Origin of the sequence: Streptomyces sp. NPDC056835, assembly GCF_042789485.1 — a bacterium.
Classification (GTDB): domain Bacteria; phylum Actinomycetota; class Actinomycetes; order Streptomycetales; family Streptomycetaceae; genus Streptomyces.
Genome location: NZ_JBHUBB010000021.1, coordinates 56,442 through 153,432, shown reverse-complemented (window position 1 = coordinate 153,432; position 96,991 = coordinate 56,442). Strand labels below are relative to the sequence as shown.

The 96,991-nt window shown below is 70.4% G+C and carries 94 protein-coding genes and 2 pseudogenes (1 of these 96 running past the window's edge); 59 read left to right on the top strand and 37 right to left on the bottom strand.

From position 1 onward, the window contains the following. Nucleotides 1-90 precede the first annotated feature (90 nt). The 7 genes and pseudogenes from ACFRMN_RS24250 to ACFRMN_RS24220 form a co-directional block, all read right to left on the bottom strand. On the bottom strand, nt 91-654 hold the full coding sequence (locus ACFRMN_RS24250) for an enoyl-CoA hydratase/isomerase family protein (protein WP_383022769.1): 564 nt from the start codon (nt 652-654) through the stop codon (nt 91-93). Nucleotides 655-942: 288 nt separating this feature from the next. Beyond that, a complete protein-coding gene (locus ACFRMN_RS24245) occupies nt 943-1,524 on the bottom strand; it encodes a hypothetical protein (RefSeq protein ID WP_383022770.1) in 582 nt (193 codons plus the stop codon). Between the two features lie 59 nt (nt 1,525-1,583). Further along, nucleotides 1,584-1,738, bottom strand: a pseudogene (locus ACFRMN_RS24240) (lipocalin-like domain-containing protein); the annotation flags it as partial. A gap of 86 nt (nt 1,739-1,824) precedes the next feature. Continuing rightward, a complete protein-coding gene (locus tag ACFRMN_RS24235) occupies nt 1,825-2,478 on the bottom strand; it encodes a cysteine hydrolase family protein (protein WP_383022752.1) in 654 nt (217 codons plus the stop codon). A gap of 121 nt (nt 2,479-2,599) precedes the next feature. Next, nucleotides 2,600-3,139, bottom strand: coding sequence for a hypothetical protein (locus ACFRMN_RS24230; protein WP_383022751.1), 540 nt, complete (start codon nt 3,137-3,139; stop codon nt 2,600-2,602). Nucleotides 3,140-3,336: 197 nt separating this feature from the next. Continuing rightward, on the bottom strand, nt 3,337-3,558 hold the full coding sequence (locus ACFRMN_RS24225; RefSeq protein ID WP_383022749.1) for a hypothetical protein: 222 nt from the start codon (nt 3,556-3,558) through the stop codon (nt 3,337-3,339). Next, a complete protein-coding gene (locus ACFRMN_RS24220) occupies nt 3,555-4,139 on the bottom strand; it encodes a TetR/AcrR family transcriptional regulator (protein WP_383022747.1) in 585 nt (194 codons plus the stop codon). The genes ACFRMN_RS24225 and ACFRMN_RS24220 overlap by 4 nt, the downstream gene beginning before the upstream one ends. Nucleotides 4,140-4,220: 81 nt before the next feature. Here ACFRMN_RS24220 and ACFRMN_RS24215 point away from each other — a divergent pair, with 81 nt between their 5' ends. Then, complete coding sequence (locus tag ACFRMN_RS24215) at nt 4,221-5,081, top strand: enoyl-CoA hydratase/isomerase family protein (protein WP_383022746.1); 861 nt, start codon at nt 4,221-4,223, stop codon at nt 5,079-5,081. Between the two features lie 443 nt (nt 5,082-5,524). Here the strand turns inward: ACFRMN_RS24215 and ACFRMN_RS24210 are convergent, their stop codons facing one another. Further along, complete coding sequence (locus ACFRMN_RS24210; RefSeq protein ID WP_383022767.1) at nt 5,525-6,115, bottom strand: TetR/AcrR family transcriptional regulator; 591 nt, start codon at nt 6,113-6,115, stop codon at nt 5,525-5,527. A 92-nt stretch (nt 6,116-6,207) separates the two neighbouring features. Between ACFRMN_RS24210 and ACFRMN_RS24205 the strand changes: the two genes are divergently transcribed. The 4 genes from ACFRMN_RS24205 to ACFRMN_RS24190 all read left to right on the top strand — a co-directional run bounded on the left by ACFRMN_RS24205 (nt 6,208) and on the right by ACFRMN_RS24190 (nt 9,566). Further along, entirely contained in the window at nt 6,208-6,621 is a 414-nt protein-coding gene (locus tag ACFRMN_RS24205; RefSeq protein ID WP_383022744.1) for a VOC family protein, read from the top strand. Nucleotides 6,622-6,732: 111 nt separating this feature from the next. Continuing rightward, on the top strand, nt 6,733-8,247 hold the full coding sequence (locus ACFRMN_RS24200) for a hypothetical protein (RefSeq protein ID WP_383022742.1): 1,515 nt from the start codon (nt 6,733-6,735) through the stop codon (nt 8,245-8,247). 120 nt (nt 8,248-8,367) lie between these two features. Further along, a complete protein-coding gene (locus ACFRMN_RS24195; RefSeq protein WP_383022740.1) occupies nt 8,368-8,874 on the top strand; it encodes a DUF5949 family protein in 507 nt (168 codons plus the stop codon). A gap of 56 nt (nt 8,875-8,930) precedes the next feature. Then, nucleotides 8,931-9,566, top strand: coding sequence for a vitamin K epoxide reductase family protein (locus tag ACFRMN_RS24190; RefSeq protein WP_383022739.1), 636 nt, complete (start codon nt 8,931-8,933; stop codon nt 9,564-9,566). Between the two features lie 102 nt (nt 9,567-9,668). On the opposite strand, the gene ACFRMN_RS24185 is transcribed toward ACFRMN_RS24190, so the two are convergent. The 3 genes from ACFRMN_RS24185 to ACFRMN_RS24175 form a co-directional block, all read right to left on the bottom strand. Further along, nucleotides 9,669-10,019 carry a hypothetical protein gene (locus ACFRMN_RS24185; RefSeq protein WP_383022737.1) on the bottom strand — a complete coding sequence of 117 codons (351 nt, stop codon included), beginning with the start codon at nt 10,017-10,019 and terminating at the stop codon, nt 9,669-9,671. A gap of 208 nt (nt 10,020-10,227) precedes the next feature. Then, nucleotides 10,228-10,719, bottom strand: a complete 492-nt coding sequence (locus tag ACFRMN_RS24180; RefSeq protein WP_383022736.1) for a hypothetical protein — start codon at nt 10,717-10,719, stop codon at nt 10,228-10,230. A 328-nt stretch (nt 10,720-11,047) separates the two neighbouring features. Further along, the gene (locus ACFRMN_RS24175; RefSeq protein ID WP_383022734.1) at nt 11,048-11,287 is read right to left on the bottom strand and encodes a chaplin; all 240 of its coding nucleotides are present in this window, start codon (nt 11,285-11,287) and stop codon (nt 11,048-11,050) included. A 473-nt stretch (nt 11,288-11,760) separates the two neighbouring features. On the opposite strand from ACFRMN_RS24175, the gene ACFRMN_RS24170 reads away from it, so the two are divergent. The 8 genes from ACFRMN_RS24170 (at nt 11,761) to ACFRMN_RS24135 (ending at nt 21,975) form a co-directional block, all read left to right on the top strand. Then, a complete protein-coding gene (locus ACFRMN_RS24170) occupies nt 11,761-12,969 on the top strand; it encodes a glycosyltransferase (protein WP_383022733.1) in 1,209 nt (402 codons plus the stop codon). After that, the gene (locus ACFRMN_RS24165; protein WP_383022731.1) at nt 12,966-14,798 is read left to right on the top strand and encodes a sugar transferase; all 1,833 of its coding nucleotides are present in this window, start codon (nt 12,966-12,968) and stop codon (nt 14,796-14,798) included. Before ACFRMN_RS24170 ends, ACFRMN_RS24165 begins: the two co-directional genes overlap by 4 nt. Beyond that, nucleotides 14,798-16,294: an O-antigen ligase family protein gene (locus ACFRMN_RS24160; RefSeq protein WP_383022729.1), complete on the top strand. Its 1,497-nt coding sequence runs from the start codon at nt 14,798-14,800 to the stop codon at nt 16,292-16,294. The genes ACFRMN_RS24165 and ACFRMN_RS24160 overlap by 1 nt, the downstream gene beginning before the upstream one ends. Next, the gene (locus tag ACFRMN_RS24155) at nt 16,291-18,009 is read left to right on the top strand and encodes a lipid II flippase MurJ (RefSeq protein WP_383022727.1); all 1,719 of its coding nucleotides are present in this window, start codon (nt 16,291-16,293) and stop codon (nt 18,007-18,009) included. The genes ACFRMN_RS24160 and ACFRMN_RS24155 overlap by 4 nt, the downstream gene beginning before the upstream one ends. After that, nucleotides 17,999-18,859 (top strand): polysaccharide deacetylase family protein, encoded by an 861-nt coding sequence (locus ACFRMN_RS24150; RefSeq protein ID WP_383022726.1) that lies wholly within the window; start codon nt 17,999-18,001, stop codon nt 18,857-18,859. Before ACFRMN_RS24155 ends, ACFRMN_RS24150 begins: the two co-directional genes overlap by 11 nt. Then, nucleotides 18,856-20,016 carry a glycosyltransferase gene (locus ACFRMN_RS24145; RefSeq protein WP_383022724.1) on the top strand — a complete coding sequence of 387 codons (1,161 nt, stop codon included), beginning with the start codon at nt 18,856-18,858 and terminating at the stop codon, nt 20,014-20,016. The genes ACFRMN_RS24150 and ACFRMN_RS24145 overlap by 4 nt, the downstream gene beginning before the upstream one ends. Continuing rightward, nucleotides 20,013-20,765 carry a lipopolysaccharide biosynthesis protein gene (locus ACFRMN_RS24140; RefSeq protein ID WP_383022723.1) on the top strand — a complete coding sequence of 251 codons (753 nt, stop codon included), beginning with the start codon at nt 20,013-20,015 and terminating at the stop codon, nt 20,763-20,765. The genes ACFRMN_RS24145 and ACFRMN_RS24140 overlap by 4 nt, the downstream gene beginning before the upstream one ends. 106 nt (nt 20,766-20,871) lie before the next feature. Then, on the top strand, nt 20,872-21,975 hold the full coding sequence (locus ACFRMN_RS24135) for a GNAT family N-acetyltransferase (RefSeq protein ID WP_383022765.1): 1,104 nt from the start codon (nt 20,872-20,874) through the stop codon (nt 21,973-21,975). A 34-nt stretch (nt 21,976-22,009) separates the two neighbouring features. On the opposite strand, the gene ACFRMN_RS24130 is transcribed toward ACFRMN_RS24135, so the two are convergent. Continuing rightward, complete coding sequence (locus tag ACFRMN_RS24130) at nt 22,010-23,194, bottom strand: glycoside hydrolase family 26 protein (protein ID WP_383022721.1); 1,185 nt, start codon at nt 23,192-23,194, stop codon at nt 22,010-22,012. Between the two features lie 165 nt (nt 23,195-23,359). Here ACFRMN_RS24130 and ACFRMN_RS24125 point away from each other — a divergent pair, with 165 nt between their 5' ends. Next, nucleotides 23,360-24,733: an ATP-grasp domain-containing protein gene (locus ACFRMN_RS24125; RefSeq protein WP_383022719.1), complete on the top strand. Its 1,374-nt coding sequence runs from the start codon at nt 23,360-23,362 to the stop codon at nt 24,731-24,733. A gap of 65 nt (nt 24,734-24,798) precedes the next feature. Further along, nucleotides 24,799-26,066, top strand: a pseudogene (locus ACFRMN_RS24120) (FAD-dependent oxidoreductase). Nucleotides 26,067-26,153: 87 nt separating this feature from the next. Here ACFRMN_RS24120 and ACFRMN_RS24115 read toward each other — a convergent pair. From ACFRMN_RS24115 to ACFRMN_RS24105, 3 genes are all read right to left on the bottom strand, one after another. Continuing rightward, the gene (locus tag ACFRMN_RS24115; RefSeq protein WP_383022717.1) at nt 26,154-27,083 is read right to left on the bottom strand and encodes a chaplin; all 930 of its coding nucleotides are present in this window, start codon (nt 27,081-27,083) and stop codon (nt 26,154-26,156) included. A gap of 150 nt (nt 27,084-27,233) precedes the next feature. Beyond that, nucleotides 27,234-27,467: a chaplin gene (locus ACFRMN_RS24110; protein ID WP_365748900.1), complete on the bottom strand. Its 234-nt coding sequence runs from the start codon at nt 27,465-27,467 to the stop codon at nt 27,234-27,236. Between the two features lie 318 nt (nt 27,468-27,785). Then, on the bottom strand, nt 27,786-28,196 hold the full coding sequence (locus ACFRMN_RS24105; RefSeq protein ID WP_383022763.1) for a rodlin: 411 nt from the start codon (nt 28,194-28,196) through the stop codon (nt 27,786-27,788). A gap of 269 nt (nt 28,197-28,465) precedes the next feature. Here ACFRMN_RS24105 and ACFRMN_RS24100 point away from each other — a divergent pair, with 269 nt between their 5' ends. The 8 genes from ACFRMN_RS24100 (at nt 28,466) to ACFRMN_RS24065 (ending at nt 34,267) form a co-directional block, all read left to right on the top strand. Continuing rightward, nucleotides 28,466-28,876 carry a rodlin gene (locus tag ACFRMN_RS24100; protein WP_383022715.1) on the top strand — a complete coding sequence of 137 codons (411 nt, stop codon included), beginning with the start codon at nt 28,466-28,468 and terminating at the stop codon, nt 28,874-28,876. 174 nt (nt 28,877-29,050) lie between these two features. Then, on the top strand, nt 29,051-29,458 hold the full coding sequence (locus tag ACFRMN_RS24095) for a rodlin (RefSeq protein ID WP_383022713.1): 408 nt from the start codon (nt 29,051-29,053) through the stop codon (nt 29,456-29,458). A 162-nt stretch (nt 29,459-29,620) separates the two neighbouring features. Beyond that, entirely contained in the window at nt 29,621-30,136 is a 516-nt protein-coding gene (locus ACFRMN_RS24090) for a SigE family RNA polymerase sigma factor (RefSeq protein WP_383022712.1), read from the top strand. Then, the gene (locus ACFRMN_RS24085; RefSeq protein ID WP_383022710.1) at nt 30,129-30,641 is read left to right on the top strand and encodes a hypothetical protein; all 513 of its coding nucleotides are present in this window, start codon (nt 30,129-30,131) and stop codon (nt 30,639-30,641) included. Before ACFRMN_RS24090 ends, ACFRMN_RS24085 begins: the two co-directional genes overlap by 8 nt. Nucleotides 30,642-30,656: 15 nt before the next feature. Next, nucleotides 30,657-32,120 (top strand): DUF2079 domain-containing protein, encoded by a 1,464-nt coding sequence (locus ACFRMN_RS24080; RefSeq protein WP_383022708.1) that lies wholly within the window; start codon nt 30,657-30,659, stop codon nt 32,118-32,120. Between the two features lie 167 nt (nt 32,121-32,287). Further along, nucleotides 32,288-32,455 carry a hypothetical protein gene (locus ACFRMN_RS24075; protein ID WP_383022706.1) on the top strand — a complete coding sequence of 56 codons (168 nt, stop codon included), beginning with the start codon at nt 32,288-32,290 and terminating at the stop codon, nt 32,453-32,455. Between the two features lie 304 nt (nt 32,456-32,759). Then, nucleotides 32,760-33,566 (top strand): exodeoxyribonuclease III, encoded by an 807-nt coding sequence (locus ACFRMN_RS24070; protein WP_383022704.1) that lies wholly within the window; start codon nt 32,760-32,762, stop codon nt 33,564-33,566. Nucleotides 33,567-33,652: 86 nt separating this feature from the next. Further along, the gene (locus ACFRMN_RS24065; protein WP_383022703.1) at nt 33,653-34,267 is read left to right on the top strand and encodes a hypothetical protein; all 615 of its coding nucleotides are present in this window, start codon (nt 33,653-33,655) and stop codon (nt 34,265-34,267) included. Here ACFRMN_RS24065 and ACFRMN_RS24060 read toward each other — a convergent pair. Then, complete coding sequence (locus ACFRMN_RS24060) at nt 34,264-34,896, bottom strand: MerR family transcriptional regulator (RefSeq protein WP_383022762.1); 633 nt, start codon at nt 34,894-34,896, stop codon at nt 34,264-34,266. The genes ACFRMN_RS24065 and ACFRMN_RS24060 overlap by 4 nt on opposite strands. A 243-nt stretch (nt 34,897-35,139) precedes the next feature. Here ACFRMN_RS24060 and ACFRMN_RS24055 point away from each other — a divergent pair, with 243 nt between their 5' ends. The 4 genes from ACFRMN_RS24055 to ACFRMN_RS24040 all read left to right on the top strand — a co-directional run bounded on the left by ACFRMN_RS24055 (nt 35,140) and on the right by ACFRMN_RS24040 (nt 39,003). After that, entirely contained in the window at nt 35,140-36,783 is a 1,644-nt protein-coding gene (locus ACFRMN_RS24055) for a flavin-containing monooxygenase (RefSeq protein ID WP_383022701.1), read from the top strand. Further along, complete coding sequence (locus ACFRMN_RS24050) at nt 36,780-37,703, top strand: alpha/beta fold hydrolase (protein WP_383022699.1); 924 nt, start codon at nt 36,780-36,782, stop codon at nt 37,701-37,703. Before ACFRMN_RS24055 ends, ACFRMN_RS24050 begins: the two co-directional genes overlap by 4 nt. Then, nucleotides 37,700-38,599 (top strand): SDR family oxidoreductase, encoded by a 900-nt coding sequence (locus ACFRMN_RS24045; RefSeq protein ID WP_383022697.1) that lies wholly within the window; start codon nt 37,700-37,702, stop codon nt 38,597-38,599. Before ACFRMN_RS24050 ends, ACFRMN_RS24045 begins: the two co-directional genes overlap by 4 nt. An 86-nt stretch (nt 38,600-38,685) precedes the next feature. Next, nucleotides 38,686-39,003, top strand: a complete 318-nt coding sequence (locus tag ACFRMN_RS24040) for a hypothetical protein (RefSeq protein ID WP_383022695.1) — start codon at nt 38,686-38,688, stop codon at nt 39,001-39,003. A gap of 56 nt (nt 39,004-39,059) precedes the next feature. Here ACFRMN_RS24040 and ACFRMN_RS24035 read toward each other — a convergent pair whose 3' ends face one another. Next, entirely contained in the window at nt 39,060-42,515 is a 3,456-nt protein-coding gene (locus ACFRMN_RS24035) for a S41 family peptidase (RefSeq protein WP_383022694.1), read from the bottom strand. A 203-nt stretch (nt 42,516-42,718) separates the two neighbouring features. Here ACFRMN_RS24035 and ACFRMN_RS24030 point away from each other — a divergent pair, with 203 nt between their 5' ends. Both ACFRMN_RS24030 and ACFRMN_RS24025 read left to right on the top strand, forming a co-directional pair. Next, nucleotides 42,719-43,291: a TetR/AcrR family transcriptional regulator gene (locus ACFRMN_RS24030; RefSeq protein ID WP_383022692.1), complete on the top strand. Its 573-nt coding sequence runs from the start codon at nt 42,719-42,721 to the stop codon at nt 43,289-43,291. A gap of 104 nt (nt 43,292-43,395) precedes the next feature. Continuing rightward, nucleotides 43,396-45,633 (top strand): MMPL family transporter, encoded by a 2,238-nt coding sequence (locus tag ACFRMN_RS24025; protein WP_383022690.1) that lies wholly within the window; start codon nt 43,396-43,398, stop codon nt 45,631-45,633. Between the two features lie 136 nt (nt 45,634-45,769). On the opposite strand, the gene ACFRMN_RS24020 is transcribed toward ACFRMN_RS24025, so the two are convergent. Then, entirely contained in the window at nt 45,770-46,183 is a 414-nt protein-coding gene (locus tag ACFRMN_RS24020) for an SsgA family sporulation/cell division regulator (protein WP_383022689.1), read from the bottom strand. Nucleotides 46,184-46,479: 296 nt separating this feature from the next. Between ACFRMN_RS24020 and ACFRMN_RS24015 the strand changes: the two genes are divergently transcribed. From ACFRMN_RS24015 to ACFRMN_RS23995, 5 genes are all read left to right on the top strand, one after another. Next, the gene (locus ACFRMN_RS24015; protein WP_383022688.1) at nt 46,480-47,529 is read left to right on the top strand and encodes an energy-coupling factor ABC transporter permease; all 1,050 of its coding nucleotides are present in this window, start codon (nt 46,480-46,482) and stop codon (nt 47,527-47,529) included. Nucleotide 47,530: 1 nt separating this feature from the next. Further along, nucleotides 47,531-48,292 (top strand): cobalt ECF transporter T component CbiQ, encoded by a 762-nt coding sequence (gene cbiQ, locus ACFRMN_RS24010; protein ID WP_383022686.1) that lies wholly within the window; start codon nt 47,531-47,533, stop codon nt 48,290-48,292. Then, nucleotides 48,289-49,071, top strand: a complete 783-nt coding sequence (locus tag ACFRMN_RS24005) for an energy-coupling factor ABC transporter ATP-binding protein (protein ID WP_383022685.1) — start codon at nt 48,289-48,291, stop codon at nt 49,069-49,071. The genes cbiQ and ACFRMN_RS24005 overlap by 4 nt, the downstream gene beginning before the upstream one ends. A gap of 76 nt (nt 49,072-49,147) precedes the next feature. Beyond that, nucleotides 49,148-50,359 (top strand): serine hydrolase domain-containing protein, encoded by a 1,212-nt coding sequence (locus ACFRMN_RS24000; RefSeq protein ID WP_383022683.1) that lies wholly within the window; start codon nt 49,148-49,150, stop codon nt 50,357-50,359. Further along, on the top strand, nt 50,346-51,119 hold the full coding sequence (locus ACFRMN_RS23995) for an SDR family NAD(P)-dependent oxidoreductase (protein ID WP_383022681.1): 774 nt from the start codon (nt 50,346-50,348) through the stop codon (nt 51,117-51,119). Before ACFRMN_RS24000 ends, ACFRMN_RS23995 begins: the two co-directional genes overlap by 14 nt. A 137-nt stretch (nt 51,120-51,256) precedes the next feature. Here ACFRMN_RS23995 and ACFRMN_RS23990 read toward each other — a convergent pair whose 3' ends face one another. The 4 genes from ACFRMN_RS23990 to ACFRMN_RS23975 all read right to left on the bottom strand — a co-directional run bounded on the left by ACFRMN_RS23990 (nt 51,257) and on the right by ACFRMN_RS23975 (nt 57,053). Beyond that, nucleotides 51,257-52,414 (bottom strand): DUF1259 domain-containing protein, encoded by a 1,158-nt coding sequence (locus tag ACFRMN_RS23990; RefSeq protein WP_383022679.1) that lies wholly within the window; start codon nt 52,412-52,414, stop codon nt 51,257-51,259. Between the two features lie 185 nt (nt 52,415-52,599). Then, nucleotides 52,600-53,451 (bottom strand): EamA family transporter, encoded by an 852-nt coding sequence (locus ACFRMN_RS23985; protein WP_383022678.1) that lies wholly within the window; start codon nt 53,449-53,451, stop codon nt 52,600-52,602. Then, nucleotides 53,448-55,088 carry a penicillin-binding transpeptidase domain-containing protein gene (locus ACFRMN_RS23980; protein WP_383022676.1) on the bottom strand — a complete coding sequence of 547 codons (1,641 nt, stop codon included), beginning with the start codon at nt 55,086-55,088 and terminating at the stop codon, nt 53,448-53,450. The genes ACFRMN_RS23985 and ACFRMN_RS23980 overlap by 4 nt, the downstream gene beginning before the upstream one ends. Before the next feature lie 246 nt (nt 55,089-55,334). Further along, nucleotides 55,335-57,053 carry a dolichyl-phosphate-mannose--protein mannosyltransferase gene (locus ACFRMN_RS23975; protein ID WP_383022675.1) on the bottom strand — a complete coding sequence of 573 codons (1,719 nt, stop codon included), beginning with the start codon at nt 57,051-57,053 and terminating at the stop codon, nt 55,335-55,337. A gap of 53 nt (nt 57,054-57,106) precedes the next feature. Between ACFRMN_RS23975 and rsmI the strand changes: the two genes are divergently transcribed. The 11 genes from rsmI (at nt 57,107) to ACFRMN_RS23920 (ending at nt 67,624) form a co-directional block, all read left to right on the top strand. After that, the gene (gene rsmI / locus ACFRMN_RS23970; protein WP_383022674.1) at nt 57,107-58,033 is read left to right on the top strand and encodes a 16S rRNA (cytidine(1402)-2'-O)-methyltransferase; all 927 of its coding nucleotides are present in this window, start codon (nt 57,107-57,109) and stop codon (nt 58,031-58,033) included. A gap of 127 nt (nt 58,034-58,160) precedes the next feature. After that, the gene (locus tag ACFRMN_RS23965; RefSeq protein ID WP_383022672.1) at nt 58,161-58,619 is read left to right on the top strand and encodes a hypothetical protein; all 459 of its coding nucleotides are present in this window, start codon (nt 58,161-58,163) and stop codon (nt 58,617-58,619) included. A gap of 127 nt (nt 58,620-58,746) precedes the next feature. Beyond that, a complete protein-coding gene (locus ACFRMN_RS23960; protein WP_383022670.1) occupies nt 58,747-59,616 on the top strand; it encodes a TatD family hydrolase in 870 nt (289 codons plus the stop codon). A gap of 168 nt (nt 59,617-59,784) precedes the next feature. Continuing rightward, nucleotides 59,785-61,074, top strand: coding sequence for a ubiquitin-like domain-containing protein (locus ACFRMN_RS23955; protein ID WP_383022668.1), 1,290 nt, complete (start codon nt 59,785-59,787; stop codon nt 61,072-61,074). 92 nt (nt 61,075-61,166) lie between these two features. After that, nucleotides 61,167-62,012 carry a 16S rRNA (adenine(1518)-N(6)/adenine(1519)-N(6))-dimethyltransferase RsmA gene (rsmA, locus tag ACFRMN_RS23950; RefSeq protein ID WP_383022760.1) on the top strand — a complete coding sequence of 282 codons (846 nt, stop codon included), beginning with the start codon at nt 61,167-61,169 and terminating at the stop codon, nt 62,010-62,012. Beyond that, nucleotides 62,009-62,917 carry a 4-(cytidine 5'-diphospho)-2-C-methyl-D-erythritol kinase gene (locus ACFRMN_RS23945; RefSeq protein ID WP_383022667.1) on the top strand — a complete coding sequence of 303 codons (909 nt, stop codon included), beginning with the start codon at nt 62,009-62,011 and terminating at the stop codon, nt 62,915-62,917. Before rsmA ends, ACFRMN_RS23945 begins: the two co-directional genes overlap by 4 nt. Before the next feature lie 348 nt (nt 62,918-63,265). Beyond that, entirely contained in the window at nt 63,266-63,595 is a 330-nt protein-coding gene (locus ACFRMN_RS23940) for a hypothetical protein (RefSeq protein ID WP_383022666.1), read from the top strand. Further along, complete coding sequence (locus ACFRMN_RS23935; protein ID WP_383022664.1) at nt 63,592-65,733, top strand: tetratricopeptide repeat protein; 2,142 nt, start codon at nt 63,592-63,594, stop codon at nt 65,731-65,733. Before ACFRMN_RS23940 ends, ACFRMN_RS23935 begins: the two co-directional genes overlap by 4 nt. A 129-nt stretch (nt 65,734-65,862) precedes the next feature. Beyond that, a complete protein-coding gene (locus tag ACFRMN_RS23930; RefSeq protein ID WP_383022663.1) occupies nt 65,863-66,132 on the top strand; it encodes a hypothetical protein in 270 nt (89 codons plus the stop codon). Beyond that, the gene (locus ACFRMN_RS23925; RefSeq protein WP_383022661.1) at nt 66,125-66,748 is read left to right on the top strand and encodes a DUF6879 family protein; all 624 of its coding nucleotides are present in this window, start codon (nt 66,125-66,127) and stop codon (nt 66,746-66,748) included. Before ACFRMN_RS23930 ends, ACFRMN_RS23925 begins: the two co-directional genes overlap by 8 nt. 183 nt (nt 66,749-66,931) lie before the next feature. Next, complete coding sequence (locus tag ACFRMN_RS23920; RefSeq protein ID WP_383022659.1) at nt 66,932-67,624, top strand: methionyl-tRNA formyltransferase; 693 nt, start codon at nt 66,932-66,934, stop codon at nt 67,622-67,624. Nucleotides 67,625-67,758: 134 nt separating this feature from the next. Here ACFRMN_RS23920 and ACFRMN_RS23915 read toward each other — a convergent pair whose 3' ends face one another. The 3 genes from ACFRMN_RS23915 to ACFRMN_RS23905 are packed head-to-tail and all read right to left on the bottom strand — an operon-like array spanning nt 67,759 to nt 69,016. Next, nucleotides 67,759-67,959, bottom strand: a complete 201-nt coding sequence (locus ACFRMN_RS23915; RefSeq protein WP_383022657.1) for a DUF397 domain-containing protein — start codon at nt 67,957-67,959, stop codon at nt 67,759-67,761. Further along, nucleotides 67,956-68,150: a DUF397 domain-containing protein gene (locus tag ACFRMN_RS23910; RefSeq protein WP_383022655.1), complete on the bottom strand. Its 195-nt coding sequence runs from the start codon at nt 68,148-68,150 to the stop codon at nt 67,956-67,958. The genes ACFRMN_RS23915 and ACFRMN_RS23910 overlap by 4 nt, the downstream gene beginning before the upstream one ends. Further along, nucleotides 68,147-69,016 (bottom strand): helix-turn-helix transcriptional regulator, encoded by an 870-nt coding sequence (locus ACFRMN_RS23905; RefSeq protein ID WP_365748770.1) that lies wholly within the window; start codon nt 69,014-69,016, stop codon nt 68,147-68,149. Before ACFRMN_RS23905 ends, ACFRMN_RS23910 begins: the two co-directional genes overlap by 4 nt. A gap of 199 nt (nt 69,017-69,215) precedes the next feature. On the opposite strand from ACFRMN_RS23905, the gene ACFRMN_RS23900 reads away from it, so the two are divergent. The 7 genes from ACFRMN_RS23900 (at nt 69,216) to ACFRMN_RS23870 (ending at nt 77,318) form a co-directional block, all read left to right on the top strand. Then, nucleotides 69,216-69,638 carry an ATP-binding protein gene (locus ACFRMN_RS23900; RefSeq protein WP_383022653.1) on the top strand — a complete coding sequence of 141 codons (423 nt, stop codon included), beginning with the start codon at nt 69,216-69,218 and terminating at the stop codon, nt 69,636-69,638. Next, complete coding sequence (locus tag ACFRMN_RS23895; RefSeq protein WP_383022652.1) at nt 69,635-69,832, top strand: hypothetical protein; 198 nt, start codon at nt 69,635-69,637, stop codon at nt 69,830-69,832. Before ACFRMN_RS23900 ends, ACFRMN_RS23895 begins: the two co-directional genes overlap by 4 nt. Next, nucleotides 69,820-70,176, top strand: coding sequence for a hypothetical protein (locus tag ACFRMN_RS23890; protein WP_383022650.1), 357 nt, complete (start codon nt 69,820-69,822; stop codon nt 70,174-70,176). The genes ACFRMN_RS23895 and ACFRMN_RS23890 overlap by 13 nt, the downstream gene beginning before the upstream one ends. A 277-nt stretch (nt 70,177-70,453) precedes the next feature. Further along, on the top strand, nt 70,454-72,295 hold the full coding sequence (locus ACFRMN_RS23885; protein ID WP_383022649.1) for an ABC-F family ATP-binding cassette domain-containing protein: 1,842 nt from the start codon (nt 70,454-70,456) through the stop codon (nt 72,293-72,295). 238 nt (nt 72,296-72,533) lie between these two features. After that, nucleotides 72,534-74,339, top strand: coding sequence for a PQQ-binding-like beta-propeller repeat protein (locus ACFRMN_RS23880; RefSeq protein ID WP_383022647.1), 1,806 nt, complete (start codon nt 72,534-72,536; stop codon nt 74,337-74,339). 58 nt (nt 74,340-74,397) lie between these two features. Then, nucleotides 74,398-76,293: a PQQ-binding-like beta-propeller repeat protein gene (locus ACFRMN_RS23875; protein ID WP_383022645.1), complete on the top strand. Its 1,896-nt coding sequence runs from the start codon at nt 74,398-74,400 to the stop codon at nt 76,291-76,293. 305 nt (nt 76,294-76,598) lie between these two features. After that, nucleotides 76,599-77,318, top strand: a complete 720-nt coding sequence (locus ACFRMN_RS23870; protein WP_383022644.1) for a LuxR C-terminal-related transcriptional regulator — start codon at nt 76,599-76,601, stop codon at nt 77,316-77,318. 22 nt (nt 77,319-77,340) lie between these two features. Here ACFRMN_RS23870 and ACFRMN_RS23865 read toward each other — a convergent pair whose 3' ends face one another. After that, nucleotides 77,341-77,625 (bottom strand): hypothetical protein, encoded by a 285-nt coding sequence (locus tag ACFRMN_RS23865; protein WP_383022642.1) that lies wholly within the window; start codon nt 77,623-77,625, stop codon nt 77,341-77,343. 54 nt (nt 77,626-77,679) lie between these two features. Continuing rightward, nucleotides 77,680-79,350 (bottom strand): sodium:solute symporter family protein, encoded by a 1,671-nt coding sequence (locus tag ACFRMN_RS23860; protein ID WP_383022641.1) that lies wholly within the window; start codon nt 79,348-79,350, stop codon nt 77,680-77,682. Between the two features lie 249 nt (nt 79,351-79,599). Here ACFRMN_RS23860 and galT point away from each other — a divergent pair, with 249 nt between their 5' ends. The 3 genes from galT to galK are packed head-to-tail and all read left to right on the top strand — an operon-like array spanning nt 79,600 to nt 82,924. Further along, nucleotides 79,600-80,643, top strand: coding sequence for a galactose-1-phosphate uridylyltransferase (gene galT, locus ACFRMN_RS23855; RefSeq protein ID WP_383022639.1), 1,044 nt, complete (start codon nt 79,600-79,602; stop codon nt 80,641-80,643). A gap of 59 nt (nt 80,644-80,702) precedes the next feature. After that, nucleotides 80,703-81,671 (top strand): UDP-glucose 4-epimerase GalE, encoded by a 969-nt coding sequence (galE, locus tag ACFRMN_RS23850; protein ID WP_383022759.1) that lies wholly within the window; start codon nt 80,703-80,705, stop codon nt 81,669-81,671. Then, entirely contained in the window at nt 81,668-82,924 is a 1,257-nt protein-coding gene (gene galK / locus ACFRMN_RS23845) for a galactokinase (protein ID WP_383022637.1), read from the top strand. The genes galE and galK overlap by 4 nt, the downstream gene beginning before the upstream one ends. Nucleotides 82,925-82,967: 43 nt before the next feature. Here galK and ACFRMN_RS23840 read toward each other — a convergent pair whose 3' ends face one another. After that, nucleotides 82,968-83,414, bottom strand: a complete 447-nt coding sequence (locus ACFRMN_RS23840) for a GNAT family N-acetyltransferase (protein ID WP_383022635.1) — start codon at nt 83,412-83,414, stop codon at nt 82,968-82,970. 245 nt (nt 83,415-83,659) lie between these two features. Between ACFRMN_RS23840 and ACFRMN_RS23835 the strand changes: the two genes are divergently transcribed. After that, nucleotides 83,660-84,616 carry a LuxR C-terminal-related transcriptional regulator gene (locus ACFRMN_RS23835; RefSeq protein WP_383022633.1) on the top strand — a complete coding sequence of 319 codons (957 nt, stop codon included), beginning with the start codon at nt 83,660-83,662 and terminating at the stop codon, nt 84,614-84,616. On the opposite strand, the gene ACFRMN_RS23830 is transcribed toward ACFRMN_RS23835, so the two are convergent. Then, nucleotides 84,578-85,072 carry a MarR family winged helix-turn-helix transcriptional regulator gene (locus ACFRMN_RS23830; RefSeq protein ID WP_129766999.1) on the bottom strand — a complete coding sequence of 165 codons (495 nt, stop codon included), beginning with the start codon at nt 85,070-85,072 and terminating at the stop codon, nt 84,578-84,580. The genes ACFRMN_RS23835 and ACFRMN_RS23830 overlap by 39 nt on opposite strands. Before the next feature lie 129 nt (nt 85,073-85,201). On the opposite strand from ACFRMN_RS23830, the gene ACFRMN_RS23825 reads away from it, so the two are divergent. Then, the gene (locus ACFRMN_RS23825; RefSeq protein ID WP_383022757.1) at nt 85,202-86,065 is read left to right on the top strand and encodes a trans-aconitate 2-methyltransferase; all 864 of its coding nucleotides are present in this window, start codon (nt 85,202-85,204) and stop codon (nt 86,063-86,065) included. A gap of 149 nt (nt 86,066-86,214) precedes the next feature. Here ACFRMN_RS23825 and ACFRMN_RS23820 read toward each other — a convergent pair whose 3' ends face one another. Both ACFRMN_RS23820 and ACFRMN_RS23815 read right to left on the bottom strand, forming a co-directional pair. After that, the gene (locus ACFRMN_RS23820; protein ID WP_382818871.1) at nt 86,215-86,913 is read right to left on the bottom strand and encodes a TetR/AcrR family transcriptional regulator; all 699 of its coding nucleotides are present in this window, start codon (nt 86,911-86,913) and stop codon (nt 86,215-86,217) included. Then, nucleotides 86,910-87,908: an acyl-CoA desaturase gene (locus ACFRMN_RS23815; protein ID WP_383022631.1), complete on the bottom strand. Its 999-nt coding sequence runs from the start codon at nt 87,906-87,908 to the stop codon at nt 86,910-86,912. The genes ACFRMN_RS23820 and ACFRMN_RS23815 overlap by 4 nt, the downstream gene beginning before the upstream one ends. 251 nt (nt 87,909-88,159) lie before the next feature. On the opposite strand from ACFRMN_RS23815, the gene ppc reads away from it, so the two are divergent. Beyond that, nucleotides 88,160-90,889 carry a phosphoenolpyruvate carboxylase gene (gene ppc, locus ACFRMN_RS23810; RefSeq protein WP_383022629.1) on the top strand — a complete coding sequence of 910 codons (2,730 nt, stop codon included), beginning with the start codon at nt 88,160-88,162 and terminating at the stop codon, nt 90,887-90,889. 104 nt (nt 90,890-90,993) lie between these two features. Here the strand turns inward: ppc and ACFRMN_RS23805 are convergent, their stop codons facing one another. Further along, on the bottom strand, nt 90,994-91,491 hold the full coding sequence (locus ACFRMN_RS23805; protein WP_383022627.1) for a hypothetical protein: 498 nt from the start codon (nt 91,489-91,491) through the stop codon (nt 90,994-90,996). A 123-nt stretch (nt 91,492-91,614) separates the two neighbouring features. Then, nucleotides 91,615-92,031, bottom strand: coding sequence for an SHOCT domain-containing protein (locus ACFRMN_RS23800; RefSeq protein WP_383022626.1), 417 nt, complete (start codon nt 92,029-92,031; stop codon nt 91,615-91,617). A gap of 352 nt (nt 92,032-92,383) precedes the next feature. On the opposite strand from ACFRMN_RS23800, the gene ACFRMN_RS23795 reads away from it, so the two are divergent. Further along, entirely contained in the window at nt 92,384-93,724 is a 1,341-nt protein-coding gene (locus ACFRMN_RS23795) for a diacylglycerol/lipid kinase family protein (protein WP_383022624.1), read from the top strand. Nucleotides 93,725-93,757: 33 nt separating this feature from the next. Here ACFRMN_RS23795 and pth read toward each other — a convergent pair whose 3' ends face one another. The 4 genes from pth to glmU form a co-directional block, all read right to left on the bottom strand. Then, nucleotides 93,758-94,351 carry an aminoacyl-tRNA hydrolase gene (gene pth, locus ACFRMN_RS23790; RefSeq protein ID WP_383022622.1) on the bottom strand — a complete coding sequence of 198 codons (594 nt, stop codon included), beginning with the start codon at nt 94,349-94,351 and terminating at the stop codon, nt 93,758-93,760. 147 nt (nt 94,352-94,498) lie between these two features. Beyond that, nucleotides 94,499-95,086 (bottom strand): 50S ribosomal protein L25/general stress protein Ctc, encoded by a 588-nt coding sequence (locus ACFRMN_RS23785; RefSeq protein ID WP_383022621.1) that lies wholly within the window; start codon nt 95,084-95,086, stop codon nt 94,499-94,501. Between the two features lie 247 nt (nt 95,087-95,333). After that, the gene (locus tag ACFRMN_RS23780; protein ID WP_383022619.1) at nt 95,334-96,311 is read right to left on the bottom strand and encodes a ribose-phosphate diphosphokinase; all 978 of its coding nucleotides are present in this window, start codon (nt 96,309-96,311) and stop codon (nt 95,334-95,336) included. A 108-nt stretch (nt 96,312-96,419) separates the two neighbouring features. Then, nucleotides 96,420-96,991: the end of a bifunctional UDP-N-acetylglucosamine diphosphorylase/glucosamine-1-phosphate N-acetyltransferase GlmU gene (glmU, locus tag ACFRMN_RS23775; RefSeq protein ID WP_383022617.1), read on the bottom strand. Its footprint extends 886 nt past the window's final position; 572 of the gene's 1,458 nt are visible here — the last part of the coding sequence; its start codon lies beyond the right edge, outside the window; its stop codon occupies nt 96,420-96,422.

Genomic DNA, 96,991 nt, shown 5'->3' with positions numbered 1-96,991 from the left:
AGCTTCTTACGCCCCCGGTTGACCGTCCGGTCCCGGATCTCGAAGTCCATCGCATCCCCTGAGCTGGGGTGTTGCGAGGACCACTAGAACTCAAGGTATCCGGGAGGGGCTTTTGCGCGCTGTACAGCAGCAAAGAGATCGAAGAGGCGGCGCACCCCGGTGGGCGTTCTCCGGGCGGCCGGAAGAGCGGAAGAAGGCGCGAGACTGGCCGCGGACTCCTCGTCGGGAACCTGGACGCTCGCGTCGAGGAGGGACTTGCCCCCGGCCACCGCCACCTTGTCGAACCCCGCGATGCGGCGGGCGAACGTGTCGACGAAGCCTTCGAGCTCGCCCGCGGGGATGACCCGGTTGACGTAGCCGTACGCGGCGGCCAGCTCGGCGGGGGAAGTCGTCGGCGCCCAGCATGATCTCCATCGCGCGGCCGCGGCCTACTAGCCGGGCCATCGGGTTGCCCCCGGGGACCGATCCCGTGCCCACCTCGAACTGCCCCAGGACGGCCTGCGGCCCTGCGAACCGGATGTCGGTGGCCAGGACGAACTCGCTGCCGGCGCCCCGCGCCCGCCCGTTGATCGAGGTGATCGTCACCGCGGGTACCCGGCTGAGGCGGATGAGGTTGTCCGCGTAGGGGTGCAGCCCAGTGGGGCCGGGCTCCATCGCGGCCACCCGCGCCTGGTCGGACAGCTGCTCATGCCGCGAAGATAGAACGCGTGCAACACCGGCTCCAGGGCTTGCCAGGCCCTTGACTGAAAGATTCCGTCCGATGGTGCAGGGGATCTCACGCGGCCCGGAGCGGACACGCTTCGATGTCGCTGTGGCCTTCCTGGCGGGTCGCGCCACATTGCACGCGGCCTTCCCGCTTATCGAAGCTCACCGCCCGGTGGAGGACGTACACAAGGCCGCGATGACTCGCCCCGCTTGTGCCTTGGCGGCGTAAGTGTTGCCTCAGGTGCGGGTCAGCTCCCCGTCAACGAGCCGCCACAGTCCGTCTGTGTTGGCCCCGGCCAGAGCGTCGGGCAGCAGGTCATCGGGGAAGCCCTGGTACGTCACAGGACGCAGGAACCGGTCGATAGCCGTCATGCCCACCGAGGTGAAGCGGCTGTCCGTGGTGGCCGGGAAGGGGCCGCCGTGGATCGTGGCGTAGCCGACCTCCTGCGGGTGGGAAAAGGCGTTCACCACGATGCGGTTGGTACACCGCTCCAGGATTGGCAGGAGCCGCCGGGCGTCGTCGTGGTCCGTCTGATCGATGTGCATGACCGCCGTCAGCTGTCCGCGGAAAGCACGCGCCGCCGAGCCGCCAGGAGGCTGGTCCATTCCGGACAGACGCACCAGCAGCGCGGAAGGTCCGAAGACCTCCTCAGCCAGAGAGGGATCGCTGAGGAACCGGTCGCCATCGACTTCCAGCAGCCGGGAGCGGCCGTCCCAGGTGCGCTTCGGCTCGGGGCCTTCGGCTGCGATCCTGGCGCCGGAGTCGCGCTGTCCCCGCGCTTTGCGCTCGTAGGTGTCGTGGATGCCTGGCGTGAGCATGGCTCGTCCAGCACCCGGAAGGTGCCCGCGTACGCGACGAATCCCCGACCGGCCTCGGCCAGTTCCGCGGCGCTCCCGGCGTCCAGCCGCGGCTCGGCGAACCGGGGCCGGTCGCGCCGCATGAGCTGCGCGCTCATCCACCCTGCGGGGTGTAGACGATCAGCCCCTGCGCGTCCTCACCGAGCGGGTACTCCCGGTCTCCCGATTCGTCCACGGCCACGTACGCCACCAACCGCCACGCGCCGAGCAGCCTTTCTCCGAGGTTGTTCACCGTCGTCACCGCCGGTCCTTCATGGCCGGTCACGAGGCCACTGCGTGGGGCTGCGCGCCCACGGCCTTGACAAACTCGTTCGTGGTGAGGATGGCGTGGGCGTACTGCGGCGCGTTCACCTCGAACGTCGCCTTCATCTCGTCCCAGCTGAAGGAGCCGATGGCGTCCCTGATCAAAGTGACGTGGAAGCCGAGCTCCTGTCCGAAGCGCGCCGTGGTGTCCACGCAGGTGTTCGACTTCATCCCGATGATCACGACCTTCTGGATGTGGTGCTGCTTGAGCATCATGTCCAGATCGGTGTTGGCGAAGCCGCTGGAGGACCAGTGCTGGTGCATGATCAGCTCGTCCTCGCGGGGCTGGAAGTCCGGGTGCCACTGCGCGCCCCAGCTTCCCTTTGCGAAGGTCTGTCCCTTGACGACACGCTGCTGGGTCGGGGACAGCTGGTCCCAGCTGAGGTAGTCGCCCGGTTCCGTCTGGTGGTGCGGCACGATGAAGACGCGAAAGCCCTGGTCGCGGGCCACGGCGAGCATCGTGCGCATGTGGTCGAGTAGGTCTATGCCTTCTGCCACATCCTTGGCCTGCGGCCAGAGCTTCCCGCCCTCCGACAGAAAGTCGTTGTAGGGGTCGATGATCAGGAGAGCTGTCCGGTCGGGTGGGTAGGTCGTCGTGTCGGCAGTCACCATTCCTCAGTCCCATCACATTTGCGAACAAACGAGGGAACCGCTGACGGTTGGCGCGCGCCGTGAGGTCCCCGGGGGGCGCCGGCAGAGCGGAGCGCGCCTCTGCGGCCGGTTCCCCGTCCTTCTACGCGGGCGCGAGAGCCGCGTTCTCGATACTCTTGGCGAAGTGGGGGGTTTCCAGCCTGTTGTGCGCTGTCGAGGCGACCTTGTGGGCCTCGGACGCCTGATCGAAAGTGAGACCGGCCTTCTCCAGGAATTCCAGGAATTCGTCGGTGGGATGCACGGTCACTTCGTTGGTGAATTCCAGTCCGTCACCGTCGGGCTTCGCCGTGAGCTCCCAGATCACCTGGATCTTGCTGCGGCCACCGTCGGAGAAGACGTCGGAAGTCGACACCATCTTGCAGTGCAGCTTCTCGGTGACCTCACCGACGTAGTGCTCGATGAGGAGCGCGCTGCCGACCTGCTCGACGTTGATCGACATCGGCTGGCCGTCATCGGTCGTGGTGTAGCCCGCAGAGATATGGTCACCGGGGGCGCAGCGCTGGTACTCCGCGTCCGGGATGCTCAACAGCCACTTGGCGATATCGACCTTGTCCGCAGGCGCGTTGATGCGGGATGTGACGGCGGACTGCGCGAGAAGAAGGTCGTCGCGTATCTTCGTCATCGAAATTCCTCCACACGGTTGATTCCGAAGACGGACCACCGCGTCACCTCAACGAAAAACACTCGGCGCCACACCGTGGCCGCCATGGCTAACCGGTCCGACACCTCGGCCCCGATTCCATCTTCTCACTCCAGTGTGTTTGCAGCATCCTGCGAATCGTACAGAGAACGGGACGCCCGTCCCTTTCCCTGGCGTGCTCAGCCCGCAATGATCTGCTGGCCGCCGTCGATGTCGTATGTCGCGCCAGTGAGCGCCCCGTTGCACGGGATGTGCACAGCCAGGGCGGCGACGTCGCCGGGACCGACCAGTCGGCGGATGGGCAGCTTCGTCGCGATCACTTGGGCTGCTTCGTCTCGGGGCAGGCGGCGGCGCCGGTCACAGCGGTAGGGATCAAGGACTGTGGTGAGCCGGTCGATCACAAGCAAACCTGAGGTTCCCATGCGAAGATCCCTGCCGTCGCCATCGTTGTCCGACGTCGCGCCTTCGTCTCGTCGTCACCGAAACGGTCGATGCCCCAGGACAGGGCGAGGACCAGTTCGAACACCTCGTCCGCGGTGATCTCGTCGGCCACCTCGCCGGCCGCCTTGGCCGTGTCCAGCAGGACGCCGAGCCGCTCCACCAACGGCGCATTCGCCGATTGCAGCGGCGAGGCGTCGTCGTGGTGCGCGGTGGCGAGACAGGCCGGCAGGTCGTGCCAGATCCGCATCCCCCAGCTCACCCGCACCAGCCACTCGACGAGCGCCCCGCCCGGCGGCAGCGTGCGGGACAACTCGTCGGCCTCCGTCAGCGCTCGGATGAAGAAGCCCTCGATGACCGCGGCGAGCAGGTCGTCCCGGGTGGGGAAGTTCCGGTAGAGGGTGGCGTTGCCGACACCGGCGCGCAACGCGATCGCGTCGAGCGAGGCGAACACTCCGTCCGCCTCGAACGCTTCGCGCGCTGCGGTCAGGATCGCGTCGCGGTTGCGCTGCGCGTCGGCGCGAAGCGGGCGTGCTGTAACCAAGATCACTCCTCATTGACTAAATGGGGAGAGTCCCCACATACTCATTACCGGGGAAACTCCCCACTTATCGAAGGAGTCTATATGCCCTACGACGACCTGACCGGTCTGCGGATCACGGTGGACAACGGTGTCGCAACCGTCACCCTCGACCACCCGCCGCTGAACCTGATGGACGGTGTCCTGCTGCCGTCACTGCGCGGCTTCGTCAACCGGGTGCGCCACGACACCGACGTCCGCGTCGTTGTGTTCGACAGCGCCGACCCGGAGTTCTTCAGCGCGCACGGCGACATGGCTTACCTCACCGATCCGGAGGCGCTGCCCGCCGCCACAGCCGCCGCGGTCGCCGCCGCGCCGGACGTGCCCGTCCCGGACGGCATGAACATCCTGGAGGCCGTGAGCGACGAGGTGCGCAGCCTGCCGCAGGTCACCATCGGCAAGATCGCCGGCTTCGCCCGGGGCGCCGGCAACGAGTTTCTTATGTACCTCGACATGCGGTTCGCGGCGATCGGCCGGTCCGGCCAGGCCCAGCCCGAGGCCGTGATGGATATCCTTCCCGGCGGCGGCGGAACGGTCAACATGACCCGCCTGCTCGGCCGGGGACGCGCACTGGAACTGCTCCTCGGCAGCGAGCTGGTCGACGCCGAGCTGGCCGAACGCTACGGCCTGGTCAACCGCGCGGTCCCTGCCAACGAGATCGACGCCTTCGTCGACCGGCTGGCGCGCCGGATCGCTCGCCTGCGCCCCGAGGTCGTCGCCGCCATCAAGGCCACCGTCGAGACCATCACCCCGAAAATCCCCCACCAGGCGTACGCCGTGGAGAACGCCGCGCTGTACTCCCTGTTCACCGACGATATGGTCGCGTCGGCCCACAAGCAGCTCGCCGCGGGCGTGCAAACCCGAGAGGGCGAACGCGACCTGGAGAGCATCCTCGACAGCCTCTGATCAGCGGCCGTCCACGACATGAACGCGCGGTCCCTCTCGCTCGGCGCCGAGCGAGAGGTGGAGTTCACCTGTGGAGCAAACCGTCTCGTCACAATGAATTGCAACGAGCCATCAAGGAGCCTTTTCATCCTCGGTGGGCCTCCCAGCCCCGGCCCCGCTGACCCACCATCTGGGAAACGATCAACCACCAGACGGGAAGCGATCTTCAATTGCCTCCGACCCCGCAGGTGGGACGTACCCGTGAACACCCGACAACAACAAGGGAGGTTCACGAGTTGGCTCGTAGGCGGTTGATGAAATCCTGCCCGATCATTTCGATCGGGCGGGATTCGTCGTTTCCGGGCCGGTGGGGACGTCTGGGTGCGCAGGTCGGGGTGGGTGCTGGATGGAATCCGGTTTCTCCCGGCACCGGCACCGGGAGGAACGGGGCAGGGCGTCTCGGCTCAGGGAGTACGCAGCGCCTCCAGCATGTGTGACAGGGCGGCCCTTGTGGCCGTCAGGTCTTCGGGGTTGTCCGATTCCGCCAGCCACAGGGCCGCCTCGTTCATCGCGCCCGACAGCAAGTGGGTCAGTGGCGCGACGGGGTGGCGGGGGATCGTGCCGTTCTCGATCAATTCCGTGAGGATCTCGGCCAGGTGGTGGGCGGAGGTGGCCTCGTCCAGGGCGCGCCACTGCGTCCAGCCCAGGACCGCGGGGCCGTCGACGAGCATGACGCGCTGGATCTCCGGGGCGGTGGCGGCGGTGAGGAAGGACTGGCATCCCGTCGTGAACCGGGCCCAGGGATCGTCCTCGGCGTCGGCGGTTGTGGCCACTGTCCTGGCGACCTCCTGCTGCACCTCCTCCAGGACGGCGCGGAACAGGGCGGTCTTGCTGTCGAAGTGGTGGTACAGCGCGCCCTTGGTGACCCCGGCGGCGCGGACGATCTCCGACAGGCCCACCGCGCCGTAGCCCTGGGTCGCGAACAGGCGCCTGCCCTCGCGCAGGAGGGCCCGCCTGGTCTGTTCCCGCTGCCGCGCCCTGACGCTGTCCGCCATCACGTTCCCGTTCACGATCCCGTCCTTTGACATACCGATGGTATGCGGGCAGGATACCTTCACATACCGACGGTACGCGAAAGGTTCCCGCGATGCTGACCAGCTTCTATCCGGTGATCTGCACCTCCAAGATCCAGAGGTCCCGGGACTTCTACACCGGCCTGATGGGCTTCGAGACGACCTTCGAGGCCGACTGGTACGTGAGCCTGCGGCGGCCCGGGGCGCAGCCGTACGAGCTGGCTCTCCTCGACTACGACCACCCCACGCTGCCCGCCGCCTACCGCACACCGGTCCGCGGGCTGCTGCTCAACTTCGAGGTGGCGGACGTGGACGCGGAGTGGGAACGGCTCGTCGTCCGCGAGGGGCTGACGGCCGAGCTTGAGCTGCGCAGCGAGGACTTCGGGCAGCGGCACTTCATCGTGGCCGATCCCAACGGGGTCCTGATCGACGTCATCACGCCCATCCCGCCCACCGGCGAGTACGACGGCCAGTACGTGACCTCGTAGCCACGGTCGGCGCGCCCCGTCCGGCCTCATCCGGCCCGGTCCCCGCCCGCTGTTCGTCCGAGTGGCTTGTCCCGATGGCCGGGCGGGCGGCGCGGCGGCAGCGTAGGGCGCATGACAGAGACCCCGGCCGTCGCCGCGAGCCCGAGCGGGACGCGGCCCCGGGCCGACGGCGGGCGGGCGGTCCGTGACTTCGGATGGCCCGCCGCTGTCGCGGTGGCGTACACCATCCTCCAACTGGTGCTCGTCGTGCCCGGGTCGGGTCTCGGCTGGGACGAGACGGTGTACGTCAGCCAGGTCGCCAGGGACGCCGAAGCCGCGTTCTTCAGCGCGCCGCGCGCCCGGGGCATCACCCTCCTGATCGCGCCGGTGACGGCCCTGACCTCGTCCGTCGAGGCCCTCCGTGTCTATCTCGCGCTGCTGTCGGGCACCGGTCTCCTGCTCGCCCTGTGGGTCTGGCGACGGCTGCTCCCGGCGCGCGTACTCGCTCTCGCCGGCGCGCTGTTCGCCGGGCTGTGGATCACCGTCCTCTACGGCCCGCAGGTCATGCCGAACCTGTGGGTCGCCCTGGGGTCCCTCTTCGCGGTCGGCTGTTTCCTGCGGGCCGCGCGCGACCGGTCCGACCGCGCCGCGCTCGCCGGCCTGTGCGGGGGCGTGGCGTTCGTCGCGCTCATGCGTCCCAGCGACGCTCTCTGGCTCGCCCTGCCGCTCGCCGCCACCGCGCTCCTCGTCGGGGCGTGGCGGCGCCCGCTCCCACTGCTGGCGCTCGCCGTGGGCGCGGCCCTCGGCTGCGCGCCGTGGGCCGTCGAGGCGTACGCCGGTTACGGCGGCCTCTTCGCGCGGTTGCGGCGCGCCAGCGCGATCCAGGGGGACCTGGGCTGGCATCTGGCCTTCGACGACCAGGTGCGCGCGCTCGACGGGCGGCTGCTCTGCCGCCCCTGCGACATCCCCTGGCGGCGGCCCGTCACCGCGGTGTGGTGGTTCGTGCTGCCGCTCCTCGTCCTGTGCGGGGTGCTGGCCGCGGCGCGCGCGAGAAGGGCGGCCGTCGTGGTCGTGCCTACGCTGGCCGGGCTGTCGATGGCGGTGCCGTACGTCCTGCTCATCGGCTACGCCGCGCCGCGCTTCCTCCTCCCCACGTACGCGCTGCTCGCGCTGCCGGCGGCGACGGGCCTGGCCCGGATCGGCCGGGCGGCGTGGCCGCGCCCCCTGGCGGTGGGCGCTCTCGCGGCACTGCTGGCGGCGCATCTGGCGGTGCAGTACGCGGTCCTCGACAGCGCCGCCGCGCGCGGCCGTGCCAACAGGGTGGCGTTCGGCAGGGTGGCGGCCGAGCTGGCGCGCCACGGCGTACGGCCGCCCTGCGTGGTCAGCGGCGCGGAGGCCGTACGGCTCGCCTACCTCGCCGGCTGCGCGTCACGGCAGACCGGGGGCCACGACGGCTCCATCACCCCCGCGGGGCTCGTCGCACTCGCCCGCGACCGGCCGGTGGCCGTCGTGGTGGCGGGGGAGGACGCGCCGCCCGCGTACACCAAGGGGTGGCGCGTTGTGCGCCTTCCCGATCTGCCGGGCCAGAGCCACTGGCGCGCCTGGCTGTCCCCGGCCGCGCGGGGAAGTCCACGCGCGGACAGATGAATAAGTCTCGTACTGAAAAACGAAATTGAGAGAGTGATGTTTCGAAGTGGCGTGCGCGGTCCCCCACTTGGGTGAAGCGGGCTCACGGATATTCCCCGGGGGACACTACTGTGCCGCAACATGACCTCTATCAATTCCGCCTCGATCAGTGCGCGGAACGCCTCCAGGCTGGGCACTCTCTCGGTGATTTCCTGGACCAGCGATCCCACCGACGGCGAACGCAACCCGCCTTTCCTGCTCGCCTATTCACTCGGGGACGGCAAGGACGGGGCGGAGGCCGGCGAGGAGACGATGCGTACGGTGCTCGCCGAGGTCGGGCTGATCCCCGGCGGCGACTTGGTCGATGTCTCGAAGACCCCCAACGTGCCGATCACGCTGCTGGTGGAGGCGGGCCGCGCCGTACTGACGATGCCGTATCTGAACGCGCAGTGCCCCGTCCCGCCGGAGTGGGAGCGGGACGCGCGGGATCACGGGCAGGTCTACTTCATCGTCGCCACCCGGCCGTGGGCCGAGGCGACACCGGGCAGGCCCGTCGCCGCGGAGCAACTGCGCGCCTTCGCCGGGGACCGGACGATGCTCACCAGCGCCGCGCACTGCCTGGTGCCGGTACGCAGCCTGCGCGGCTGAGCGTCGGAAGCGCGGACAGACACCGGATGAGCACCGGAGGCAGGGGAGCGGACGTCATGGCAACGGTACTGGCCGAGAACAGGACCACCGACGAGCGTACGGACAGCACCGGCGGTGCGTGGGGCGGCGGCCGGGCCTTCGCGTTCGTGCTGATGATCAGCGGAGCGGCCGGGCTGCTCGCGGCCTGGGTGATCACCCTCGACAAGTTCAAACTGCTGGAGGACCCGGACTTCACCCCGGGGTGCAGTCTGAACCCGGTGGTCTCCTGCGGGAACATCATGAAGAGCGAACAGGCGTCGGCCTTCGGATTCCCCAACCCGATGCTGGGGCTCGCGGCGTACGCGGTGGTCATCGGCGTCGGCGCGGGGCTGCTGGCCGGGGCGCGCTACCGGCGCTGGTTCTGGCTCGGCCTGAACGCGGGAACGCTCTTCGGTGTCGGCTTCTGCGCCTGGCTCCAGTACCAGTCGCTCTACAGCATCAACTCGCTGTGTCTGTGGTGCTGTCTGGCCTGGGTCGCCACCATCGTGATGTTCTGCTACGTCACCGCGCACAACATCGAGCACGGGATCCTGCCCGCGCCCACGGGCCTGCGGGGCGCGCTCGCCGAGTTCCACTGGGTGCCGCCGGTGCTGTGGACCGGCGGCATCGGGATGCTCGTCCTGACCCGCTGGTGGGACTTCTGGACCAGCTGATCGCGTCAGCCGAAGCCGGGCCGGGCCGGCTACGGCGGCTGCGGCGGCTACGGGGTCCGGGCCCTCGCGGGGCCCGGACCGTCCGGAAACCGCCGCCGGAGACTACTTGCCGAGCGGAAGCCCACCGAGCAGCTTGTTGCCGGTCGACGTACCGACGATCTCCTTGGCGCCCGTCTTGCCCGACGTCTTCTTGCCGGCGGTCTTGCCGTTCGCCTTGCCGCCCTTCTTCTTGTTCAGGCTGTCCGTGGCACCCTTCACGACGTTCAGCACGGACCCCGGGTTCTCGGTGTCCAGCGCGTTGGTGTTCAGCGGCCGGGGGTCCTTGAGGCCCTCGCTCAGCACGGTCTCCAGACCGCCATTGAGGCTCATGCCCTCGGCGGCGAACGCCGGGGTGGCGGCACCCAGAGCCATCACGGAACCGGCGACGACGGCGGCGACCTTCATGGGCTTCATGGTGAATCCTTCTTTCAGCGATGTCTGTTGCGAGACAACTCACGCTTCGCACAGGCCTCTTGGAGGTCCCATTCGCGTGGTCGCTCGTCATCAGTAACGACGCGTGCGCGCGGCGGAAACTCCGTCGGGAAGGAATTCTGGACAGGCCACTCGAATGAAGGGGACTCGCCCTATGTCCGTATCGAACGAGCGGCCGGGCGGCGGCCGTTCACGGCTGCTGGAGATCAACGGCGGCGGGTTCGATTACTGAGTCCGTGGTCTTCTCCACGGTCACCACCACATCGGCTTGCGCGTCGGCCGGAGCGGCGGCCTTCAGGGCGGCCACGGCGTCCCTGATGGCCTTGGTGTGCTTCTCGATATCCGCGGGCGAGAGTTCGCCGCCGGGAGCCTTCAGCGCCGCCTGGACCAGATCGGCGACGGGCTTCAGTACGTCCCCGACGTTCTTCAGGGGCTCGGTCTCCTGCGCGGGCGTCGCGGGCGTTGTGGGCGCCGTGAGCGCCGCGCTCGACGTGGATGCCGTGGATGCCGGGGGCGCCGTGGATGCCGCCGGGCCGGGCGCGGGGGCCGGCGCGGGGGCCGGCGCGGTGTCGGTGCCGGTGTCGCGCGGGAGTTCACGGGCGGCGGCCGGGGCCGTGGTGCCGAGTACGAGCGCGGCGGAGACGGCGGCGGTCGTGACGCGGCGGGAGAGCTGGAGACGCATGCCTGGTCCTTTCGGGACGAGTCGGAAGGTTCTCCTCACCGTCCGTTCCCCGCGCGGGGCCCGCAACCGAACGGGCACCTCCCGTACGGTCCGTCGGACTCCGCCCGTATCCGGCCCGGCCTGTTCCCACCTGGCCCGACGCACCCGGATGGCGCCCGCGCGCAGCTGTGCCGCGCCGCCGGAAGAGTGGACACGCGGGCGCGTAAGGGTGACCCACGGAACCCCCCGGACAGCGGAAGAGCCGCTCCGCCCCCGAGGGGAAGAGCGGCTCTCGCGTGCGACGTCGACGCGCCGTCGGGCGTGGCGCCGACAGTGACAGCGAAGGGCGTCAGGCGTTGACGCAGGTGTTGCCGAAGGCCGGGTTGAGCAAGCCGATGACGTTGATCGTGTTGCCACAGACGTTCACGGGCAGGTGGATCGGGATCTGAACGACGTTGCCGGAGAGGACACCCGGGGAGCCGACAGCCGCGGCTTCCGCACCGGCGTCGGCGAAGGCGGCGCCGGAGGCGCCGGCGACAGCGGCGGCGGCCGCGGTGGAGAGAACAACAGCCTTGGCGATACGCGACATGGAGTAGGGCTCCTCGGTCGAAAGGGGACGCTATACGCGCCGGGCGCTATTGCCCGACCTATGCATCAACGCCGAAGGCGCCCGTCGGTTGTGCGTCCGAATGAGTGACGTCCCGTGTGTCACCCGGCCGGGTGCGGCGACCGGCCGACCCCGGAACGGCCGCTCCTAAGAGTCCTTTTGTACGTTCAGCGCGATTCAGCGCGTCTCACGTGATTTTCACTCCGCCCTCTGTAAAGGTGCCTTCTTGTTTCGATCTTCAAGGCAGAGAGTCAATTTGATGAATTCGGCGGTTCTTTGGGTCGGTAATGAATTCAAGGGGCGCCGGATGACTCAAGCGTTCGATTCGGCGTCAAGCGTGACCCCTGCCGCACCGGTGCGTTTTTCGTAGGAGCGGAAAACCGGACCTGAACTCCGGGCGCCCGAGCCCGCTCGAAGAGATCGTTTTCCCGTATCCACGAGTGGAGGAGTCGCGCGTGCAGTCACAACGGCACCGGCCCGGGGCCGGCTTCACCGCGCTCCACCTCGTCCAGCCGGTCGACGGCGGAGTGGCCAGGGTGGTTCTGGATCTGGTCGAGGCGCAACTGGAGACCGGCGTACGGGTGGCCGTCGCCTGTCCCGGGGAAGGGCCGCTGGCCGCGGCGGCGGCCCGGCTCGGCGCCGAGGTCCACGGCTGGCGGGCGACCCGAGACCCCGGGCCCGGACTGGTCCGTGAGGTCGGGCAGGCCGCCCGGGTGGTACGGCGGGTCCGGCCCGATCTGGTGCACGCCCACAGCGCGAAGGCCGGACTGGCCGGACGGCTCGCCGTCCGGGGCCGGGTACCCACCGTCTTCCAGCCGCACGCCTGGTCGTTCGAGGCGGTCGGCGGCATGACGGGCCGGCTGGCCGGCCACTGGGAGCGCTGGGCCGTCCGGTGGACCGACAGGGTCGTATGCGTCAGTGACGCGGAACGGCGCACCGGCGAGCGGGCCGGAATCCACGCTCCCTGGTCCGTCGTCCACAACGGGGTCGACGTCGGACGGTTCGGATCCGCGGCCACGGCCGGGCCGTCCGCTTCCGCGGACATGGCCGACACCACCGCCGCGCGGGCCGCGCTCCCGCCGCTGGCCGACCTCCCACCGGGCACACCCGTCGTGCTCTGTGTCGGGCGGCTCTGCCGGCAGAAGGGGCAGGACATCCTGCTACGGGCCTGGCGGCAGATCCTCCTCCAGTTGCCACGGGCGCGGCTGGTCCTCGTCGGGGACGGTCCGGACGCCGCCGCGCTGCGCGCCGCCGCGCCGCCGTCGGTGGTCTTCGCGGGCGCCGTACCGGACACCGCGCCCTGGTACCGGGCGGCTGATCTGGTCGTCCTGCCCTCGCGCTGGGAGGGCATGGCGGTGGCCCCGCTGGAGGCCATGGCGAGCGGCAGGGCCGTCGTCCTCAGCGACGTGGACGGCGCGCGCGAGAGCCTGCCGCCCGGTCACGAAGCGCTCTGTCTCATTCCGCCGGAGGACCCGCCCGCGCTGGCGGCGGCCATCGGCGCTCTGCTCCGCGACGCGCCATTGCGCGAAGCCATCGGCCGCCAGGGCCATCAGCACGTACTCAGCACCTATGACGTGCGGCAGACAGCGCGGGCCATCGCGGACGTGTACCGCGAAGTCGCCTCCGTGCCGCGCCCCGAACGCAGGGAGCCGATTCCCCAGTGACCACGGAAAGCACCAGCGTTCCGCCGCCGACCGGGCGGGCGCGGACAGCGGAACAGGCCATGGGGCAACAGGCCCTGGGACAACAGACGGTGGGGCAGCAGACGGTGGGGCAGCAGACGGTGGGACAGAAAGGGCTGGGACAGAAGGCGCTGGGGCAGCAGACCGTCGGACCGCAGACCCCGGGGCCACAGACCCTGGGACAGCAGGTCCTGCGGCGCCCCCCGATCGCCTCCCCCCGCGACACCCCGGACCGCCTCGCGCCGCCCGCCCGCCGTCCCGGGGGCTCCCCGCTGCGCTTCGGGCTGCCGCTGATCGCCTCGGACGTGTTCGCGGCGCTGTTGTCCACCGTCGTACTCAACGACGAGCAGCGCGACGCCGTTCTCGTCGTCCAGCTCATCGTCTGGGTGACCGTACTGAACGCGTCCGCCGGGCTCTACCGTTCCGGGGTCGCTCTGTCGGGGCTTGACCAGCTCCCCGCGCTCGCCGCCCGGATCGCGGTGGCCTGGTGCGCCGCCGCGGCCGTACTCGCCGCGCTCCTCCCCTCACTGGCCGTGGGTGTCCCGGCGCTGCTGGGCGGCTGCGTGCTCCAGCTCGCCGTCGCCTGCGGCGGCCGTTCACTCCTGCACACCCGGCGCCGCGCCGTCGCGCGCGACCGGCTGCGGTCCGCGCTCGTCGTCGGGTCGGGTCCGGACGCCCGGCGGCTGGCCGCGCTGCTCGCCCAGCACCCCGAGTACGGCCTGCGGCCCGTCGGGATCGCCGGGCCGGCCCAGGACGACGACGAGGCGGACCGGGCCGCCACCAGAACCGGCGGGCGGGACGGCGGGGTGATGGACGCCCCCGCCCTGCCGGTGCTGACCTCGGCCGAGGAGATCCACCGGGCGGTCATCCAGAACGGTGTTCAGGACGCGCTGTTCATCGACCACCGGTTCATCGACCGTGACCACGGGCTCAGCGGCTCCGGGTTCGACGAGCCGGGGTTCGGTCAGCCGGGGTTCAGCGATTCCGGGTTCCATGAGCCCGGATTCCAGGACTCCGGATTCCGCGACAACGGCGCCGCCGACCCCGGCGACGGCACGGACCGCGGTACGGAGCGCGCGGCCCTCGTCGCGCTGTTCCATGAGTACGGCTGCGCCACCTGGTTCGTCGGCGCCGGGCCGTGGGACCTGACCGCCGCGCCCGTCGCCATGGAGCGGCACCTCTGGGGGTTCGCCGCCCGCCGGGTCGAGCCGCCCGCCGTAGGCCGCCGGCGCCGTGACGCGGTCGTCAAACGGCTGCTGGACGTGGTGTTCACGCTTCCGCTGCTGGTGGCCGCCTCCCCGGTGCTGCTGGTCTGCGCGCTCGCCGTCCGGCTCTGCGACGGTCCCGATGTGCTCTTCCGCCAGGAACGCGTCGGACAGAACGGCCGCACCTTCACCCTGCTGAAGTTCCGCACCCTGCGCCCGGCCGACGAGCACGAGTCCGCCACCCGCTGGAACATCGCCAACGATCTGCGGATGAGCCCGGTGGGCGGTCTGCTGCGCCGTACGTCGATGGACGAACTGCCCCAGCTCTGGAACGTACTGCGGGGCGACATGAGCCTCGTCGGGCCCCGGCCCGAGCGTCCGTTCTTCGTCGCCAACTTCAGCAAGACCCAGCCCGGTTACGCGGCCCGGCACCGGATGCCCGTAGGGATCACCGGTCTCGCGCAGGTGCACGGGCTGCGCGGGGACACCTCCATCGAGGAGCGGTCGCGGTTCGACAACCACTACATCGACCACTGGTCGCTGTGGCAGGACGTGTGCATCCTGCTGCGGACCGCCGCGTCCCTCGTCCGCCCGGCGGGCAGCTGATGGCCGCCGACGCCACCGGCGTCGTTTTCCCGGGCGCCGTCGGGGTCGCCGGGCCGACCGCCCGTCATCCCGCCGCCCGCGGGCGCGCGGACCGGCCGCTTCCGGCGGCGGGTCCGTGGGGACACGTCCTGCGCCGGTCGGCGCATCTGCTGCCGGCCGTCGCGGTCGTCGCGTTGCTCGCCGTGCCCTCGGCGCCGGCCGGGGACGGCTCCGCCGGGTCCGGGGGCGTCGCGGACGCGGCCTCCGGACTGCTCGTCCTGTACTGCCTCGTACGCGTCCTGCGCGACCGCGCCCGGCCGCTGACCCGTACCGCCGCGCTCGTCCTCGGGCTTCCTGTGCTGGGCGTGGGCATCGCGGCGGTCACCGCCCACGACCCGGCCTCCAGCCTGCCGGGAGTGGCGCGCTACCTCCAGATCTTCGTGCTGGTGCCCGGCGCGCTGCTGCTCCTCCTGCGCGACCGCCGCGACTTCCGGCTGGTCGCCGGGTCCGTCGTCGTCCTCGCGCTGGCGCAGGGCGCGGTCGGCGTCACGCAGTATCTGACCGGCACCGGCGCCTCGTACATGGGCGAGGAGATCCGCGCGGTCGGCACCTTCGGCCCCACCGACGTGATGGGCATGGCCACGGTCGTCGCGTACGGACTGATCATCTGCGTCGGCTTCGCCCTGAGCCCGGCGGCGAACGGGGCGAACGGGGCGGACGGGGCGGACGGGTCGGACGGTGCGGACGGCCGCGGGCGGCACGTGGCCCGCGTGCGGCGCGCCGTCGCGCTCGGCTGCGCCGGGCTGCTGGCCGTACCCCTCGCCCTGTCCTTCAGCCGCGGCGCCTGGATCGCCACCGCCGTGGCCGTCGTTCTCCAGCTGACGCTGTCGGGGCCGCGCCGCGCCGTCGTGGTCGTTCTCGTCGCCGGGGCGCTCGGTGTCGTACTCGTCGGAGGTCTCGGTATCGGCTCGCAGATGATCAACGAGCGGCTGGACAGCATCACGCGGGTCACCGACGCGCCCGACCAGTCCGTCACCGACCGGTACACCATGTGGGCCGCGGCCACCGACATGTGGCGCGAGCACCCCGTCACCGGCGTCGGGCTGAAGGGCTTCCCCGCCCACCGCGACAGCCACGCCTCACTCGCGCTCTCCGCCGCCAGCGACACCGAGGGCGCCGGTCTCGGCTTCCAGCGTCAGCCGCTGCTCTCCCCGCACAACATGTATCTGCTCGTCCTCAGTGAACAGGGGCTGCTGGGCATCGTCGCCCTGGCGGGCGGCTGGGCGGCGCTCCTCGTCCGCGCACTGCGCCGGCTGCCCGGCGCGTACCGCTCCCGTACCGGCGCCGACTGCGGCCTCGCCGTCACAGGGCTGCTGGTCTGGCAGCTCGTCGACTTCAGTTACGCGGACATCGGCGGCCCCTCGACCGTACTGACCGCCGTGATGCTCGGCCTCGCGGCCCGGTGGGCCCTCGGGCCTGTCGGGCGGCCCGCGAGGAGTGAGGCCGGTCGCGCGTGAGCGATACGAAGCACTCCCTTCCCGCCGTGCCGCCGCAGCCCGAGCCGCCCTCCGTGAAGAGAGCGAAGGGCGGGGGCACGAGAAGAGACGGTACGGGCGGAGCCGGCCCCGGCGCGGAGGGCCGCGGCTCCTTCACCTCCGGACGGTTCCTGGCGCGCGCGGCGTTCCTCACCGCGCTGCTGACCGCCGCCGGGGCGCTGCTCGGGCTCGTCCGCGACCAGACCATCGCGCATCTCTACGGCGCCGGCCCCGACACCGACGCCTTCCTGGTCGCCTGGACCGTGCCCGAGGTGGCCGCCACGCTCCTCATCGAGGACGCCATGGCGCTGATCCTCGTACCGGCGTTCAGCCTGGCACTGGCCCGGCGCGCCACCGCACCGGGCCTGGACCCGGATCCCGTACGGCTTCTGGTGCGCAGCACGCTGCCCCGGCTGTTCCTCGCCCTCGGCGCGGGCTCGGCCCTGCTGGTGGCCACCGCGCCCTGGGTGGTGGCCGTCCTCGCGCCGGGGCTGCCCGAGCCGGGGCTCGCCGTCGACTGCACCCGGCTGACCGCCACCTGTGCCTTCACCTTCGGCATGGCCGGCTACTGCAGCGCGGCGCTCCGCGCGCACGGCAGCTTCACGGCGCCCGCGATGATCTACGTCGCGTACAACGCCGGGATCATCACCACCATGCTGGCGGTCCGCGACCGGTGGGGGGTACGGGCCGCCGCCGCCGGGGTCGCCATCGGCGGCGCGCTGATGGTGCTCGTCCAGGTGCCCGTCCTGTGGCGCGGGCTGCGCGCCCGTCGGCCGGTGGTGGTGACCACGACCGGTCAGGGGCCGAAGGCCGCGGGCGTCGGACCGCCCGTCGCCCTCGCCCTGCTCGCGCCCGTCATCGTCTTCGCGCTCAGCCGGCAGTCGCAGGTCCTCATCGAGCGGTTCCTCGCCGCGCCGCTGCCGGCCGGCGCCATCTCGCATCTGAACTACGCGCAGAAGGTCGCGCAGATCCCCATGACGCTCTCCATGATGCTGTGCACCGTCACCTTCCCGGTGGTCGCCCGCGCCATGGCGGCGGGGGACACCGAGCGGGCCAGGCTCCGGGTCGAGCGTGATCTCGCGCTGGCCGGGATAATCGTGCTGACCGGCGCCGCCACGGTGGTCGCCTGCGCGCCGCAGATCATTGAAGTGCTCTTCCAGCGCGGTGCGTTCGACCCGGCGGACACGGCGGCGACCGCCGATGTGATGCGGGTGTACGCGCTCGGCCTGCTGGGCCACACGCTCGTCGGGGCGCTCGTACGCTGCTACTTCTCCGCCGCGCGCCCGCTGTGGTTCCCCGCGTTCGCCATGCTCACCGGGCTCGCGCTGACCACCGGCGTGGGCACCCTGCTCGTACAGGTGTGGGGCGTGCTCGGTATCGCCGCCGCCAACGCGCTCGGTATCACCGTCACCGCCGCCCTGATGCTGTACCGGGTCGGCCGGCACAGCGTGCCCGTCAGCCTCCGGTTCATGACCGGTGGCCTGGTCAAACTCGGCGCCGCCGCGGCGGCGGCCACCGGCTCCGGATGGCTCTGCGGAGCCCTCGTCCCGTCACCCGTCCTGGGCGCCATGGCTGCCTGCGTGGTGGTGAGCGCGGTGTTCCTCGTCATCGCGCACGCCCTGCGGGCCCCCGAGACCGACACCATCCTCCGCTTCCTCACCCGCCCCCTCACACGAAAGCTCGCGCATGCCCGCTGACACGGTGTCCGCCGGCCCCCTGTGGGCCGCCATGTACCACTCCGTAGCCGATCCCACCGACGACCCCTACCGGGTGACGGTCTCGCCCGACCGGCTCGAACGGCAGCTGCGCTGGCTGCGCCGCCGGGGGCTGACCGGCGTCAGTATGGACCGGCTGCTGCGCGCCCGCGCCGGAGGGCGGGGCGCCGGGCTCGTCGGGCTCACCTTCGACGACGGGTACGCCGACTTCCTGGAACAGGCCGTCCCGCTGCTGCGCCGCTACGCGTTCACCGCGACCGTCTTCGTCCTGCCTGGCCGTCTCGGCGGTACGAACGAATGGGACAGTCCCGGCCCGAGCAAACCCCTCCTCACCGCGGACGGCATCCGCGCGGCGGCGCGGGCGGGCATGGAGATCGGCTCGCACGGACTGCGCCACACCGATCTGACCAAGGCCGACGACGCGCTGCTCGCGGCCGACACCGCACGGAGCCGGGAGCTTCTGCGTGACCTGCTGCGGGATCTGACCGGACGTCACGAGGTGGCCGGTTACTGCTACCCGTACGGCGCGGTCGACGCTCGCGCCATCAGGGCCGTACGCGCCGCGGGTTACGCGTACGCCTGCGCCATCAGCCCGGGGCCGCTCACCGGTGTGTTCGCCCTGCCCCGCGTCCATGTCGGGGAGAGCGACACCGGTCCCAGGCTGCACCTCAAGCGGCGGCTGCACCACTGGCGCCGCGAGCCCGTTCCGGCCGGGGAGTACGCCGAGTACGCGGCGCACACCAGACGGACCTCGCTGGACGCGGTGGCCGCGGTGGCGGCCGTGCCCTCGATGGCCGCCGCGGCCGACACCCGGGCGGCGACGACGACATGAAGGTGCTGCACATCATCACCGGACTCGGCATCGGCGGCGCCGAGCAGCAACTCAGGCTCCTGTTGCGGCAGTTGCCGACCGACAGCGAGGTCATCACGCTCACCAACCCGGGAGCGGTCGCCGAGGGCATCGTCGCCGACGGCGTCCCCGTCACCGACCTCGACATGGCGGGGAACCGCGACCTCGCCGCCCTGCCCCGGCTCGCGCGGCTGATCAAGCGCGGACGGTACGACCTGGTGCACACGCACCTCTACCGTGCCTGTCTGTACGGGCGGTTCGCGGCGCGCCTGGCCGGCGTACGGACCATCGTGGCCACCGAACACTCCCTCGGAGCCGTCCAGATCGAGGGCCGGCCGCTCTCCGCGGGCGCCCGCTCCCTCTATCTCGCGGGCGAACGCCTGGGCACCGCGACCGTCGCCGTCTCCGCCACCGTCGCCCGGCGCCTGGAGCGCTGGGGCGTGCGCCCCGACCGTATCCATGTGGTGCCCAACGGCATCGAGGTCGGGCGCTTCGCCTACGACGAGACCGCGCGCGGCGCGGCCCGCGCGCGCCTGGGACTGCCCCAGGACGCCTTCGTGGTCGGCGGGGTGGGACGGCTCACCGGTGGCAAACGCTTCGACCGGCTCGTACGGGCCGTCGCCGAACTGCCCGACGCACGCCTCCTCCTGATCGGTGAGGGACCCGAGCGCGACCGGCTCCTGCGGCTCGCGCGGGAGCGGGGCGCGGCCGACCGGATCCTGCTGCACGGCGCCTGCCAGGACCCGCCGCCCCCGCCCTCGGCGCACCCGTCGCGGCGCCGGCCGGATCTCCCCGCGCTGCTCGCGGCCATGGACGTCTTCGTCTCCACCTCCCCCGACGAGGCGTTCGGACTCGCCGTCGTGGAGGGGCTGGCGGCCGGGCTGCCGGTCCTCCATGTCACCTGCCCCGCCCTCCAGGACCTGCCCGCCGACGCCGCGCCGGGAGCGCGCCGGGTCAGCGGCTCCGTACCCGGACTCGTCGACGAACTAAGGCGGTTCGGGGCGGCGGGGCCGCGCCGGCTGCCCGTACCCCCGGCCGCGCGCCACTACGACATCGCCCACAGCGCCCGCCAGTTGATGACCGTCTACGAGAACGCCGTTCGCGGCCCGGCCCCCCTCCGAGAAGTGAGCTGCTCATGACCCCGCACACCACCCCCCCGCGACGCCCGGCCGCGCGTCGCCGGCCCGCCGTCCCCGAATCCGTGGCCGTCTCCGCCCCGCGGCGTCGGGCCCGACTCCCGCTGTCGAAGGTGGCGGCGCTGCCCGCCCGCTGGATCGTGCCGGCCGCGGTCCTGGCCGGGGCGCTGGCAGGCGGTACATACGGGATGCTCCGCACGCCGCAGTACTCGGCGACCAGTTATGTCATCGTCGTACCGACGGAGAAGTCCGACCCGGCCGCCGCGCTGGGGTTCGCGACGGCCTACGGGCGTGTCGCCGCGCAGGTCGCGCTGATCGGTGACGCGCCGGTCTGGGCCGGGGTGCCCGCGCGGACGCTCCGGGAGAGTGTGCGGACGGCCACCTCGCCGGACGCTCCGATGATCTCCGTGACGGCGACCTCGGACCGGGCCTTGACCGCGGTGAGCATGGCGGACGGGGTGGCACGGGCGCTGGTCGTCAACGGCTCCCATATGCAGGGCAGTACGAGGGTACGGGTGCTTCAGTTCTCCCGAGCGGTCGAGCCGACCGGTCCGGTGACCCCCTCGGCCGGGCTGTCGGCCCTGGTCGGCGGTTGCGCGGGCGGGCTGCTCGGCGGGCTCGGTCTGCTGGTCAGGCCGAAACGGCGGCCTGGTGAGTTCCACGCGAACGTACCCGGCCCGGCGACATCACCCCAGCCGCACTCCCAGGCGCAGCCGATGCCGCCATCGCTGCCGCAGTCGGAAACGGTGTGAGAGCCTGATGGCCGCCGAATCGAGCGCGCGCACCGCCGCGACCCGCACAGCCCCTCCGGTCACGCACCTTCGCGTCTTCTCCCCGCTGTTCAGGTCCACGTCGCGGATGTCCGGCCCGGTGTTCACCACGGAGCTCTGCCGTGATGCCGGCCGCTTCGCCGAACTCGCCCCGGACTGGCATGAGTTGTACCGCCACTCGCGCACGGCCACGCCCTTCCAGAGCCATTCCTGGCTGCACTCGTGGTGGCTGTCGTACGGGAACCGGCGCGGGCTGCGGGTCGTGCTCGTACGCCGGGGCACGAAACTCGTCGCCGCGGCCCCGCTGATGCTCGTCCACCGCCCCCTGCCCGTCCTCGTCCAACTCGGCGGCTCCATCTCCGACTTCTCCGACGTCCTGCTCCACGACGACTGCGCCGAGGCGGCGGCGGTGGCGCTGGCGACATCGCTCGCCGAGCTGGCCCGTACGGCGGTGATCGATCTGCGCGAAGTACGGCCTGGGGCCGCGGCGGAACGAATCTTCGCCTGCTGGGCGGGCCCGCGCAGAAAGCTGGACGACTCCCTCTGCCTCGAACTGCCCGGCGTTCCCATGGACGAACTGCTCGGCAGACTCACCTCCTCGCGCGCCCAGCGCGTCCGCGCCAAACTGCGCAAGCTGGACGCGCTGGGCATCGAGGAGCGGGTGGTGCCGAAGGACGAGATCCCGGCGGCGGTCGGGCGGCTGCTGGAACTGCACCGGCTCCAGTGGCGGGGCCGCGGGGTCACCCCGGAACACCTCAGCGTGCGCTTCGCGGATCATCTGACCAGGTCCGTACGGTCCATGACCGAATACGGCGAAGCCCGGCTGACGGAGTTCCGGCTGTCCGGCGCGGTGGTGGCGGCGGATCTCACCCTGATGTCCGGGCGGCTGGAGGGCGGCTATCTGTACGGGGCCGATCCGGCGCTGCGTGCCAGGAAGGTGGACGTGGCCACGATGCTGCTGCGGAGCGGGGCGCAGCGGATCAGTACGAGCGGCCGCGCCACGCTCAGCATGCTGCGCGGCAATGAGCCGTACAAGCACCACTGGCGTCCCGAGACCGTCCGCAACCAGCGACTGCTGCTCGCCCGGCCGCATCTGGCGCCGTCCTTGCAACTGCTGGTCGCGCAGGCGGCGGGCCGCGACCGGGCCGCCGCGCTCGTCAAACGGCTGCGGGACGGCGGCGCCGGGGGATGACCCCGGACGCCGCCGCCCCGTACCGGGCGGCCGGTCAGCCGTCCTCGCGCCGCGACCAGTTGAGGCGGATACAGATCTTGCCACCGAGCCACTTCTCCACCCAGGGACCGAGGTCCAGCGGCATACAGGTGCCGGGCGGCCGTGTCGGCGTCGGGGTGGGCGCCGGCTCGGGCACCGGGATCGGTACGGGCTCCGGCTTGAACCCGTACAGCATGGACCGGAACATCTTCGACGACTTGGGATTCTGCCCGCACTGCCAGATGCCGTGCGGGCAGTAGTCGGTCACCGTGTTGTACACCGGCTTGTATGTGTCGATCCATTGGAGCATGCGGCGCATGTATTCCGGGTTGTCACCGTTGCGGAAGAGGCCCCACTCCGGATAGGAGATAACCTTTCCGTGTGCAGCGGCGAAATCCACATGCTCCTGTAGCCCAAAGGGCTCATTCACCTGTTCATCAAATGTCCGGCCCGGGGGCTGGTCATAAGAATCCATGCCCATGATGTCGACGACATCGTCACCTGGGTAGCACTCGGTCCAGGGAATGGCGTCCCGTCCGCGGTTCGGAGCGAAATCGAACCGGAACTTCTGTCCGGGCACTGCGCGCATGGTGGTGACGATGCGATTCCAGTATTTCTTCCACGACTCCGGGTCGGGCCCGCAGCGATGCGTGTACGTGACCCCGTTCATTTCCCAGCCGAGCACGATCACCGTGTCCGGAACACCCAGTCCGACGAGCCGCTGCGCCAGGGTCCTGAAGTGGCCGTCGTAATCGCCCCCCGCGGCCCGGCGCAGCTCACTGCGGACAAGAGCGTCAGGCACCCGCTCCTCAGTGTGTTCGAGCATCGGCACGTTGAGGACGAACAGCCGGTCGTCCTTCGCCTTTCGCCACGCGGCCCAGTCCTCCAGGAAGCCCGGGCCGCCCTCGATGTTGGACCACACGTCCCCCGGAAGATAGGTGTGCCCCACCCGCAGCTCCCTGCCGCCGAGCCATCTCTGCATGGAGGCGATGCGCCGGACGCCCTTCGGTCCGTAATCGAGATACGCGCCCATCGCGGGTTCGGGTGCCCTGGGCGGTTTCGGCTTATCGCGTGCCGCCGATTCGTCCGTCGCGGCCCGCGCGTCCGTGTCGGTGGCAGGCAGCGCCGCACCGGAAGCGAGGAGGCCGGCCGTGACCACTCCCAGGCAGGTGGTCGTCAGCCGTCGTCGTCGAAGGGGCATGTCCGCTCCTCGTGAGTTTGGACCCTCTTTCCGTGGCCTCGATCCGTGGTCACGTTGATCACAAAAGTATTTCTAATAAGCCGATCGGGAACCCGGCCTGGCGTTCCAGTAGTCCGTTCGTGAATTTCATCCCCCGCATGGGTTACCGAAATGAAGGACATCACCGTGCCGAGCTTTGACACCCGAGTCCCCGCCGTACTCATGAGGCTCGACCGCAACCCGTTCCATCACGGCACCCTTGGCGCCGTCAGATCCCTTGGCCGCGCGGGGATCGAGGTCCACGCGGTGATCGAGGGCGCGCGCAGCCCCGTGGGACGCTCCCGCTATCTGCGCCGTGCGCATCTGCGGCCCGACCACCCCACGGATCTGACGGAGTCTTCGGATCTGGCGGAGATTCAGCGGCTGCTGCTCGGGATCGCGGACGGGCTCACCACCCCGCCCGTGCTCATCGCCATGGACGATCTGAGCGCGATCGCGGTCGGCCGGCTGCGGGAGCGGCTCGGCGGCCGCTATCTGCTCCCTGATCAGCCGTCAGGACTGCCCGAACGCGTCGCGGACAAAGCCGAACTGGTCGGGATCTGCGGCACGCTCGGCATCCCCCACCCGCGCACCGTCATCCCCTCGGGCGCCGAGGAGGCCGCGGCGGCCGCCTGGTCGCTCGGACTGCCGGTAGTGGCGAAGTGGAGCCGGCCGTGGCTCCTCCCGGAGGGGACCGGGCTGCGCAGCACCCTGGTCGTACGCTCCCCGCAGGAGGCCCGCGAGCTGTACGGGCGCAGCGCCGAGGCGGGCAGCCGGCTGCTGCTCCAGGAGTTCCTGCCGCAGGGCCGGGACCTGGACTGGTTCTTCCACGGCTACAGCGGCGCCGACGGCGAGTGTCTGATCGGGGCCGCCGGACGCAAGGAACGGTCCTGGCCGGTGGGGGCCGGACTGACCGCCGTGGGCCGGTGGCTGCCGAACCCGGCGGTCGAGCGGATGGCCCGTCAGATGGTCTCGGCGCTCGGCTACCGAGGGATCCTCGACCTCGACTTCCGGCTCGACACCGCCACCGGCGCCTACCATCTGCTCGACTTCAACCCCCGGCCCGGCGCGCAGTTCCGGCTCTTCACCGACCGGTCGGGCACCGATGTCGTCCGGGCGCTGCATCTGGACCTCACCGGCCGGACCGTCCCCGCGCAGGAGGCGGCGCACGGCAGGACCTTCGTGGTGGAGAATTACGCCCTGCTGTCCTTTCTCGCGTCCCCGCGGCAGACCCTCCTCCCGTCCTTCCGGCCCGGAGGCGTCCGCCGGGCCGGGCGCGGCGTGCTGCGGCCCCGGTCCACGGAGGCCGCGTGGTTCGCGCTGGACGACCCGCTGCCCGCGTACGCCATGGCCGTCGCATGGGTGCTGCATGTCGTACGGCGTGGCTGGCGCAGGCTCAGACGGGCGCTGCCAGGACGGCGTACGGCCGGCTCCGAGCGGCCCCGCACGTCCCCCGTACGGCAGCGCGGGCGCGGCAGGAACCGCGCGAATCCACGCCCCCCTGTCTCCCACACGCCCTGATGAACCGTCCGTCAACCACCCCAAGCCCCATGTCCGAACCTCCGACACAGAGAGCGGGACACACGATGTACGACCTGGTAGTTGTGGGCGCCGGCCCCTACGGACTCTCCATCGCCGCCCACGCGGCGGCGGCCGGCCTCGATCTGCGCGTCTTCGGCAGACCCATGGCCTCGTGGCGTGACCATATGCCGCCCGGCATGTTCCTGAAGTCCGAACCATGGGCGTCGAATCTCTCCGCCCCGAAGGGCGCGTTCAGCCTTGCCGCCTACGCGGCGACCCAGGGGTGGAGGTACGGCACGCCTCCCCGCTGCCCGTTGGCTTCTTCGCCTCGTACGGCCTGTGGTTCGCGGAGCACGCGGCCCCGCCGGTGGACGAACGTATGATCACGTCCGTACGGGCCTGCCCCGGCGGGTTCCGGCTCGACACCGACGACGGGACCACCATCCTCGCCCGTACGGTGGCGCTCGCGGTCGGGGTGATGCCCTTCATCGACATCCCCGCCCCGCTGCGCGGACTCGCCTCCGACCAGGTGTCGCACAGCAGCCACCACGCCGATCTGACGCGCTTCGTGGGCAGGGACGTGACGGTCATCGGCGCCGGGCAGGCCGCCCTGGAGACCGCCGCGCTCCTCGCCGAACAGGGCACCGCCGTACGGGTGGTGGCCCGGTCGGACCGACTGAACTGGAACACCCTGCCGCCGCCCCGGCAGCGCCCCGCCCTGGAGGCGGCCCGCGCCCCGCACACCGGTCTGGGCTGCGGCTGGAAGAACTACCTCTACGCGGAGACCCCGGGCATCTTCCGCAGACTGCCCGAGACGACCCGGGCCCGGGTGTTCACCTCTGCGCTCGGCCCCGCCGGCGCGTGGTGGCTGCGGGACCGCTTCGAGCCGGCGGTGGAGGTCCGGCTGGGCGAGAGCGTGGCGGGCGCGGCCCGGGCGGACGGACGCGTACGGCTGGAACTGGTCGCCACCACGGGCCGGGTCGAGACCGTGGACACGGACCATGTCATCGCCGCCACCGGATTCACCCCGGGGCTCGAACGGCTCGGCCTGGTCGACCGTGAACTGCGGACCGGCATGCGGACGGTGCGCCCGAGCAGCGCGCCGGAGGCGAGCGCGGTCTTCGAGTCCTCGTACCCGGGGCTCTTCGTCGCCGGGCTGCTGAGCGCCCCGTCCTTCGGGCCCTCGATGCGGTTCGTCTACGGGGCGGCGTACACCGCCGAGCGGCTGGTGGCGGGGGTGCGGCGACGGCTCGGATCACGCGGCGGGTCGCTCGTCACGGTCCGCCAGCGACAGGCCTCGTCGGCGCCGGTCGCGGAGCCGAGACTGTCCTGACGGCGCCGCCCCGGGCCGGAGCGGGCGGGGCGGGGCGAGCCGGCCGGGAGAATCCGTCGTGATTCTCCCGGCAGGGCGGATACGCCGTCAGACGCGCGAGGCGGCGGTGCTGCGGCGGTAGAGGATTCCGCCACCGAGCAGCAGACCGGCGCTGGCGGCTCCCATGGCGAGCAGGTTCAGATCACTGCCGGTGGAGGCCAGCTGAGCGATCTCGCCGGAGGCCGCGGGCCTGGGCATCGTGGCGGGCAGGATCGCTTCTGAGGAACCCCGGGGGGCCGGGGTCCGCGGGTGTGTGGCGGGGGCGGCCGGGTCCACGGCACGGTCGCCCGGCGGCGTGGCGGCTTCGGGAGCCTCGGGGGCCGCCGGAGATCCAGGGGTGCCGGGGGTGCCCGGGGTGCCGTGCGGCGCCTCCGGGGTGCCGTTCGCGCAGAAGTTGCCGAAGACCGGGTTGAGGATGCCGATCAGATCCACCGAGTCGCCGCAGATGTTCACCGGGATGTCGGGGACGACCTCCAGGGCGTTGCCCGTGAGCACGCCCGGCGAGCCGGCGGCGACGGTGGAGGCGTGCGTGGAGCTGGCGGCCTCGTCGTGGTGTCTGCCCGGGGACGCCTGGCCTGGCACGCCGTGGTGCGGCGCGTGGCTCTGGGGCGGGGCCGCGGGTGTGACGTTGTCGTCCGCCTCGGGAGCCGGCCGCGTCGCGTGAGCGGGGGGAGCACCGTGTGCCGGGGGAGCACCGTGGGGCGCGGGAGCCGAGTGCGGCGCGTGCTTCGGCGCGCTCGACGTATTGGCGCAGGCATTGCCGAAAGCCGGGTTGAGCACCCCGATCGGATCCACCGTATTCCCGCAGATATTGACCGGGATCTCCAGAGGCACCTGAACGGTGTTCCCGGACAGCACGCCCGGTGAGCCGACGGCCGCCCCGTCGGCGTCCACCGCTTGGGCGTAACCGCCGCTCATGGAGAGGACACTCGACGCCGCGGCGGCGGTGAGCAGTCCTTTACTGATGAGATCTCGCATCTGGTTCTCCTCCTGCTCACCGGTGCGGCGAGCAGTGGTCGCTGGTTGAAAACGGTGCCAACTGAGGCCGGTCCCGGGGCGCATGTCGAACGCGCCCCGGGACCGGCCGAGAACACCCCCGCGGGGTGCCCTTAGAACGTCACTGCAACGTCACTTGTTGATGCACTTGTTGCCGAACGCGGGGTTCAGCAGGCCGATGACGTCGATGCTGTTACCACACACGTTGACCGGAATGTTCACGGGAACCTGAATGACGTTCCCGGAGAGGACACCCGGGGAGTTGGCGGCTACGCCCTCCGCCTCGGCGTCAGCCATGGCCGGGGCAGCGGAACCCATGGCCAGGAGCAGGCCGGCGACGACCGTTGCGGCCTTCTTGCACTTCATCTTGAGCCCTTTCCGCAGCGGCGAATACGTTCGCACGGCTTTCGTGGAACGCGAGCACGGCTTTCCCTGCTCACACGTCCGCTGCTGGAGATCCAACGATCGGACGGTGCCGAAGAAACTGTTCGGGAATTGGACAGCCGTTTCTTCACTCGGTTGCCACGATAATGTTTTCGTAACCACGTATCCCGGAATACTGCTGGAATTTGACGGAATTCCGCACGCCGCGCCGCGCCCTCGATCAGCCGTCGGAGACGTCGTACGGGCCGGCCGGGGCTCCGTTGCCCCGGCCGGCCCGTACGCGCTGCGGGAGGTGTGGGATCAGCGGTTGCCCGCGCCGTTCCCGGACAGAACCGGGATGTCGTCCAGGATGTGCGACAGCGGCTCGTCACCCTTGGCCTGGGTGGAGTTGTCCGCGCACTGCTGGTTCTGCGGGTTGGACAGGACGTTGACGTCCTGGACCGCGATCGGCGCGAGGAGGCCGACCAGCGAGCCGACGTTGGCCTTGACCGGCACACCGAGGCACAGGTCGTTCAGCGAGCCCTGGATCAGATCCGCCTGGGGGCTCAGGTCACCCTTGGTGGACTGGTTGCCGTAGGCCTCCTGGGCACCGTTCCCACTGAGGGAAGTGGTGCCTTCGTCGTTGCCGGTGGCGAACGCCGAGGGCGCCGCCGCGGCCGTGACGCCGACCACGGAGACGGCGACGGCCGCGCCGACCATAATCTTCTTGATCACGATGTGTTCCTTTTCATCAAAGAATGCGTGCGGAGCGACCTGCACAACCGGTCACCAGCTGTTTAGTTCCGCTGCTTCACTCGATCGGCTTGCCGGCGGGCGCGGCATTGTCCTGGGGCCTCGTCCCGTGTCGTAGGCGGGGAGTCGCGGCTCTGTTGATCCCCGGTAATACGCCGTTGGAGTGAAGGGCCGGAACCAAACCCGGGGTCTGGAGTTGCACCAGTAGCCCCGGGGACTTAGGGGCTTTCTTCAGAAGGGGACTCATCGTGATCAAGAAGGTTATGGCCGGTCTGGCCGTCACCACCTCCGTGGTCGGCGTTTCCGCCGCCGCCGCGCCCACCGCGCTCGCCGTCGGCAACGACGGTGGCACCACGTCCGCCAGCGGGAACTTCGCCACGCAGGCGTACGGCAACATGGCGACCCACGGCAACATGAGCCCGCAGATCGCCCTCATCCAGGGCTCGCTGAACAAGCCCTGTATCGCACTTCCGGCCAAGGCGAACGCCGGGGCCCTGCTGGGTGTCCTGCCGATCGCGGTCCAGGACATCAATGTCCTGTCCTCGCCGCAGAACCAGCAGTGTGTCGAGAACTCGACCCAGGCCAAGGGCGACGAGGCGCTGTCGCACATCCTGGACAACATCCCGATCCTGTCCGGGAACGGCACCGGCAACAACTGAGAAATCGGCTGGGCCGCCAGGCCGGGCCGCCGCTGAATTCCGCGGTGGACCGGCCTTTTTCTCTGAATATTGCATTACGCCATTCGGGGGAAGCGCCGAAACTAATCCATCCGTGAGCGAGTTGAGCATGTCGGACTCCACCGGTGGAGTCCGACTTTCCGGAAAGGTATTTAAATGAAGAAGCTGTGGGCAACCGCCGCTGTAGCGGCGTCGATCGTCGGAGCCACGGCTGCCGCCGCGTCGCCGGCGCTTGCCATCGGTGACGACTCGGGCACCACGTCGCTCAGCGGCAACGGTGCGAAGCAGGCCTTCGGCAACCAGTCCACCAAGGGCGACATGAGCCCGCAGCTGGGCCTGGTCCAGGGCTCGCTGAACAAGCCCTGTGTCGGTCTGCCGCTCAAGGCGAACGTCGGCTCCCTCATCGGCCTCGTGCCGATCGCGGTCCAGGACGTCAACGTCCTGTCCTCCCCCCAGAACCAGCAGTGTGTCGAGAACTCGACCCAGGCCAAGGGCGACGAGGCGCTGTCGCACATCCTGGACGACATCCCGGTTCTGTCCGGGAACGGTGTCGGCAACCGCTGATCCCACTCGGAGGCCCGGCCCGGCGCACTGCGCGGGGCCGGGCCTCCGGCATGTCCGGGCTCTGTCCGGGACGGGTGCGGAAAATATTCGCGGAACGGTGTCAACCGGATCACCAGCCCCATGCGTATACCTCTTGAGATCTGACCACGTCCTGGGAGCCGCATGACCGTCGAGGAGTTTGAGGAGTTCTACGCTCACTCCGTTCAGCAGCTGGTGGGACAGGTGTACCTGATGACCGGAGACCTTCACGAGGCTCAGGACGTGGCGCAGGAAGCCTTCGTACGCGCCTGGGGACGCCGGGCGAAGCTGGACAGGGACGCGGGACCCGAGGCGTGGATCCGTACCGTCGCGTTCCGGCTGGCGGTCAGCCGGTGGCGCAGGCGGGGCCGGGCCCTGGAGGCCTGGCGGCGCTACAGCGGAAGCGAACCGCACACCCTGGCCGCTCCCGAGCCGGGCACGGTCGCCCTCGTCTCCGCGCTCCAGCGGCTGTCCGAGCGACAGCGTCTGGTGACGGTCCTGCACTACGTGTGCGACCTGACGGTGGAACAGGTAGCGGCAGAGACCGGTATCTCGACCGGAACCGTCAAGACTCATCTGTCCCGGGCCAGGGCCGCGCTCGCGGCCGGGCTCGACGACTCACCCGCCTCCGACACCTCCGAGGAGGAGCACGGTGCCTGAGTTCCATCGAAGCGGCGGGGAGGATTCCCTGTCCGCCGCGCTCAAACGCGCCGCTGAGCAGAGCGGGCGGCAGGTGCTGCCGCCGGCCGTCGAGGAGATCGAGGCCCGCGGGACGCGGCGGCGGCGTGCGACCCTGGCTCTCGCCGCCGCGTGCGCGGTGTGTGTGCTGAGCGGAGCGAGCGCGGTCGCCGCGCTGAACTTCACCTCCGAGCAGCCGCCCGCCCGTCCCGCCCCCTCGTTCACCCCGCCGTCGTCGCCGTCCAGTCCGCTGTCGACCCGCAGCCAGTTCCCGTCGCCGTCCGGTCCCACCACGTCCGCCGCCGAGGAGTCCGCCGGCTCGCCCCGCGGCGAGGGGCTGTCCGGCAGTGCCTCGTCCTGGACCGCGCCCGCGGGCTCGGCAACGCCCAGCGCGACGCCGCCCTTCGGCTCGCCGTCCGGCTCCGGACCGTTGGTCACGATGTCGCCCGGCTCCGGCGCGCGCGTCTCCTCATCGCCGGCTGAATAGGGAGACCTCACACCCATGCACGGAGTCAGCCTCGCCATGCCCGGAACCGGCACGCCGCCGGTCCCGCCTGCCGCGCCGCTTCCCGAACCGGTCGCGAGCCCGACGCGGTCCGTCCGGGTCCGGGATCCCTACATCGTGGCCGTCGTCCTGTTCTGCGCGTACGCCGCCCTGTCCATATCCAGATACCTGCGACTGCGGACGATGTCCTGGGACCTGGGCATTTTCGAGCAGGTGATACGCGCCTACGCGCAGCTGGAGGCCCCGGTCGCCGACCTCAAGGGGCCCGGCGTGAACATACTCGGCGATCACTTCAGCCCCGTCGTCGCGCTGCTGGCCCCCGCGTACCGGCTCTTCCCCACGCCCGTCACGCTGCTCGTCGCCCAAGCCGCGCTCTTCGCGCTGTCCGCCATCCCCGTCACCCGCGTCGCGGCGCGTCTGCTGGGCCGATGGCACGGGCTGGCGATCGGTGTGGGGTACGGCCTGTCGTGGGGCGTGCAGCGGGCCGTCGAGTTCGACTTCCACGAGATAGCCTTCGCCGTCCCGCTGATCGCCTTCGCCCTGGAAGCGCTGCTGACGGGCCGTTGGCGGGCCGCGCTGTGCTGGGCGCTGCCGCTGGTGCTGGTGAAGGAGGACCTGGGGCTGACCGCCGCCGCGATCGCGCTGGTCGTGGCGGTGCGCGCGCGGCGTACGGCACCCCGTGTCGTCCCTGACGCGCTGGCGGTGGCGGCGCTGGCGGTGGTCGCCGCCGTGCTCACGTTCGCGTTCGTCATACCGGCCTTCAACTCCGGCGATACGTACGACTACTGGGTCAAGGTCCAGGGCGGGGCCGGTCCCCTCGACGGCTTCGACGTCAAGTTCCGTACGCTCCTCTGGATCCTGCTGCCGACCGCCGGCCTCCTCGCGCCGCGCTCCCCGCTGATACTGATCGCGCTGCCCACGCTCGGCTGGCGCTTTCTGTCGTCGGAGGACCACTACTGGGGCACGGGCTGGCACTACAACGCCGTGCTGATGCCCATCGTGACGCTCGCGCTGGTCGACGCGATCGAGCGGGTCCGCAGCAGCCCCCGGTCCTGGCTGCGTTCGTACGCGCACCACCTTCCCGCGGCGGTCGCGGCCGCGGCACTCGCCCTGACCACCTCGCTGCCGCTGTCGGCCCTGACCGAGCCGGACACCTACCGTGTCCGTCCCGAAGTGAGGTCGGTGAAGAGGCTGCTGGACCGTATTCCCGATGACGCGACCGTCGAGGCCAACGTCGGGCCGATCAGCCTTCTCACCTCGCGCTGCCGGGTCTTCTGGGTGGGCGATACACGCGGTATCACCCCGGACTACATCGCGCTCAACAACACGACCAGGTGGGTCTCGGACCCCCTCGCGTACGCGAAGCGGCTGCATCCACAGGCCACTTACACGCTCACCGGGGATGTGGGCGGCTATCTGGTGCTGGAACGGGCATCGGAACGGGCGACGGGAGCCGAGTAGGTCCGCACTCGCCGGAGCGTGTGCCTTTGGCGGACTCGCTCATGCGTTCAACTCCCCTTTATTCCATATGGGTTGTCACTGAGATTTCCCCATGCGGAGTAGTGAGTAAAGGCCACTTCGGGTGTAGAAACGAGGAATTGCACACGGAGAGGAGAGGACTCGCACCTATGGCTAGGGATTCACTCTCGATCGAAGAGATCGACAAGCCGGCGACGTCGGGCGGGGGCCCGGTTTCTGTGCGATGGGACCCGGATTGGGTGCGGCTGGATTTTCCCGAGCCCACGCGTGAGTTGGTGGAGCGCGTCGCCGTCGGACTGCGGGGGCTGGCGGAATGACCGTACGGGGAGTTGAGGGCGCCGATCTGGTGCCGGGATCCGGGCTCCGGTGGCCCAAGTGCGAGTGCGGCCAATCGATTTGCCCCGATGGCAAGGGTCCCGGCGCGGCGCGCGGAGGCGCCGGTTCCGGGGCGCTCTCCGCGCGCGTGGCCGAGCGGAACAAATGGAGCGGTCGCGGCGGGGCATGAGCGGTGTGAACGCCCGGGGAATTCCCCTGGCACCGGATTACGGACCGTTACGGGGGAACGCGGAATAGCCGTGACCGGGCCCGATGGCGCCTGAGCCGGGCGGGTAGTGTGTCGGAATGCTCACTGTGACCTCCGTGAATGTGAATGGCCTGCGCGCCGCCGCGAAGAAGGGTTTCGTGGAGTGGCTGGCCGGCACCTCCGCCGATGTGATCTGCCTCCAGGAGGTACGCGCCGAGCCCCAGCAGCTTCCCGAGGAGGTGCGCGCCCCGGAGGGCTGGCACGCGCTGCACGCCCCCGCCGCCGCGAAGGGGCGCGCGGGTGTCTCGCTCTACTCGCGGCGGGAGCCGGAGCGTACGCGGATCGGATTCGGCAGCGCGGAGTTCGACGCGAGCGGGCGGTACGCGGAGATCGATCTGCCCGGTGTGACGGTCGCCAGCCTCTATCTGCCCTCGGGCGAGGTGGGCACGGAGCGGCAGGACGAGAAGATCCGGTTCATGGACGAGTTCCTTCCGTATCTGGAACAGCTGAAGAAGCACGCGGCGGCGGACGGGCGCGAGGTGCTGGTGTGCGGCGACTGGAACATCGCCCACCAGGAGGCCGACCTCAAGAACTGGCGCGCCAACCGCAAGGCCTCCGGCTTCCTCCCCGAGGAGCGCGCCTGGCTGACCCGTGTCTTCGAGGAGACGGGCGCGGACTACGTCGATGTCGTCCGCGCCCAGCACCCGGACCGGGAGGGCCCGTACTCGTGGTGGTCGTACCGGGGCCGTGCCTTCGACAACGACACGGGCTGGCGCATCGACTACCACGTGGCGACGCGGGGTCTGGCCGCGCGTGCGGTCAAGGCGTACGTGGAGAAGGCCGCGAGCCACGAGGAGCGGTGGAGCGACCACGCGCCGGTGACGGTCACCTACGATCTCGGATAGCGCCCTTCGCGCCCGGTGACCGGGAGCGGAGGGCGGGGCCCGTACATCCGCCCGGCCTGGTGACCCCGCGGAAGGACCGAGACGCAGTGACCTGGATATCCGCCATGCTGCGGGACTTGAGGGACTGGTGTGCGCGTAAGCCGCTGCTCCCGCCGGAGGGCGGGCGGCATCTGACGCACTCCTCCGATGTACGCGTGCTGATCTGGGCGATGACCGGGATCGAGGTCGTCACCGCCGTCGTCGTCGACGCGGTGATTCCGCCCGCCCTCCGGCCGCCGCACATCTTCTGGGAGGTGATCCTCGTGGTCCTCTGCCTCGGGTTCTGCGCCATGACCGCGCGCGCTCCCCATGTGATCGAGGGCGAGGTGCTGCGGCTGCGGACCGGTCCGTTCCGGGAGCTGGTCGTGCCGCTCTCGGCGGTGAAGTCGTTACGTACCGCCCACGGCAGGTATCCGGGGCGCGGGCTGCGCCGGGTGGCCGGAGACGAGGGCGAGGGCGGCGGCGGGGACGGGGACGGAGAGGGTGACGTCGTCGCGTACTCCGTGTCGAGTGCCACCTCGGCCGTCCTCGAACTCAACGGTCCCTTGCCGGTTCGGCTGCGGCGGGGCGAGTCCGCGCGGGTCCGGCGGGTTCACTTCGCGGTGGACGATCCGGGCGAGGCCGTCCGGGCGATCAGGCGGGCGGCCGACGAGGTCGTCTAGAGGGTGTCTTCCTGGTCCGTGCGCAGGTGGCGGTCCAGGGCCAGCGAGAATTCCGCTTCCACCACGCTCTTCGCCAGCGGGCGCAGTTTCTCCGTGTCCGGTGTGGCGGTGTGGGTGCGCAGGACCGTGGCGAAGAGTTCGGCCAGGGCGTCCGCGTGGACGCGGACGCGGCGGCCGGCTTCGAGGACCGCCGCCAGGGGGACGCCCTCGCGTACCAGGGCCGCCGATACGTCCAGCAGGCGGCGGCTGATGTGGACTATCTCGTCGCCGTCCGTGGCCAGATAGCCGAGGTCGAGGGCTGCCTGGAAGTTCTTGGGGGTGACCTCGCCCTCGAAGTAGTCGGCCAGTTCCTCGGGGGAGAGCCGGACCGGGGTCTCCTCGGTGGGTTCGCCGAGGCCCAGCACCTCGCCCACGTCCCGGCCGCTCTCGAAGGCGGTGGCGAGATCGGCGATGCCGTTCAGGGTGTGGCCGCGCTCCAGCAGGCCCGCGATCGTACGGAGCCGGGCCAGGTGGTGGTCGTCGTACCAGGCGATCCGGCCCTCACGGCGCGGCGGCCGGATCAGGCCGCGTTCGCGGTAGAAGCGCACGGTACGGACGGTGATGCCCGCCTCGCGGGCCAGCTCCTCCATGCGGTACTCGCGGGGTTCGGGGCCTTCTGCCATGCCGGTCAGCTTATGGCGTACCCGGGGGTGTCGCGAGAGCCCCGCCCGGCCCGTGACCAGCGGCACGCGTGCTCGTGAACCGGCATACGCGCCCGCGCGACTTTCCGGCTCCCGACCCCTACCCATCAGTACGGCACTGCTCTACGCTCCAAACCATGCCAGTGATTACTGGCGTGGTTGCGTGGGTGTCGTCCGGTATCAGGAGGCGGTATGGGCCAGCACGAACATGACCACGAGCACGAGCACGTACATGTGGCGGTGGTCGGGTCCGGGTTCGGCGGGCTCGGGGCGGCCGTACGGCTCCGCCGGGAGGGGATGACCGACTTCGTGGTGCTGGAGCGCGCCGAATCCGTCGGCGGGACCTGGCGGGACAACAGCTATCCGGGATGCGCTTGTGACGTTCCCTCACATCTCTACTCGTTCTCGTTCGCGCCCAATCCCGACTGGCCGCGCACGTTCTCCGGGCAGCGGCACATCAGGGCGTATCTGGAGCATGTCGTGGACACCTTCGGGCTCCGGCCGCATCTGCGGCTGAACCACGAGGTACGGCTGATGCGCTGGGACAACGACGCCCTGCACTGGGAGATCGAGACCTCGCGCGGAACACTCACCGCCGATGTCATCGTCTCCGCGACCGGGGCGCTCTCCGATCCGAAGATCCCGGTGATACCCGGGCTCGCCGGGTTCCCGGGGAAGGTCTTCCACTCGGCGCGCTGGGACCACGGCTACGACCTGCGCGGCAAGCGCGTCGCCGTGATCGGTACGGGCGCCTCCGCCATACAGATCGTGCCGGCGATCCAGCCCGAGGTGGGCCGGCTGACGCTGTTCCAGCGGACACCGCCCTGGGTGATGCCGCGCGTCGACCGGGCGATATCCGGGGCCGAGCGCCGGCTGCACCGGGCGCTGCCGCTCACCGGGACCCTGCGGCGCCGTCTCCTGTGGGGCATCAGGGAGTTGCAGGTCCAGGCCTTCACCAAGCGGCCGGACGAACTCGGGCTCGTCGAATCCCTCGCGAAGGCCAATATGGCGAAGGCGATCAAGGACCCGGTGCTGCGCGCCAAGCTGACGCCCTCGTACCGCATCGGCTGCAAGCGCATCCTGCTCTCCAGCTCGTACTATCCGGCGCTCGCCCGGCCCAATGTGGACCTGGTCGCCTCGGGACTGGCCGAGGTGCGCGGTTCCACGCTGGTCGCGGCGGACGGCACCCGGACCGAGGCCGACGCGATCGTCTTCGGAACCGGCTTCCATGTGACGGACATGCCGATCGCCGAGCGGGTGGTGGGCGCCGACGGGATCACGCTCGCGGAGGCGTGGAAGGACGGGATGCAGTCGCTGCGCGGCGCGACCGCGGCGGGCTTCCCCAACTGGATGACGATCATCGGCCCCAACACCGGTCTCGGGAACTCCTCGATGATCCTGATGATCGAGTCCCAGCTGAACTACATGGCCGACTATCTGCGGCAGTTGGACGGGCTCGGGGGCCGCGGGAGCGCGGGCGGGAGCGGGCGCGTGGCGCTGGGGCCCAGGCCCGTCGCCGTACGCGCCTGGAACCACCGGGTGCAGGAGCGTATGAAGCGGACCGTGTGGAACACCGGCGGCTGCACCAGCTGGTACCTGGACGAGCAGGGCCGCAACACCACCGTCTGGCCGGGGACGACGGCCGAGTTCCGCCGGGCCACCCGGGAGGTCGATCTCGCGGAGTACGAGGTGATCCGCGCGGGCGCGGCCGTGCGGGTGCCGAGGCAGGCGGAGAGGCCGGCCGCGGAGCGGCGGGAGCCCGAGCGGCGGGCGTCCGGGAAGCAGGAGTCCGGGAAGCGCGTGGGGTCCCGGGCCGCGAAGGAGAGCGTCCGATGAGGCAGCCGCACAAGGAACGTGAACTGACCGCGGTCTCCGCCGACGGCACCCCTGTCCACATCGAGGTCCACGGCGACGAGGGCCGGCCCGCCGTCGTGCTGGCGCACGGCTGGACCTGCTCGATCCGGTTCTGGGCGGCGCAGCTCGCCGATCTGGCCGCCGATCACCGGGTGATCGTCTACGACCAGCGCGGACACGGCCGTTCGGCGCCGCCGGCCGGTCACTCCGCGGGCTACTCCACGGACGCCCTCGCCGACGACCTGGTGGCGGTGCTCGCCGCCACGCTGGCGCCGGGGGAGCGAGCCGTCCTCGCGGGACACTCCATGGGCGGGATGACGCTGATGGCCGCCGCCCGGCGGCCCGTCTTCCGGGAGCACGCGGCCGCCGTACTGCTGTGCAGCACGGGCAGTTCGCGGCTGACGCAGGAGGCGCTTCTCGTACCGCTGCGGCCCGGCCGTACCCGTACCTGGATCAGCCGGCGGATCCTCGGCGCGCGCGCCCCGCTCGGGCCGGTCACGCCGCTGTCGAAACGGATCCTGCGCTACGGGACGATGGGCCCCGGCGCCGCGCCGGACCGGGTCGCGGAGTGCGCCCGGATCGTGCACGCGTGTCCGCGGCCCGTCCGGGTGGCCTGGGCGCATGTCCTCGGCGAGCTCGATCTCGACGCGGAGGTACGGGAGTTGAGGGTGCCCACCGCCGTGATCGTGGGGAGCGACGACCGGCTGACCCCGCCGGTGCAGGCACGGACGCTGGCCGCGGCGCTGCCCGACCGAGCCGGGGAACCCGGACTCCCTGGGCTCACCGAACTCACCGGGGTGGGACATATGACGCCCGTGGAGGCCCCGGAGGCCGTCACCGGCGCGATTCGGTCCCTCGTCGGTACGTACCTGTACCTGGGTGAGAAGGAGGACGCGGCGTGAGCGGGGCGGGCCGGCAGGGTTTCCGGAATCTCGACGGGCAGGTCGCCGTGGTCACGGGCGCGGCGCGCGGCGTCGGCGAACTGCTGGCGCGCAAGCTCTCGGCGCGCGGTGCGAAGGTCGCCCTCGTCGGTCTGGAGGAGGACGGACTGAAGCGGGTCGCCGCCCGGCTGCACGCCGACCGCGACCAGTGGTACGCGGATGTCACCGACGACACCGCCATGGCGCGGGTCGCCCAGGAGGTCAAGGCGCGGTTCGGCAGGGTCGACATCGTCGTCGCCAACGCGGGTGTCGCGGCCGGCGGTCCCTTCGAGGACTCGGACCCGGACGCGTGGCGGCGGGTCATCGAGGTCAATCTGATCGGAGGCGCGGTGACGGCACGGGCGTTCCTGCCCGTCCTGCGCGAAAGCCGGGGCTACTTCCTCCAGATCGCGTCGCTGGCCGCGATCACCCCGGCGCCGATGATGACCGCGTACTGCGCGTCCAAGTCCGGGGTCGAGGCGTTCGCGCACAGTCTGCGTTCCGAGGTCGCCCACCAGGGCGTCAGGGTCGGCGTCGGCTATCTGTCCTGGACGGACACCGACATGGTGCGCGGCGCGGACCGGGACGAGGTGATGCGGGAGCTGCGGCAGCGGCTGCCGTGGCCGTCGAACCGTACCTATCCGCTCGGTCCCGCCGTGGACCGGCTCGTCGCCGGGATCGAGCGGCGCTCGGCGCATGTGTACGCGCAGTGGTGGCTGCGCGGGATGCAGTCCGTACGCGGATATCTGCCGGCCGTCGTCGCGGCGGCGGGACAGCGCGAGATGCGCCGCTTCGGACCTCGTCTGGCGGGCGTGCGAAAGGGGCTGGTCGGGGCGGGCGGGGCGGCCGACGAGAAGGAGCGCACACAGCGTTACTGATCGAAATGCGCGGAATGTCGGGGCATGTAAGTCTGGTCGAGGCCCCACTCCGGTGCCCCCCAACACCCTTTCAGGAGTGACATTCCATGGCTATTGCCGATCAGTTCAAGGACAAGGCCGAAGAGCTGGCCGCCCAGCAGGCGAATGCGCGGCAGGGCGACAAGAAGGACGACCGGACGCAGCAGCCCGGCCGCCCCGGCCAGCCCGACCGCGGTGCGCAGCCTGGTTCACCGGCCAGGGACCGCAACCAGGGGCAGCACGACGCCCCGCAGCACAACGCGCAGAACGACGCGCAGAACGACGTCCAGCACAACGTGCAGCACGACGCGCACAACGTGCAGCCGAACGCGCAGAACAGGGCGCAGAACGCGCGCGATGACCTGGACGACCGCTTCGACGCCTGAGTGAATGGCTTGATGACAGCGAGGCGCACCCGGTTTCCGCCGGGTGCGCCTCCTCTTTATGTGCGCGCTTTGTGTGTGCGCGTTGTGTCGCCGCGCGCTTTCCGCGTGCGCGGCGGCAGGGGCGGGCGGCGCAGGTCCGGGACCGCCCCGTACCCCGGCGGTGTCGAGGCCGGATGCCCGGCCAGCAGGTCGAGCGCCACCCAGACCGCGTCGTCCAGCTGGGCGTGCCGGCCCTCCGCCCAGTCGAGGGGGGTACGCAGGGCCTCGATGTCCGGTTCCACGCCGTGGTTCTCGATGGACCAGCCGTACGCGTCGAACCAGGCGGCGTTCATGGGCACCGTGATGACCGTCCCGTCGCCGAGCCGGTGCCGTCCCGTCATCCCGACCACCCCGCCCCAGGTGCGCTGGCCGACCACCGGGCCGAGGTTCAGCAGCCGGAAGGCCGCGGTGATCATGTCGCCGTCGGACGAGGTCGCCTCGTCGGCGAGCGCGACGACCGGGCCGCGCGGCGCGTTCGACGCGTACGAGACGGGCTGGGCGTCGCGCGTCAGGTCCCAGCCGATGATCCGGCGGGTCAGCTTCTCGACGACCAGCTCGCTGATGTGGCCGCCCGCGTTGCCCCGTACGTCCACGATCAGCGCGGGGCGCGAGACCTCAAGGCGCAGATCCCGGTTGAACTGGGCCCAGCCGGAGCCGCCCATGTCGGGGATGTGCAGATAGCCGCATCTGCCGCCGCTGATCTCCCGTACGGCCTCCCGGCGTTTGGCCACCCAGTCCTGGTAGCGCAGCGGGCGTTCGTCGATGAGCGGGACGACCGCGACGCGGCGGGAGGGGCGGTCGCGCTCCGCGGGCCGGAAGGTCAGCTCGACGGTCGTGCCCCCGGCGGCGGAGAGCAGCGGGTAGGGACCGGCCACCGGGTCGACCGGCCGTCCGTCCACATGGGTCAGGACCGAGCCCTCGCGGATGCCCGTACCGGCCAGCGGTGAGCGCGCCTTGGAGTCGGAGGAGTCGCCCGGCAGGATCCGTTTGATCATCCACTCGCCGTTCCGGCAGACCAGATTGGCGCCGAGCAGACCGATCGGACGCTGGTAGTGCGGCGGCCCCTCGTTGCGGCGGGCCGGGGTGACATAGGCGTGGGAGGTGCCCAGTTCGCCCAGGACCTCGCGCAGCAGATCGGCGAACTCGTCGGGGGAGCTGACCCGTTCGACCAGCGGACGGTACTGGTCGAGCACTCCGTCCCAGTCGATGCCGCACATGTCCGGCTCCCAGAAATAGGCCCGGATGACGCGCCCCGCCTCGTCGAACGCCTGGCGCCACTCCGCCCCGGGGTCGACATCGTGCAGGATCCGGCGCATGTCGAGATAGACGGTCGTATCGCCGTCGCCCGGCTCGGTGGCGGGTACGGCGCGCAGTTCGCCGCTGTCCACGACCACCAGCCGGGAGCCGTCGCCGCTCGGCACGAACCAGTCGAGATGGCCGACGAGTTCGCTCTTGCGCGCCTTCGTGATGTCGAAGTGTTCGAGGGTGGGGCGGCCCGACATGTCGGCGGGGTTGGCGAACGTCTCGCCGAGCGCGCCGGAGATCGGCCAGCGCAGCCAGACCAGACCGCCGCCGCTGACCGGATACATCGCGGAGTACTTGGACGCGGTGACGGGGAACGGGGTGACGCGGTCGGCCAGCCCCTCGACCTCGACCGTGACCGTACCGTCGCCGGACTCGCCGACGGACGGATCGAGTCCGCCGGCCGCGGGGCGGCCCTCCGGCGACAGCGCGAAGGGCGACGGGGTCGCGGAGGAGAGCGGTACGAGGTAGGGGCGGCAGCCCAGCGGGAAGGAGAGGTCGCCGGTGTGCACGTCGTACACCGGGTCGAAGCCGCGCCAGGACAGGAACGCGAGATAGCGGCCGTCGCTGGTGAAGACCGGATTCTCGTCCTCGAAACGGCCGTTGGTGACGTCCACGACCGTACGGGCGAAGCTGCCGGCGATCTTGGCCAGTTTGATCTGCCGGAGGGAGCGGCCGATGCCGGGGTGCGACCAGGTCAGCCAGTCGCCGTCGGGCGAGAAGGCGAGGTCGGTGACGGCGCCGTTGATGGAGCGGATGAGTTCGGTGACGGGTTCTGGGGTGGGTGCCGGCGCGGCGGGGGTGGCGTCCGGTGGTGGTGTGGTGGTGCGGGGCGTCGGCTCGGATTCTGCTGTCGGCTCTTGTTCCGGTTCTGGTGCCGACTCCGGTTCCGGTTCTGCTTCCGATTCCGGTTCCAGTTCCGGTTCCGCTGTGTCTATCAGCAGCAGCCTGCCGTCGTGCGAGGCGATCGCGATCCGCTCCCCGTCCGGGTCCGCCACCATCTCCCGTACGCGGCCCAACTGCCCGGAGGCCAGCCGCCGCGGCTGCCGCTCACCGCTCGCCCTGGGCAGATACGCGATCTCGATCGCGTCCTCGCCCTCCGCGTCGGTGACGTACGCGACCTGGCCGCTGTCGCCGAGCATCACGGGGAACCGGACCCGGACGCCGGGGGTGTCCGCGATCGTGCGCGCCGGGCCGTCACGGTGGGTCAGCCAGTACAGGCTGCCGCGTACGGAGACGGCGCTCGCCCGGCCGGTCGTGTCCACGGAGATCCCGGCGACATGGCTGCTGGCCGGGACCTGGTAGCCGCGCCGTCCCGCGCGCTGTCCGCCCAGCCGTACCTCCAGCTTGCGCGGCACCGAGTCGGGCGTCAGCGCGTCGACCAGCCAGAGGTCCCCCGCGCACTGGTAGACGACCCGGCGCCCGTCGGACGAGGCGTGGCGGGCGTAGAAGGCGTCGTGGTCGGTGTGCCGGTGCAGATCGGTGCCGTCGGGACGGCAGGAGTAGAGGTTGCCGACGCCCTCGTGGTCGGAGAGGAACGCGATCCGGCCGTCCACGAACATCGGGCAGTCCAGATGGCCGCCGAGGTCCGCGAGCAGCCGCTCGCCGTGCAGCCAGAGCCGGCCCATCGCGCCGCCGCGGTACCGCTTCCAGGCGGCGGGCTCGTGCGGCGGCTTTCCGGTGAGCAGGAGCGTACGGTGCTCGCCGTCGATGTCCGCGACGGCGATGTCATTGACCGGGCCCCAGGGCAGCGCGCCGCCGGGGGAGCCGTCGAGGGGGAGGCCGTAGGCCCAGGCGAAGTACGAGAACGGCTGGCCGTGCGAGGAGACCGCGAGGATCTGGGACTCGCCGTGCTTGTCGGGCGGCGTCCAGCCGCAGACGCGGGTGTCGGTGGCGCCCCAGTAGGTGAGCCGGCGGGCGGGTCCTCCGGCGACCGGGGCGAGATGGATCTCGGGGTCGAGGCTGCGCCAGGTCGTATAGGCGATGTGGCGGCCGTCGGGCGAGAAGCGGGGGTGGCCGACTCTGGTGCGGTCGACGGTGACCCGCCAGGCGCGCGCGGGCCGGTGCCCGGCCGGGACGAGGGGGGCGACCCAGAGGTCGTCCTCGGCGGCGAAGCACAGGGAATCGTCGTGAAGGTGCGGGAAGCGGAGATACGCGACGTCGTCACTCACCCACCCAATGCTGCACTTTCCACGCGTATAACGCCTCCCGGCCGGAGATTGTGGGCGTGGGTCGCCGTCTCGTGGGGCTGGATCCGGGTGCGGTCCTCCGCGGGAAAATATGGCGTAGCCCACAAGCGAAACGGTTTCGTTTCGCTCGGGCGTAGGGTTATCTTCGTACTGTACGAAACCGTTTCGTTTGGCAGGAGCAGATCGTGGCGCGCAGCAGGCTCACCCCCGAGCGTGAAGCCGAGTTGTACGCCGCCGTGCTCGATCTGCTGCGCGAGGTCGGTTATGACGCCCTCACCATGGACGCCATCGCCGCCCGCACCCGGTCCAGCAAGGCCACCCTCTACCGCCAGTGGGGGAGCAAGCCCGAGCTGGTCGCCCATGCGATGCGGCACAACAAGCCGATCAAGATCCTCGACGTGGACACCGGCTCACTGAGCGGTGACTTCCACGCCGTGATGGCACACACCGACGACTGTCAGATGGAGAAGGACAGCGCGCTGATGCGAGGTCTTTTCCATGCCGTCCACGACAACCCCGATCTCCTTCAGGCGCTCCGTGAGCTCCTGATCGAGCCCGAGCTCAACGGGCTCGCGGAGGTTCTCCAGCGTGCTGTGGACCGCGGCGAGGTCGCCGCGGACAACCCCGCGCTGAAGTACGTCACACACATGCTGGTCGGCGCCATCGTCGCCCGGCAGCTGATCGAGGACCGGTCGCCCGACCGGGACTTCCTCACCTCGTATTTCGACGCCGTGATCCTCCCCGCCCTCGGCGTCTGACAGTCCCCCTCAGCACCCGCAATACCTGACGCGTGCCGCTCTCTCGCCGTCGGGCCGGCTCCCCATGCCCTCAGATCCATTCACAGACCCGGGAGTACGCCCTCGTGGCCACGTTCCTCTACAAGCTCGGACGGTTCGCTTTCCGGCGCCGCAACTTTGTCGCCCTGGTATGGGTGGCACTGCTCGCGCTCGCCGGGGTCGCAGCCGCCTCCGCGTCCACGCCCACGTCAAGTTCCTTCTCGATACCGGGGACGGAGGCCCAGAAGGCCTTCGACCTGTTGGAAGAGCGCTTCCCAGGAGCCAGTGCCGACGGTGCGACCGCTCGGGTCGTCTTCAAGGCGCCGGCCGGCGAGAAGATGACCGACGCCGGTCACAAGGCCGAGGTCGGCAAGATCGTCGATGAGCTGTCGGGCGGGTCCGGCCAGGTCGGCTCCGTGACCGATCCGTACACCGCGAACGCCGTCTCGAAGGACGGTACGACGGCGTACGTCCAGGTCTCGTACAAGGTCACCTCGATGGAGCTGACCGACGAGACCCGTACCGCGCTGGAGGAGACCGGCGCCGAGGCGCGGGCGCAGGGGCTGACGGTGGAGGTCGGCGGGGACGCGCTCCAGGCCACCCCCGAGATGGGGTCCACGGAGATCATCGGTGTGGCCGTCGCCGCGGTGGTGCTGGTCATCACGTTCGGTTCGCTGATCGCGGCGGGGCTGCCGCTGCTGACCGCGCTCATCGGGGTCGGCGTCGGGGTCTCCACGATCACCGCGCTGGCCGGCGTGCTCGACCTGGGCTCCACCACCTCCATCCTGGCGATGATGATCGGCCTCGCGGTCGGGATCGACTACGCGCTGTTCATCGTCTCCCGCTACCGGGCCGAGCTGGCCGAGGGCAGGGAGCGCGAGGAGGCGGCGGGACGGGCCGTCGGCACCGCCGGGTCGGCCGTGGTGTTCGCCGGTCTGACCGTGGTGATCGCGCTCGCCGGGCTGTCCGTCGTCAATATCCCGATGCTCACCAAGATGGGTCTCGCCGCCGCCGGTACGGTCGTGATCGCCGTCCTCATCGCGCTCACCCTCATCCCCGCGACGCTGGGCTTCGTGGGCAAGCGGGTGCACGGCCGCAAGGACCGCAGGGCCATGGACGCCAAGGCCGCGGGCGGCGAGGAGACAGCGAAGCCGAACATGGGTACCCGCTGGGCGCGCCTCGTGCTGCGCCGTCCGGTCGCCGTCCTGGTCACGGCCGTTCTGGGCCTCGGGGCCATCGCGATCCCGGCCGCCTCGCTGGAGCTGGGGCTGGGCGACGACGGTACGCAGCCGCCGAGCACCACCCAGCGCAAGGCGTACGACCTGCTCTCCGACGGGTTCGGCCCCGGGTTCAACGGGCCGCTGATGGTCGTCGTGGACGGCAAGGCCAATGACAACGCCAAGGCGGCGGCCACCGAGCTGTCGGACACGGTGAAGAAGCTGGACGGCGTCGCCGTCGTCACTCCGTCCACCCTCAACAAGGCGGGCGACACCGCGACCATCACGGTGATCCCCGAGGACCGCCCCTCCTCGGTCAAGACCGAGGACCTGGTCCACTCCATCCGGGACACCGGCGGGGAGATCAAGGCGGACAGCGGTGCCCAGGTCCTGGTCACCGGTTCCACCGCGATGAACATCGACTTCTCGCAGAAGATGAACGACGCGCTGCTGCCCTATCTCGCGCTCGTCGTAGGACTCGCCTTTCTGCTGCTGGTGCTCGTCTTCCGCTCCGTGCTCGTACCGCTCAAGGCGGCCCTCGGCTTCCTGCTCTCCGTGGTCGCCGCCCTCGGCGCGGTCGTCGCGGTCTTCCAGTGGGGCTGGCTCGGCGGACTGCTCGGGGTCGAGCAGACCGGTCCGGTGATGTCGATGATGCCGATCTTCATGGTGGGCGTGGTCTTCGGTCTCGCCATGGACTACGAGGTCTTCCTCGTCACCCGGATGCGGGAGGCGTACGTCCACGGGGAGCGGCCCGGCGAGGCGATCGTCACCGGGTTCCGGCACGGTGCGCGGGTGGTCTCGGCCGCCGCGGTGATCATGATCGCGGTCTTCGCCGGCTTCATCGGCTCCAGCGAGTCGATGATCAAGATGATCGGCTTCGGGCTGGCCGTCGCGGTCTTCTTCGACGCGTTCGTGGTCCGGATGGCGATCGTGCCCGCGGTGCTCGCGCTGCTCGGCGACAAGGCGTGGTGGCTGCCGCGCTGGCTGGACAGGGCGCTGCCCAACGTGGACGTGGAGGGTGAGGCGCTGCGCCAACGGCTCGGGGACGACGCGTCGCAGGGTCCGGACGGCGGGCCCGGCGCGGACCGTGAGCTCGTACGTGTCTGACCGCACATACCCCGGGGCCGCCGCATGAGCGGTGCGTGGCCCCGGATCGCGCCGGCGGCCGTGGGGACGGGAGCCGACGCGTGACACGCGGCCCGGTCGTACATCCTGAGGGGTGGCGGCCGGGCCGCTGTGTGTTTCAGGTTCGGTGGAGGAGCTTGCTCAGCTCGGTCTCGACCTCGATGTCGTGCCGCTCCTGGCCGACCGGGACCATCGTGTACGAACTGTTCAGGAACCGGCGCAGCGGCGCGGTGTCCAACTGGACCACCGCCACCCCGTCCGGCGAGTGGAACTCCAGCACGACCTGGGCCCGTCCGCACGGCCATATCTGGACGTCGCCCTCACCCGAGGGCAGTCGCAGGCCGGATTCGAGGAGATCGCGGGCGAAGGCCCAGACGACCTCGTCGTCGTCGAGGGAGACCTCGGGCGGGAACACGATACGTATGGCGAGTGGATCGGCGCCGTCATAGCGGAGCGTGACGGAAACGGGTTTGGGGTGGGGGGCGTCCGTGATGAGACGCGCGGTGGCGGGCTGTTCGATGACGGGTGACATCGACTGGCTCCTCGGTTTGCTGCGACGGCTGCTTGTGGCTGCTGTGCTGGGCGGAGTCGGGAGCGTGCCTCCTTGGTTAAGCGACTAACTGGGCGACTAACCGGACATTTAGCTCCTAATCATACAAAATATGCAGCATTTGTCCATCTTTGGCCATGGCTTTGCCGATCGCACACTTGCGGAATACCGTCCCGCCACCTTGCATGTCACCTGCTCTTGCGAATCTTTCGCAAGAAGGCACTATCAATCGAGCGGCTCAACACCGCGCCGTACGAGCAGGAAGCGGAGCCCCCGCCATGCATGTCCCCGACGGATTCATCGATCTGCCCGTCTCGGCCGCCACCGGTGCCGTCGCCGCGGGCGCCGTCGCGGTCAGCCTGCGCGGCGCACGCCGTGAGCTGGACGAGCGCACCGCGCCGCTCGCCGGACTCGTCGCCGCGTTCATCTTCGCCGTGCAGATGCTCAACTTCCCGGTGGCCGCCGGGACAAGCGGGCATCTGCTGGGCGGGGCGCTGGCCGCGATACTCGTCGGCCCCTATACCGGGGTCCTCTGCGTCTCCGTCGTCCTGCTGATGCAGGGCATCCTCTTCGCGGACGGCGGACTCACCGCGCTCGGGGTGAACATCACCGACATGGCCGTGGTGACGATCGTCGTCGCGTACGCGCTCTTCCGCGCGCTGGTGAAGATCCTGCCCCGTACGCGCCGTTCGGTGACCGCCGCGTCCTTCGTCGCTGCGCTGGTCTCCGTACCGGCCGCCGCCCTCGGCTTCACCTTCTTCTACTGGATCGGCGGAACGACCGACATCCCGATCGGCAAGGTGCTGACCGCAATGGCCGGGGTGCATGTGCTCATCGGTATCGGCGAGGCCGCCATCACCGCGCTGACGGTCGGCGCGGTCATCGCCGTACGGCCCGACCTCGTGTACGGCGCCCGGGGGCTGTCCGCGCCGCTGAAGCTGCGGGTGGGCGGGGAACTGGTCGACGCCGCTCCCGCGCCGGAACCCGCGCCGGTGGCCGCGCGCTCCACCCGTAAGGTCTGGGCGACCGGGCTGGTCACGGCGCTCGTCCTGGCCGGATTCGTCTCCTTCTACGCCTCCGCCAGCCCCGACGGACTGGAGAAGGTCGCCGCAGACCAGGGCATCGACCGCAAGACCGAGCCGCACCACGCCGCAGACTCGCCGCTCGCCGACTACGGCGTCAAGGACGTCGACGACGCCCGGATCTCCGGCGGGCTCGCCGGACTGATCGGGGTGGGCGCGACGGTGGTCGTCGGCAGTGGCGTCTTCTGGGCGGTACGAAGGCGCCGTACGGCCGCGGACCCCGCGCCGGCGATCGGGAACGTCTGACATGGGCGCGGGACATGCTCACACGCTCTACCGGCACGGACACTCGCCGGTCCACGCGCTGCCCCCGCACTGCAAACTGGCCGCCGTCTTCTGCTTCGTGCTCGTGGTGGTCTCGACGCCGCGCGAGGCGGTCTGGGCGTTCGCGCTGTACGCCGTGCTGCTCGCGGCCGTCACACGGGTGGCCCGTATCCCCGCCGGTGTGCTGCTGCGCCGGCTGCTGATCGAGGTCCCGTTCGTGGCCTTCGCGTTTCTCATGCCCTTCGTGGTCCCCGGCGACCAAGTCCGCTTCCTGGGACTGTCGTTGAGCGTTCCCGGGCTCTGGGGCGCCTGGAACGTCCTCGCGAAGGGGACGCTGGGCGTCGCCGCGTCCGTGATCCTCGCCTCCACGACCGAGCTGCGCTCCCTGCTGCTCGGTCTCCAGCGGCTGCGGCTGCCACCGCTGCTGGTGCAGATCGCCTCCTTCATGATCCGTTACGGCGATGTCATCACCGACGAGATGCGGCGGATGTCGGTCGCCCGGCGCTCGCGCGGCTTCGAGGCCCGGGGCGTCCGGCACTGGGGCGTCCTCGCCAAATCCGCCGGCGCGCTCTTCATCCGCTCCTACGAGCGCGGTGAGCGCGTCCATCTGGCGATGGTCAGCAGGGGGTACGCGGGCACCATGCCGGTCATCGACGAGGTGACCGCGTCCCGGGCGCAGTGGACGTACGCCGCCGCCCTCCCCGTGACGGCGCTCGCCGTCTGTCTGCTTGGCTGGACCCTATGACCGAGCTTCCCGTCCCCGCCGCGCCCGTGTCCCTTGAGGTCAGCGGGCTCGCGTACGCCTATCCCGACGGCCACCAGGCCCTCTTCGGTGTCGATCTGACCGTCGGACGCGGTGAGCGGGTGGCGCTGCTCGGGCCCAACGGCGCGGGCAAGACCACGCTCGTCCTGCATCTCAACGGCATCCTCACCGCCGGGGCCGGTTCGGTCGCGGTCGCCGGGGTGCCGGTGGCGAAGCGGAATCTGGCCGAGATCCGCCGCCGGGTCGGCATCGTCTTCCAGGACCCGGACGACCAGCTGTTCATGCCGACGGTGCGCGAGGACGTGGCCTTCGGCCCGGCGGCCTCCGGGCTGCGCGGCCCCGAGCTGGAGGCCCGGGTCACCGCCGCGCTCGGCCAGGTCGGGATGGCGGAGTACGCGGACCGGCCGCCGCACCACCTCTCGTTCGGGCAGCGCCGCCGGGTCGCGGTGGCGACCGTCCTCGCGATGGAGCCGGAGATCCTGGTACTCGACGAGCCCTCGTCCAATCTCGACCCGGCGTCCCGGCGTGAACTGGCCGACATCCTGCGGGCGCTGGACATCACCGTACTGATGGTGACGCACGACCTGCCGTACGCTCTCGAACTCTGTCCGCGTGCGGTGATCCTGAGCGAGGGCGTCATCGTGGCGGACGGGCCCACGGGGCAACTCCTCGGGGACGAGGAGCTGATGGGCGCGCACCGGTTGGAGCTGCCGTTCGGTTTCGACCCGCGTTCCGTCTCGCCGGGACACGTTGCACCATAGAGAGGTCGCGCCGCCGGGGCGTGGCCGGACGACGAGCGGTACGAGGCGTGGGTACCGCCGGGGCGGGAGTGCGGGCGTGGACGTCCAGGGCACGGTGGAGGCGGGCTTCGAGCCGGTCAGGGACGCGTTCGTACGGAACTTCGAGCGGCTGGGAGAACGGGGCGCGGCCGTCGCCGTGTACCGGGACGGGCGCAAGGTCGTCGACCTGTGGGCGGGCACCCGCGATGTCACCGGCCAGGAGCCGGGAGACGGGAACGGGAACGCGGACGCGGCGCCGTGGGCCGTCGACACGGCGCAGGTCGTCCGTTCCGCCACGAAGGGCGTCGCCGCCGCCGTACCGCTGCTGCTGCACCAGCGAGGGCAGATCGACCTCGACGCCCCGGTCGGCACGTACTGGCCGGAGTTCAAGGCCGCCGGCAAGGAGCGGGTGCTCGTACGCCATCTCCTGTCGCACCGCGCCGGGGTGCCGGTGCTCGACCGGCCGCTCACCCCGGCCGAGGCCATCGACGGGGAGTCGGGCGCGCGGGCCCTGGCCGCCCAGCGGCCGGAGTGGGAGCCGGGCACCGACCACGGCTATCACGCGCACACCTACAGCTGGCTGATCGCCGAACTGGTCAGGCGGGTCACCGGCCGCGGCGTGGGCCGGTGGATCGCCGAGGAGATCGCCCGGCCGCTGGGGCTGGACTTCTGGGTCGGGCTGCCCGCGGAGGAGGCCCACCGGGTCGGCCGGATCGGTCCGGTCGAGGAGCCGACGGCGGTCGGCGGCGCGCTCAGGCTGCGGCCCAAACGGTCCGTGTCGGAGGCGTACCGCGACGCGGAGTCCCTGACGCGGCGCGCGTTCGGCGTCATCGAACCGCGCCCCGACGAGAACGACCCGGCCTACCGCGCCGCCGAACTCCCCGCCTCCGGAGGCATCTCGACCGCCCGCGCGCTGGCCCGCTGCTACGCCGCGATGATCGGCCCCGTCGACGGTCACCGGCTGTTCGCCCCGGCGACGCTGACGCTCGCGCGTACGGAGGAATCGGCCGGCCCCGACCGGGTCCTGGTCGTCGCCACCCGCTTCGGTCTGGGCTTCATGCTGCACGGCCCGGCCGCCCCGCTGCTCGGCCCCGGCTCCTTCGGCCACCCGGGGCGCGGCGGCTCGCTGGGCTTCGCCGACCCGGAGTCGGGCATCGCGATGGGGTATGTGACCAACGGGATGCGCAAGGGAGTGACGGCCGATCCCCGCGCACAGGCTCTGGTGCGCGCGGTGCGGTCGGCGACATCATCGCCGGATGAAGCGATTTGACGGATACGGAGTTCTGATCACCGGAGCGGGCCAGGGGATCGGCGAGGCGACCGCGCGCAGGCTGGCGGAGGAGGGCGCGCGCGTCCTGGTGACGGATCTGGACGAGAAGCGGGCGGTGACGGCGGCGGAGTCCATCCCGGGCGCGGTCGCGCTCGGCTGTGATGTGGCCGACCGGGCGTCGGTGGAGGCGGCGGTGGCGTACGCGGCCGAGACCTTCGGCTCGCTGGACGTGCTGGTGAACAACGCGTACTCCTGTACGGAGGACGCGCCGCTGTTCGAGGACGAGCCGGATGAGGTCTGGGCGCTGGATCTCGACATCACCCTGACGGGCGCCTTCCGCTGCGCCCGCGCGGCGCTTCCCCATCTGGCGGCCTCGGGCCGGGGCGCGATCGTCTCGATCGGCTCGGTCAACGGCGAACAGGACTTCGGCAACCACGCCTACAGCGCGGCCAAGGCGGGCCTCACCAGCCTGACCCGTACGCTGGCGGGCCACGCGGCCCCGCGCGGCGTCCGCGTCAACCTCGTGGAGCCGGGCACGATCCATACCGGTGCCTGGTCGGGCCGCGAGGCGGAACTGGACCGCGCGGCGGCCCACTACCCGATGGGGCGGGTGGGCACGCCGGCCGATGTCGCGGCCGCCGTCGCGTTCCTGGCCTCTGCCGACGCCTCCTGGATCACGGGGGTGACGCTGCCGGTCGACGGCGGGATCCTGACGAGCAATCTGGGGCTGCGGAGGGCGATCGCGGGCGTGGAGCGGTGAGCGGGCGGGGGCAGGGGCAGGGGCAGGGGCAGGGGCGGGGACGGGGACGGAGCTCAAGCCGCTGCGGCGCCACGAGCCCCATCCCGCCCCAGTGGCCGTCGCGGGCCCGCGAAGATCGACCGGACAGGGCAATACACCTAGAGACCGCGCTCGCGCCGGACCTCGGCGACGTTGGTGGTGTCCACCACCTTGCGCAGGGTCCTGGCCAGTTCGACGGCGTCGCCCACGGCCCAGAGATGGATGAAGAACAGGCGGGGCTCGTCCCTGAGGCCGTGGTTGTGCAACTCGACCAGACCGATCCCGCCGCCCCGCAGGATCTTGATGACGTCCTGGACCTCCTCGGCGACCATCACGACATCGCCGTTGAGCGCGGCCCTGCCGCCGCCCAGGGGCTGGAAGATGAAGGCCGAGATCGTGCCCAGGCCGTGAGGCAGCGCCATGCCGCTGTCGATGATGACCTCACGGCGCGCGAAGGTGGCCTTGTAGACCCCGCCCTCCCTCCAGCCCTTCATGCCCAGCGCGGTATCGATGCCGTCGGTGTCCAGATCGATGGGCCCCGGCGGTCGTGGTGGCTCGGCGGGCGGGGCCGCCGTACGGTCGAGCGCCGCGCGCAGACCGCGGGCGATGGCCACCGGGTCCCGTCCGTGCGCGTGGACATGGGTCCACCAGACATCGGGGGAGTGGGCGAGCAGATGCTTGTGCAGCGCGGTCTGCTCGATGCCGTGCGCCTGGAGGACATCCGTCACCTCCTGAAGCTCACCCTCGGTCACCGTGAGATCGCCCATGACCAGCACGTTGCCGTCGGCGTAGCGGACAAAGGCCACGTGTGAGCCCAGGGCGAGTTCGGGCGAGACCGTAACTCCGTAGGAGACGACATCGAGGTCTCCGCGCGGAAAGTGGGTGTTGTACGCCTTGTCGCCCGCCATGGCGCCCGGCCGGCCCAGCGCCCGCGCGACCTGCTGCCAGTCGGCCGGGGTGGTGGTCACCGGCTGGACCGGCTCGTGCTGGTGACCGCCGCCCTTCACCGTGGCGGTGGCCGGCCCCGGGGAGTCGGCGCGGGCGGCGGTGGCGCCGATCCCGGCCAGCAGCGGCGCCAGCGCGGCGGCCGTGGTCAGCAGGAGACGCCGCGGCGTCTCCGATCGGTGGTCAGCGTCCGTGTCCGGGTCCGGGTCCTGGGTCTCGCCATGGTCCCGCTCCTGGTCCCGCTCCTGGTCCCGGTCCGTGTCCCGGCCCTGGTCCCGGTCGCTGTCAGGTGTGTCGTGGTCGTCCGTGGCTTCGTCTGGTTGTCCGCTCATCACATTGATACCTCCGTGACGAGAGGAGAACATGAGCGACCGGAGAAAACGGGATCTGCCGGGAGCTGTCCGGTGAGTGTTGCCAAAGTGGCACCGTCCGGACCAAAAGCCGCGCGGACCGGACTTGAGGGGCGGTCAGCGCCCGCGCCGCCGTGTCCCCGACGCCACGGGCCGGGTCCGGCGTATCAACCCGCGTGCAGCATCAGCCCGATACCCACCACCATCAGAGACGCCGCCGCGATTCTCGGCGCGCCGAAGCGCTCCTTGAAGAAGACCGCCCCCATGGCCGCGCCGACGATGATGGACGACTCCCGTAGGGCGGCGATCGGGGCGAGCGGGGCGCGGGTCTGCGCCCACAGGACCAGGCCGTACGCCAGCATGGAGAGGGCCGCGCCGAGCAGCCCCCGCGCCGCGTGGGGCCGTAGCTGGGCGAGGAGCCGGCCCCGGCGCGCGTACAGGGCGTACGCCGGGATCATGAGGCCTTCGAGGATCATCAGCCAGGCGATATAGCCCAGCGGCGTGCCCGATTCGCGTACCCCCACCCCGTCCACCACCGTGTACGCGGCGATCGACAGGCCCGTCGCGAGCGCGGCCAGCAGCGCCGGCCACTGGGGGGTGCTGCCCGAGCCCCTGATGCCCCGGAGCGCGAGACCGACCAGCCCCGCCGAGGCGACGACGACGCCCGCCGCCTGCCAGGCGTCCAGCGACTCCCCGACGAAGACGGCGGCCACTACGGTCACCACGAGCGGCGCCGTACCGCGCGCGATCGGGTACATCTGGCCGAAGTCGCCCAGGCTGAACGAGCGCATCAGCAGCACCTGGTAGCCGATGTGCAGCAGCGCGGAGACGATCAGATACGGCCAGGCCGCCGTGTGCGGCAGGGGCGTGAAGCAGGCGATGACGGCGCCGATCACCGCCGCGCCCCCGCCGATCAGAGTGAAGGCGACCAACTGGTCCTTGATCGTGTGCGCGAGGGCGTTCCAACTGGCGTGGACGAGGGCGGCGATGAGGACCGCGACGGCGACGAGTGGCGTCACCCCGCGGCCAGCACCGACGCCACCACCGGGCCCGCCGCGTCGCCGCCGTGGCCGCCGGCCTGGACGACCGCCGCCGCCGCGAGATCGTTCTGGTAGCCCGTGAACCAACTGTTGGAGGTGGCCTGGCCGTCGACCTCCGCGGAACCGGTCTTCGCGCCCTTGTCGCCGCCGAGCCCGGACATCGCGTTCGCGGCCGTACCGCTCGTGGCCGTGACCCGCATCATGCCGCGCAGCTGGCTCGCCACGTTGTACGGCAGCGAGCGCGCGGCGGTGGCCAGTTCCCGGTCGTCCAGTGAACGCGGCACGATGACCGGCTGCTTGAACGAACCGTTCTTGGCGGTGGCCGTGATGGACGCCATGTTGAGGACGTTCATCTGGACCGTGCCCTGCCCGATGTACTGCGCCGCCGCCTCACCGCCGGTCGCGGCCGGCACGCTGCCGTCGAAGGACGCGACACCGGTCTTCCAGTTGTCGAGGCCGATGCCGAAGACCTCCTCGGTCTCGGCCTTCAGCGCGGCGTCGTCCTTGGTGTCGTCGATCAGCTTGATGAAGGCGGTGTTGCAGGAGCGGGCGAAGCTCTGCGTGAACGTGCCGCCCGCGATGGAGAAACCGTCCAGGTTCGTGAACGTACGGCCCTGGTACATCGCTTCCTTGGGACACTCGGCCGACCGGTCGGCGGCCACGAGCCCCTTCTCCAGCAGCATCGCCGCGGTCACTATCTTCATCGTGGAGCCCGGTGCCTGCCTGCCGAGCATCGCCGCGTTCCAGCCGTCCTTACGGTTGTTGGCGACGGCCAGGATCTCGCCCGTACTCGGCTTGACGGCGGCGACCGACGCCTCGCTGTACTTCTTCACCGCCTGCTCGGCGGCGGCCTGCACGTTCGCGTCCAGCGTGGTCTTCAGCCGGCCCGCCGTGCCCTTGGAGAGCGTGAGCAGCGTCTCGTCCGGCACGCTCCCGGCGTCGCTCTTCAGCACCAGCTCGACACCGGACGAGCCGCCCGCGTCGGCGCCGTACCGCTTGCGCAGCTCGTCCAGGACCGGCCGGAGCGAGGGGTACTTCTCCTTCGTCAGCTCCGTGCCGTTGCGGTCGACGGCCTTGATCGGGGGCGTGGAAGCCTCGTTGGTGACGAGGCGGGTGTCCTTCGTCAGCTTCGGGTGGATGACGGCGGGCGCCCAGTCGACCAGCGGACGCCCGGTGGTCAGCCCGCGCACCACGGTCAGTTCCGAGGCGTACGACCAGGGCTTGGTCTTCCCGTCGAACGAGATGGTGGCCTTCACGGTGAACGGGACCTTGGCGCCGACCGCCTCACCCGGCGTGATCACCGCGTTGGTGACATGGGCCGTGTCGCGGTAGCCGCCGATGGCGGGCTCGGCGGTGGCCGGGTCGTTGGTCAGCTGGGCGACCGCGGCCGCGTCGTCCCCCTTCGCCCACCCCGTCAGGAAGTCCTTCGCGGCCTTGTCGACCTCGGCGGCGCTCAGCGGTCCGGTCCTGACCTCGCGCGTGGTGGTGGCGTCGCTGCCCGGGGACCCGTTGCCGCCGGTGAGCCCGCCGTACACGTTGTAGGCGCCGTACCCCACGCCGCCGGCGAAGACGGCGAACACCCCGCCTATTACGGCGATCTTGGCTCCGCTGCGCATGACTGCGGTCCCCTCCCCAGGAGCCCCCCTGAACTTCTGAACGCGTTCAAGGAGATATCACGCGCACTCTACGGGACGGGTGTGTCACGGGGGGCGAGCGCCGGCGAGTGTTACCGGACTGAGGCGCACCCTTGCCGTCACCGTTCCCTCGCCGTTTCCTCGTCGTTTCCTTGCCCCCTGTCCGACGCCCGACGCCCGACGCCCGACGCCCGACGCCCGACGCCCGACGTCCGACGCCCGACGTGGTCAGACCCAGGTGTCGAGCCACATCCGGTTGCGCCACGAGTCCAGCGGGATCGCCGTGCCCGTGTACAGCGGCCAGAAATAGATGAAGTTCCAGATGATCAGCAGGACCAGCACCCCGGCACCGACCGCGCCGATCGTCCTGCGTCTCTCGTCGGAGCCCGCCGGCCCCACGATCGCGCCGATCATCATCGTCACCGCGAGACAGATGAACGGGACGAAGACGACCGCGTAGAAGAGGAAGATCGTCCGCTCCTGGTACAGGAACCAGGGCACCCAGCCCGCCGCCACCGCGCAGGCGATCGCGCCCGCGCGCCAGTCGCGGCGGAAGAACCAGCGGTACAGGACGTAGCAGAGCGCGAGGGCCCCCGCCCACCACAGCAGCGGGGTGCCGATCGCCAGCACCTCGCGGGCGCATTTGCCGGCCGTGGACGCCGGGCAGCCGTCGGTGCCGGCCGCCGGGTCCTCGTAGAAGTACGAGACCGGACGGCCCAGGACGATCCAGCTCCACGGGTTCGACTGGTAGGTGTGCCCCGACGTCAGATTGACGTGGAAGCTGTAGACCTCGTTCTCGTAGTGCCAGAGGCTGCGCAGCCAGTCGGGCAGCCAGGTCCAGTGGCCGCCCTTGCCCGCCGTCTCGGCCCAGTTCCTGAAGTAGCCCTTGTCGGTGACGATCCAGCCGGTCCATGAGGCGATGTACGTGAGGATCGCGACCGGGACCGTCGAGAAGAAGGCCGGCACCAGATCGCGCCGGAACACCCCCCAGAACGGCCCCCCGCCCGCCGTACGGCGCGCGCCCAGGTCCCACACCACGGTCATGAGCCCGAAGGCGGCCAGGATGTAGAGCCCGTTCCACTTCGTCGCGAACGCCAGGCCGAGCATCAGTCCGGCCGCGATCCGCCACGGCCGCAGGCCGAGCCGCAGATTCTCCGCGATCTCCCTGTCCGGGCGCAGCACGCCCTCCTCGTCCACCGGGAGCGCCGCCGCCAGTCTCCGCCGTGCCCAGTCGCGGTCGATCAGCAGACAGCCGAAGGCGGCCAGTACGAAGAACATCAGCACGAGGTCGAGCAGGGCCGTACGGCTCATCACGAAGTGCAGGCCGTCCACCGCGAGCAGCGCGCCCGCCAGGCACCCCAGGAACGTGGAACGGAACAGCCGCCGCCCGATCCGGCACAGCATCAGCACGGAGAGCGTGCCGAGCACCGCCACCATGAAGCGCCAGCCGAAGGGGTTGAACCCGAAGAAGTGCTCGCCCAGGCCGATGACCCACTTGCCCACCGGCGGATGCACCACATAGCCGGGATCGGTCGGCACCGGGACGGAGGACGGGTCCTTCAGGATCGACTTGTCGATGTCCTTGGGCCAGCTGCCCTCGTACCCCTGGTTGACGAGCGCCCAGGCGTCCTTCGCGTAATACGTCTCATCGAATATCACCGCCTTGGGGCTGCCCAGGTTCCAGAACCGCAGTACCCCGGCGACCAGCGCCACGAGCAGCGGCCCGCCCCACGCGGACCAGCGGATCATCCGGTCCGCGAGCCGGGGAGGCACGCCGAGCACGGCCCACAGCCGCTCCGAGGGCCTGGTGTACGGCGGCACCAGCCGCTCGCGCAGCCCGGTCACCGGCCTGGGCACATGGCCGAATCGGCGCAGCCGCTGAGGCCATGAGGGCGGCTTGTCGCCGGCGTCGTGCCCGTGGAGGGCTTCTGGCGCAGTACTGGTCACCGCGCCATCGTAGGGAACGCCGCTGTGCGTGGGGTGCCTCGCGCCCTGCGAGGATGGCGGATGTGATTGGAACGCTGGTACTCGCAGGGACGCCCATCGGTGATGTCACGGACGCGCCGCCCCGGCTCTCCACCGAACTGGAGACCGCCGATGTGATCGCCGCGGAGGACACGCGGCGGCTGCGCAGGCTCACCCAGGCGCTCGGTGTGCGGACCACCGGCCGGGTCGTGTCGTACTTCGAGGGCAATGAGTCCGCGCGTACGCCGGAGCTGGTCGAGGCGCTGACGGGCGGGGCGCGGGTGCTGCTGGTCACGGACGCGGGCATGCCGTCCGTCTCCGACCCCGGCTACCGGCTGGTGGCGGCGGCCGTCGAGCGGGACATCAAGGTCACGGCCGTGCCGGGCCCGTCGGCCGTGCTGACCGCGCTGGCGCTCTCCGGGCTGCCGGTGGACCGTTTCTGCTTCGAGGGCTTCCTGCCCCGCAAGGCGGGCGAACGGCTCGGCCGGCTGCGGGAGGCCGCGGACGAGCGGCGCACGCTCGTCTACTTCGAGGCGCCGCACCGCCTGGACGACACTCTCGCCGCGATGGCCGAGGTCTTCGGAGCCGACCGCAGGGCGGCCGTCTGCCGCGAACTGACCAAGACGTACGAAGAGGTGCGGCGCGGCGGTCTCGGCGAGCTGGCGGCCTGGGCGGCCGAGGGCGTACGGGGAGAGATCACCGTGGTCGTGGAGGGCGCCCCGGAGCCGGTGCCCGGCGAGCTGGACCCCGAGGAGCTGGTGCGACGGGTGCGGGTGCGGGAGGAGGCGGGGGAGCGGCGCAAGGAGGCGATCGCGGCCGTCGCCGCCGAGGCGGGCCTGCCCAAGCGCGAGGTGTTCGACGCGGTCGTCGAGGCGAAGAACGCCGCGCGCACCGCCTCCGGAACAGCCCCCGGAACGGCCCCTGAGGGCAGGTCTTCCGCAGCGGGCAAAGGACCATCGTGAAATGTAAAGCGCAGACCGCGTACCGGGCCCTTTGGGCATGAGAAGGCCAAGACCAATCCATTAATCGACAGGGCTGATGCGCTCCCGCTGTTAAAGGCGTCCACTTGGTCAGTGGAGAGGAGCTGGCATGAGTGAGATCACGGGTACAGCCGTTGCCCACGAGGCATATGCCTTTTGTTGTATGCGCTGTGGGCACGGCTGGGAGCAGGCGTACGACATAGAGCACCACGTCGACGGCTCGGGCCACAATTTCGTCGTCTACAAGTCCGAGGGTGTGCGGGTACCTTCCCCGCTGTCCAGCCCGAATTGCGTCAACTGCGGGGGGCATGTCGTCCGCATCATGCGTTCCGGGCAGGTCTCTTCGGTACGGGCGCTCATGGCGGAGCAGCACCACCCGGCGAAGTCCAGGCGCGCCGCGGCTGCCGAGGAGATACCCGCGCAGGCGGGCGAGGAGATACCCGCCGGAACCGCCGGCGCCGCCCCGTCGGGGGAGGACGGGGCGACCGGGGCGGGCAGGGCGGCCAAGCAGCACCACTGGCATCTCTCCGACCTCCTGCACCCCTTCCAGCACCACCACCGCACGTGAGCCACCCCGAGTCACCGAACCACCCCGAGTCACCGAGCCACCCCGAGTCACCGAGTCGCCCGTACCACCGCGTGTGATCTCCCGGCGCATGTGATCCCGCGGGCGCGGCCCTCGTAGGATCGCGTCCATGAGTGCGAAACAAGCCCCGCCACCGCTGCCCGAGCCCCTTCGGGTGCCGGTCGCGGACGCGCACACCCACCTGGACATGCAGGACGGCACGGTTGAGGACGGTCTCGCCAGGGCCGCTTCGGTCGGTGTGACGACGGTGGTCCAGGTGGGGTGCGACATCAAGGGCTCGCGGTGGGCCGCGGAGACGGCGGCGGCATACGAGAACGTCCACGCGGCGGTCGCGCTGCACCCCAACGAAGCGCCGCGCATCGTGCACGGCGACCCCGACGGCTGGTCGCGGCAGGGGGCCCGCGAGGGCGGCGGCGACACGGCGCTGGACGACGCCCTGGCCGAGATCGACCGGCTGGCCGCGCTGGAGCCGGTACGGGCCGTCGGCGAGACGGGGCTCGATCACTTCCGTACGGGCCCCGAGGGCATGGCCGCCCAGGAGCGCTCCTTCCGCGCCCATATCGAGATCGCCAAACGCCACGGCAAGGCGCTCGTGATCCACGACCGCGAGGCGCACGCCGATGTGCTGCGTATCCTCGCGGAAGAAGGCGCTCCGGAACGCACGGTGTTCCATTGCTATTCCGGCGACGCGGAAATGGCCGGGATATGTGCGGCGGCCGGCTATTACATGTCGTTTGCGGGCAATGTCACATTCAAAAACGCTCAACCGTTGCGTGACGCGCTCACAGTAGCGCCATTGGAGCTTGTTCTCGTCGAAACGGACGCGCCCTTTCTCGCGCCGGCTCCCTATCGCGGCCGGCCCAATGCGCCTTATCTCATTCCGGTTACGTTGCGCGCCATGGCCGAGGTGCGGGGGATCGGCGAGGACGCCATGGCCGAGGCGATTTCCCGCAATGCGGCGCGTGCGTTCGGTTACTGACGCATAACGGACCGGGGGTGCCGGCGGGGGAGCGCAGGGTAGCGTCGGCACGCTGTGTAGTCGAGTCGCTTTGGAGAGTGACGGCGCCTCCATTAGTCTCCGTGGGCACCGCGGCCGGGAGCATCCGGGCCGCGGCGGACCGGACCGGACCGGATCTCGTGGAGCGTCGTGAGCAATGCGCAGGGCAGTCACCGTGCGGCACGGGGCGGGTTGGGCCGCCGTAAGACAGCACCGCCGGGGGCCGCACCGTCCGGAACCGCACCGTCCGGGGCCGCACCGACGCCCCGAGCCGTCCTGCTGCCCAAGGCCGCCCTGCCCAAGGCCGCCCTGCCCAAGGTCTCCCTGCCCAGGCCCGCCGCCTCCCCCGAGGCGCTGCGCCGGCTCGTCCCGCAGGCGCTCGTCGTCGCGTTCCTCGCCGGTGGCACCTCGGCGTTCCTCGTCAACGACAAGGCCGTGGAACTCACCGTCGACGGCGGCGAGCCGCGCACGCTGCACACCTTCGCCGGAGAAGTGGAGGAACTGCTCGCGCACGAGGGCGTGTCGGTCGGCGCGCACGACATCGTCGCCCCGGCGCCCGGCGCGGAGCTCGCGAACGGCGACGAGGTCGTCGTCCGCTACGGGCGGCCCGTCCTGCTCACCCTCGACGGACACCGGCGCCAGGTGTGGACGACGGCCCGCACCGTCGAAGGCGCGCTGCGCCAGCTCGGGGTGCGCGCGGAGGGCGCGTTCCTCTCCGTCTCGCGCTCGGCCGCGATCTCCCGTACCGGACTGGCCCTGGACGTACGGACCGAGCGCACCGTCACATTCATGGCGGACGGCCGTGAGCACACGATCCGTACCAACGCGGCGACCGTCGCGGAGGCCCTGGCGCGGGCCGGCCTCACGCTGCACGGGCAGGACACCACGTCCGTACCGCCGGACACCTTCCCGCGCGACGGCTCGACGATCACCGTCATGCGGATCACCGCCGGTGAGCGGGTACGCGACGAGCCCATCCCGTACGACACCGTACGGACCGAGGACCCCGGCCTCTTCCGGGGAACGGAGGTCGTCGACCAGCAGGGCAGGCCGGGCGCACGCCGGGTCACGTACGCCCTGCGCACGGTCAACGGCGTCAAGGAGAAGCCGCGGAAGATCCACGAAGAGGTGGTGCGCCGGGCGGTCGTCCAGCGGGTGAGGGTGGGTACGAAGACGGCGCCGGCCTCCGTGTCCGGCGCGGACGGGCTCAACTGGGCCGGGCTCGCCGCCTGCGAGTCGGGCGGCCGGCCGGGGGCGGTCGACGCGTCGGGGAACTACGGCGGGCTGTACCAGTTCGACACCGGCACCTGGCACGCGCTCGGCGGCAGCGGACGACCGCAGGACGCGCCGGCCGAGGAGCAGACGTACCGCGCGAAGAAGCTCTACGTGCAGCGGGGGGCGAGTCCCTGGCCCCACTGCGGCCGTAGGCTGACCGGGTGAGCACCACTGAGCCCGACGCCCCTGAGCCCCACGCCGACGAGTCCCATGCCGACGAGTCCCACGCCCCTGGTGGACCTGACGCCTCCGATGGCCTGCTGGGCCCGGCGGACATCCGCGAACTGGCCGCGGCGCTGGGCGTACGCCCGACCAAGCAGCGCGGACAGAACTTCGTCATCGACGCCAACACCGTCCGCAGGATCGTCCGCACCGCCGAGGTGCGCCCGGACGATGTCGTCGTGGAGATCGGCCCCGGGCTCGGCTCGCTGACGCTGGCGCTGCTTGAGGCGGCGGACCGGGTGACGGCCGTGGAGATCGATGACGTCCTGGCGGGCGCGCTGCCCGCGACGATCGAGGCGCGGATGCCGGCGCGCGCCGGGCGCTTCTCGCTCGTGCACTCCGACGCGATGCGGGTCCGGGAACTGCCGGGCCCGGCGCCGACCGCGCTGGTCGCGAACCTCCCGTACAACGTGGCCGTCCCAGTGCTGCTGCACATGCTGGAGCGCTTCCCGACGATCGAGCGGACGCTGGTGATGGTCCAGGCGGAGGTCGCCGACCGGCTGGCCGCCGCGCCGGGCAGCAAGGTGTACGGGGTGCCGTCCGTGAAGGCCAACTGGTACGCGGACGTCAAGCGGGCCGGCGCCATCGGCCGTACCGTCTTCTGGCCCGCGCCCAATGTGGACTCGGGCCTGGTCTCGCTGGTGCGGAGGGCCGAGCCGGTGAAGACGACGGCCTCCAGGGCCGAGGTCTTCGCGGTCGTCGACGCGGCCTTCGCGCAGCGCCGCAAGACGCTGCGCGCGGCGCTGGCGGGCTGGGCGGGCTCGGCCCCGGCGGCGGAGGCGGCGCTGGTCGCGGCGGGCGTCTCGCCGCAGGCGCGCGGCGAGGCACTGACAGTCGAGGAATTCGCGCGGATCGCGGAGTCGAAGGGGGCGGGCGCGTGAGCGTCAGCGCAGGGGTACGCGTACGGGTGCCCGCGAAGGTGAACGTACAACTGGCGGTGGGCGCGGCGCGCCCCGACGGCTTCCACGACCTGGCGAACGTCTTCCTCGCCGTGGGCCTGTACGACGAGATCACGGTCACCCCGGCCGACGAACTGCGGATCACCTGCACGGGCCCGGACGCCGGGCAGGTCCCCTTGGACCGCACCAACCTCGCGGCCCGCGCGGCGCTGGCACTGGCGGAGCGCCACGGCATCGACCCGCGCGTCCATATCCATATCGCCAAGGACATCCCCGTCGCGGGCGGCATGGCGGGCGGCAGCGCGGACGGCGCGGGCGCCCTGCTGGCCTGCGACACCCTCTGGTCGCTGGGCTCCTCACGGGACGAACTCCTCGCCATCTGCGCCGAGTTGGGCAGCGACGTCCCCTTCAGCCTGATCGGCGGCGCGGCGCTGGGCACCGGCCGAGGCGAACAGCTCACCCCGCTCGATGTGGGCGGCGACTTCCACTGGGTGTTCGCGGTCGCCGACGGCGGCCTGTCCACGCCGACGGTGTTCCGCGAGTTCGACCGCCGGACGGAAGGGACGCCGATCCCCGCCCCGTCCGCCGACCCGTCCCTGCTCGCCGCCCTCCGCACGGGCGACACCATCGCCCTGGCCGGCGCCCTGTCCAACGACCTCCAACCCGCGGCCCTCACCCTGCGCCCCTCCCTGGCCGACACCCTCGCGGCGGGCACGACGGCGGGCGCCCTGGCAGCCCTGGTCTCGGGCTCGGGCCCGACGACGGCCTTCCTGACGAAGGACGCGGACGCGGCGGAGGAGGTCGCGGAGGCCCTGCGCACCTCGGGCACCTGCCGTACGACACGGGTGGCCTCGTCCCCGGCACGGGGGGCGACGGTGGTGGGGTGAGTGCGGGTTGACCCCGACTACCCCTCGTCACCCAAGCGGGACCCATCGCCCGGCCATCCAGATTCGGATGCGATGCCAACGTGAACACCACGCCGTCGCCGCCGGGTGCGCGGCGGCCGGGCTCCGTATGCGTCCCTTGTGTGGTTTGCGTGCCGTTCCGTCTGCTCGTCGGTCCGGCACGGCCGGAGCGAGAACGGCCACTGTACGTGGACTTGACCAGCACCTACTGTGATGCGCCACACCGCGCTTTCACGGAGGGCTACGCGTATGGAACCGGAGCTGGCCGCTTTGGCGGGCACCGCGGGAACGACACTTGTCACCTTACTGGCGACCGATACCTGGCAGAGCATGAGAGAAGGGTTACTGCTCCTCTGGCGACGGGCACGGCCCGACCGGGCGCAGGCCATCGCCGGCGAACTCGACTCGTCCCGGGACGAACTGCTCATCGCCCAGGCGTCGGGCGACCGGGAGGCCGAGGCGGAGATCCGGGCGGAGTGGCAGGGCCGAGTGCGACGGTTGCTGACCGAGCACCCCGAACTGGCCGAGGACCTGAGCGTGCTGCTGGCCGAACTGGCTCCGGGCGTTCGCGCCCAGCCCCTCCCGACCCAACAGGCCACCGCCTCCGGCGAGGCACGGATCTACCAGGCAGGCCGTGACCTCCGCTTCGATCAGCGGTGAGCGGTCGCAACGACGGCCGAGCCGAAGATCAAGGGCGCGTCTACCAGGCTTCGGGCGACCAGCACATTACCGAACATCATCATCACAGCCCGTCGTGGTCCGGACCGGACTCGGTACGGCACCCCGCCGTGGGCCGGGCGCCCGTGATACTCCGTGACCGTGATGAGCTCATGGAGCGTCTGCGGGCCGCTGTCGCCGAAGGCGCGGGGAACGGGGTCTTCGTCCTCCATGGCCTCGGAGGCTGTGGAAAGACGGCCGTCGCCTACACGCTCTTCCGGTACGCGGCGAACGAGGCCGGTCGCCTCAGTCTCTGGGTCAACGCCTCCGACCACGCCTCCTTACGCGCCGGCATGCTCGCCGTGGCCGCCGACCGGGGAGCGGGCGAGGGCGAACTGATGGCGGCGCGCAGCGGTCTCCGCGCGGCGGCCGACCTGGTCTGGGACCGGCTCGACCAGTCCGACCGGCCCTGGTTACTGGTTCTCGACAACGCGGACGATCCGGCGGTGCTGCGCGACGGCGGCTGGTTGCGCACGAGTCCGCGCGGCACCGTTCTCGTGACCACCCGTCAGTCGGCGAACCACTGGTGGCCCGCCGCCGAACTGCTCCACGTCGGCGTGCTGCCACGTCCCGAAGCCGCCCAAGTGCTCTGCGACCTCGCGCCGGGCACCGGGACCGCCGAGGAGGCCGGCACCATCGCCGACCGGCTCGGGCGCCTTCCGCTCGCGCTGACCCTCGCCGGCGGATTCCTGGCCCACCAGGTGATCGAGCCCTGGACCATGGCCGAGTACGGCCGCCGCCTCGAAGACCGCCAGGACCCCATCGAACTGATCGACCAGGGCGCGAGCGCCACCGGCAACGACTCCCGCCATCTGATCAGCGGCACCTGGCAGCTCTCGCTCAACGCTCTCGTCAGACAGGGACTGCCTGATGCCACCCCTCTGCTGAGGCTGCTGGCCTGCTGGGCGAGCGACCCGCTCCCGCTCTCACTGCTCAGTGGCGTGGAACTCGGCCCGGATCTGCCGGCGGCCCGCGTCGAACTGACACTGCGTGGGCTCCTCGACCACTCGCTCACCGAACTCGTACCCGGCGGCGCCGTGCGTTGCCTGCGTACGCACGGGGTGCTGCTGGACAGCGTTGCCCGGGGTACACCCGACGATCAGCGTGACCGGCTCGCCGCCACGGCCGCCGGTCTGCTGGCGTCGGCCCTTCCCGAAATGCCCGAGCGCGGGATACGGGACGCCCGGCTCAGCCTCCTCGCCTCGCATGTCCTCGTGCTCCTTCGGCGCGTACGGGACTGGTCCGCCGTGCGACAGCCGACAGTGGAGGCGGCCGTCGCATGCGCTCTGCGGCTGGTGACGGCTCAGCACCGTGCCGGTGACTACGCGTCGGCGCTCGCCGTCGCGAGCCGGGCCGTGGAACTCGCGAGGCCCCGGCTGGGCGAGGACCACCTCCTCGTGCTGAGACTCCGTCAACGCGTGGGGAAGTCCGTCGACCGTCTGGGACGCCTCGCCGAGGCGACGGAGCTGCACCGCCGGGTGCTCGCCGATCTGGAGCGTGCGTACGGTGCGGATTCCCCGGATACGCTGACGAGTTGTCTGCATTTGTCGCGCCCTCTCACCTGGCTCGGTGATACGGCGGAGGCCGTGGCGCTGATGCGCCGGGCGGCGAGGGGTCGGACGGCGCGACTGGGCCCTTCGCATCCACTGACACTGGAGGCCCGGGCGTGCCTGCTGGAGTTGCCACCGGGAGCAGAACTGGACGAGGAAGCCCAGGAAGGGCCCGGCGTGGTCGCCGTGTGCCGCCGAGAACTCGGCCCGGACCACCCGATCACGCTCTCGGCCGAGCTCAACTGCGCTCACGCCTTGTTCAACACTGGCAAGTCGGCCGAAGCTCTGCCACTGGCCCGTAGAGCCCTGGCCGCACATGAGCTGCGTTATGGAGCCGAGTATCCGATCACGATGGCCTCCCGGAGCCTGCTGGGCAGTGTCCTCGCCGCGCTGGGCGAGCTTTCGGAGGCTGTCGAACAGACCGAGACCGTCATCGAGGGGCGAGAGCGGATACTCGGCCCGAGTCACCCGTGGACGCTGGCTGCCCGGGAGAAGCTCGCCAGGTACCGGGACCTTCAGGAGAATGCGTAGCGACGGGCGCCGGGGCCGGGGGGCGAGCGGACCTTTAGGAGAGGCCGCGCCTGGCGCGAACTCGTCACTCAGCGTTGCACCATGATGTGTGCTCGGTCATAATCGCGCCAACTCACCTGGAGGATGCGCGTGGTTCGTGCGTGGGAAGCAGACCCCTCTTCGTCGCTGGTCCGTCGTCTGGGTAAATCCCCCGAGGAGTTGGGGACAACGGGCGGTGAGTCCGGCTGCCCGGATATCTGGGAGCTGGAGAACGGTGATATCGCGGTGATCGGCAGGGATCTCACCGATTCCTATCGGGCGCGCCTTCCCGATGGGTTGAAAATCGCCCCGGACGAGCGGCTGGTCATCATTCCGCGCACGACAGCCGTGGCCGCGAAGGAGGATATTCCGGATGCGTAGCTCCCTGGCGGACGCGACCGGCGACCGGCTTGAGCTGGGCGCGTACCTGGAAGACTTCGACAAGCACTTCTGGCGCGCGGGCAGTGCGGGCTTCTGGAAGCTTGAACGTCAACAGACTTTCAGAGAGGCCGGGGTGAAGAGCTGGGAAGCGTTCTTCCGTGGGGAGTGGGAGAAGGCCCTTTCGCTCCTCTCGGAGCAGCGAGGTCATTACGAGAGATACTTCCGAAAGATCGCGGACCACGGGTTCGGCCTCCACCGTGTCCGTGTGGTCGAGGAACCCATCGCCCCCTATCTGCAATGGGAACTCCACCTTCTGCACCTGAAGGAACAATGCGGAGAAGATACGCGGGTCGTGGGGTTGAGTGACATCGCATTACTTGAATCCGATGACGCGTTACCGGAAATCGCCATCATCGGATCCTCCGTGCTGTACGAAATCATTTATGATGACGACGGAAACCTTGCCGGCGGCAGGAAATACACCGACAGTGAGGTGATCGCCGAGTGCAAGCGAATCATTCTGGATCTGCATGAATCCGGAGAGCGGCTCAACAGCTTCTTCGAGCGTCGCGTCGCCCCCCTGCCCGCCCCTGCCGTGCACCATCTTCAAGCGTAGAGGCCGGGTGTCCGGTCTCGTGAAATATTGGGCGGATCGATGCGTGTCATCCTGGTGTCCTATTCGGCGCAAGGATTCGCGGTCCTGCACGGTGTCTGTGAACGGGCCGGGCACCTGCCCGTGGCGTACGTACACGCGCGGTCCCTGAGGCCCGGCGGGCCGACCAGGTCCGGCGCCGGACCGGTGGTCGGCGAGATCGCCGACAGGATTCCGCAGGGGGTCGATCTATTTCTTCCCGGCAGCAAGAAGGTGCTGGCGAAGACCCTGCGTGGATATGAAGCGGACCTCGTGATCTGTTACGGGTTCCCCTGGAAGTTCCCACCTTCCGCCCTGCGGGCCACGTCGCTGGGGGCCATCAACGTTCATACCTCGATGCTGCCGAAATACCGTGGCCCCATCCCCGTGAACTGGGCGATCAGGAACGGTGACCCGGAAATCGGAGTGAGTGTCCACTGGATGGATGAGGAATTCGATTCCGGTGGAATCCTGATCCAGGAATCCGGAATCGCGCTGGATGACGATGTGCTTCCTGAGCGTATCTGGGGTGCGGTCGACGAATTCATTTCGCGCCTTCTCCCTACGGCTCTTGAGCGTGTGGGCGAAGGGTTTCCCGGTACCGCACAGTGCGCCGCACATGCCTCTTACGCGGGGTGGATGGAGCCCGGCTTCTCCCGTATCGACTGGGAGCACACCAGAAGCCGGATCCACCATCAGGTACGCGCCACACGATTCGGCAGTTCGGGCAGGTCCGGTCCGACCGCGTTGCTGGCGGGCGAGTGGATCAGGGTGTTGCGGACCTCCCTCGAACCCGCCGACGGCGTAGAGGTGACGTGCGCGGACGGTCCTCTCTGGATCGTGGAATCGATGCCTGCCTGAGCCCGCGCCAACTCGTCCGGCCGCACGGCGGATCCGGTGGCCGGGCGGGGAAAGGCCGGGGGCGGGCCGCCCGGACGCCCGGACGCCCGGAGCGGCGTCGCCGGCCGACCTCTCGCATACGCGTTACGGCGGTCTCAGTTGCGGAACTCGCCGTCCTTGGCGCCTGTGAGGAAGCTCTGCCACTGGGTGGCGGTGAAGTGCAGGGACGGTCGGGTCCGGTCTTTGCTGTCCCGTACGCTGCGCCCGCCGTTGGCTGTCGGGGCCACCTCGACGCAGTTGTTGTTCTGGCCCGAGTGGGACGACGTCCGGTAGGGGCCTACAACCTCAGTGGTCACGATGCTTCTTCCTTGGTGCCCGTGAGGAAGGCTTGCCATTGGGCGGGTGTGAAGTGCAGGGACGGTCGGGTCCGGTCCTTGCTGTCCCGTACGGCGCGGCCGCCGTTGGCGGTCGCGGCAATCTCGACGCAGTTGCCCTGCTGCCCGGAGTACGAGGACTTCTGGTACGGGCTTATGACGTCAGGGGTCACGATGTGTCTTCCTTGCTGCTCCGCAGTACGCCCCGGATGAGCCGTGCGCTCGCCTCGGGTGCCAGTGCAGCCGATCGTAGTTCGTCGAACATGTTGGCGTAAGCCGTCAAATCGTCATAGGCCTCAAGGATTGATGTCCCCCTCAAGTTCTCCAGGGTCACTGCTTGCACGGTCGGCTCGGAGTCGAAGCTGAAAGAAGCGAAGGCCGACGTCACGCCTGCTTTCAACCCTGCGGTGAACGGCAGGACTTGAACGGTTACGTTCTTCCGTTTTCCCACCTCAAGCGTGCGGGCCAGCTGTTCCCAGTGGACATCCGCGCTGACCAGGGTGTGCCTGATGACCGGCTCCCAAATGATGGCTGTGTAGGTGGCCCCGCCCTCCTCGATTTTCGCCTGCCGCTCCTGTCGAACCCTGACCAACTGCTCGACCAGTTCGGGGGTGACGTAGTCGTGGCCTGCCGCGATGACCGCCTCCGCGTAGGCGGGAGTTTGCAGAAGGCCCGGAAACAGGACCGGCTCCCACTCCCGGATGTACGTGGCGTCGTCCTCCAGAGAAATGTGTTCGAGGTAGTCCGCGTGGAGGTGTGCGGCGTGTTCGAGCCACCACCCTCGCCGACTCGACCCTTTGGCCAACTCCTCAAGGCGGGCGACCTTCTCGCGGTCGGTCACTCCGTAGGCGCCCATGAGCAGGCGGACGTCGATCACGCGGCAGGACACATGCCCGCTCTCCATGCGGCTGATCTTGGCCGTGGACGCGGCGATCACCTCGGCGGCCTGCGCCTGGTCCATCCCTGTCGCCTGCCTGTGCTGCCTGAGCGCCGTGCCGAGCCGCCTGCTGCGCACCGTCGGTTTACCGCCTGCGGGCATGGGTTTCCCCTCTCGTTGGGTGTGCCCAGTCTGCAACTTGAGCTGCCGTGAAGCTAGTCACTCGATAGCGTGACTGACGCAAGTTTGCATGAGGTGGGGTTGTGCAGGTTGGAATTGCGGCTCTAACTTCAAGGTGCACGTCACGGCATTTCGGGCCGCATGGCGTCACTTTGACCACGCATCAGCTTGGGGGTACGTCATGCCCGCAGCCCATACGGCGGAGCCGCTCCGCGACACCTTCCGCATTCCGAAGCGCAGGAGACATGTGCCGGCGGTACGGGCACGAGTCAGGGAAACCCTGGAGAAGTGGGGGCTCAACGACCTCGCTCGTGACGTTGAGTTGGCGGCCTGCGAGCTCGTCACCAACGCCGTCGTCCACTGTCGCGTCACTTTCGCCGAGATCGAGGTCACCGTCCATGTCGACGGCGAAGACGTGGTGTTGGAGATCTCCGACCCTGACCGGGACAGCTTCCCGGCCCTCCGCGTGGGCAGCCCCGGGGCCGAGGAAGGCGGACGTGGCCTGCTTCTCGTCGCGGCGCTGTCCAACACCTGGGGCTGCCGGGAACTGGAGTACGCGAAGTGCGTGTGGGCGCGGTTCGCCATCACCGGGGAGTCGGCATGAGACGCCTTCTGCGGCGCGTGTTCGGGCACCGCGAGCGCGTCGAGCCGACCGTACCCGTAGGCGTACACGCAGTCGTCCTGCCGACGCCGACGCCCACACCGGAAATGTGGGACGCGCTGCTCACGCTCGCCCGTCATCACCGTCGCCGACGGGCGCGGGGCCGGGTGGAAGGGAGGCGGGTATGGACGGGCTGACGATCGGGATGGTCGTGTACGACCGCGTGTACGACATGCCCGCACGCGTCATCGGCATCGGCGGGCACCTCGTCTACCTGGAGCGTCCCACCGGGCTGACCTGGGCCTCACGCTGGACCTCCGTTCGCCCGGCGAGCGACTGGGAGCAGCGCCAGCTCAGAGCCATCGCCAAACTCCATGCACAACGCCGCCTCCCAGCACCTGCCCAGCGGCGCGGGCCCGCGCGAGTCGCCGCGTGCGGCATCTGTCACGGCAACCGGCTGCTGCGGTCCCTGTGCCGGGGCAAGGCCGTGATCATCCCGTGCCGGTCCTGCCGGGCGACCGGATGGGCCCAGGTGCGGTGAAGGGCCTGCCGGACGTGGCACCGGCGTGTGTCCGGTGCCGCCGAGCTCCAGACCTAGGAGGTCACGGCCGCGGTTTGGCGCGACGCCGAGACCATCGCCGACGACACGCTGCGCCGCCGCGTCCTCCAGGCACTGGGCTGACACGACCGAGACCGTTATCGAGGGGAAAGAGACCGGGGGCGGGCCGCCGGATGGCCACGGGGTGGTCCGCCAGGGCGGTGCTGTCGTGGTGGCGATTACCCTGGGATGTCGATCCGTCCCCCCGTACAGGAGTGAAATGGCCGTCAATCTGGTCAATGTCGAGGCAGTCACCAAGGTGTACGGCACCCGTGCGCTGCTCGACGGTGTCTCTCTCGGCGTCTCCGAGGGGGACCGGATCGGCGTCGTCGGGCGTAATGGCGACGGTAAGACGACCCTCATCCGGCTGCTCAGCAGGCTGGAGGAGGCCGATACCGGGCGGGTCACGCACAGTGGCGGGCTGCGGCTCGGGGTGTTGACGCAGCATGATTCGCTCGATCCCGCCGCCACGGTCAGACACGAGGTCATCGGCGATCTCGCCGATCACGAGTGGGCCGGCAACGCCAAGATCCGTGATGTGCTCACCGGGCTCTTCGGCGGGCTCGATCTGCCCGGGTTTCCGCAGGGGCTCGATACCGTCATCGCGCCGCTGTCCGGTGGTGAGCGGCGGCGGATCGCGCTCGCCAAGCTGCTGATCGGCGAGCCCGAGCTGATCGTGCTGGACGAACCCACCAACCATCTCGATGTCGAGGGCATCGCCTGGCTGGCCGAGCATCTGCGGGCGCGGCGGTCCGCGCTCGTGTGTGTGACGCACGACAGGTGGTTCCTCGACCAGGTCTGTACGCGGATGTGGGACGTCCAGCGCGGTGCGGTGCATGAGTACGAGGGCGGCTACTCCGACTATGTCTTCGCGCGCGCCGAGCGCGAGCGCATCGCGGCGACCGAGGAGGCCAAGCGGCAGAACCTGGTCCGCAAGGAGCTGGCCTGGCTGCGGCGCGGTGCTCCCGCGCGTACGTCGAAGCCGCGCTTCCGGGTCGAGGCGGCCAACGAGCTGATCGCGGACGTACCGCCGCCGCGTGACACCTCCGAACTGATGAAGTTCGCCAACGCCCGGCTCGGCAGGACCGTCTTCGACCTGGAGGACGTGACCGTCCAGGCGGGCCCCAAGGTGCTGCTCACCCAGCTGACCTGGCAGCTCGGTCCGGGAGACCGGATCGGGCTGGTCGGGGTGAACGGCGCGGGCAAGACCTCGTTGCTGCGGGCGCTCGCCGAGGCCGCCCGTACGCAGGGCGATGTCCAGCCCGCCGCCGGGAAGGTCGTGGTCGGCAGGACCGTCAAGCTGGCGTATCTGTCCCAGGAGGTCACCGAACTCAAGCCGTCGCTGCGGGTCCTCGAAGCCGTGCAGCAGGTGCGGGACCGGGTCGACCTCGGCAAGGGGCGGGAGATGACGGCGGGTCAGCTGTGCGAGCAGTTCGGCTTCACCAAGGAGAAGCAGTGGACGCCGGTCGGCGATCTCTCCGGTGGTGAGCGGCGCCGCCTCCAGCTGCTCCGGCTGCTGATGGACGAGCCGAACGTCCTCTTCCTCGACGAGCCCACCAACGATCTCGACATCGAGACGCTCAACCAGCTGGAGGACCTGCTCGACGGCTGGCCGGGCTCGATGGTCGTCATCTCGCACGACCGGTTCTTCATCGAGCGGACCACCGACAAGGTGATGGCGCTGCTCGGGGACGCGAAGCTGCGGATGCTGCCGCGCGGGATCGACGAGTATCTGGAACGCCGCCGCCAGTTGACCGAGTCCGCGGTTCCGGCCACCGCGCCGACGGCCGCCGAGGGCCGGTCCGCGGGAGCGGGAGCCGGTACGGGGGCCGGCGCAGGGGCCGTGTCCGCCAAGGACGGCCGTGCGGCGAAGAAGGAACTCCAGAAGATCGAGCGGCAGCTGGACAAGATGTCCAGCCGTGAGACGACCCTCCACCAGCAGATCGCCGACAACGCCACAGACTTTGAGAAGGTGGCCGAATTGGATGCGGAGCTGCGCGAACTGGTCAGTGAGCGCGATGAGTTGGAAATGCGCTGGCTGGAGCTCGCGGAGGACGCGTAGAGACGCTGTGCAGAGCGCGTAACGAGCGCATCACGGGCCGGTTCTCCCTTGGGAACAGGGGCGGACCGGCCCGTCCCGTACAGGTGGCCGAGTGATACAAAGAAGCCCCGCTCGACTGATATGACGATGCGGAAACCGCGCCCGATTCGCTCCATTCCGGTGGCCGGTAATCATCGGCCACGGAATAGCGGGGGAGTCCGACCGGGTCGCGGACCGTACTAACAGGGGGAAAGCGCTGATGAGTCAGCCGCCCAGTCAGCAACCGCCGCAGGGGGGCTTCGGAGCTCCGCAGGACCAGCCGCACGGTGGTCCGCCGGGGCAGGGGGGACCGCAGAGTCCGCCGCCGCCCGCGCAGCCGCCGCAGATGCCGCAGACGCCGCCGGGTCCGCCGGCCGCGCAGCCCGGTCCGTACAGCCAGCCCGGGCCCTACGGTCAGCAGCCCGGTCCGTACGGTCAACCAGGGCCGTACGGTCAGCAGCAGCCCGGCCCGTACAACCAGCCCGGCCCGTACGGTCAGCAGCCCGGACCCTACGGCGGCGGCTATCCGCCCCAGCAGTTTCCCGGCCCGCCCACCGCGCCCCCCGGCGGGCCCGGTGGCCCCGGCGGTGGCGGCAAGAACCCCTTCAAGGGCAAGCCCGGTGTCATCGTCGCGGCGGCCGTCGCGGGAGCGCTGGTCATCGGCGCCGGGATATGGCTCGCCGTCGGCGGTGACGACAGCGGCGACAAGCCGGACGTCAGCAAGAGCGGGGACGCCAGGCCGACCGGTTCGCCGAGCGTCGACCAGGGCGACGGCAGCGGCGACGGCCGTGAGGCCGAGGACGACCTCAACGCCGGGCGCAAGGACGGCGAGGCCAGGATCGAATGGCTCCAGACCAACGACGTGGACCTGCCGCGCAACGGCGCCGACGCGTACGGCCCCTGGTTCGCCGGTGACACCGTCGTCAAGGCCATGTACCGGCAGGTCGTGGGGTACTCCGCCGCCGACGGCAAGAAGAAGTGGACGCTGGCGCTGCCCACCGAGATATGCGCGGCGCCCGTCGCGTCCTCGGCCACCGGCAAGCTGGTCCTCGGGATCAAGAACGGCACCACGGAGAAGGCCGACTGCAACCAGCTCCAGCTGATCGATCTGGCGACCGGCAAGGGCGGTTGGAAGAAGGAGATACCCGAGACCGGGGCCTTCGACCTGCTCTCCGACATCACCATCGCGATCAGCGGCGATACGGTGACCGCCGCCCGCACCGGAGCCGTCAACGCCTTCCGGGTGAGCGACGGCAAGGAGCTCTTCGGCAAGCTCCCCGGTAACTGCCAGCCCTACGCGCTCGCCGGCGGCCCCAAGCTGATCGCCGCCGAGAGCTGCACCTCCGGCGGGAACCAGATCCAGGAACTCGACCCGACCACCGGTCAGGCCAAGTGGACCTACAAGCTGGCCACCGACTGGGACACCGACAAGATCTATTCGGTCAACCCGCTGGTCGTCTCGCTGAAGAACGACGAGAAGGACACCTGGAGCGTCGTCGCGCTCAACGCGAACGGCACCCCGCGCTCGCAGATCCAGGGCGGCAAGGACAAGTTCGCACCGAACTGCGGCGGCAGCTTCATCGTCTTCGGCCAGAATCTGGAGGGCTGTGTCGGTGTCGCCGCCGACGCGAACACCTTCTACATGGCGACCGCGCCCGACAGCGGCAGCACCTCGCGCACCAACGAGATCGTCGCCTTCAGCCTGGACACCGGAAAGTCCACATGGCGTGCCAAGGCGCCCGAGGGCCGCACGATGACGCCGCTGCGCATGGAGGGCGGAAACGTCCTGGTCTATCTGGACGCCACGTACGACACGGGCGGCGAGGTCGCGACCGTGGCCCCGACCGGTGGCGCCCCGACCACGCTGTTGCGGCATCCGGCGTCCACGGCGCAGATCGAGAACTCCTTCTACTCGCCGCGGTACGCCTATGAGGACGGCCGCTTCTATGTGATGAGCGGCCGGGTCAGCGCGAGCAACGACGAAGAAGAGCTGAAGACGAAGACGATGATGGCCTTCGGGAAATGACCCTGTCCGCTCTCGCCGTTCTCCTCGTCCCCGACGAATTTCCCGAGGTACGCACGCCATGACGCAGCCGCCCCAGCCACCCAACGAGCCCCCGCAGGGAGGGTTCGGTGCCCCGCAGGAGCCCCCGGCAGGCGGGTTCGGTGCTCCCCAGGAGCCTCCGGCAGGTGGGTTCGGTGCCCCGCAGGACCCGCCGCCCGGTGGGTTCGGTGCTCCGACGCCGCCCCCGCAGAACCCTTCGTACGGCTATCCGCAGACGCCGCCGCCCGGTCAGCAGCCGGGGTACGGATACCCGAACCAACCGCCGGCGTACGGATATCCGGGCCAGCCCGGCCAGCCGAGTCAGCCAGGTCAGCCAGGTCCGCCCGGTCCGCCCGGTCAGCCGTCTCCGTACGGCTACCCGACCGCGCCCATGCAGCCGGGGGCCCAGCAGCAGTACCCGTACCCGCCGCCCCCGCAGGGCGCCGGTGGCGGTGCCGGAGCCGGTGGCGGCAAGAAGCTGAGCCGCCAGATGCAGATCATCATCGCCGCGTCCGTCGCCGTCGTACTGATCATCGGCACCGGCATCCTGCTCGCCTCCTCCGGTGACGACGGCGGGAAGAGCGACGCCAAGGGCGGCTCGTCCGGCTCCACCGAGGGCGGTACGGCCGGCACCGGCGGCGAGAAGGCCGCCGACGGCGCGGGCAAGGAGAATGCGCCGGGCAACACCAGGTCCAAGGTCGCCTTCCAGCTGCCGGTGCCCAAGGTCACCGACGTCACGACCGTCAAGGGCTCCTGGGTCACCGACACCGCCTATGTGAAGACCGGCGTCAACGAGATCGTCGGCTACGACCTGGACAAGGGCACCCAGCTGTGGTCGATCCCGCTCCCGGGCCAGGTCTGCGCGGCATCGGCCCATGTCTCCGAGGACAACAAGACGGCGGTCGCCTTCGCGGCCGCCAAGACGACGGCCGACGAGAACTACCAGCAGTGCACGGAGATCGGCGCGATCGACCTGGCGGGCGGAAAGCTGCTCTGGTCCAAGTCCGTCAAGGGCTCCAACATGGGTGACGAGAAGGTCCGGTTCAGCGAGGTCACCCTCAGCGGTGAGACCATCGCGGCCGGCGGTACCGACGGCGGGGCGGCCTTCGACCTGGCCGACGGCTCGATCCGGTGGAAGCCCGAGGTCAGCGCCGAGGGCTGCTACGACATGGGGTACGGCGGCGGCGAAGGGCTGGTGGCGGCCCGCAAGTGCGGTTCTTACGATGACCCGCAGGTCTCCATCCAGAACCTGAACCCGGCCACCGGCGCTCCGATCTCCACCTACCGGATGCCGACCGGTGTCGACTACGCGAGCATCGTCTCGACCGACCCGCTGGTCGTGGCGGCCAACGTCGGTGACACGGCCGGGGACGGCAGCGGTATCTCGGACTTCTTCTCGATCGACGCGAAGACCGGCAAACTGATCGCCAAGATCCCGGCGGACGCCGACAAGTACGCGGCGAAGTGCCGCTCCACCGAGGTCGAGTCCTGCCAGATGCTCGCGGTGGGCAACGGCAAGCTCTATCTGCCGACCGAGGAGCACGAGGGCGGCGGGGAGTACGGCGACACCAACGAGATCGTCTCGTTCGACCTCGCCACCGGCAAGGGCACCTCGGACCGCGCCGACGCGGGCGACCGCTACACGATGGTGCCGCTGCGCATGGACGGCGGCAACATCATCGCGTACAAGCGGCCCCCGTACGACAAGGGCGGCCAGATCGTCTCCATCGATGGCGGCACGTTCAAGCAGACGGTACTGATGGAGAACCCGGCCGACGAGGCCGTCCGTGAAGCGGAGACCGGCTTCCTGCCGGACTACGCGGAACTGATCTACCGGAACGGCCGGCTCTTCATGTCCGACACCACGCTGAGCAAGCCGTCGAACTCGTCGCTGGACGACAAGTCCTATCTCGCGGTCTCCTTCACGACCACGTAGCGTCTTGGCACCTTGGCACCTTGGCACCTTGGCGCCGCCACACCTCGGCGCCGCCACACCTTGGCCAACTGGCGCCGCGAGCACGGAATTTGAGGGCCCCGGCCCGTGGGTGACACCACGGGCCGGGGCCCCGCTCGTAGCCGGACTGGCCGGTCAGTAGTCCCGAATGGCAGGGAATTCGGCAATCCGAGGGGCTTCTGACCGTTAGGGGGCGCGCGATGTCGAACAAGCGTGTAGCTTGCCGGGTCTAGAGGCCGGGGGCCGGGGGGCCGGGCAGGTACCGGGGGACGGGGGGAGGGTTGCTCATGGGTGTGCGGATCATGGTGGTCGACGATCACAGACTGCTCGCCGAGGCGCTCGCCTCGGCACTGAAACTGCGCGGGCACCGGGTGCTCGCGGCGGCGGCGCCCACGGCGGGCGTCGCCGAGCTGGTGGTGAGCAGGGCGCCCGAGGTATGTCTGCTGGGCACGGCGGTGCCCGCCGAGCCGGGGACGTTCGACCCGATCGTACGGATCAAGCGGGAGCGCCCGCAGGTGGCGGTGGTGGTGCTCGGACCGGTGCCCAGCCCGCGCGGGATCGCCGCGGCGTTCGCGGCCGGCGCGTCCGGTTACGTACGGCACGACGAGCGCATCGAGGGCGTGGAGCGCGCCATGGTCAAGGCGCGCGCCGGGGAGGCCGCGGTGGCGCCCCAGTTGCTCCAGGGCGCGTTCACCGAGCTGCTCAATCCGGTCATCCAGCCGGACGACGAGGGCCAGCGGCTGCTGCGGATGCTGACCCCGCGCGAGGTGGAAGTACTGGTACGGGTCGCGGAGGGCGAGGACACCCGGCTGATCGCCGCCGGGATGAGCATCGCGCCGAGCACGGCCAGGACGCATGTGCAGCGGGTACTGATGAAGCTGGGGGTGGGCTCCCGGCTGGAGGCCGCGGCGCTGGCCGCGCGTACGGGGCTGCTGGACCGGGCCGCGCCGCCCGGGGGGTCCGCGGCCGCGGCCAAGGGGCCGGACCACCGCACGCGGCGGGGGTGAAGTCCGGCCCCTGTGACGGCCGTTACTCAGCAGGTGAGGTGGGCGGGGTGGGCGGCGCCGTGGGGCGCAGCTTCAGCCATATGAGGAAGAAGAGCCCCAGGGCCAGCATCCCGAGCCCCGTCCACAGATTGATGTTGATGTCCTGCGCCTTCTTCAGATCGGCGTCGGACGCGGTGATCCCGGCGATGGTCACGATGATCCCGTAGACCACGAAGAGCCCGCCGATGATGCGGCGGATGTCGAAGAGCCGGGCCGCGGTGGCGGACTTGGCCTCCAGCTCCTCGACGTCGTTGCGGTAGTCGCTCATGGTGATGTGTTCCTCTCGGCGCCGTCAGCGCCTCGGCGTCAGAACGTCAGAACGTCAGAAGGAGAACGGCACGTAGCAGATGGCCGCGAGGATGATGGCGCTCCAGCCCAGCAGGGCCGGCCTGCGGTACCAGGCGTCGTCGCCCTCGGCCGGCAGCTCGTCCATGTCGGGCGAGCGCGTGCCGTACACCAGCCCGGCGAGCTTCTCGGCCGGCTTGGGCCGCGTCACGTACGAGACCACCACCATCACCAGGGCGCCGACGACGAACGCGACGATGGAGGAGACGAAGTTCGCGCCCTGGTCGCTCGGGATGTCGACGATCCCGCCCTTGTAGAGCCAGAAGTAGTTGACCATCGCGGCGACCGTGCCGGAGAGCAGCCCCCAGAAGCCGGCGGCCGGGGTGGTCCGCTTCCAGAACATGCCGATGATGAAGACCACGAACAGCGGGACGTTGAAGAACGAGAACAGCGTCTGGAGGTAGTTCATGATGTTGCTGAAGCTGGAGGCGATGAACGCCGTACCCATGCCGATCAGCACACCGACCGCCGTGACGACCCGTCCGGTCTTCAGGTAGTACGCGTCCTCCCGGTCCTTCTTGAAGTACGCGCCCCAGATGTCGTTGGTGAAGACGGTGTTGAACGACGAGACGTTGGCGGCCATACCGGCCATGAACGCGGCGAGCAGACCGGTGACGGCGATGCCCAGCACACCGTTCGGCAGCAGATCGCGCATGAGGACCGGGATCGCGTCGTTGTACTGGAGGCCGCTGCCCGCCTTGCCCAGCGTCGGTTCCATGACCAGCGCGATCAGACCGGGGACGATCACGACCATAGGTATGAGGATCTTGGGGAAGGCCGCGATCAGCGGGGTGCGCTTGGCGGCGGAGAGGTTCTTCGCGGACAGCGCGCGCTGCACCTCGGCGAAGTTGGTGGTCCAGTACCCGAAGCTCATCACGAAGCCGAGACCGAGGACGATCGTCAGCCAGTTCGCGCCGAGCGGGTTCGGCGAACCGACGCCGGTGCCCTCCCAGGCGCTCAGGAAGGCGCCGCCGTGCGAGCCGGTGAGGGAGTCGGTCAGCCCGTCCCAGCCGCCGACGCGCTTGAGACCGACGATGGTCAGCGGGATCAGCGCGGCGAGGATGACGAAGAACTGGAGTACTTCGTTGTAGATCGCCGAGGAGAGACCGCCGATGGTGATGTACGCGAGGACGAAGAAGCCCGCGACGACGATCGCGACCCACTCGGGCCAGCCGAGCAGCGCCTCCAGCACGATCGCCATCGCGTAGAGGTTGACGCCCGCGATCAGCACGGACGACACCGCGAAGATGATCGACGAGAGCAGATGGGAGGACGGGCCGAAGCGGTGCAGCAGGAACTCCGGTACGGAGCGCACCTTCGACCCGTAGTAGAACGGCATCATCACCAGGCCGAGGAAGACCATGGCGGGGATGGCGCCGATCCAGTACCAGTGCACGGTGTAGACGCCGTACTGCGCGCCATTGGCCGCCATGCCCAGGATCTCGGTGGCACCGAGGTTGGCGGCGACGAACGCGAGGCCCGTCACCCAGGCGGGCAGGGAGCGCCCGGAGAGGAAGAAGTCCAGGCTGGTCTTCACGCTGGCACGGGCGGCGAAGCCGATGCCGAGGACCACTATGAAGTAGATCGCCAGGATGGTGTAGTCGAGCCCGTTGGTGGGGAGCCGGAGCCCTTCGGCCAGGTATCGCATGGGGGGTACCCGCTTCGTCGCAAGAAGATGACTCCGCCGGAACCTACGCTTCTATGTTTAGAAAATGAACACTTGTGTTGGTTTTCTTTGTTTAATCGTGATCGAAGTCTGAGGTGGGAAGCCTCCCTCACGACCCTCGCCGCGACCTCCCCGCAACCCCGCCGCCATTGACGCGACTGTTCGTTTGTGGTTTGTTATGTTCGGTTCTGTTGGTGAGTGGTGTGCGGCTGCGGGCCGTGGAGGCAACCGATGAAGAAGACGGTGACGAGGCTCGCCGACGGCCGCGAGCTGGTCTACTACGACCTGCGGGACGACGCCGTGCGCGACGCTCCCGACCGCAGGCCCCTCGGCCCCGTCGCCACCACCTCGGAGATCCGCCGGGACGCGCTGCTCGGTGACGCCGTCGCCATCGCCTCGCACCGTCAGGCCCGTACGTACCACCCGCCCGCCGACGAGTGCCCGCTCTGCCCCTCGCGGGACGGCAGGCTCAGCGAGATCCCGGAGCCGGACTACGACGTCGCCGTCTTCGAGAACCGCTTCCCCTCCCTCGCCGGGGACTCGGGACGCTGCGAGGTCGTCTGCTTCACCTCCGACCACGACTCCTCGTTCGCGGACCTGACCGAGGAGCAGGCCGGGCTGGTGCTCGACGTGTGGACCGACCGCACCGCCGAACTGGCCGAGCTGCCGCAGGTGGAGCAGGTCTTCCCGTTCGAGAACCGCGGCGCGGAGATCGGCGTGACGCTCGGCCACCCGCACGGGCAGATCTACGCGTACCCCTTCGTCACCCCGCGCACCGCGCTGATGCTCCGCTCCGTACGGGAGCACCGGGCCGCGACCGGCCGCAACCTCTTCGACGACCTCGTCGAGCGCGAGCGGACCGAGGGCGGCCGGGTGGTGCTCGCGGGGCGGCACTGGGTGGCGTTCGTGCCGTACGCGGCGCACTGGCCGTACGAGGTGCACCTCTACCCCGTCCGCCGGACGCCCGATCTGCGGGGGCTCGACGACGCGGCGCGCACAGAGTTCCCACAGATCTATCTGGAACTCTTGAGGCGCTTCAACCGGATCTTCGGCGAAGGTGAACCGCCGACGCCGTACATCTCCGCCTGGCACCAGGCGCCCTTCCGGGCCGAGGGGCGGCACGACTTCGCTCTTCACCTTGAGCTTTTCACCATCCGCCGCACTTCCGGCAAGCTGAAATTCCTCGCGGGTTCCGAATCCGGCATGAGTGTGTTCATCAACGACGTGCCGCCGGAGGCCGCGGCCGAGCGACTGCGAGAGGTAGCGAGCGAGTGAGCGAGACTGTGTCTTCCCCGGGTACGACGAGTGCGACGGGGACGACGGGGGCGACCCCGGTGGCCCGGAAGTACTTCGTCACGGGCGGTGCGGGATATGTCGGCAGCGTGGTCGCGGCACATCTGCTGGAGGCCGGTCACGAGGTGACCGTGCTGGACGATCTCTCCACCGGATTCCGCGAGGGCGTCCCGGCAGGGGCGGACTTCATCGAGGGCCGGATCCAGGACGCGGCGAAGTGGCTGGACCCCTCGTACGACGCGGTGCTGCACTTCGCGGCGTCCTCGCAGGTCGGCGAGTCCGTCGCCAAGCCCGAGAAGTACTGGGACAACAACGTCGGCGGCTCGATGGCGCTGCTCGCCGCGATGCGCGCGGCCGGGGTGCGTACGCTCGTCTTCTCGTCCACCGCCGCGACCTACGGGGAGCCGGTCTCCACCCCCATCACGGAGACCGACCCGACGGCGCCCACCAGCCCGTACGGCGCCACCAAGCTCGCCGTCGACCACATGATCAGCGGGGAGTGCGCGGCGCACGGTCTCGCGGCCGTCTCGCTGCGGTACTTCAACGTGGCCGGGGCGTACGGCAGTTGCGGTGAGCGGCATGACCCCGAGTCGCATCTCATCCCGCTGGTCCTCCAGGTCGCCCTCGGCGAGCGGGAGGCGATCTCGGTGTTCGGCGAGGACTATCCGACGCCGGACGGCACCTGCGTACGCGACTACATCCATGTCGCCGACCTCGCCGAGGCCCATCTGCGCGCGCTGGACGCGGCCACCGGCGGCGAGCATCTGATCTGCAACCTCGGCAACGGCGCGGGCTTCTCGGTCCGCCAGGTCATCGAGACCGTACGCGCGGTCACCGGGCACCCCGTCCCCGAGGTCGTGGCACCACGCCGGGGCGGCGACCCCGCCGTCCTGGTCGCCTCCGCCGAAGCGGCCCACGACCGCCTCGGCTGGACCCCGAGCCGCGCCGATCTGGCGGGCATCGTCACGGACGCGTGGGCGTTCGCACGCCGTAAGGAGAACCAAGGGTGAGTCAGAGCGGTACGGGCGCGGACGGTGTGAACGCCGGCGGTATGAACGCCGACGGCACGGTCGTCAGTGACACGGTCGTCGGTGACACGGGCGTTGGTGAGACGGTGGCCGAGGAGTTCCGGCGGTTGTACGGGGCCGAGCCCGAGGGCGTCTGGGCGGCCCCCGGCCGGGTCAATCTGATCGGCGAGTACACCGACTTCAACGACGGTTTCGTGATGCCGCTGGCACTGCCGCACCGGGCGGTCGCCGCGGTGTCCCGCCGTACGGACTCGGTCCTGCGCGTGCACTCCGCGGATGTCCCGCAGGGCGTCGTCCAGCTCGACGCCGACGCGCTCGTACCGCTCTCCGACACCGGCTGGGCCGCCTATCCGGCCGGTGTCGTCTGGGCGCTGAGGGAGGCCGGACACCCGGTCGCCGGCGCCGACATCCATCTGGCGTCGACCGTGCCGACCGGCGCGGGCCTCTCGTCCTCGGCCGCGCTGGAGGTCGTCACCGCGCTCGCCCTGAACGACCTGTACGGACTGGACCTGTCGGCGCCGGAGCTGGCGGTGCTCGCGCAGCGCGCCGAGAACGACTTCGTGGGCGTGCCGTGCGGGGTCATGGACCAGATGGCCTCGGCGTGCTGCACCGACGGACACGCGCTCCATCTGGACACCCGTGACCTCTCCCAGCGCCAGGTGCCGTTCGACCTGGCGGCCCACGGCCTGCGGCTGCTGGTCGTCGACACCCGCGTCAAGCACGCGCTCGGCGACGGCGCGTACGCCGAACGGCGCGCGGGCTGCGAGGCGGGCGCGCGGGCGCTCGGCGTGCGTGCGCTGCGCGATGTGGCGTACGAGGACCTGCCCGGGGCGCTCGACCGGCTGGCCGCGGTGGGCGAGAGCGAGAACGTACGCCGCTACGTCCGCCATGTCGTGAGCGACGACCACCGGGTCGAACGGGTCATCGCGCTGCTGGACGCGGGCGACGTCCGCGCCGTCGGCGAGATCCTGGTCGAGGGCCACGCCTCGCTCCGTGACGATCTGCGGGTCTCCTGCGCCGAACTCGACCTGGTGGTCGAGACGGCCACGGCGGCCGGCGCGCTCGGCGCCCGGATGACGGGCGGCGGCTTCGGCGGCTCGGCGATCGTCCTGGTCGAGGAGCCGGACGCGGAAGCCGTGACGAAGGCGGTCACGGAAGCCTTCACGGCGGCGGGCCACACGGCCCCGCGGGTCTTCCCGGCGATCCCGTCGAGGGGGGCGTACCGGCTGGTCTGAGGGCGGCCGGGAGAGCGGTCTGGCCGAGAGGCGGGTGTGCCGGTCAGGTCAGCGACTTGATCAGGATGTACTCCGTCACGCCCGGCGGGTAGTCCAGGACCTCGCCGACGACCTGGTAGCCCCGCTCGCGGTAGAAGTCCGGGGCCTGGAAGTCCCAGGTCTCCAGCCGCGCCCGCGCGCAGTCGCGTTCCGTCCTGGCCACGCGTTCCGCTTCGGCCAGCAGCCGGCTGCCCAGGCGCGCGCCGCGGTGCTGGTCGTCGACCCAGAGCAGATCGACATGGAGCCAGCGGGCCCAGGTGCGGCCGGCCAGGCCGCCGGCCAGTTCGCCCGTCGTATCGTCCAGCAGCCAGACCTGGAGCGGGACTTCGTCGCCCAGCGGACTGGTACGCAGCGCGCGCATTACCGGCGAGCGGTGCGAATTGGTCGCACTCAGCCGTTCGCCGAGCGCGGTGTGCCGTTCCTTGTCGACTTCTGTCTCCATACGAAACATGGGGCCCACCATAAACACGGCGTCCAACGAGTTCTGCGAATTTCCTTCCGCTCCGGGCCCGCGCCCGTACGCTGGGGAAAAGCACCGGTGGGGGCCGGCGCTCTTCAGGGGTGGAGACAAGTCGGGTACGACGCCCGGGGTGGGGCAGCGGTCATCAGGCGGCGGCGGCCGTGCCGTTGACCTGTCGCCCCGCACACCGGGCGCCGTACTCGCGATTTCCGCCACCCGCGTTCAGGGGGTGTCCATTGGTACGTATCCGGGTTCTTGTGGTGGACGACCATCGCATCTTCGCCGAATCGCTCGCCGCCGCGCTCGCGTCCGAGCCCGACGTGGATGTGTCGGCCGCGGGCAGCGGCCCCGCCGCGCTGCGCTGTCTCGAACGCGCGGCGGCCGAGGGGCGCAGGTTCGACGTGATGCTCGTCGACGCCGATCTGGGCACGGTCCCGGGGGCGGCCGGCGGTTCGGTCAACGGCGCGCTCAACGGGACCGCGGGGGGTTCGCTCAACGGCGCGCTCAACGGGACGGTCAACTCGCTCAACGGCTCGGTCAACGGGGCGGCGGGATCGGGATCGGGATCGGTTCCGGGATCAGGATCGGGTCCGGGACCGGCCTCGGCAGGCGGGCCGTCCCAGGTGCCGGTCGCCCGTGCCGTGCCGGACCACGGCGACGCCGTCCTGGTCGACGGCATCTCGCTGGTCGCCGGGGTCCGTTCGGGTCAGCCGTCCGTGCGTACGGTCGTGCTCGCCGAGAAGGACGACCCGCACCGCGCCGCCCTGGCGCTCCAGGCGGGCGCCTCGGGATGGGTCGCGAAGGACTGCTCGCTGCAACGGCTGCTCGCCGTCATGCGGGGCGTCCTGCGGGACGAGACGCATCTGCCGCCCGCGCTGCTCACGGGCGTCCTGCGCGAGCTGACGGCCACGCGCAAGCACCGTACGGAGAGCGAGCGGCTGGTCGAGTCGCTGACGCCGCGCGAGCGTGAGGTGCTGCGCTGCATGGTCGCGGGGCTGGGGCGCAAGGCGGTCGCCGAACGCCTCTTCCTCTCCCCGCACACCGTCCGTACGCATATGCAGAACGTCCTCGGGAAGCTGGGCGTGCACTCCACGCTGGCCGCTGTCGCCCTGGCCCGCCGCGCGGGCGTCGGACCGGTCGATCTGGTGCAGCCCCTAGGGAACGTTGTCGAACGGGGCGGTCAACTGGCGTAGCAGTCCGGCCAGTTCACCCCGCTGGGCGCGGGACAGCTCGGCGAGGATCGCGCGCTCCTGGGCGAGCAGCCCGGCGAGCGCCTGATCCGCGCGGTCCCGCCCCTCGGCGGTGAGCCTGACCAGCACCCCGCGCCGGTCGCTGGGGTCGGGCAACCGCTCGACCAGGCCCTTCTTGGCGAGCCGGTCGATGCGGTTCGTCATCGTTCCCGAGGTGACCAGGGTCTGGGTCAGCAACTGGCCGGGCGAGAGCTGATACGGGGCGCCCGCGCGCCGCAGCGAGGTCAGTACGTCGAACTCCCACGGCTCCAGGCCGTGCTCCGAGAACGCGATACGGCGCGCCCGGTCGAGATGGCGGGCCAGCCTGCTCACACGGCTGAGCACCTCAAGTGGTTCCACGTCGAGGTCGGGGCGCTCTCGGCGCCATGCTGCGACCAGTCGGTCGACCTCGTCCTCCATGACGATCAGTGTAATGGGTGCCTCGACATGAAGTCTCTTGACGTCAAGATATATGGGGGTGCAGGCTGGGACCTGACCGCCGCGGGCCGCTCCGGCGGTGTACGCCGCGACCGCGATGGGGGCTCCACCATGCACTCCGCACCTTCCCCTTCCCCTTCCTCTTCGTCCGAGCCGCCCGCTCCGACCTGGGACCCGAAGCAGTACCTCAGGCACGCCGGACATCGCAGCCGCCCGTTCCTCGATCTGCTGGCCCGTATCCAGGAGCCGCCCGCCGGCGACGGCGGAACGATCAGGATCGCCGACCTCGGCTGCGGCCCCGGCAATGTCACCGCGCTCCTCGCCGACCGCTGGCCGACCGCCCGGATCACCGGCTTCGACAACTCGCCCGAAATGCTCGACCGGGCCCGCGAGGAGTACGAGGGCCCCACCGCGGGCGGCGGCGCGCTGGAATTCCGGGCCGGTGACGCCGCGCACTGGACGCCCGGCGAACCGTACGGCCTGATCGTCTCCAACGCGGCCCTCCAGTGGGTGCCGAACCACCCCGATTCCTTCGCGGGCTGGATCGACGCGCTCGTCCCCGGCGGCACCTTCGCCTTCCAGGTCCCCGGCAACTTCACCGCGCCCAGCCACACCCTGCTCGCCGAATTGTGCGCGACCCCGCGCTGGCGCGACCGGCTCGACCTCCCCGCCCAGCCGTCCGCGCGCGTCCTGGAGCCCGCGGACTACCTCACGCGCCTCTCGGACCTCGGCTGCGCGGCGGACGTCTGGGAAACGACCTATCTCCAGCTCCTCACCGGCGAGGACCCGGTGCTCGACTGGGTCAAGGGCACGGCCCTGCGGCCCGTCCTCACCGCACTGGAGGGCGACGAGGCGGCCACGGCGGAATTCACCGCCCAATACCGCGACCTGCTCCGCGCCGCCTACCCTCCGGGCCCGCACGGCACGGTGTTCCCGTTCCGCCGTATCTTCGCGGTCGCCCACAAGGAGGCGTGAGACCCCGTGCTGACCCAAGAGGTCATCCATGGACGGAATGCTTGGACCTGACGTGCCACCGTAGCGGCGGAATCCACCGGCATCATCACAATGAGTGACCGCGCCCCCCGAGGATGACCACCGCGATCGACGGCTCGGCCGCGCCGCCCTCAGATCTTCCGGTGGCCTATGAGCCGCGGCTTCGGTTCCAGGTTCTCCAGGCCGTGCCACGCCAGATTCACCAGATGCGCCGCCACCTCGGACTTCTTCGGGCGGCGCGCGTCCACCCACCACTGGCCCGTCAGCGCCACCATGCCCACCAGCGCCTGGGCGTACAGCGGTGCCAGCTTCGGATCGAAGCCGCGGGCCTTGAACTCCATGCCGAGGATGTCCTCGACCTGGGTGGCGATATCGCTGATCAGTGAGGCGAACGTGCCCGTGGACTGCGCCACCGGGGAGTCACGGACCAGGATGCGGAAGCCGTCCGTATACGTCTCGATGTAGTCGAGGAGCGCGAACGCGGCCTGTTCCAGCAGCTCACGGGGGTGGCCGGCGGTCAGGGCGCTGGTGACCATGTCCAGCAGCTGGCGCATCTCGCGGTCCACGACCACCGCGTACAGGCCCTCCTTGCCGCCGAAGTGCTCGTAGACGACGGGCTTGGAGACCCCGGCCTTCGCCGCGATCTCCTCCACCGACGTGGCCTCGAAGCCCTTCTCGGCGAAGACGGTGCGGCCGATGTCCAGCAGTTGTTCGCGTCGTTCCGCACCGGTCATCCGGACCCTGCGGGTCCGCCGGCCTCCCGTGGTCCGGCCCTTGTCGGTGCTGCCCTTGCCGCTCGTGCTGCCGTCGATCGCCACGGTGCCCATCATGCCTTGGCGGGTGCGCTCTTGCGGCGGGTGTCCAGCCGGGCAGCGCTCGGCCAGCGGACGTCGGACGCCCAGCCGAGCAGCTCGAACCAGCGGATGATCCGGGCGCTGGAGTCGAGCTGACCCCTGAGCACTCCGTGCCGCGCGCTGGTCGGGTCCGCGTGGTGCAGGTTGTGCCAGGACTCGCCGCAGGACAGCACCGCGAGCCACCACACATTGCCCGAGCGGTCCCGGGACTTGAAGGGGCGCTTGCCGACCGCGTGACAGATGGAATTGATCGACCACGTGACGTGGTGCAGCAGCGCCACCCGTACCAGCGAGCCCCAGAAGAACGCCGTGAAGGCGCCCCACCAGGACATCGTCACCAGCCCGCCGACCAGCGGCGGGATCGCCAGCGAGACGACCGTCCACAGCGCGAACTGGCGCGAGACCGCACGGATCGCCGGGTCCTTGATCAAATCGGGCGCGTACTTGTGCTGAGGCGTCTGCTCCTCGTCGAAGAGCCAGCCGATGTGCGCCCACCACAAGCCCTTCATCAGCGCGGGAAGCGTCTCGCCGAACCGCCACGGAGAGTGCGGGTCGCCCTCCGCGTCCGAGTACTTGTGGTGCTTGCGGTGGTCCGCCACCCAGCGGACCAGCGGGCCCTCCACGGCGAGCGAACCGGCGACGGCGAGCAGGACCCGCAGCGGGCGCTTCGCCTTGAAGGAGCCATGGGTGAAGTAGCGGTGATAGCCGATGGTGACGCCATGGCAGCCGATGTAGTACATCGCCACCATCAGACCCAGATCGAGCCAGCTCACGCCGCCCCAGGCCCACGCCAGCGGCACCGCCGCGAGCAGGGCCGCGAAGGGCACGATGATGAAGAGCAGCAGGGCGATCTGCTCGATGGACCCCTTGCTGTCCCCGCCGAGCGTGGCGGAGGGAAGCGGGGGGCCGTCGGCGCCCGAAGGGGTGGGGGGAGTGGAGGGATCGTCGATCACGTCGGGGGGTGTGGGCATGAGGGGTCCCCTGGGGTGAGTAATAGGCCAGAAGTACGAATAGGGCAGAAGGTTCGATACGGGTGCGTAACCTACGGCATCGTAAGTATGGCAGCGCCATACGGCGCGGCAAGAGGCCTGTGGATAACACCAAGCGAAGGACACCTATCCTTGTTGTCGTCGGACAGCGCGGTCCGCGAGACCTTCTCCCGGAAGGTCTGACGCCTCCAGAACCCTCCAGACGTGCTTAAACACTGCAAGGAGCCGCACCTGTGAGCAGTGCCGACCAGACCTCATCCGCCAGCGCGGAGCTGCGCTCCGACATCCGCCGTCTCGGTGACCTGCTGGGCGAGACCCTCGTACGGCAGGAAGGCCCGGAACTTCTCGACCTCGTCGAGCGGGTACGCGCGTTGACGCGCGAGAACGGAGAAGCCGCCGCCGAGCTTCTCGGTGACACCGACCTGGAGACCGCCGCCAAGCTGGTGCGCGCCTTCTCCACCTACTTCCATCTCGCCAATGTCACCGAACAGGTCCACCGCGGCAGGGAAATGCGCGAACGGCGCGCCGCCGAGGGCGGGCTGCTCGCCCGCACCGCGGACCGGCTCAAGGACGCCGACCCCGAGCATCTGCGCGAAACCGTCAAGAACCTGAACGTACGGCCCGTGTTCACCGCGCACCCCACGGAAGCCGCGCGCCGCTCCGTACTCAACAAGCTCCGCCGCATCGCCGAACTCCTCGAAGCACCCGTCATCGCCTCCGACCGGCGCCGCCACGACCTGCGGCTCGCCGAGTCCATCGACCTGATCTGGCAGACCGACGAACTGCGCGTCGTACGGCCCGAACCGGCCGACGAGGCGCGCAACGCCATTTACTACCTCGACGAACTGCACGTCGGCGCCGTCGGCGACGTACTCGAAGACCTCGTCGCCGAACTGGACCGCGTCGGCGTCGAGCTGCCCCCCGGCACCCGGCCGCTCACCTTCGGCACCTGGATCGGCGGCGACCGCGACGGCAACCCCAACGTCACCCCCGAGGTCACCCGCGAAGTACTGATCCTCCAGCACGAACACGGCATCACCGACGCGCTCGAACTCATCGACTATCTGCGCGGCCTGCTCTCCAACTCCATCCGCTACACCGGCGCCACGGACGAACTCCTCGACTCCCTCCAGACCGACCTGGCGCGCCTCCCGGAGATCAGCCCCCGATACAAGCGGCTCAACGCCGAAGAGCCCTACCGCCTCAAGGCCACCTGCATCCGCCAGAAGCTCGTCAACACCCGCGAACGCCTCGCCAAGGGCACCCCGCACGAGCCCGGCCGCGACTTCCTCGGCACCGCCGAACTGCTCGACGACCTCACCCTGATCCAGACCTCGCTGCGCCAGCACCGCGGCGGCCTCTTCGCCGACGGCCGCATGGACCGTACGATCCGTACGCTCGCCGCCTTCGGCCTCCAGCTCGCCACCATGGACGTGCGCGAGCACGCCGACGCGCACCACCACGCGCTCGGACAGCTCTTCGACCGCCTCGGCGAGGAGTCCTGGCGCTACACCGACATGCCGCGCGAATACCGGCAGAAGCTCCTCGCCAAGGAACTGCGCTCCCGTCGGCCGCTCGCCCCCACCCCCGCGCCGCTCGACGCCGCCGGCGAGAAGACCCTCGGGGTCTTCCACACCGTCCGCCAGGCCTTCGAACGGTTCGGGCCCGAGGTCATCGAGTCGTACATCATCTCCATGTGCCAGGGCGCGGACGATGTCTTCGCCGCGGCCGTACTCGCCCGCGAGGCCGGACTCCTCGACCTGCACGGCGGCTGGGCCAAGATCGGCATCGTGCCGCTGCTGGAGACCACGGACGAGCTGCGCGCCGCCGACGTCATCCTCGACGAAATGCTCGCCGACCCCTCCTACCGGCGGCTCGTCTCCCTGCGCGGCGATGTCCAGGAGGTCATGCTCGGCTATTCCGACTCGTCCAAGTTCGGCGGCATCACCACCTCGCAGTGGGAGATCCACCGCGCACAGCGCCGACTGCGCGACGTCGCCCACCGGCACGGCGTACGGCTGCGTCTCTTCCACGGCCGCGGCGGCACCGTCGGCCGCGGCGGCGGCCCCTCGCACGACGCGATCCTCGCCCAGCCCTGGGGCACGCTGGAGGGCGAGATCAAGGTGACCGAGCAGGGCGAGGTCATCTCCGACAAGTATCTGATCCCCTCCCTGGCCAGGGAGAACCTGGAACTGACCGTCGCCGCCACGCTCCAGGCCTCGGCCCTGCACACCGCGCCGCGCCAGTCCGACGAGGCGCTGGCCCGCTGGGACTCGGCGATGGACACCGTCTCGGACGCCGCGCACGCCGCCTACCGCGCGCTGGTCGAGGACCCCGACCTGCCCGCGTACTTCTTCGCCTCCACCCCCGTCGACCAGCTCGCCGACCTCCACCTGGGCTCCCGGCCCTCCCGGCGGCCCGACTCCGGCGCCGGACTGGACGGACTGCGCGCCATCCCCTGGGTCTTCGGCTGGACACAGTCACGGCAGATCGTGCCCGGCTGGTACGGGGTCGGCTCGGGCCTGAAGGCCCTGCGCGAGGCCGGACCCGACACGGTGCTCGACGAGATGTACGAGCACTGGCACTTCTTCCAGAACTTCCTCGCGAACGTCGAGATGACGCTCGCCAAGACGGACCTGCGCATCGCACGCCACTACGTGGACACCCTCGTCCCCGACGAGCTGAAGCATGTCTTCGGCGCCATCGAGGCCGAGCACGCCCTCACCGTCCAGGAAGTGCTGCGGATCACCGGCGGCGAGAAGCTTCTCGACTCCAACCCGGTGCTCCAGCAGACGTTCGCGATCCGGGACGCCTACCTCGACCCGATCTCCTACCTCCAGGTCTCGCTGCTCGCCCGCCAGCGCGCGGCGGCCGAGCGGCAGGACGCGCCCGACCCGCTGCTGGCGCGGGCACTGCTGCTGACGGTCAACGGGGTCGCGGCGGGGCTGCGCAACACCGGCTGATCGCGGTAAGTTCGTACGTGCGCACGTACGAACGCGAGGACCGCCCCTGGCCGGGGTTTCCGGGCCGGGGGCGGTCCTCGCGTCCGTCAGAGCGCGAAGGTCCGTCAGAGCGCGAAGAAGGTGGCCAGCAGCAGCGCGGCGCCCGCCAGCGCCGTACCCCAGGCCGTCCGGGTCATCCGCAGGCCGCCGCCGATGACGAGCGAGGCCAGCAGCAGCGCCCCGCCCAGCGGCACCCACGCGTACAGCTGTCCCGCCGAGTCGGTACGGACCAGCTCGTCGGTGCCCGGCTTCACGACGACCGGGAACCGCTCGCCCTTCTTGACGGCGACCGACTGCTCGATGGTCATCCCCGCGCGGGGGCCGTCCGGGCCGTCGGGATCGTACGGCCCGGTGCAGGTCCCGTCCGCGCAGCCGGCCACCGTGAGCGTGCCGTGCTCACGGCCCTTGGCCAGCACCACATGGTGGGCGGAGTTCCAGGAGGTCCAGACAGCCGCGACGAGCAGCAGAGCGGCGACGCAGCCCATCGCGGCCCGTCGGCCGAAGGAGAGCACGCGGCCGGAGGGGTTCCGCTTCCGCCGCGTCCGCGCTGTGGTGCGTCCCATAGGGCGGGATCTTTGGCCATAGGCATGCGCGCGGTCAACCCAGGGCTGTCGGAGAACGCCCGGAGAGCCGTCGGGGTGCTGCCTGTACCGTCCCGACTGCCGCCCCCCCGCCTGTCCCCGCGGTCAGTGCAGGATCTTCTCCTTGGCCCGGCGGAACTCCTCATCGGAGATGTCGCCCCTGGCGCGGATCTCCGAGAGTTTCGCGAGTTGATCGACCTCACTGGTTCCGCCCGCACCCTTGGCGGTGTCACGCACATAAGACTCGAATGCCGTCTGTTGTGCCCGCACATGCTCCGTCTCCCGCTTGCCCATGCCCTTGCCGCGAGCGAGGACGTACACGAGGACGCCGACGAAGGGAAGAACGATCACGAGGACGAGCCACCCGGCTTTGGCCCAGCCGCTCATGGCGTCGTCGCGGAAGATGTCAACGATGATCCGGAAGAGCAGGACGAACCACAGGATCCAGAGGAAGATCCACAGCATGGTCCAGAACGCGCCCAGAAGCGGATAGTCGTACGCCAGATACACGGAACCGTCCATTGTCCTCTCCCAATCCACGCCGTCCCCCGCGGTTCGAGCCACGCCATCCCCCCGGCGGAGATCCCGGCCTCGTGGAGTTCGCCGGACTCCCGGCAGGCCGCCCGCCCCCCAACGACGGGACGAGAGCCGGTCCGGGAACAGGGCCGTGAACCGGGGCCGTGCCGGGGACCGTGCCGGGCCTTGGCCCGGGAACCGCCATCTCCATGGTCAGGTGCTCAGCCGTTGATCGCCACGCGACCGCCCGAAGACGGGTCACCCGCGCCGGGCGACGCGCTGCGCGGACCGGGTCTGTGGAGTGGAATGGAGGACGAGAGCGGCCCGGTCGGCGGGAGGCTTTGGGAGGCTTGATCGCGTGGACAGGCGCTGGGCCGCACGCCTCGCACTGGCGGCGGGAGCGGCGGCCCTGCTGGTTCTCCTGGTGTTCGCCGGGCTGCGGAGTGTCGCGCTGGTGGGGGTGGGGTTGGCAGGACTGGCCGTCACGGCCGCCGCCGTGTGGTGGGTGCTCGCGCACACGGGTGTGGCCAGGGCGCTGGCTCTCGTACTGGCGACGGGCGCACCGGTCGCCGTCCTGGTGTTCTACGCGGTCGCCGGAGTGCTGTGGGTGGTGCTCGTCTCGCTCGCCCTGTGGGTGCTGGCGGTATCCGCCGGCAGAACGGCACTGGCGGACCCCGGCCCGCCGCGCACGCCGGAACGCCGGGTCGCCCCTCCCAAACGGCCGTTCCTCATCATGAACCCGCGCTCGGGCGGCGGAAAGGTCGAGAGGTTCCACTTGGTGGACAGGGCCAGGGCTCTCGGCGCCGAAGTCGTCGTGCTGGACCCCGCGCATCCGCAGGACGTGGCCGAGCTGGCGAGGCGAGCCGTGGACGACGGCGCGGACCTGCTCGGCGTCGCGGGCGGCGACGGTACGCAGGCCCTGGTCGCGGGCGTGGCGTCGGAGTTCGACATTCCGTTCGTCGTCATCTGCGCCGGGACCCGTAACCACTTCGCCATGGACCTCGGCCTCGACCGCGAGGACCCGTCGGCGTGCCTCCAGGCGCTCACCGACGGCGTCGAGATCCGCGTCGACCTCGGCTTCATCGGCATGGAGGTGCCCTCGGCAGCGGGCCGGGAACGCGTCTTCGTCAACAACGCCTCCTTCGGGGCGTACGCGACCGTGGTACAGAGCCCGGCCTATCGCGACGACAAGGCCCGTACGACCCTTCAGCTGCTGCCGGACCTGCTCACCCACCACAGCGGCCCGCGCCTGAAGGTGCGCGCCGATTCCGTCGCCATCGACGGACCCCAGGCCGTCCTGGTGAGCAACAACCCTTACCGGATGGGTGATCCCGCGGGCCTGGGATATCGCGACCGGTTGGATTCCGGCGTCCTGGGAGTGCTCGGCATCAAGGTCGACAACGCGGTCCAGGCGGCCTCGATGCTTCGCGGCCGACGCGGGCCCGGGCTGACCTGGGCCACCGCCCGGCAGGTCGTCATCGACGCCGACGCGCCCTTCGTCCCGGCCGGTGTCGATGGCGAGGCCCTCACCGTGCCCATTCCCGTACGCTGCCGGATCGAGCCGGGCGCGCTGCGCGTACGGCTGCCCAGCCACCGTCCGGGTGTGCCGCCCGGGACGCCGCCGATGAACTGGCGCAGGGTGCGCGGGCAGGCCCTGACGATGGGACGGGCCGCGACGAGGAGGGCCCCCGGGCCGTAAGGGCCCCTGGAAACCGCCGAGGACACGGGGCCGTCAGGAGTTGTACGTGCTCTGCGCGCGCTCAAGCCCTTCGATCACCAGCGCCTCCACCGCGTCCGCCGCACGGTCCACGAAGTACCCCAGCTCCTTGCGCTCCGCCGACGAGAAGTCCTTCAGGACGAAGTCCGCGACCTGCATCCGGCCCGGCGGCCGGCCGATCCCGAACCGTACCCGGTGGTAGTCGGGGCCCATCGCCTTCGTCATCGACTTCAGCCCGTTGTGGCCGTTGTCCCCGCCGCCCAGCTTCAGCCGCAGCACGCCGTAGTCGATGTCCAGCTCGTCATGGATCGCGACGATGTTCGCCGTCGGGACCTTGTAGAAGTCGCGCAGCCCGATGACCGGACCACCGGACAGATTCATGTACGAGAGGGGCTTGGCCAGCACGACCCGGCGATTGCCGGGACCCGGCGGCCCGATCCGGCCCTCGATCACCTGGGCCTGCGCCTTCGCCCGCTTGAAGGAGCCGCCGATACGCTCCGCCAGCAGATCGGCCACCATGAACCCGACATTGTGCCGGTTGGCCGCGTAACCGGGCCCGGGATTTCCCAGGCCGACGATCAGCCAGGGGGCGTTGGCATCCGTGGTCATCCGCGCTGCGTCTCCTCTGGATCGGCTGGATCAGCTGGATCGGGTGGGATCGGGTGGATCAGATGGATCGCGTGGCCGGGTGGTGTACGGACAGGCGAACGGGGTGGCGGGCCGAGGCCCGCCACCCCGTGGGGCACAGCGTACGGATCAGCCCTCGGCGCCCTCGGCCGCCTCGGCCTCCTCCGCCGGCTCCTCGGCCTGCGCGGCCAGGACCTGGATGACGACCGCGTCCTCGTCCGTGACCAGCGTGGTGCCGGACGGCAGCGGGACATTCTTCGCGACGATCGAGTCACCGGCGTCCAGACCCGCGACGGAGACCGTGACGGACTCCGGGATGTGGGTGGCCTCGGCCTCGACGGTCAGGGTGTTGAGCACGTTCTCCAGCAGGTTGGCGCCCGGGGCCAGCTCGCCCTCGGTGTGCACCGCGACCTCGACGGTGACCTTCTCGCCGCGCTTCACCGCGAGCAGGTCGACGTGCTCGATGTGGCCCTTGAGCGCGTTGCGCTGGACGGCCTTCGGGATGACCAGTTCGTTGCGGCCCTCGATGTCCAGGGAGATCAGCGCGTTCGCCGTCTTGAGCGCCATCATCAGCTCGTGGCCCGGCAGGGTCACGTGAACGGTGTCGGCACCGTGGCCGTAGATGACGGCGGGGACCTTGTTGGCACGACGGGTACGGCGGGCGGCGCCCTTGCCGAACTCGGCACGGACCTCGGCGCTGATCTTCACTTCAGCCATGACGGCACTCCTCGTAGATGACAGGAAATCGGCCGTCACCCGGCCACGACAGGCCTGCTACGAAGAGCGCGTCGATAACGGACCGCCGCACATGAGTGCGGCCTCCCTCGCCGAGCAACTCAGTGAGTCTACCCGGCGGGGAGGCCGCCTCAGAAATCGATCTCCGTGCCCCGCGCTCCGCGCTCCGCGCAGGCCCGGGGCGCGGGGTCCGCAGGACCGTTACGCCTGCGTGCCTACGCCCGCGTGATTACGCCTGCTCCTCGAAGAGGCTGGTCACCGAACCGTCCTCGAACACCTCACGCACCGCACGGGCGATCGTCGGCGCGATCGACAGGACCGTGATCTTGTCGAGATCGAGATTGCCCGGGTCGGGCAGCGAATTGGTGAAGACGAACTCACTGACCTTCGAGTTCTTCAGCCGGTCGGCCGCCGGACCCGACAGCACACCGTGCGTGGCCGTCACTATGACGTCCTCGGCGCCGTGCGCGAAGAGCGCGTCCGCCGCCGCGCAGATCGTGCCACCGGTGTCGATCATGTCGTCCACCAGGACACAGACCCGGCCCGACACATTTCCGACGACCTCGTGGACGGTCACCTGATTGGCGACATCCTTGTCACGGCGCTTGTGCACGATCGCCAGCGGCGCCCCCAGCCGGTCGCACCAGCGGTCCGCGACCCGCACCCGGCCCGCGTCCGGCGAGACGACCGTCAGCTTCGACCGGTCCACCTTCCCGGCCACATAGTCCGCCAGCACCGGCAGCGCGAAGAGATGGTCCACCGGACCGTCGAAGAAGCCCTGGATCTGGTCCGTGTGCAGATCGACCGTCAGGATCCGGTGAGCCCCCGCGGTCTTCATCAGATCCGCGACCAGCCGGGCCGAAATCGGCTCCCGGCCGCGGTGCTTCTTGTCCTGCCTGGCATAGCCGTAGAACGGCACGATCACGGTGATGCTCCGGGCCGAGGCCCGCTTCAGCGCATCGATCATGATCAGCTGTTCCATGATCCACTTATTGATCGGAGCGGTATGGCTCTGGATCAGGAAGCAGTCAGCGCCACGGGCCGACTCCTGATAGCGCACATAGATCTCACCGTTGGCGAAATCGAACGCCTTGGTCGGCACAATCCCGACACCCAGCTGTTGCGCGACCTCCTCGGCCAGCTCGGGGTGGGCGCGGCCGGAGAAGAGCATCAACTTCTTCTCGCCGGTCGTCTTGATCCCGGTCACAGCACTGTCTCCTCAGACGTGTTGATGGCCGCTGCACCCGCGCGTACCTGCGAGCCAGCCGAATCGTCAGTTATCACGGTACGCCGAGATCGACGCGTCTCTTTCCGGTCAGCTTTCGTTCTCGCCGCCGACCGGGGTCGTCCCGGCCGCCTGGGCCGCCTGCGCGGAGGCACTTCCCGGCCGCTTCCTGGCCACCCAGCCCTCGATATTCCTTTGCTGGCCCCGGGCCACGGCCAGCGAACCGGGCGGTACGTCCTTCGTGATGACCGACCCGGCAGCCGTGTACGCGCCGTCCCCCACCGTGACAGGCGCCACAAACATGTTGTCCGAGCCCGTCCTGCAATGTGAGCCGACCGTCGTGTGGTGCTTCGACTCACCGTCGTAGTTCACGAACACGCTCGCGGCGCCGATATTCGTGTACTCGCCGATCGTCGCATCCCCGACATACGACAGATGCGGCACCTTCGTGCCCTCACCGATCGTCGCGTTCTTCATCTCGACGTACGTACCCGCCTTCGCCCTCACGCCCAGCCGCGTACCCGGCCGCAGATACGCGTACGGCCCCACCGAAGCGGCCTCGCCGATCTCCGCGCCGTCCGCCACCGTGTTGTCCACCCGCGCGCCCGCGCCCACCACCGTGTCCTTCAGCCGCGAATTCGGCCCCACCTCGGCACCCTCGC

Bases quoted from the DNA above. Each gene is read 5' to 3' on its own strand.
- ACFRMN_RS24055 (WP_383022701.1), top strand. From the start codon at position 35,140: ATGGGCCAGCACGAACATGACCACGAGCACGAGCACGTACATGTGGCG.
- ACFRMN_RS23965 (WP_383022672.1), top strand. From the start codon at position 58,161: ATGAGTGAGATCACGGGTACAGCCGTTGCCCACGAGGCATATGCCTTT.
- ACFRMN_RS24140 (WP_383022723.1), top strand. From the start codon at position 20,013: ATGACCCCGCACACCACCCCCCCGCGACGCCCGGCCGCGCGTCGCCGG.
- ACFRMN_RS23870 (WP_383022644.1), top strand. From the start codon at position 76,599: ATGGGTGTGCGGATCATGGTGGTCGACGATCACAGACTGCTCGCCGAG.
- cbiQ (WP_383022686.1), top strand. From the start codon at position 47,531: ATGGGCGCGGGACATGCTCACACGCTCTACCGGCACGGACACTCGCCG.
- ACFRMN_RS23980 (WP_383022676.1), bottom strand. From the start codon at position 55,088: ATGCGCAGCGGAGCCAAGATCGCCGTAATAGGCGGGGTGTTCGCCGTC.
- ACFRMN_RS24215 (WP_383022746.1), top strand. From the start codon at position 4,221: ATGCCCTACGACGACCTGACCGGTCTGCGGATCACGGTGGACAACGGT.
- ACFRMN_RS23960 (WP_383022670.1), top strand. From the start codon at position 58,747: ATGAGTGCGAAACAAGCCCCGCCACCGCTGCCCGAGCCCCTTCGGGTG.
- ACFRMN_RS24235 (WP_383022752.1), bottom strand. From the start codon at position 2,478: ATGGTGACTGCCGACACGACGACCTACCCACCCGACCGGACAGCTCTC.
- ACFRMN_RS24205 (WP_383022744.1), top strand. From the start codon at position 6,208: ATGCTGACCAGCTTCTATCCGGTGATCTGCACCTCCAAGATCCAGAGG.
- ACFRMN_RS23995 (WP_383022681.1), top strand. From the start codon at position 50,346: ATGAAGCGATTTGACGGATACGGAGTTCTGATCACCGGAGCGGGCCAG.
- ACFRMN_RS23875 (WP_383022645.1), top strand. From the start codon at position 74,398: ATGACGCAGCCGCCCCAGCCACCCAACGAGCCCCCGCAGGGAGGGTTC.
- ACFRMN_RS23785 (WP_383022621.1), bottom strand. From the start codon at position 95,086: ATGGCTGAAGTGAAGATCAGCGCCGAGGTCCGTGCCGAGTTCGGCAAG.
- ACFRMN_RS23825 (WP_383022757.1), top strand. From the start codon at position 85,202: ATGCACTCCGCACCTTCCCCTTCCCCTTCCTCTTCGTCCGAGCCGCCC.
- ACFRMN_RS23820 (WP_382818871.1), bottom strand. From the start codon at position 86,913: ATGATGGGCACCGTGGCGATCGACGGCAGCACGAGCGGCAAGGGCAGC.
- ACFRMN_RS24060 (WP_383022762.1), bottom strand. From the start codon at position 34,896: ATGGAGGAGCTGGCCCGCGAGGCGGGCATCACCGTCCGTACCGTGCGC.
- ACFRMN_RS23940 (WP_383022666.1), top strand. From the start codon at position 63,266: ATGAGAGAAGGGTTACTGCTCCTCTGGCGACGGGCACGGCCCGACCGG.
- ACFRMN_RS24090 (WP_383022712.1), top strand. From the start codon at position 29,621: ATGACCGTCGAGGAGTTTGAGGAGTTCTACGCTCACTCCGTTCAGCAG.
- ACFRMN_RS23885 (WP_383022649.1), top strand. From the start codon at position 70,454: ATGGCCGTCAATCTGGTCAATGTCGAGGCAGTCACCAAGGTGTACGGC.
- ACFRMN_RS23890 (WP_383022650.1), top strand. From the start codon at position 69,820: ATGGACGGGCTGACGATCGGGATGGTCGTGTACGACCGCGTGTACGAC.
- ACFRMN_RS23860 (WP_383022641.1), bottom strand. From the start codon at position 79,350: ATGCGATACCTGGCCGAAGGGCTCCGGCTCCCCACCAACGGGCTCGAC.
- ACFRMN_RS24185 (WP_383022737.1), bottom strand. From the start codon at position 10,019: ATGAAGCCCATGAAGGTCGCCGCCGTCGTCGCCGGTTCCGTGATGGCT.
- ACFRMN_RS23805 (WP_383022627.1), bottom strand. From the start codon at position 91,491: ATGGGACGCACCACAGCGCGGACGCGGCGGAAGCGGAACCCCTCCGGC.
- ACFRMN_RS23800 (WP_383022626.1), bottom strand. From the start codon at position 92,031: ATGGACGGTTCCGTGTATCTGGCGTACGACTATCCGCTTCTGGGCGCG.
- ACFRMN_RS23925 (WP_383022661.1), top strand. From the start codon at position 66,125: ATGCGTAGCTCCCTGGCGGACGCGACCGGCGACCGGCTTGAGCTGGGC.
- ACFRMN_RS24190 (WP_383022739.1), top strand. From the start codon at position 8,931: ATGGCAACGGTACTGGCCGAGAACAGGACCACCGACGAGCGTACGGAC.
- ACFRMN_RS24195 (WP_383022740.1), top strand. From the start codon at position 8,368: ATGACCTCTATCAATTCCGCCTCGATCAGTGCGCGGAACGCCTCCAGG.
- pth (WP_383022622.1), bottom strand. From the start codon at position 94,351: ATGACCACGGATGCCAACGCCCCCTGGCTGATCGTCGGCCTGGGAAAT.
- ACFRMN_RS24075 (WP_383022706.1), top strand. From the start codon at position 32,288: ATGGCTAGGGATTCACTCTCGATCGAAGAGATCGACAAGCCGGCGACG.
- ACFRMN_RS24130 (WP_383022721.1), bottom strand. From the start codon at position 23,194: ATGCCCCTTCGACGACGACGGCTGACGACCACCTGCCTGGGAGTGGTC.
- ACFRMN_RS24095 (WP_383022713.1), top strand. From the start codon at position 29,051: ATGAAGAAGCTGTGGGCAACCGCCGCTGTAGCGGCGTCGATCGTCGGA.
- ACFRMN_RS23840 (WP_383022635.1), bottom strand. From the start codon at position 83,414: ATGTTTCGTATGGAGACAGAAGTCGACAAGGAACGGCACACCGCGCTC.
- ACFRMN_RS24175 (WP_383022734.1), bottom strand. From the start codon at position 11,287: ATGTCGCGTATCGCCAAGGCTGTTGTTCTCTCCACCGCGGCCGCCGCC.
- ACFRMN_RS23830 (WP_129766999.1), bottom strand. From the start codon at position 85,072: ATGGAGGACGAGGTCGACCGACTGGTCGCAGCATGGCGCCGAGAGCGC.
- ACFRMN_RS24180 (WP_383022736.1), bottom strand. From the start codon at position 10,719: ATGCGTCTCCAGCTCTCCCGCCGCGTCACGACCGCCGCCGTCTCCGCC.
- ACFRMN_RS24020 (WP_383022689.1), bottom strand. From the start codon at position 46,183: ATGTCACCCGTCATCGAACAGCCCGCCACCGCGCGTCTCATCACGGAC.
- ACFRMN_RS23905 (WP_365748770.1), bottom strand. From the start codon at position 69,016: ATGCCCGCAGGCGGTAAACCGACGGTGCGCAGCAGGCGGCTCGGCACG.
- ACFRMN_RS24230 (WP_383022751.1), bottom strand. From the start codon at position 3,139: ATGACGAAGATACGCGACGACCTTCTTCTCGCGCAGTCCGCCGTCACA.
- ACFRMN_RS24135 (WP_383022765.1), top strand. From the start codon at position 20,872: ATGTCCGGCCCGGTGTTCACCACGGAGCTCTGCCGTGATGCCGGCCGC.
- ACFRMN_RS24200 (WP_383022742.1), top strand. From the start codon at position 6,733: ATGACAGAGACCCCGGCCGTCGCCGCGAGCCCGAGCGGGACGCGGCCC.
- galT (WP_383022639.1), top strand. From the start codon at position 79,600: ATGAAGAAGACGGTGACGAGGCTCGCCGACGGCCGCGAGCTGGTCTAC.
- ACFRMN_RS24210 (WP_383022767.1), bottom strand. From the start codon at position 6,115: ATGGCGGACAGCGTCAGGGCGCGGCAGCGGGAACAGACCAGGCGGGCC.
- ACFRMN_RS23815 (WP_383022631.1), bottom strand. From the start codon at position 87,908: ATGCCCACACCCCCCGACGTGATCGACGATCCCTCCACTCCCCCCACC.
- ACFRMN_RS24110 (WP_365748900.1), bottom strand. From the start codon at position 27,467: ATGAAGTGCAAGAAGGCCGCAACGGTCGTCGCCGGCCTGCTCCTGGCC.
- ACFRMN_RS24115 (WP_383022717.1), bottom strand. From the start codon at position 27,083: ATGCGAGATCTCATCAGTAAAGGACTGCTCACCGCCGCCGCGGCGTCG.
- ACFRMN_RS24040 (WP_383022695.1), top strand. From the start codon at position 38,686: ATGGCTATTGCCGATCAGTTCAAGGACAAGGCCGAAGAGCTGGCCGCC.
- ACFRMN_RS24150 (WP_383022726.1), top strand. From the start codon at position 17,999: ATGCCCGCTGACACGGTGTCCGCCGGCCCCCTGTGGGCCGCCATGTAC.
- ACFRMN_RS24145 (WP_383022724.1), top strand. From the start codon at position 18,856: ATGAAGGTGCTGCACATCATCACCGGACTCGGCATCGGCGGCGCCGAG.
- ACFRMN_RS24080 (WP_383022708.1), top strand. From the start codon at position 30,657: ATGCACGGAGTCAGCCTCGCCATGCCCGGAACCGGCACGCCGCCGGTC.
- ACFRMN_RS23895 (WP_383022652.1), top strand. From the start codon at position 69,635: ATGAGACGCCTTCTGCGGCGCGTGTTCGGGCACCGCGAGCGCGTCGAG.
- ACFRMN_RS23865 (WP_383022642.1), bottom strand. From the start codon at position 77,625: ATGAGCGACTACCGCAACGACGTCGAGGAGCTGGAGGCCAAGTCCGCC.
- ACFRMN_RS24245 (WP_383022770.1), bottom strand. From the start codon at position 1,524: ATGCTCACGCCAGGCATCCACGACACCTACGAGCGCAAAGCGCGGGGA.
- ACFRMN_RS24160 (WP_383022729.1), top strand. From the start codon at position 14,798: ATGGCCGCCGACGCCACCGGCGTCGTTTTCCCGGGCGCCGTCGGGGTC.
- ACFRMN_RS23880 (WP_383022647.1), top strand. From the start codon at position 72,534: ATGAGTCAGCCGCCCAGTCAGCAACCGCCGCAGGGGGGCTTCGGAGCT.
- ACFRMN_RS23990 (WP_383022679.1), bottom strand. From the start codon at position 52,414: ATGAGCGGACAACCAGACGAAGCCACGGACGACCACGACACACCTGAC.
- rsmI (WP_383022674.1), top strand. From the start codon at position 57,107: ATGGCGGATGTGATTGGAACGCTGGTACTCGCAGGGACGCCCATCGGT.
- ACFRMN_RS23900 (WP_383022653.1), top strand. From the start codon at position 69,216: ATGCCCGCAGCCCATACGGCGGAGCCGCTCCGCGACACCTTCCGCATT.
- ACFRMN_RS24250 (WP_383022769.1), bottom strand. From the start codon at position 654: ATGGAGCCCGGCCCCACTGGGCTGCACCCCTACGCGGACAACCTCATC.
- ACFRMN_RS24050 (WP_383022699.1), top strand. From the start codon at position 36,780: ATGAGGCAGCCGCACAAGGAACGTGAACTGACCGCGGTCTCCGCCGAC.
- ACFRMN_RS24015 (WP_383022688.1), top strand. From the start codon at position 46,480: ATGCATGTCCCCGACGGATTCATCGATCTGCCCGTCTCGGCCGCCACC.
- ACFRMN_RS24070 (WP_383022704.1), top strand. From the start codon at position 32,760: ATGCTCACTGTGACCTCCGTGAATGTGAATGGCCTGCGCGCCGCCGCG.
- ACFRMN_RS24005 (WP_383022685.1), top strand. From the start codon at position 48,289: ATGACCGAGCTTCCCGTCCCCGCCGCGCCCGTGTCCCTTGAGGTCAGC.